84 protein-coding genes, 5 tRNA genes and 1 pseudogene (2 of these 90 running past the window's edge) are annotated in these 115,343 nt (G+C 58.6%); 14 read left to right on the forward strand and 76 right to left on the reverse strand.

Annotated elements, in window-relative coordinates:
- The 7 genes from IDH44_RS02320 to IDH44_RS02350 all read right to left on the reverse strand — a co-directional run.
- Positions 1-660, reverse strand: the 5' portion of a protein-coding gene (locus IDH44_RS02320) for a hypothetical protein (protein ID WP_190914282.1). It extends 1,473 nt beyond the left edge of the window; 660 of the gene's 2,133 nt are visible here — the first part of the coding sequence; the start codon lies at positions 658-660; its stop codon lies off the left edge, out of view.
- Positions 661-827: 167 nt separating this feature from the next.
- Positions 828-2,876 carry an alpha-L-arabinofuranosidase C-terminal domain-containing protein gene (locus tag IDH44_RS02325; protein WP_190914285.1) on the reverse strand — a complete coding sequence of 683 codons (2,049 nt, stop codon included), beginning with the start codon at positions 2,874-2,876 and terminating at the stop codon, positions 828-830.
- A 14-nt stretch (positions 2,877-2,890) separates the two neighbouring features.
- Positions 2,891-4,729, reverse strand: coding sequence for a cache domain-containing sensor histidine kinase (locus IDH44_RS02330; protein ID WP_190914287.1), 1,839 nt, complete (start codon positions 4,727-4,729; stop codon positions 2,891-2,893).
- Positions 4,726-5,739 carry a response regulator gene (locus tag IDH44_RS02335; protein WP_190914289.1) on the reverse strand — a complete coding sequence of 338 codons (1,014 nt, stop codon included), beginning with the start codon at positions 5,737-5,739 and terminating at the stop codon, positions 4,726-4,728. The genes IDH44_RS02330 and IDH44_RS02335 overlap by 4 nt, the downstream gene beginning before the upstream one ends.
- An 82-nt stretch (positions 5,740-5,821) precedes the next feature.
- Positions 5,822-6,688, reverse strand: a complete 867-nt coding sequence (locus IDH44_RS02340; protein ID WP_190914291.1) for a carbohydrate ABC transporter permease — start codon at positions 6,686-6,688, stop codon at positions 5,822-5,824.
- 3 nt (positions 6,689-6,691) lie between these two features.
- Complete coding sequence (locus IDH44_RS02345; protein WP_190914293.1) at positions 6,692-7,630, reverse strand: ABC transporter permease; 939 nt, start codon at positions 7,628-7,630, stop codon at positions 6,692-6,694.
- Positions 7,631-7,762: 132 nt separating this feature from the next.
- Positions 7,763-8,800 carry an MBL fold metallo-hydrolase gene (locus IDH44_RS02350; RefSeq protein WP_190914295.1) on the reverse strand — a complete coding sequence of 346 codons (1,038 nt, stop codon included), beginning with the start codon at positions 8,798-8,800 and terminating at the stop codon, positions 7,763-7,765.
- 251 nt (positions 8,801-9,051) lie between these two features.
- On the opposite strand from IDH44_RS02350, the gene IDH44_RS02355 reads away from it, so the two are divergent.
- Positions 9,052-9,336 carry a hypothetical protein gene (locus IDH44_RS02355; RefSeq protein ID WP_190914297.1) on the forward strand — a complete coding sequence of 95 codons (285 nt, stop codon included), beginning with the start codon at positions 9,052-9,054 and terminating at the stop codon, positions 9,334-9,336.
- Positions 9,337-9,482: 146 nt separating this feature from the next.
- Here the strand turns inward: IDH44_RS02355 and IDH44_RS02360 are convergent, their stop codons facing one another.
- The 3 genes from IDH44_RS02360 to IDH44_RS02370 are packed head-to-tail and all read right to left on the reverse strand — an operon-like array spanning position 9,483 to position 10,846.
- Entirely contained in the window at positions 9,483-10,112 is a 630-nt protein-coding gene (locus IDH44_RS02360; protein ID WP_190914299.1) for a hypothetical protein, read from the reverse strand.
- 15 nt (positions 10,113-10,127) lie between these two features.
- Positions 10,128-10,619: a glycoside hydrolase family protein gene (locus tag IDH44_RS02365; RefSeq protein WP_190914301.1), complete on the reverse strand. Its 492-nt coding sequence runs from the start codon at positions 10,617-10,619 to the stop codon at positions 10,128-10,130.
- Positions 10,595-10,846 (reverse strand): hypothetical protein, encoded by a 252-nt coding sequence (locus IDH44_RS02370; protein WP_190914303.1) that lies wholly within the window; start codon positions 10,844-10,846, stop codon positions 10,595-10,597. The genes IDH44_RS02365 and IDH44_RS02370 overlap by 25 nt, the downstream gene beginning before the upstream one ends.
- 336 nt (positions 10,847-11,182) lie before the next feature.
- Here IDH44_RS02370 and IDH44_RS02375 point away from each other — a divergent pair, with 336 nt between their 5' ends.
- The gene (locus IDH44_RS02375; protein ID WP_190914305.1) at positions 11,183-12,028 is read left to right on the forward strand and encodes a helix-turn-helix transcriptional regulator; all 846 of its coding nucleotides are present in this window, start codon (positions 11,183-11,185) and stop codon (positions 12,026-12,028) included.
- Between the two features lie 51 nt (positions 12,029-12,079).
- On the opposite strand, the gene IDH44_RS02380 is transcribed toward IDH44_RS02375, so the two are convergent.
- Positions 12,080-13,237 (reverse strand): AraC family transcriptional regulator, encoded by a 1,158-nt coding sequence (locus IDH44_RS02380; protein ID WP_190914307.1) that lies wholly within the window; start codon positions 13,235-13,237, stop codon positions 12,080-12,082.
- Between the two features lie 480 nt (positions 13,238-13,717).
- Between IDH44_RS02380 and IDH44_RS02385 the strand changes: the two genes are divergently transcribed.
- The 3 genes from IDH44_RS02385 to IDH44_RS02395 are packed head-to-tail and all read left to right on the forward strand — an operon-like array spanning position 13,718 to position 18,068.
- Positions 13,718-14,827: a sugar phosphate isomerase/epimerase family protein gene (locus IDH44_RS02385; protein WP_190914309.1), complete on the forward strand. Its 1,110-nt coding sequence runs from the start codon at positions 13,718-13,720 to the stop codon at positions 14,825-14,827.
- Entirely contained in the window at positions 14,824-15,888 is a 1,065-nt protein-coding gene (locus tag IDH44_RS02390; RefSeq protein WP_190914311.1) for a Gfo/Idh/MocA family protein, read from the forward strand. The genes IDH44_RS02385 and IDH44_RS02390 overlap by 4 nt, the downstream gene beginning before the upstream one ends.
- Positions 15,889-15,893: 5 nt before the next feature.
- Positions 15,894-18,068, forward strand: a complete 2,175-nt coding sequence (locus IDH44_RS02395) for a heparinase II/III domain-containing protein (protein ID WP_190914314.1) — start codon at positions 15,894-15,896, stop codon at positions 18,066-18,068.
- A 315-nt stretch (positions 18,069-18,383) separates the two neighbouring features.
- Here the strand turns inward: IDH44_RS02395 and IDH44_RS02400 are convergent, their stop codons facing one another.
- From IDH44_RS02400 to IDH44_RS02425, 6 genes are all read right to left on the reverse strand, one after another.
- Positions 18,384-19,820, reverse strand: a complete 1,437-nt coding sequence (locus IDH44_RS02400; RefSeq protein WP_190914316.1) for a sulfatase family protein — start codon at positions 19,818-19,820, stop codon at positions 18,384-18,386.
- Between the two features lie 13 nt (positions 19,821-19,833).
- Positions 19,834-20,733 carry a Gfo/Idh/MocA family oxidoreductase gene (locus tag IDH44_RS02405; protein ID WP_190914318.1) on the reverse strand — a complete coding sequence of 300 codons (900 nt, stop codon included), beginning with the start codon at positions 20,731-20,733 and terminating at the stop codon, positions 19,834-19,836.
- Complete coding sequence (locus IDH44_RS02410) at positions 20,726-21,730, reverse strand: zinc-dependent alcohol dehydrogenase (protein ID WP_190914320.1); 1,005 nt, start codon at positions 21,728-21,730, stop codon at positions 20,726-20,728. The genes IDH44_RS02405 and IDH44_RS02410 overlap by 8 nt, the downstream gene beginning before the upstream one ends.
- A gap of 25 nt (positions 21,731-21,755) precedes the next feature.
- Positions 21,756-22,622, reverse strand: a complete 867-nt coding sequence (locus IDH44_RS02415) for a carbohydrate ABC transporter permease (RefSeq protein ID WP_190914322.1) — start codon at positions 22,620-22,622, stop codon at positions 21,756-21,758.
- A 1-nt stretch (position 22,623) separates the two neighbouring features.
- Complete coding sequence (locus IDH44_RS02420) at positions 22,624-23,547, reverse strand: ABC transporter permease (protein ID WP_317890093.1); 924 nt, start codon at positions 23,545-23,547, stop codon at positions 22,624-22,626.
- A 97-nt stretch (positions 23,548-23,644) separates the two neighbouring features.
- Positions 23,645-25,189, reverse strand: coding sequence for an extracellular solute-binding protein (locus IDH44_RS02425; protein ID WP_190914324.1), 1,545 nt, complete (start codon positions 25,187-25,189; stop codon positions 23,645-23,647).
- Positions 25,190-25,505: 316 nt separating this feature from the next.
- Here IDH44_RS02425 and IDH44_RS02430 point away from each other — a divergent pair, with 316 nt between their 5' ends.
- Entirely contained in the window at positions 25,506-27,770 is a 2,265-nt protein-coding gene (locus tag IDH44_RS02430; protein WP_190914326.1) for a helix-turn-helix domain-containing protein, read from the forward strand.
- Between the two features lie 210 nt (positions 27,771-27,980).
- Here IDH44_RS02430 and IDH44_RS02435 read toward each other — a convergent pair whose 3' ends face one another.
- The 6 genes and pseudogenes from IDH44_RS02435 to IDH44_RS02460 form a co-directional block, all read right to left on the reverse strand.
- Positions 27,981-28,316, reverse strand: a complete 336-nt coding sequence (locus IDH44_RS02435) for a hypothetical protein (RefSeq protein ID WP_190914328.1) — start codon at positions 28,314-28,316, stop codon at positions 27,981-27,983.
- Positions 28,317-28,344: 28 nt separating this feature from the next.
- On the reverse strand, positions 28,345-29,148 hold the full coding sequence (locus IDH44_RS02440; RefSeq protein WP_190914330.1) for an alpha/beta fold hydrolase: 804 nt from the start codon (positions 29,146-29,148) through the stop codon (positions 28,345-28,347).
- Between the two features lie 221 nt (positions 29,149-29,369).
- Positions 29,370-29,522: pseudogene (locus tag IDH44_RS02445) on the reverse strand ((R)-mandelonitrile lyase); the annotation flags it as partial.
- A gap of 192 nt (positions 29,523-29,714) precedes the next feature.
- On the reverse strand, positions 29,715-30,026 hold the full coding sequence (locus IDH44_RS02450) for a DUF1048 domain-containing protein (protein WP_190914331.1): 312 nt from the start codon (positions 30,024-30,026) through the stop codon (positions 29,715-29,717).
- Positions 30,027-30,037: 11 nt separating this feature from the next.
- On the reverse strand, positions 30,038-30,385 hold the full coding sequence (locus tag IDH44_RS02455; protein ID WP_190914333.1) for a DUF1048 domain-containing protein: 348 nt from the start codon (positions 30,383-30,385) through the stop codon (positions 30,038-30,040).
- Complete coding sequence (locus IDH44_RS02460; RefSeq protein ID WP_317890096.1) at positions 30,382-30,690, reverse strand: PadR family transcriptional regulator; 309 nt, start codon at positions 30,688-30,690, stop codon at positions 30,382-30,384. The genes IDH44_RS02455 and IDH44_RS02460 overlap by 4 nt, the downstream gene beginning before the upstream one ends.
- A 429-nt stretch (positions 30,691-31,119) precedes the next feature.
- On the opposite strand from IDH44_RS02460, the gene IDH44_RS02465 reads away from it, so the two are divergent.
- Together IDH44_RS02465 and IDH44_RS02470 are read left to right on the forward strand one after the other, a co-directional pair.
- Entirely contained in the window at positions 31,120-31,302 is a 183-nt protein-coding gene (locus IDH44_RS02465) for a hypothetical protein (RefSeq protein WP_190914337.1), read from the forward strand.
- Between the two features lie 435 nt (positions 31,303-31,737).
- Positions 31,738-31,890: a hypothetical protein gene (locus tag IDH44_RS02470; protein WP_190914339.1), complete on the forward strand. Its 153-nt coding sequence runs from the start codon at positions 31,738-31,740 to the stop codon at positions 31,888-31,890.
- A gap of 5 nt (positions 31,891-31,895) precedes the next feature.
- On the opposite strand, the gene IDH44_RS02475 is transcribed toward IDH44_RS02470, so the two are convergent.
- The 8 genes from IDH44_RS02475 to IDH44_RS02510 form a co-directional block, all read right to left on the reverse strand.
- On the reverse strand, positions 31,896-32,786 hold the full coding sequence (locus IDH44_RS02475; protein WP_190914341.1) for a carbohydrate ABC transporter permease: 891 nt from the start codon (positions 32,784-32,786) through the stop codon (positions 31,896-31,898).
- Positions 32,787-32,797: 11 nt separating this feature from the next.
- Positions 32,798-33,724, reverse strand: coding sequence for an ABC transporter permease (locus tag IDH44_RS02480; protein ID WP_190914343.1), 927 nt, complete (start codon positions 33,722-33,724; stop codon positions 32,798-32,800).
- Between the two features lie 68 nt (positions 33,725-33,792).
- Complete coding sequence (locus IDH44_RS02485) at positions 33,793-35,442, reverse strand: type 2 periplasmic-binding domain-containing protein (RefSeq protein WP_190914346.1); 1,650 nt, start codon at positions 35,440-35,442, stop codon at positions 33,793-33,795.
- Positions 35,443-35,606: 164 nt separating this feature from the next.
- Positions 35,607-37,898 (reverse strand): helix-turn-helix domain-containing protein, encoded by a 2,292-nt coding sequence (locus tag IDH44_RS02490; RefSeq protein WP_223869317.1) that lies wholly within the window; start codon positions 37,896-37,898, stop codon positions 35,607-35,609.
- A gap of 182 nt (positions 37,899-38,080) precedes the next feature.
- Positions 38,081-39,553, reverse strand: coding sequence for a sulfatase family protein (locus IDH44_RS02495; RefSeq protein WP_317890094.1), 1,473 nt, complete (start codon positions 39,551-39,553; stop codon positions 38,081-38,083).
- A 39-nt stretch (positions 39,554-39,592) separates the two neighbouring features.
- Complete coding sequence (locus IDH44_RS02500; protein ID WP_190914352.1) at positions 39,593-43,492, reverse strand: Ig-like domain-containing protein; 3,900 nt, start codon at positions 43,490-43,492, stop codon at positions 39,593-39,595.
- A gap of 199 nt (positions 43,493-43,691) precedes the next feature.
- Entirely contained in the window at positions 43,692-45,170 is a 1,479-nt protein-coding gene (locus IDH44_RS02505; RefSeq protein ID WP_190914354.1) for a sulfatase-like hydrolase/transferase, read from the reverse strand.
- Positions 45,171-45,478: 308 nt separating this feature from the next.
- Positions 45,479-45,781: a Dabb family protein gene (locus tag IDH44_RS02510; protein WP_190914356.1), complete on the reverse strand. Its 303-nt coding sequence runs from the start codon at positions 45,779-45,781 to the stop codon at positions 45,479-45,481.
- Between the two features lie 340 nt (positions 45,782-46,121).
- Here IDH44_RS02510 and IDH44_RS02515 point away from each other — a divergent pair, with 340 nt between their 5' ends.
- Positions 46,122-48,821 (forward strand): DUF1349 domain-containing protein, encoded by a 2,700-nt coding sequence (locus tag IDH44_RS02515; RefSeq protein ID WP_190914358.1) that lies wholly within the window; start codon positions 46,122-46,124, stop codon positions 48,819-48,821.
- Between the two features lie 192 nt (positions 48,822-49,013).
- Here IDH44_RS02515 and IDH44_RS02520 read toward each other — a convergent pair whose 3' ends face one another.
- The 12 genes from IDH44_RS02520 to IDH44_RS02575 all read right to left on the reverse strand — a co-directional run bounded on the left by IDH44_RS02520 (position 49,014) and on the right by IDH44_RS02575 (position 67,245).
- A complete protein-coding gene (locus IDH44_RS02520) occupies positions 49,014-50,462 on the reverse strand; it encodes a helix-turn-helix domain-containing protein (RefSeq protein ID WP_190914360.1) in 1,449 nt (482 codons plus the stop codon).
- Positions 50,463-50,779: 317 nt separating this feature from the next.
- Complete coding sequence (locus tag IDH44_RS27525; protein WP_190914362.1) at positions 50,780-51,133, reverse strand: hypothetical protein; 354 nt, start codon at positions 51,131-51,133, stop codon at positions 50,780-50,782.
- A 24-nt stretch (positions 51,134-51,157) separates the two neighbouring features.
- Positions 51,158-52,798 carry a response regulator transcription factor gene (locus IDH44_RS02530; RefSeq protein ID WP_190914364.1) on the reverse strand — a complete coding sequence of 547 codons (1,641 nt, stop codon included), beginning with the start codon at positions 52,796-52,798 and terminating at the stop codon, positions 51,158-51,160.
- Positions 52,798-54,561: a sensor histidine kinase gene (locus IDH44_RS02535; RefSeq protein WP_190914366.1), complete on the reverse strand. Its 1,764-nt coding sequence runs from the start codon at positions 54,559-54,561 to the stop codon at positions 52,798-52,800. Before IDH44_RS02535 ends, IDH44_RS02530 begins: the two co-directional genes overlap by 1 nt.
- Before the next feature lie 75 nt (positions 54,562-54,636).
- Complete coding sequence (locus IDH44_RS02540; protein ID WP_190914368.1) at positions 54,637-55,518, reverse strand: carbohydrate ABC transporter permease; 882 nt, start codon at positions 55,516-55,518, stop codon at positions 54,637-54,639.
- A 13-nt stretch (positions 55,519-55,531) separates the two neighbouring features.
- Positions 55,532-56,476, reverse strand: a complete 945-nt coding sequence (locus IDH44_RS02545; protein ID WP_190914370.1) for an ABC transporter permease — start codon at positions 56,474-56,476, stop codon at positions 55,532-55,534.
- A gap of 77 nt (positions 56,477-56,553) precedes the next feature.
- Positions 56,554-58,287 (reverse strand): extracellular solute-binding protein, encoded by a 1,734-nt coding sequence (locus tag IDH44_RS02550; protein ID WP_190914372.1) that lies wholly within the window; start codon positions 58,285-58,287, stop codon positions 56,554-56,556.
- 223 nt (positions 58,288-58,510) lie between these two features.
- Positions 58,511-60,853: a glucosidase family protein gene (locus IDH44_RS02555; protein ID WP_190914374.1), complete on the reverse strand. Its 2,343-nt coding sequence runs from the start codon at positions 60,851-60,853 to the stop codon at positions 58,511-58,513.
- 203 nt (positions 60,854-61,056) lie between these two features.
- Positions 61,057-62,535, reverse strand: a complete 1,479-nt coding sequence (locus IDH44_RS02560; RefSeq protein ID WP_190914376.1) for a sulfatase-like hydrolase/transferase — start codon at positions 62,533-62,535, stop codon at positions 61,057-61,059.
- The gene (locus IDH44_RS02565; RefSeq protein WP_190914378.1) at positions 62,513-64,885 is read right to left on the reverse strand and encodes a family 78 glycoside hydrolase catalytic domain; all 2,373 of its coding nucleotides are present in this window, start codon (positions 64,883-64,885) and stop codon (positions 62,513-62,515) included. The genes IDH44_RS02560 and IDH44_RS02565 overlap by 23 nt, the downstream gene beginning before the upstream one ends.
- Positions 64,882-65,772 carry an AraC family transcriptional regulator gene (locus tag IDH44_RS02570; RefSeq protein ID WP_190914380.1) on the reverse strand — a complete coding sequence of 297 codons (891 nt, stop codon included), beginning with the start codon at positions 65,770-65,772 and terminating at the stop codon, positions 64,882-64,884. Before IDH44_RS02570 ends, IDH44_RS02565 begins: the two co-directional genes overlap by 4 nt.
- A 117-nt stretch (positions 65,773-65,889) precedes the next feature.
- Positions 65,890-67,245 (reverse strand): sulfatase-like hydrolase/transferase, encoded by a 1,356-nt coding sequence (locus IDH44_RS02575; protein ID WP_190914382.1) that lies wholly within the window; start codon positions 67,243-67,245, stop codon positions 65,890-65,892.
- 121 nt (positions 67,246-67,366) lie between these two features.
- On the opposite strand from IDH44_RS02575, the gene IDH44_RS02580 reads away from it, so the two are divergent.
- Positions 67,367-68,260: an AraC family transcriptional regulator gene (locus IDH44_RS02580; RefSeq protein WP_190914384.1), complete on the forward strand. Its 894-nt coding sequence runs from the start codon at positions 67,367-67,369 to the stop codon at positions 68,258-68,260.
- A gap of 265 nt (positions 68,261-68,525) precedes the next feature.
- Here the strand turns inward: IDH44_RS02580 and IDH44_RS02585 are convergent, their stop codons facing one another.
- The gene (locus IDH44_RS02585) at positions 68,526-68,762 is read right to left on the reverse strand and encodes a DUF4277 domain-containing protein (protein WP_190914386.1); all 237 of its coding nucleotides are present in this window, start codon (positions 68,760-68,762) and stop codon (positions 68,526-68,528) included.
- 184 nt (positions 68,763-68,946) lie between these two features.
- On the opposite strand from IDH44_RS02585, the gene IDH44_RS02590 reads away from it, so the two are divergent.
- Positions 68,947-69,528, forward strand: a complete 582-nt coding sequence (locus IDH44_RS02590; RefSeq protein ID WP_223869304.1) for a TetR/AcrR family transcriptional regulator — start codon at positions 68,947-68,949, stop codon at positions 69,526-69,528.
- The gene (locus IDH44_RS02595; RefSeq protein ID WP_190914390.1) at positions 69,525-70,136 is read left to right on the forward strand and encodes a GNAT family N-acetyltransferase; all 612 of its coding nucleotides are present in this window, start codon (positions 69,525-69,527) and stop codon (positions 70,134-70,136) included. Before IDH44_RS02590 ends, IDH44_RS02595 begins: the two co-directional genes overlap by 4 nt.
- Positions 70,137-70,424: 288 nt before the next feature.
- Here the strand turns inward: IDH44_RS02595 and glmS are convergent, their stop codons facing one another.
- The 29 genes from glmS to IDH44_RS02740 form a co-directional block, all read right to left on the reverse strand.
- The gene (gene glmS, locus IDH44_RS02600) at positions 70,425-72,257 is read right to left on the reverse strand and encodes a glutamine--fructose-6-phosphate transaminase (isomerizing) (RefSeq protein ID WP_190914392.1); all 1,833 of its coding nucleotides are present in this window, start codon (positions 72,255-72,257) and stop codon (positions 70,425-70,427) included.
- A gap of 742 nt (positions 72,258-72,999) precedes the next feature.
- Positions 73,000-74,202 carry a M20/M25/M40 family metallo-hydrolase gene (locus IDH44_RS02605; RefSeq protein ID WP_190914394.1) on the reverse strand — a complete coding sequence of 401 codons (1,203 nt, stop codon included), beginning with the start codon at positions 74,200-74,202 and terminating at the stop codon, positions 73,000-73,002.
- A 77-nt stretch (positions 74,203-74,279) separates the two neighbouring features.
- The gene (locus IDH44_RS02610) at positions 74,280-75,425 is read right to left on the reverse strand and encodes an alanine racemase (RefSeq protein ID WP_190914396.1); all 1,146 of its coding nucleotides are present in this window, start codon (positions 75,423-75,425) and stop codon (positions 74,280-74,282) included.
- A 59-nt stretch (positions 75,426-75,484) separates the two neighbouring features.
- Positions 75,485-78,787: a beta-galactosidase gene (locus tag IDH44_RS02615; protein ID WP_190914398.1), complete on the reverse strand. Its 3,303-nt coding sequence runs from the start codon at positions 78,785-78,787 to the stop codon at positions 75,485-75,487.
- Between the two features lie 87 nt (positions 78,788-78,874).
- Positions 78,875-79,660 (reverse strand): carbohydrate ABC transporter permease, encoded by a 786-nt coding sequence (locus IDH44_RS02620; protein ID WP_223869321.1) that lies wholly within the window; start codon positions 79,658-79,660, stop codon positions 78,875-78,877.
- Between the two features lie 145 nt (positions 79,661-79,805).
- Positions 79,806-80,681 carry a carbohydrate ABC transporter permease gene (locus tag IDH44_RS02625; protein WP_190914402.1) on the reverse strand — a complete coding sequence of 292 codons (876 nt, stop codon included), beginning with the start codon at positions 80,679-80,681 and terminating at the stop codon, positions 79,806-79,808.
- A 61-nt stretch (positions 80,682-80,742) separates the two neighbouring features.
- The gene (locus tag IDH44_RS02630; protein ID WP_190914404.1) at positions 80,743-82,086 is read right to left on the reverse strand and encodes an extracellular solute-binding protein; all 1,344 of its coding nucleotides are present in this window, start codon (positions 82,084-82,086) and stop codon (positions 80,743-80,745) included.
- Positions 82,087-82,204: 118 nt separating this feature from the next.
- A complete protein-coding gene (locus IDH44_RS02635) occupies positions 82,205-83,728 on the reverse strand; it encodes a response regulator transcription factor (protein ID WP_190914406.1) in 1,524 nt (507 codons plus the stop codon).
- The gene (locus IDH44_RS02640; protein WP_223869305.1) at positions 83,725-85,530 is read right to left on the reverse strand and encodes a cache domain-containing sensor histidine kinase; all 1,806 of its coding nucleotides are present in this window, start codon (positions 85,528-85,530) and stop codon (positions 83,725-83,727) included. The genes IDH44_RS02635 and IDH44_RS02640 overlap by 4 nt, the downstream gene beginning before the upstream one ends.
- Positions 85,531-85,815: 285 nt before the next feature.
- Entirely contained in the window at positions 85,816-87,156 is a 1,341-nt protein-coding gene (gene glmM, locus IDH44_RS02645) for a phosphoglucosamine mutase (protein ID WP_190914408.1), read from the reverse strand.
- 53 nt (positions 87,157-87,209) lie between these two features.
- A complete protein-coding gene (locus IDH44_RS02650) occupies positions 87,210-88,994 on the reverse strand; it encodes a CdaR family protein (RefSeq protein ID WP_190914410.1) in 1,785 nt (594 codons plus the stop codon).
- On the reverse strand, positions 88,987-89,820 hold the full coding sequence (gene cdaA / locus IDH44_RS02655; protein WP_190914412.1) for a diadenylate cyclase CdaA: 834 nt from the start codon (positions 89,818-89,820) through the stop codon (positions 88,987-88,989). The genes IDH44_RS02650 and cdaA overlap by 8 nt, the downstream gene beginning before the upstream one ends.
- Positions 89,821-89,953: 133 nt before the next feature.
- Entirely contained in the window at positions 89,954-90,601 is a 648-nt protein-coding gene (locus tag IDH44_RS02660; RefSeq protein ID WP_190914414.1) for an anti-sigma factor family protein, read from the reverse strand.
- A 120-nt stretch (positions 90,602-90,721) separates the two neighbouring features.
- Positions 90,722-91,288: an RNA polymerase sigma factor SigW gene (gene sigW / locus IDH44_RS02665; RefSeq protein ID WP_190914416.1), complete on the reverse strand. Its 567-nt coding sequence runs from the start codon at positions 91,286-91,288 to the stop codon at positions 90,722-90,724.
- 114 nt (positions 91,289-91,402) lie between these two features.
- Positions 91,403-94,210, reverse strand: coding sequence for a phosphoenolpyruvate carboxylase (gene ppc / locus IDH44_RS02670; RefSeq protein WP_190914418.1), 2,808 nt, complete (start codon positions 94,208-94,210; stop codon positions 91,403-91,405).
- A gap of 192 nt (positions 94,211-94,402) precedes the next feature.
- Positions 94,403-94,477, reverse strand: a tRNA-Gly gene (locus IDH44_RS02675).
- Positions 94,478-94,572: 95 nt separating this feature from the next.
- Positions 94,573-94,646: transfer RNA gene (locus IDH44_RS02680), tRNA-Gly, on the reverse strand.
- An 8-nt stretch (positions 94,647-94,654) separates the two neighbouring features.
- Positions 94,655-94,731 (reverse strand) — tRNA-Pro (locus tag IDH44_RS02685).
- Between the two features lie 18 nt (positions 94,732-94,749).
- Positions 94,750-94,826: transfer RNA gene (locus IDH44_RS02690), tRNA-Arg, on the reverse strand.
- Between the two features lie 8 nt (positions 94,827-94,834).
- Positions 94,835-94,909 (reverse strand) — tRNA-Gly (locus IDH44_RS02695).
- 251 nt (positions 94,910-95,160) lie between these two features.
- Positions 95,161-95,997: an ABC transporter ATP-binding protein gene (locus IDH44_RS02700; RefSeq protein ID WP_190914420.1), complete on the reverse strand. Its 837-nt coding sequence runs from the start codon at positions 95,995-95,997 to the stop codon at positions 95,161-95,163.
- A 145-nt stretch (positions 95,998-96,142) separates the two neighbouring features.
- Positions 96,143-96,772 (reverse strand): SGNH/GDSL hydrolase family protein, encoded by a 630-nt coding sequence (locus IDH44_RS02705; protein WP_190914422.1) that lies wholly within the window; start codon positions 96,770-96,772, stop codon positions 96,143-96,145.
- A gap of 228 nt (positions 96,773-97,000) precedes the next feature.
- Positions 97,001-102,223, reverse strand: a complete 5,223-nt coding sequence (locus IDH44_RS02710) for an Ig-like domain-containing protein (protein WP_190914424.1) — start codon at positions 102,221-102,223, stop codon at positions 97,001-97,003.
- Positions 102,224-102,276: 53 nt separating this feature from the next.
- Positions 102,277-103,338 carry a Gfo/Idh/MocA family protein gene (locus IDH44_RS02715; RefSeq protein ID WP_190914426.1) on the reverse strand — a complete coding sequence of 354 codons (1,062 nt, stop codon included), beginning with the start codon at positions 103,336-103,338 and terminating at the stop codon, positions 102,277-102,279.
- A gap of 11 nt (positions 103,339-103,349) precedes the next feature.
- The gene (locus tag IDH44_RS02720; protein WP_190914428.1) at positions 103,350-104,081 is read right to left on the reverse strand and encodes a ThuA domain-containing protein; all 732 of its coding nucleotides are present in this window, start codon (positions 104,079-104,081) and stop codon (positions 103,350-103,352) included.
- A gap of 11 nt (positions 104,082-104,092) precedes the next feature.
- Positions 104,093-106,480, reverse strand: coding sequence for a helix-turn-helix domain-containing protein (locus IDH44_RS02725; protein WP_190914430.1), 2,388 nt, complete (start codon positions 106,478-106,480; stop codon positions 104,093-104,095).
- 121 nt (positions 106,481-106,601) lie between these two features.
- The gene (locus IDH44_RS02730; protein ID WP_190914431.1) at positions 106,602-108,218 is read right to left on the reverse strand and encodes an extracellular solute-binding protein; all 1,617 of its coding nucleotides are present in this window, start codon (positions 108,216-108,218) and stop codon (positions 106,602-106,604) included.
- A gap of 196 nt (positions 108,219-108,414) precedes the next feature.
- Positions 108,415-109,275, reverse strand: a complete 861-nt coding sequence (locus IDH44_RS02735) for a carbohydrate ABC transporter permease (protein WP_190914433.1) — start codon at positions 109,273-109,275, stop codon at positions 108,415-108,417.
- A gap of 13 nt (positions 109,276-109,288) precedes the next feature.
- On the reverse strand, positions 109,289-110,176 hold the full coding sequence (locus IDH44_RS02740) for an ABC transporter permease (RefSeq protein ID WP_223869306.1): 888 nt from the start codon (positions 110,174-110,176) through the stop codon (positions 109,289-109,291).
- 465 nt (positions 110,177-110,641) lie between these two features.
- On the opposite strand from IDH44_RS02740, the gene IDH44_RS02745 reads away from it, so the two are divergent.
- Positions 110,642-111,424: a TspO/MBR family protein gene (locus IDH44_RS02745; protein WP_190914435.1), complete on the forward strand. Its 783-nt coding sequence runs from the start codon at positions 110,642-110,644 to the stop codon at positions 111,422-111,424.
- Between the two features lie 46 nt (positions 111,425-111,470).
- Here the strand turns inward: IDH44_RS02745 and IDH44_RS02750 are convergent, their stop codons facing one another.
- Positions 111,471-111,839, reverse strand: a complete 369-nt coding sequence (locus IDH44_RS02750) for a Rieske (2Fe-2S) protein (RefSeq protein WP_190914437.1) — start codon at positions 111,837-111,839, stop codon at positions 111,471-111,473.
- Positions 111,836-112,933 (reverse strand): amidohydrolase family protein, encoded by a 1,098-nt coding sequence (locus IDH44_RS02755; protein ID WP_190914439.1) that lies wholly within the window; start codon positions 112,931-112,933, stop codon positions 111,836-111,838. Before IDH44_RS02755 ends, IDH44_RS02750 begins: the two co-directional genes overlap by 4 nt.
- 420 nt (positions 112,934-113,353) lie before the next feature.
- Here IDH44_RS02755 and IDH44_RS02760 point away from each other — a divergent pair, with 420 nt between their 5' ends.
- Positions 113,354-114,640 carry a Gfo/Idh/MocA family protein gene (locus IDH44_RS02760; protein WP_190914441.1) on the forward strand — a complete coding sequence of 429 codons (1,287 nt, stop codon included), beginning with the start codon at positions 113,354-113,356 and terminating at the stop codon, positions 114,638-114,640.
- Between the two features lie 34 nt (positions 114,641-114,674).
- On the opposite strand, the gene IDH44_RS02765 is transcribed toward IDH44_RS02760, so the two are convergent.
- Positions 114,675-115,343 carry the 3' portion of a sugar phosphate isomerase/epimerase family protein gene (locus IDH44_RS02765; protein WP_190914443.1) on the reverse strand. It continues 186 nt past the right edge of the window, so the window shows 669 of its 855 coding nt (coding positions 187-855); its start codon lies off the right edge, out of view — the gene reads right to left on this strand; it ends in the stop codon at positions 114,675-114,677.

Here is a 115,343-nt window from a genome sequence, read left to right on the forward strand (position 1 = left end):
ATCCAGGTCAACGTTGCCAGGCCCGTCCGCTTCGGCGGTCAGGCTGAGCCGGTATTCGCCGAACGGCGAGTCCCGGAAGCGCTGCGCGCTGGCCCGGGACAACGTCAGATCGAGCGCATGATGCGCCCACGCCGCGCCCAACTGGACGACGCCCTCGGCCAGCACCGTCCCCCCCTGATCCTCCAGCGCGGCGTACAGGCGTGCATTCGGGTTCGAAGCGCGCGCATACAACTGTAGCCGATACGCCGGCGTGCGCGTGTCGGGCAGCGTGATCCGCTGCGCCACCCCGCGCCGCTCGCCCGTCCCGTCCAGCGCGAAGCGCTGGAATCGCTTCCACTCCGACTTGCCGTGCCTCCCGCCCTCCGGCTGCGCGTAGGTGCCTGCGCGGGCGCTGACCGGCTCCCACGGATACGCCAGGCCTGGCGTGACCGGCGTATCGCGGTACATCACCTCGGTTCGCATCGTCCAGGGCAGGTTGGTGCCGTCCTTTCTTCGTTTCGCGTGCCACTGCTCGAACGAGCCGTTGGCGATACAATCCTCCACGATGCCCGGATACGTATCGCGGCCGTTCATTTCGAAAAACTTGCCAAATATGCGCTTGTCGACCCGCCACTCGCTCACGCTGCGGGCGGAGCGCTCGATTCGCACATGCGCGTCCATGCCGCTCCTCCTTCTCCCTCCGGCCGCAAGGCAGCCGGTTCATCGCCTTGCTGCTCTCAGTATGCCATGCTGCGGGAGCCGATGCGTTACACAGAAACGCGAAATGTTATCCGATTTCACCGAATGTGGGGGCGGGATAGAAGTGCGGTGAAAACTAACGCCAACATTTAACCTCCCGAATTACTTGAATTTGGACCCCTTACTTCTAAAAACGCCTCCAGCACGGTGACGGAATGCGGGGGCAGCACGGCCTCCCAGCGTGCGCCGTCCAGCTGCACCGTGCGCACGACCTCCCGGATCGCCTCCGGCTCGTCGATCGTATTGCGCGCCTCGCAGCCGGGGCCCGCCAGCTCGCGGACAGTCGCTTCGCCGAGCGGCTGCCAGGCCGCCAGGTCGCAGCTCAGCGGCGCCGCCTCCAGCGCACGATTGACGACGAAGAGGAGGAGCGTATCGCCCGGCTCGGTCACGGCGCCGACGACGTCCAGCTCCTGGAGGTCGCCCAGTTGCAGCGGCAGCGCCGATTGTCCTGCGTCGAACCGGCCGCAGCGCACGTCCGTCTCCACCAGACGATGCGGGCGACGACGCGCATACATGCGCAGCAGGTGGTACGTCGCCGTGCCGAACACGACCTCGCCCCGGCCGCTCCAGCCGGGGCGCTTCATGCGCTCGTAGCCGTCTCCGACCCGGATGCAGCCGCCGACCCAGCCGTTCACGAGGTCGGAGAAGTTCGCGATCTGCACCAGATCGCCCTGGCGCATCATCTCGTTCAGCAGGCACGCATTGGCGACCGCCGCCTCGAGTGTATGCGCATTGGGCAGATCGGGATTGGGGAAGTACATCGTGTTCCACTCCGTCACCGCCAGCTTCACTTGCCGCAGCTCCGCCCGCGCGTCCAGCAGCGCCCGGATGTCATCGAATACGGCCCGGGCGATCTCCGGGAAGGCGACCATCGCCCGGAAGCGCTCCGGCGCCGGCGTGCGCGCGTCGATCGGGAAGAAATTGCGCCCCTGGTATAGATGGAGCGTCAAGTAATCCATCTTCGCCCCCGCCCGCTCCAGCACCGTGCGGTTCCAGCCCGGCGCCAGCTCGTCGCGAGCGGTGCCGCAGCCGAGCAGCCGGATCGAGCCGTCCCGCGCCTTCATCGCATCGGCGAACGCCACATATTGCGCGGCGTAGCGCTCGGGTGTGGAGACCCCGGCCTGCCACGGCCCGTACATCTCGTTGCCGAGCTCCCAATACGCGACCCCGTGCGGCTCCGGGTGCCCATTCGCCGCTCTCACTGCCCCCAGCGGCGTATCGGCGCCGCCGTTGCAATATTCGACCCAATCGGCCGCCTCCGCCGCCGTACCGGTGCCCATATTGACGCAGATCTGCGGCTCGACCCCCAGACGCCGGCACAGCGCGATGAATTCGTCGGTGCCGAAGTACTTGTGGATCTGGCCCGCGTCCTCCCAGGCTTCGCTCACATAGTTGGGCCTGAGCGCCGCCGGTCCGACGAAGTCCTCCCAGTGGTACAGGCTGATTGCATTGCCGCCGAGCCGCAGCATCCCGGCGTTCAGCTCGCGAGCCATCGCGAACACCTGCGGCTTGAGCAGCGCGACATGGTCCTCCGGCAGCAGGGAAATGTGATCGAACCAGACCTGCCCCGTCGACACCGAATCCTCCCAGTCCGCCGCCGGCAGCGGCTCCGCCCAGATCTGCAGCTCGGCCGCGGCGCAGTCGCGCCATGCGCGCACGCTCCCCTCCAGCGTCTCCCAGCGGTGACTCCGGACCTCCAGATCCGCGCTGCCCAGCAGCTCGCCGCTCGCCCGGTCGGCCAGTTGGATCCGCAGCATGCGGATCTCCGGCGTCGCCCGGACGACGAGACGCAGCCGGTACGTTATCCCGCCCGCCGCTTCCATCGCCTGTCCGATGCCGGCCGCGCAGCGGTCCTTGTTGAACAGCCGGACCTTCTGGCTGTGCCCGCCGTGCCCCCGCGCAGCCGGCTCCAGCGCATAGCGGGTATGCTTGCCGCAGCCGAGCGGATACCAGCAGCCGGACACGCCGTCGCCGTTGCCGTCCTCCTCTTCGAAGTCCATGTTGCGCAGCGGGTAGGCCAGCATTGCCGGCATATGATCGTCGATATCCTCGATGAAATGGCCGAACAAAAACGGGCTGACCAGATGCTCCGCCCGTTCTTGTCCGACTGTGATCCGCGCTTTTTTCGCTTGCTCCATCTTTCGTTCTCCTTTCACTGCTCCGCCTGCAGCGGCACCTTGACCGACACGACCGTGCCCCTGCCCGCGAACGTCGTAATCGACACGCCGTAGCGGGGACCGTGCTGCAGCACCAGCCGGGCGTGCACGTTGGCGATGCCCAGCGAGAGGCTGCCCGCCAGCGTTTCGTCCGTCTGCTCCCCGATGCCGTCCAGCATGCGCTGCAAGGCCGCCAGCTTGTCCGCGGGGATGCCGTCGCCGTTGTCCGCCACCTCGATGACCAGCTCGTCCGCCGCATCGTAAGCGCTGACAATTACGGTGCCGTTGCCCTGCTTCGGCTCGACGGCGTATTTGACCGCGTTTTCGACGAGCGGCTGCAGCGAGCACTTGACGATGCGCTGTTCGAAGTATTTTTCATTGACGTAGAACCGGCTTTGGAAATGCCGCGGAAAGCGAATCTTGACGATCTCCAGGTACTTCCGCGCGTGCTCCAGCTCGTCCTGCAGCGTAACGGACGGCTCTTTGATCGAGGCGGTATACCGGTAGTAATCGCCGAGGTTTTTCGCAATGATCTGAATGCGCTCGTTTTTTTCGACATAGGCCAGACTGTTGATGATCTCCAGCGTGTTGTACAGCAGATGCGGATTGATCTGGTTTTGCAGCGCCCGGATCATCGCTTCCTTCTGGCCGAGCAGAATGTGCATCTCGTTCACCTTCATTTTGGCGACAGTGTCGATCAGCTTGCTGAGCCGGCTCGACATCCGGTTGTAGCTGTGGCTCAGCACTTGAATCTCGTCCTTGCCCGGCACGACGGCCGCCCGCGCCTCCAGATTGCCCTGCTCCACCTGCTCCATCAGCTGCTTGAGCCGGCGCAGCGGCCGCGTGAAGCGCTGCGCGGCGACCGGGACGAGGATCAGCACGATCGCGACCAGGATCAGCATCGCGGCAATCGCCGCATTGCGCGCCACCCTGACCCCGCTGGCCATCTGCTCGAACGGGATCAGCGCCACCACTCTCCAGTCGGCCAGCTCCGAGACGCTGCTGGAGATCAGCATCTCCGTGCCTTGCAGCGTCTGCACGGCGGACGGCGAATCGAGCCGCAGGGCGGCCAGCGCCGTCTCTGCGAGCGGCTCGCCGCGCAGCTGCGAGTCGGGGTGAACGACCACCGTGCCGTCCTGCGATACGATCAAAAAATACCCTTTGTCCGCCAGCGAGGTGCGGACGAACGTCTTCTCCAGATCGCTGATGCGCAGATTGATCACCAGCCGCCCGGCGAGCTGCATCGTGTCGGTGGAGAAGATCGGCAGTACGAGCGAGATGACGGGCCGGCCCGTCTGCCCGGACCGATGCGTCGGCAGCACCTTGAGCGCCTCGGCCGGCTCCATCGTGAACCACGGCTCCTGCCGGTAGGACGCGTCGATTCGATTCAGGTTCTGCAGATTGGACACGGTGCGCCCGTCCGCCGCCATCAGATAGATGCTGTCGACCTCGTCGTAATTCAACGCCACATAGTTGTTCAGCACATCCTGCAGATCGGCCAGGCGCAACAGCGGCGTCGGACCCGAGTCGGCCAGCCAATTCTGAATGAGGCCGACCTGCTCCGCGGACCGCGTCAGATCGTTGCGGTTGGGGAGCGGGCCGGCCAGCATCGAGGACACCGATATTTTCATCTGTTCGAAATAGAGCTCGAGCTGGCGGTTCAATCGGTAAGAAGCATCGTCCGCGAACTGGAAGAAATCTTTTTTGGCTGCCTCCATATAGAAATAATGCGATAATGCACCCGTCAGTGCGATCGCGGACAGCGTCGCGGTCAGTAGAAGCACGATCAGCTTCAATCGGATCGAAAAGCGGTGGATCCAGCGCCCCCATCTCATAGGCCTAACCGCTTCCGGTATTCATTGGGCGTCATGGCCAGCACTTGCTTGAATACCCGGTTGAAGTAGGGCAGCGAGGCAAAGCCGACGGCTTCCGCAATCTCGTAGATTTTGCGATCGGAGCTGCGCAGCAGCTCGAGCGCCTTGTCCACCCGCAGCTGATTGAAATAGTTGACGTAGCTCTTGCCCGTATGCTGCTTGAACAGCACTCCAAAATAGGACGCGCTCAGATTGGAGTAATCGGCGATCTGCTTGAGCGTCATGTCTTCCGTCAGATGGTCTTCCATGTATGTGATCGCACGCGCGATCACCAGCTTCATGTTGCTGCCCGCAAACTGCGGGTACTGCCGAATCCATTCGTGCAGCAGCTCGCGCATGTACAGCCGCACCTGATGGCGTCCCGCCTCTTCCGGCAGCCCGCTGTCGGCATAGGTCGGATCGATCGCCTTGACGCAGTCGACCAGCTTGGCTGCAAAAATATGGCTGTAGCTAATCCGCGCGCCGGGGTCCTGCATCCGCGTACCGAAGATGCGGTCGACGATCCGGTCGGCCCGCTCGAATAGCTGCACCGATTGACTGTCCGGCATGCCGTCAATGAACGCCTGCATCTCCAGCAGCAGTTGATTGGGCTCGGCGAAGGCCGCCAGTCGGCTGATCGAGCGGGTCATCGCGCCGTGCAGCTCGCGCTCCGAGATCGGCTTCAGCAGATACTCCGACACGTTCAACCGGATCGCATGCTGCGCATACGGAAAGTTGTCGTGCCCGCTGATAATGATCGATACGACCGGCAGCTGCTGCGTGCGGATGCGCCGCAGCAATTCCAGACCGTCGGCGTCCGGCAGCTGGATATCGGTGATCACCAGCGTCGGCCACAGCTCCTGCATGAGCCGCCAGCCTTCCTCGCAGCTCGCGGCCTCGCCCGTCACCTTGAAGCCTTCCATCTGCTGCACCATCTCCACCACGGCATCCCGAATCAGCGGCTCATCTTCGACGACCAGCACATGATACATTGGACTCCCCCTGTATTCGCAGGCTCCTGCGGAGCCGTAATACCTCAACCATACGCAATTTTCGGGCATTTGACAAAGCCCTTTATCCTTTGACGGAGCCCATCATCATCCCTTTGCTGAAATGCTTCTGCATGAACGGGTAGACTGCCAGCAGCGGCAAGGCCGCGATCAAGATCAGCGCATGGCGGACCCCCTCCGTATACTGATAGCCCGCATCCGTGACGGCCAGCCCCAGCTCGGACGGATTGACGATCAGCACCTGACGCAAAAACACCTGCAGCGGGTAGCTGTCCATGTCATTGAGATACAACACCGCCTGAAAATACGTGTTCCAGTTGACCACGGTGTAAAACAGCGTAAAGGTGACGATCGTCGGCATCGAGACCGGCAGGATGATACGCAGCAGGATGTTGAACTCGCCGCCGCCGTCGATGCGGGCCGATTCCTTCAACTCCTTGGGCAAGGTCTGAAAATAGCTGCGAATGATGATCATGTTGAACGGCGCGATCGCATTGACGAGCCAGATCGACCAGTAGGAGCCGATCAGGCCGAGCGCGTTGACGACCAGATAAGTCGGAATCATGCCGCCGTGGAACAGCATCGTGAACAGCACCATGAAATTCAAAAGCTTGCGGCCGCGCACATCGGGCTGCGCCAGGCCGTAGGCCATCAGCACGGTCAGCGTCATGTTGATTGTCGTGCCGACTACGGTGATGATCACCGCATTGGTGAACGAACGGGTGAACTGCGGATTGTCCAGCAGGAATCGATACGCGTCCAGCGTCCACTCCTGCGGCCACAGCACCGCCCCCTTCATCAGCAGCTCCTTGTCGGAGGCCAGCGAGCTGAAGACGGTCAGCGCGAACGGAAAGACGACCGCCAGCGCCAGCGCGAATAAAATGGCCATGATCAGGAGCTGAAAAGCCTGCACAGGCTGTCTGCTTCGCATCGGTCAATATACCCCCTCTTCCCCGAGCCTGCGCGCCAGCCGATTGGCGCCGAGCACCAGCACCAGCCCGACCAGCGACTTGAACATCCCGACCACCGCCGAATAGCTGTAGTCGCGCTGCAGAATGCCGGTGCGGTAGACGAACGTATCGAACACGTCCGACACGTGGAAGTTCAGCGGATTCTGCAGCAGGTAGATATGCTCGAAGCCGATCTCCATGAAGTTGCCGAGCCGCAGAATGAACATCACCACGATGACATAACGAATGCCCGGCAGCGTAATATGCCAGATCTGTCGGAGCCGGCCGGCGCCGTCCACCCGCGCCGCCTCGTAGAGCGAGGTGTCGATCGAGGCGAGGGCCGCCAGGTACAGAATCGAGCCCCAGCCCATCCCTTGCCAGATGTTCTGCAGCAGCCACATCGGCCGCAGCCATTCCGGCTTGGCGAACGGCTCGATCGCGCCGAGCCCCGCCGCCTCCAGCCACTGGTTGATCATCCCGCTCTGCGAGGAGAACAGCGTCATCGTCAACGACACGATGACGACCCAGGAGATGAAGTGCGGCGCGTACATGATCGTCTGCACGACGTTGCGGAAGCGGCGCGCGCGCACCTCGTTCAGCAGCAGCGCCAGCACGATCGGCGCGGGGAAGAACAGCAGCAGATCCAGGCACGCGAACCATAGCGTATTGGCCAGCAGCAGCAGGAAGTCCTGCTCCAGGAACAGTCGTCTGAAATGATCGAAGCCGACCCACGGACTGCGGAGGAAGCCGACGAACGGATCGTACTGCTGAAAAGAGATCAGCAGCCCGAACATCGGCACGTATTTGAACAGGATAAAATACAGCAGTCCGGGCAAGATCATCGCGTAAAACGGCAGATGGGCGACATTCCAAAATTTTCTTCGAACAGGGGCGGCCGGGCTCGCCGCAATTGCATTTCGCATCGTTACCTCCACGTTAGAGCCGCATTTATCCCCATTATAAAGAGCCCGGACCACGATTTCGTTGTCCGGGATGTCTTTTTCTTATCCGATTTCACTTTACTTGCCGCGCCTGTCACGATGGCGCGGCGCCTCTCATGGTCTCGCGGCGGCAGCCGTATCCTCGCCGTCCCACAGCTTCGTTTCGCCGAGCGCCATCGTCCATAGCCGCTCCGGCTGCAGGCCGCGCTGCCGCCACGCCGCCTGCAGCCGGTCCAGCGCCTCCCTGGCCGTATCGTCGGCGAGCCGGTAGGCGTCGTAGTGCATCGGCACGAAGTGCGCGGCGCCGAGATCGGCGAATGCCCGCACCGCCTCCTCGGGCGTCATATGCGAATCCTTCATGAACCATTCCGGCTCATAGGCGCCGATCGGCAGCAGCGCGACGCCGATGCCGGTGTAGCGCTCGCCAATCTCGCGGAACAGCCGCTCGTCGTAGCCGCTGTCCCCGGCGAAGTAGAGCGTGTCCGCCGCGGCGGCGTTACTGGCGGCAGCCGCCGCTGCGCTGTCCGCGTGACCTGCGTCTCCGCTCGCCTCGCCGGGCGCCCCCTGGGGCGATGCGCGCAGCACCCAGCCGCCCCAGTGCGACGTATTCGTGTCCCACGGAGTGCGCCGCGTCCAGTGCCGGGCCGGCACGAAGGCGAAGGCGACCGCGCCGATGCGATGCTCCTCCCACCAAGACAGCTCCTCCACGCGCCGGAAGCCCTTGCGCCGCATCCAGTCGCCGAGCCCCTCGGGCACGAGCGCGACATAGTCGCCGGGCAAGCGGCGCAGGCTGGCGAGATGCAGATGGTCGTAGTGCGCATGCGACAGCAGCACGACGTCGATCGGAGGCAGCGCCTCGATCGGGAGGCCCGGCGCCGACAATCTGCGGCTGAAGCCCATCCAATTCGCCCACACCGGATCGGTGACGATGTTCAGCCCGCCGAGCTGCACGAGGAAGGTCGAGTGTCCGACGAATGTGAGCGTCGCCCGCTCCCGGTTGGCGGCCAGCCGCGCCGTGTCCGGCTCGACGCGCGGTACCTTGTAGGACAGATCCTTGTTCTTCGTGCGGCGCTCCTTCTGCCATTGCCGCAGCTCCGCGAACGACTTGATGTTGGACGAGCCGTCCGTATTGACGTATCTTCTTTTCGGCATCATGCGCATCTCCTTTGCAACCGTCAGGCGCTTGATCCCGGCCAGGGCGGCCTGCCCGCGTGTGCTTTTGGTCTAAGTATAAAGCGCCGAAGGCCTGCTCACAAGGCAGCGCCGAGTAGCACCAGACTCTCGTCACGATTGCGAACGCATGCCGACTGCCCAGGATGCGCGCCGTGTCCCGTTGACGCGGCCGGGTCGCGCGGACGCATGGGGGTCAGACAGACGCATGCCGGTTGGGCGGGGGCGCGACGATGCAGCGAGACAGGCCACAGCTGCCCGGAGTTGCTCGGACGCGCGGCGCTGCACGAACCCGACCACGGCTGCTCGGGATTGCCGAACACGTGGCGCTGCACGAACCCGACCACGGCCGCTCGGGGCTGCTCGGACGCGCGGCGATGCATCTGCCTCCTCCCCTCTACGCGGACTGTAAAAGTGCAGCTATTTTATATGGAAATCAGCTTTTCGCCCTTTTCAAATGTAAAAATACAGTTATTTCATCCGTATTTCGCATTTTACAGGAAAATACGATCAAATAACTGTACTTTTGCAGTTCATTCAATCGTGTCGGCCGTTAGCAATCAAAAGAACTGTACTTTTGCAGTTCATCAGCGAAACAGCGGCGCCAGTGATGGTGATGCGGTTAGAGATAGCCCAGACGGCGGCAGCCGTTTCCCCATCGCTTCTACAGATCCGTCTCGGCCTCAATCGTGCCCGGCCCGGCGACGAGCCGCGCCTCGAATGCCTCGTGACGAGGCATGCTGCCCCAGGCCCGGAGCACGATGCGCTTGCCGGGCACCTCGTTCTCCACCAGATTCATCGCGCCCGCGTAGCCATAGCTGCCCCCCGCCAGCTGCAGCCGGGTGACGCCGTAGTCGGACATCGCGCGGTTGCCGCGGAAGACGATCGGATTGTCGCGGCAGTGGCTCGACGTCACGGCAATCGCGTCGATCGGCGTGTTGATCGCGAGCAGCGGCTTGGCGTGCTCGTGCAAGACGCGCACCTGATCGAAGACGAGCTGCTCCTGCAGCGGCACCGGTGCGCCCGGGTAGTAGGAGCGGCTGAAGCGGTCGTTGTCGAAGTGCACGGAGAAGGCGGTGCGCGCCTTACGCAAAAAGATGTTGCGGAAGGTGACATTGCGCACGCCCGCGGTATACGTGACGTCGCTCTGCACCATCGCCCAGGCGATCCCGTCCAGCTCCTCCGTGCCTTGCAGATGGACCGGGCGCGTATGCGACGTATACACCTTCCCGTCCGGGTCCGCCTTGACCCGGTACAGCCGGCCCTCGGAGACGACCGTGTCCGACTTCTGCACCTGCATGCCCGCCGTCTAATCTGTCCAAGCCCCGGCCAGGATGCGGCAAAAATAGCCGACGGTCCCTTCATTCGCGTCGTCGCGCGCGAGATCGTGACAGTTCTCGATTACGCCGTCCTCGATCCAGCCCAGCTCCGGATTGCCGACGTCGTAATCATGCGCATTGAGCGCCACCGCATCGTCATACGTCTCGAAGGTACAGCCCGAGATCAGGAAGCGCCGGCCCCGGCCGAGGTGGACGCCGTCCTTGTCGCCCTTGACGATGACGTCGCGGACGATCAGATCCTCGAAGGTGCAGACGTGAATCCCGTACTGGCGGCTGCCCAGATCGTAGCAGCGAAAGCGCTCGATCAGCAGGTCCCGGACATAGAAAAACGCAAGCTGTCCGTGCAGACCGAACACGTCCCGGAAGGTCCGCACGTCGATCCCGTTCACGCGGAGCTGCAGGTTGATTACTGATATATGCTCGTCCCAGGTCCGGCTCAGCGCGCCCTTGTTGAGCAGCACATGGGAGAACGGCCCTTCCTCGTAAACTTTTCCACGAACACTCCGTTGCCGCACACCAGCGACGTATGGCTCCCGATATATACCGTGCGGGCCAGCTTGTACGCCCCTGCGCGGCCGATGACGACCGTGCCTCCCTGGTCCAGGGCGCGCTGCAGCGCCGCCGCATTGTCCCGCCCGCTCGCCTCCGGGCAAAAGCCGTATGCTCCGGCATCGATAAAGCTCTCCATTTGTACGTTCAGCTCCTTGTAGGCATGCCACGCATGCCGTTTTTGACGCAAAGGACGGCGCCAGCCACTGCGCCTTGACGCGCGACGCGCGGCATCCCGGCTGCCCGCCGCCTTGTCCCTGCGCGTACGCTCCCTCTCCGATGATCCGCTTGCACGGAAGCCGCACTACGTCCATCATACCCCCTCGTCTGCCGCTGTCCATATCCGATCCGCGCCTGTTCTATCCGATCTCTCGATCCTGCTTCAGGCTATTCTGGTATACTGGAGAAAAATAGCGGCGTGCTCGAAGACTTCTCCCCAGTGGCCGCTTCGAAAATGTCCCGGCAGGAGGCGCGTATGGACACCGTCCACGACACACACGACACATCTGAATGGCCTTATGCTACGCTCGTCCCGACGCTGCATCATATCGTCGACCGCCGCGCGCACCGGAGCTGGCGCGTGCCAAGCGGCGTCCGCGCCTTTCACAATCTGCTGCTCATCGCCGGCGGCGAGGGGATCGCCTGGACGAACGGCGTGGCGACGCCGCTCGAGCGGGGCATGCTCGTCTACCATCCGGCCCGCGAGGCCTTCGGGTACGAAAGCTCGCGCACGCAGTACCTGCATGTGCTGGGCGGCAACTTCAGCCTCGCCGCGCTGTCGCCGGGCAGCGAGCCGCCGCAGTGCGCGTCTGTGCCTGCACTGCCGCTGCCGACCTTCTCCCGGCCGGCCGGCTTCGAGCGGCTCCTGCGTCTTTTTCGCGAGCTGCATCTGGCCTGGGGCACAGGCGCGGAGAGCGGCATGCTGCGCAGCCGCGGGCTGTTCATGCTGCTGCTGGACGAGCTGCGCCCGTTGACGCTGCCAGGGAGCGCGACGCCCCGCACCCGTGAGCGGGTGCAAGAGGCGGCGGCCTATATGGAGACGCACTATATGCGCAAGCTGTCCCTGGAGACGGTCGCCGCTGTCGCGGGGCTCTCGCCCTCTTACTTCGGCCAGCTCTTCCGCCGGCAGACTGGCACGACGCCTGTCGACTTCCTGCACGACATCCGTCTTCACCAGGCGACGCTGCTGCTGCAGCAAGGCTGCTCCGTCGCCGATGCCGCGGCGCAGACGGGCTATGGCAACGCCTTTTATTTCAGCCGCGTCTTCAAAAAAAAGAAGGGCCTCAGCCCTTCCGAATATATGCAGCTCGCGCATCAATGATAGACTGTCGCCCGGACCGGCCCCCTCTGGCACTGCCGTCCCATCACAGCCTCAGTCGCCCTGCCCGCCGTCACGCTCCAGCCGCCGCCGAAAACGATGCGGAGACTCGCCCATATGGCGCTTGAACAACCGGCAGAAGTACGACGTGTTGGAGATGCCCACGCGCTCGGCGACGAGGCCGACCGGCAGCTCGCTCGTCGCCAGCAGATGACAAGCTGCCTTGATCCGGCGCGCGGTCAGGTAATCGCTGACGCTCTCGCCGACCTCCTGGCGGAACAGCGCCGACACATACGCCGGCGTCAGGTGCAGATGCTCCGCCAGCTCGCCCAGCCGGAAAGGGCGGTCGTAGTGCGTATTCAGCCATTCCATGGCGCGCTCGGCGTGGCTGTCGGGCCTGCGAACCGCGTGCTCGGCGACGCTCCCGTCCTCCAGGTACCGCCGCAGCAGCCCGAGGAAGCCGGCCACGAACAAGGCCTGATCCTCGCCCGCCGCCGCGCTGCCGCCCGCCCCCGTTCTCGAAGAGGCCGTCTCCCCGCCGCCGGTCGTCCCCGCTCCCGAATATCCTACATTACCACCGGCAGCCCCACGGCCTGCGCCTGCGCTGCTCCTCGTACGATCGTCTTCCTGGCCTTCGCCGCCCACCGCTTCATCTTCGTCTTTGGCCCCGTCTCCGCCTGCCGCGTCGCTGTTGATCGCCTCACGGCCCCGGTCTTCGTCGTCTCTCGCGTCGCCCTCGTCGTCATCGGAGGCGCGGCTGCGGACGGCCTCGATGGCCTCGGAGCCGCCTTCGTCGCCCAATTGCCGGAGCGCCAGCGCCAGTGGATGATCGGCGTCGACGCCCGCGAGCCATTGGCAGGTCCACTGCCGCTTCCACAGCTGGAGGTGAAAGGCCGCCAGCTGCGGGAACGGCGCCAGGTAGGCATGCAGCCAGATCGGGTCGTAGACGAAAAACGAGCGGATATACCGCGCATCACCCACCGGCCGCATGCTCAGCTTGTGCAACTGGAATGGCTGGAAGAACAGCAGCGTGCCGCTGCCGACCGCCACGGACCGGCCCTCGATCACCACCTGGCCCGCTCCGCGTTCGACATATAGCACTTCGATGCCCTCGTGCAGATGCGTGATATCTTTATATTCCGAGCCGCCGGAGCGGCGGAATGCGCTTTGGAACGGCTCGCGGCTAAGCGCCAGCGGCGCGGACCTTCTCATACGAATCGCTCCCCTCCTACGGATCGCTCCCCTTCATACGGATCGCTTCCACTTCATTCGGGCTACTCCCTCATGATACGGATTGCTTTCTCATCATTTCCCCTCTTCTGACGCACCGCGTTGTGCGCATCATCGTAACGCAGCAACATTTTATCACAAAAGAGGGCGACACGGGACGTCCAATTCCCGGTACGATAACGGCAACGCCTCGCCGTGAGCTGCGCGGTCGCAGCCGGTGCGATAACGGCAATGCCTCGCTGTGTGCGACGCGGCCACATCCTGTAACGGACATCAGAGCACCTTAGACGCATATTTTGGCCGTCTGCCGACTTTAACGGACATGAGCGACGCTTAGAGGCACTTTGGCGGCGAAATGCCTCTTATCCGATGCGCTAAGCGTCGCTGGTGTCCATTAGAATCTCGAATGTGTGGCTAAAAGCTAGCCGCAAGCCTGGCCGTAAGAAAGGAGCGACTGATCGAATGAAACTCGCCATTGTCACAGACGAGCTGACGCAGCAGCCGGAGGAGGCCGTGCGCGCGGGCCTCGCGATGGGGCTGCGTCATTACGAGCTGCGCACGGTCCTTGGCCGCCGCGTCCCCGACGACGCGGCGCAATTGACGCCGATGCTGGCGGAACTGAAATCACGCTATAACCTGGCATACACCGCCCTCTCGCCCGGGCTGTTCAAGTGCGAGCCTGACGCCATGACGCTCGAGGCCCAGCTCCGCGACAGACTCGAAGCCTCGATTGCCATGGCGCAGGAGCTGGAGATCGGCACGATTGTCTGCTTCGCCGCGGTGGACTTCGAGACGCACCGTCCCGCCGAGCTGCGCGCGGCTGTGCTGCCCTATCTACGGCGCGCGGCGGAGCGCTTGGACGAATGCGGCATGACGCTCGCCGTGGAGACCGAATTCATGAGCGGCTGCGAGACGGCGCAGGACGCCGCCAAGCTGATCGCTGCGGTCGATAGCCCCGCCTTCAAGGTCAATTGGGACCCGGCCAACGCCTGGATCGCCGGCGAGTCGCCGCTGACCGGCTATCTCTCGATTCGCCGCCATATCGCGGGCATCCACGTCAAGGACGCCTTCACGACAGCCTGGCGCGGCCGCAATCCGTTCGCCGTGCTCGGCGAAGGCCGGCTGCCGTGGGCGGATATTCTGAGCGCCTATCTGCAGGACTACCCGCCCGGCTCCGCGCCGGCCCCGGTGTTGACGCTCGAGACGCATGTCGAGCCGCTGATCGCCTGCTCGGAGCGGAGCATCACGCGGCTGCGGGAGCTGCTGGCAGGCCACGGGCCGCTGCCGGGGCAGACGACTGGCGCGCGCGCCGAACAAGCGGCACCCCCTGCGAGCGGTGCCGTCGCCTCGGACGATACAGCAGCGGGAGATGTAGCAGCCGCATGCCGAGAAGGCGCGGCGGCGCGTGCAGACGGCGACGGGAACGACGCGAGCCCTGCGCGTAGCGCGGATCGTGCAACAGGCGCAGCATCCCCCGCGCGCATCGAACGGCCGGATCGGGCGGCTGCCGATGCCCTGGATGTCAGCCCCGACGCAGCACGCGGCTCCAATGCAAGGAGGTACGACCAATGACCGCTCATCCCCATCCCCCATCGCTCCCGCCGCTGCGCGCCGCCCTGATCGGGGCCGGCCAAGTGGCGCGGGCGATGCACATCCCCGCCCACCTGGCGCTAAGCGGATCGCGGCTGCAGACAATCGTCGATCGCGACATGGACGCCGCCCGGCAGCTCGCCGAGCGGCATGGCATCCCGGACGCGACTGACCGCTATGAGCGGGTGCTCGCCGATCCGACGATCGACTGGGTCGACATCGCCACGCCCAATGCGACGCATCTGCCGCTCGCCCTGGAGGCGCTGGAGGCAGGCAAGCATGTGCTGGTGCAGAAGCCAATGGCGCCGACCGCCGCGGAGGCAAGACGGATGCTGGAGGCCGCCCGGCGGCACAAGCGCCATCTCGACGTCTTCATGTGCTTTCGCGGCGATTCCGCGATCCGCGCGCTCGGCGGGCTGCTCGCGGACGGCGCGTTCGGCCGGCTGATCTCGCTGCGCGGCAAGATGGTCTCCGCTAGCGCCCGCACGGCTCCGCCCTCCGGCTGGCGGCAGCGCGAGCAGAGCGGCGGGCTGCTCCAGCTCGGCATCCACATGCTCGATCTGCTGGAGCTGCTCGGCGGGCGGGCCCGCTGGATTGCGGCACATACGGCGCGCGGCTTCTCCGCCTCGGACGGCGATGACGCCGCCTTCGTCTGGCTCGGGCTCGAGGGCGACGCGACCGCGGTGCTCGAGACGGAATATTGCGCCTATGTCACGCCGGAGACGCCGCTCTACACGCTCGAGATCAACGGCACGCACGGTCACGCACGCTACCGGCTGGAGACCGGCGCGCTCGAGATCCGGCTCGCGGACGAGGCGCCAGTCGGAGCGTACACCTGCCCCGGCGGCGGCGCCGCTGCGCACCTGACCTTCGCCCACACGCTGGGCGGAGCGGCCATGTCCGTCATGCACCAGCAGTTCGCGGACCGGCTGCACGGCGCGCCGGACTACAGCGGCGCGCTGGCCGGGATTCGCGCACTGGAATTGCTCGAAGCCATACAATCCGCGGCCTCCTCGGGAAGCCGCATCCAACTGGAGGCCTGATCCGCATGTCGCAATTCACCGAACGCCGGCCGCTCGTCCGCGACTGGGCAGCCGTCCGCGCCACGGCGCAGGACGCGCCGTGGGCCCGAGCAATGATCGCCCATCTCAAGCCGGAGACCGACTGGTGGGTCGCCCATTACGAGGATGATCCCTCGCGCGTCGCCGGATGGGGACACCGCTATTATTGCCGCACCTGCTCGGCGCAGCTGATCTTCGACAAGACCAGTCCGCATGCCCATGTATGCGGCAGCTGCGGCGCTGCCAATCGCCACCGCGAGCTGGACGAAGCGTGGAATGCCTCGTATCGCAGCGTCGCCTGCAATCAGGTGTTCCATGCCGCCGTCTGGTATCGGCTGTACGGCGACCCCGCCTACCTGAGCTACATGCGCCGCGTGCTCGGCTTTCTCTCGCGGCATTTCGCCGACTTCCGCGTCGATACCCCGCCGGGCTTCGTCGGCAAGTTCACCGGTATCAACCTGACCGATGCGTTCGCCGTCAATTGGATGCTGCTCGGGCTCGAGCTGGTGCGGGACGAATTCGCGGAGGACGAACTGTGCGGCTATATGGATCGGCTGTTCCGTCCGATGGCGGAGTATCTGACGACTGCGCGGGGCGGTACGCCCAATATCTCGTGCTGGATGCGGGCGGCGGCCGGCATGATCGGCCTCGTGTTCGAGGAGCGGGAGTGGTGCGTCCGCGCCGCGGACGGGTTCGAAGGCTTGCGCGAGATGCTGGCCAAAGGGCTGATGCCCGGCGGGCTATGGTACGAGAGCTCGTTTGTCTACCATTACTTGACGGCCGAGGCGATCACCTACTACGCCGTGCTGTGCGACGCCTACCGCTATCCGTTCCCCGAGCTGACCGGCGCGGCGCGGCGCATGTATGTACAGCCGATGCGCTTCCTCTTCCCCGACGGACGGATGCCCAGTCCCAATGACGGCTGGCCGCTGCGTTCGCTGGCGACGTATACCCGTCAATACGAGTGGATGCGCGCCGGTCGGCCCGATCCCGAGCTGGACGCGATCGTCGCGCGCTGCTACGACGAGATCGACGCGATGGCGCCGAAGGAGCGGCAGCGCGCGCTGCGGGGCGCGGGCCTGGCTCGGCTGCTGTTCGGACGCGATGCCCGGCAGTCGAGCGCGCGCTGCGGGGCGGCTGGGGATCTCAGCGCGACGGAGTCTCGAGATCCGGCTGCCCGGCGAGCACCTGCGCACTCGCATGCGTTGGCGGAGCTGGACGGGGTGACCCATGGATGGCGTCCGACAGACGAGGCGAGTGCCGCAGCAGCGCAGCACGAGGTAGCGCCCGCATGGCTCGGTCATCCGCGAACCGCGCATTACGACCCGGATCTGTATTACGTCCTGCTAGAGAATCGGACCGCGACCGTATTCTTCAAGTACGGCTTCGTCATCGACGGGCATGCCCATGCTGACGTGATGCACTTCGAGCTGTTCGCGCACGGTCAGCTGCTGTCGCGGGACATCTCGAATAGCGGCTACGCCTCCGATCTGTTCCGCGACTGGCAGCGCCTGTCGATCGCGCACAATACGGTGATGATCGACAAGCGCAGCCAGCCGCGCCCGCGCCCGGCGGGGCAGATGCTGCATTTCGCCGCCGAGGCCAATCACTGCATCGCCCGAGCGGAGAACGTCTATCCCGGCTGGTCGTATATACGCGAGCTGCAGCTCGAGGAGGACGTGCTGCGCGACCGCTTCACCGTGGAGCGCTGCGCCTCGGCCGATCCGGAGCGGGCTGCATCGTCTGGCGCCCCCGCGGCCGATATCGGCGTCACAGATCCCGCCGCCGCCGCGACTGCCCAGCCGTCCGCATCCGACCGGCCCGAGGAGACGCACTCCTTCGACTGGTTGTTTCATTGCAGCGGAGAGCCCTCGCACGTACTGCCGCTCAAGCCGGTAGACCCGCCGGGTGACGCGGACGGCTACCCGCTCATGCAGGATGTGTCTACCTGCTGCATCGACGACGACTGGAGCGTCAGCTGGGCGCACGAGGGCGTCCGCCTCACCCTGCGCATGGCTGGCGCGCCCGGCACAACAGTCTACCTGTTCCGCGGCTATGAGCACCGCAGCGACCTGCTGCGCTGGGGCGTGCTCGTGCGGCGTTTCGGACAGGCTGCCACTTATGAAGCGGACTATACATTCGGATCTGTTCCACCGCGGTGAACCCGCCGTGGAGCTACTTTGATAGACCACTGTATCTGCGCTCCGTCATGTACGTCCCCCATTGCAAAGTGCCCGGACAACGTTTTCGTTGTCCGGGCGGTCTTTTCTTATCCGATGCTTACGTACTTGCCGCATTCTCAAGTCTTCTTTACATGCAATCTATCTTGAGAGCAGCGCTTGGAACAACGCGGTTCCGATTGCCACATGTCCCCCTGCCGAGCCGCCAGAAGCAACGAGATGCTCGGGGTTGATCCCAAACCGCTCCATCGCCGCGCTTGTACAGCTCTCTCATCTCCTTGTGACCTCCCGTAAGCTTCATCCGTTGACAGGATACTTGCGCGCCCAGCCCCTATTAAAATAAGTCGCGTCTCGTACAATCGTCTTCTCTTGATGTCCCCAGAGGACGGATGCCATCAGTTCAGCCGTCAGCTGTTGATCCAATGCCTGCTGAATCTCCAGTGTATCCGCCTTGTAGGCCAAATTATTTTGCTCGCCAGGATCACGGCTTATCGAATGCAACGACACCATGCCATTGTAGTAACGCGACAACTTCCAGTCTTCATTCATGATCATCACTCCGACATCGGTTGCGCCAAATACGGTCGCACGAGGCACGACGCTCTTCTCTCCGAAAGGCAGTCCCGGAAGCATGACGGACTGCGCGGGGCCGCTTCTCGATACACCGGCAATCTGGAGTATCGTTTCATTCACATCTGTCAGCGATACAATACTCCCATTCACGCTCGATGCCTCTATATCGGGGTGATGCACAATCAGCGGGATGCTGATGCTTGGTTCGAAGAAGAAATGCTTCCCTACAAAACCGAAGTCGCCAATAAAGTCGCCGTGATCAGAGGTAAAAAGGATCACCGTATTCTCGTAGAGTCCTTGCGATTTCAATGTATCAACGATCGCCCCCACTTCCTGGTCGATCTGGTGAACCAACGCCGCATAATGGGCACGAATTTTCTTTTTGTGATGCTCCTGGAAATCGGTGTAATCTACCTGATTCCATGGCGCAAGATTTTTTTGAATGAAGTACTCGCGCAACGTGCGGCTCTCTTCGGTCTCGGGGATGCTGTCCGGCATAGTAGCAGGATCGAAGAGACCGGCCAACTCCAGTGACGGATCGTACGGACAATGCGGACCCGGGAATCCAACCATGACTGCAAAGGGCTTGTCTCGGGAAGACGCTTCAAGAAATGCCCTGGTCTGCGCTCCGACCCAACGGTCGACTTGATGCTCGGGCGGGGTCTTGCTGATCACGGCTCCTTTATGCTCAAAGTAGCCTTCATGTTCATTCCCGTGCAGCTTGCGCAGACCATGCCGCTGAAGATAGTCGTAATAGTCATCCTTCACATGGATATGCCGCTTGTCCTCGGAGATCACGCGATGTTGAAACCCGTGGTCCGTATCCCACGGTGTAAAATGCATTTTCCCTATGGATTCCGTATGATATCCGTGCTCGGCAAGCAGGCTCGGCCACGTCTTTACGCCGCATTGCTCCATATCCGGTCTCAGCCACTCATTGTTGGAGAGCACGCCGGTGGACAAGGCATTCAGACCGGTCAGCAACGATGCGCGTGCCGGCACGCATAGCGGCGAAGGCGATATCGCCCGCGTATACCTCGCCCCGTGGCTGCACAACGCATCAATATTGGGCGTCTGGATGAAAGAAGCGCCATAACAACTCAGAAAGTCAGCTCTCAGTTGGTCGCACATGATCAACATAATATTCTTTTTGACAGTCAATGCCGACAACCCCCTATTCAATCTTCATCCCGTAACTTGCGTTTTGCCTTCGGCATGCATTTGCCGCTTCAATAAATGAGAGCATTTCAAGTGTTTCCATCTCATCAACCGGTGCGATCCCGCTGGAAAAAAATTGGACCAGTTGCCGCGCCAATCCCCATAAGATCGGATAAGGCGCATGAACAAAATTGAGGTGCATGGAGCCTTGTTCCGTGTGCACGACCATTCCAGCGTCGAGCGATCGATGCGTGTACAGTCGCAGGCTTGCGGTTCTACCATCGTTCCACTCGGCGATATAGTGTTCAGAACCGGCGCTGCAGAATGCATGCACGGCACGGCAACCGGTGCCAAGCGCGGTATACATCGCCTCCACGCCGTGGATGCCGTACCAGAACAAACCCTCCATGGAATCGATCACCCTGAGCGGCCCATAACTGTCCACGCCGATAAAGGCCTCCTGGTGCTTCTTTACAAGCTCAGTCAACTGCGGATCGAAGCGCCTCGCCGAGCAGCTCATGACAGGCGTACGATGCATAGCGGCATAGTCAAAAATTCGACTGGCCTCCTCCCTGGTCAAGGCGATGGGCTTGTCGATAAATACCGGTATCTGGTAAGGCGCAATCGTACGGAAGAGCGGCTCATGCAGCCTTGCATCCAGCGCGCTGATGATCAAGGCGTCACAGTTCTCCGCCACCGCCTGAGGGGAATCCATCAGCTCCACGCCCTCTTGACCAACTAACTTTGGCGTAAACTGCCGCAGTCTATTTCGACTTGTTTCCGAACCATCTCCCCCGGCAAAGGCAGCTGTGATCCTGGCTCCGGGAACATAATACTCCGCTTCCTCATAATGAAACAAGCGGCTCAGGGAAACGGGATGCGAGCTGTCCAGGCCGATAATTCCAACCTTAATCATAACGAAACAACACACCGAGCATAGCGGCCTGTCCTTCTTCCAGCTCCCGATAAGCCCGCTCTGCCTCTCGGAATGGAAATTCATGCGTAAGATACGGCTCTGCCTGCAAAGCCCCCTTCTCCAGCAGCCGGATAAATTCTTCCATATTTCTTCCCTCCGTCCAGCGGACGAATGGCTTCGGATAATCTATCCCCTCATCCTCATACCGGGGGTCGTACCGACCGGGGCCGCCGGCCCGCGACACCAGCAGCTGCGCTTCCTTGCGGAAGAACAACTGGCGGTCAAAGTGCATCGGCACATTGCCGACCAGCACAATTTTTCCCCGCAGAGCCAGCTGCTCCAGCGCGTCATCCACCATCGTCGGATTGGAAGAGGTCAGACAGAGCGATACGGCATCCAGCCCGCCGGGAGAAAACGAGTTCAAAACCTGCTGAAGATCCGCAGCCGAAGATAAATACGCCGCTTCTATGCCAAGCGTTTTGGCAAGCTCGATCCGATTCGGCTGCGGATCCGTGGCCACGACCCGGTAGTGTGCCAATTGACAAATCTGTGCCACCAACTGACCGAGCAGACCCAGTCCAATGACCCACACCGTTTCTCCGAATTGCAGCTCCAGCCTTCGCACACTGTGCACGGCAATCGCCCCCAGACCGATCAAGGCGCCTGAACGCAAAAACCTGTCCGAAGACAACTTCACACAAAGGGAAGACGGTACGGATAAATACTCCGTATGATACACATAAGGCGCGCCATAACAAGCAACGAGATCGCCTTGTTTAAAATCGGCTGCCTCGTCTCCCGCCTCGACGACTTCACCCGAAGCGCTGTATCCCAATGTTCTGCCATCACTGCCGCCCTGATGGATCAGCTTTAATTCGGTCCCCGGACTGACGGCTGAATACCTGACTTTAATCAGCAGGCGATTTTGCTTTTCGAGCACCGGGCGCTCGGTATCAACAAAGCTGGCCCGATGATTGTTCACAATTATTTTTTTCATCGTCTATCCCCTCTCACCGATATGCTTACCCTTTCACCGAGCCCAGCATGATTCCTTTTACAAAAAACTTTTGCAGGAACGGATAGAGCAGAAGAATCGGCAAAACCGTTACGACTACCGAGGCCATCTTGAAGCTTTCCGAGGATACGTTCGTTTCCATCGCCCCCATTTGCTCGGCCATTTGCCCTCCAATTAACAGGTTGCGAAGTCCAACTTGCAGTGGCCATAACTGCTGGTTGTTCAAGTAAAGCATGCCTTGAAAAAAATCATTCCAGTGCTGCACGGCATAAAACAGTCCGATGACGGCAAATACCGGACCGGAGATCCGGCACACAATTCGGAAGAACACGCCCCAATCACTGCAGCCGTCAATATAGGCGGCTTCGATAAGACTGTCGGGAATATTCTTAAAAAACTTCATCATGATCAATAAATTGTAAACGTTGATGGCGAGCGGCAGCATCAAGGCCCACAGCGTATCCAGCAGTCCTAATGAACGGACGATCAGATAGGTGGGAATAATGCCTCCTTGAAAGATCATCGTAAACATGATGAAAGCAAACAAGTACACTCGGCCGACCAGCCGATTTCGTGAGATCGGATAGGCTGTCAGAGCAGTCAACCCCAGATTGATAAACGTACCAACTATAGTGATAATCAGTGTATTGGCAAATCCGGAGAAAATTAACGGACTCTTCAGCACATTTTGATAAGAAGCCAGCGTAAAGCCATTGGGCAGTAGATATAAATTATTTACAGATACGTTGGACGGGTCGCTAAGCGAGAACATCACGACATACCAAAAGGGGTAGAGCATTACAATGCTTATAATGACAAACAGGACCGCATTGCTATATTGGAATATCCTGTTCCCGGTGGTTTGCAATTGCATATTAGAGCAGTCCCTCCTGTCCAAGCCGCTTGCTTATCCGATGCGCCGAGATGATGAGCACGGCGGAAACGACCGATTTGAAAAAGTCCAGGGCAGCTGTAAAACTATATTCTCCGCGCTGAATGCCCACCCGATAGACATAGGTTTCAAACACATCGCTAATATCGCGAACCAACGGATTCTGCAAAATGAGAATTTGTTCGAAGCCGACATTCATGATCCGACCGATATCCAGAATTAACAGCAGGATAATGACAGGAGCAATGGACGGCAGGGTAATGTGCCATGTTTGCTTCCATTTATTCGCGCCATCTACCACGGCTGCCTCGTACAAGGTCGGATCCACCTGGGTGAGTGCAGCCAGGTAAATGATCGTGCCCCAGCCGGCATTCCGCCAGATGTCCGACACGACCAGGATGCTTCGGAAGTAGTCCCGGCTGCCCAGCAGATTAAACGGCTCCACACCAAAAAGACGCATGATGTCACCGGCAATTCCGTAGTTTGGCGATAACAACGTGAGCATAATCCCCCCGATCACCACCCAGGAGATAAAGTGCGGCAAGTACAATATAGTCTGGCTGAGGCGCTGAAAAAAACGGAATCTGATTTCATTTAACAGCAAAGCCAAAAGGATTGGCACCGGAAACCCGAAAATCAGCTTGTAAAAACTGATGAGCAACGTATTAAACAGAATATCCTTAAAATCGCTGGAAGAGAAAACTTCTCTAAATATATCGAGTCCCACCCATGGACTGTCCTGAATGCCTTTGAAGATATCATAATCTTTGAAAGCAATGATGAGTCCAGCCATTGGAAAATAACGAAAAACAATAAAATAAACCAATCCCGGAAGCAGCATGAAATACAAGTTCTTGTCTCTTAAAAGCAGTTGCAGCATTTTCGTCATTTTTACTTGAAGTTGCACACCATTCACCACCGGAATCCATTAGTCTTTATCATGCTCCACGTGAATCGGGAAAGGCAGTGTCGGATTTACAATGCCTTTCCCGGATTGCTCTGCTTTATTTGCGTTCCTGATAAGCGGCATTCAAAGCATCTGTAAATTCCTTGCCGCCTCGATCGTTCCATTCCTGAACAAATTTATCGAATTCTTTATCAATATCCATTTCTCCAACAATCATCTTGAGATACTCTGTATTTGTATAGGCTTTCAGATCTTTGCCGAACTTTCCGATTTCCGGTACCAGAATGCCGTCCGCCGGTTCGCTTAATGCATTCTTCTCCGTGAAGTCCTTTACTTCCAGAAATCTCGGTGTCGCTGTATCAAACGATACGCTCTTGGCCAGTACGAATTTGTCGATGCCATACTTCTTGGCTTCCTCGACCTCGACGGTTTTCTTTATGATCCCCTTCTCATCTACTTGGTAATGCTCGCCTTCGAGTCCATAGTTAACAAACCTGTTGCCTTCCTCCGAAGCCAGCCAGTCCAGAAGCCGCAGCGCTGCATCTATGTTTTTGCTATCCTTGGTGATCGATGTTTTAAGCCAGCCTCTTTGACTTAACATGCGCATACCCACGCTTTCAGTACCCGGTCCTTTAAGAACCGGCCCCTCAATCCATTCTCCATTCGGATTTGCTTCTTTGAACGGTGTATAATAATTATTCAGGTTGTTACTGTCGAACACCCAGATGAAGTTGGCTTGAGCCCCATAGACGCCTGCTTTGAACTTGTTTTTGTTGCGGTTCCCGTCATCCGTGATAAATTCCGGGTCAATTAAACCGTTTTCATACATTTTATTCAGGAACAGCAGCGCCTCTTTCGCTTCGGGCTGCACCGTGCCATTGACGATCCGGCCATCTCGTTCCATCCAGTAATCCGGCAGCACACCGAACGCCCCGAATACATGATCGAAGTACCTCCCTAGTTCACCGGAAGCGCCAAAGGCGTACGTGTCTTTCTTGCCGTTGCCGTCCGGATCTCCATTGGAGACCGCATCGGCCACGGCATAGTATTCATCGATTGTAGTCGGTACCTCCAGCTTCAATTTGTCCAGCCAATCCTTGCGGTACATGGTGACGAAATGGACAGACGGCGTCTGAATGCCGACGGTGTAGATATTTCCGTCTGCATGTGTCATGGCCTGCCAGACTTCCTCCGATCGGCTTGCCTCAAGCTGAGGCGCCTTGTCGAAATATTCATTGAGCGGCAGCAGAATGCCCGACCCCGCATATTTCAGCTCCGTTTCGTCTGTCTGATATTGAATGATATCCGGGATGTCCCCGGAGGCCAGCATGACATTCAGCTTGCTCTCCATCTCCTCACCGATACCTGTTGTGATATTCAGCTTGGTATTGGTTTTCTCCTCGATATACTTGATCGCGCCATCATTCAATCCAATTCCGTCATTGTATGCGTAAATCGTCAACTCGTCCGGCTCTCCAGTTGTCGCAACGTTATCACCGTGATTGTTTTGTTCACCTGACTGGTTCGACTGTGCCCCCTGATTGTTCTTCGTGTTCTCTTCCCCGCTGCAACCGCCAAGCCACACCATGATTAGTGCCGCTACCACAACAAATTTAAACCGCCACAACATCTTCGTCTTCAAAACCATTTCACCCCTTCGGTTGGTTGAAACGCATACTTCCCAGGAAATATTTTGCGCACATTCAGAGTATCCGCCACCCTTTATGCTGTAAACAATGAATCCGTTCGATTCTCTCCACAAAATCATATTGGGGCTTGGTTAGGAATGAATCAGGGAAAACAAGCGTTTGTTGTAGCGAAAGTTCAATTATAAAATAGTACTATTTTAACACTTCGTACAAAGTATTTAGTCTTTCCGATTTATTTAAACTTTGATTATGATATAATTTTTTATAATTGTAAGCGCTTATATCAGTTGTAGGGGGTATCGAATTCGGATGAGAGAAGACATCAAGATAAAGAGAATCTTACAGAAAGCAAAATATTCTGTATTCATTAAAATATTCAGCGTTTTCTCTCTGGGCATCGGTCTGCCTGTGCTTCTGATTGGCATGTTGACAATCGATCAATCTACCTCTCACAGTTTGCAGCAAATCAGCCAATCCAACAAAAAAGTGTTGCGCGAGAAAAAAATGCAATACGAACAAAAAATAAACGAGATCGAACAGTCCGCTTTTCGGTTTATCGGGCAGGACGCGATCTGGCAGCTTATGGACAGTAATGAACTCACGGTAAAGCACTCGTTCTTGATGGCAAATTTGGCTAGCATGTTCACCGCCACATTGAGTACGAATCATGAGATGGAATCGATCTACTTTTTCGACAATATTCACCCCTATGTCATTGCCGAGACGAAATATACCAAGGAGGATTTCAAGGATCAAGAGGCTTTGACGCTGGCTCAGAATATGAATCCTTCGTTCAAGATGATACACCGCAAGCTGCAGGATCAGGATGTCATTACCTTCATCAAATCCTTCTCACTGCCTTCCAGCTCTTCCATCGGCTTGTTGGTGTTCAATGTGAACTATAAGCTGTTCTTTGATGAACTGGCTATGTACGAAATCATGCTCACAGATCGTGCCGGGCGACTGATCTATGTGAGCGAGGCGTTGGCGAATCAATTACCACAGACCTATGCGTTAGGGGAAATCCTGCTTTCCGGGAAGCTGGATGCCGACGAGGGCGTGCTAGACCTTGATAACACGCCCTTCTACATGACTCAGGAAACCTCCGATAAAATGGATATTAATTTTCACTTTGTCCAGCCTTACGATCAACTTGTCCAGCCTGCCCTGCTGCTGAGAAAGACCATCATCGCCTCTATGTCCATCGTATTCGGCTTGTCGCTACTACTGGCATTCATGTTCTCGGGCATCCTCTACCGACCGCTATCCCGGCTCGCTATAAGCACGCGGAAATACCTGGGACAGGGCGCCGCGCCGCAATACAAGAACGAATATCAGATGATTGAAACCGCGATTGCCCACATGCATGAAGAGAACAGTCAAATAACCGACAAATATAAAGTGGCCTTTCCCTTCCTGCAAAAATATTCCCTGCATGATTTGTTGTCGAAAGGCAGCTTAAACCGGGAGCAGTTTACTGCTATATGCCGAACGCTGAACTTCGATCTGTCCAGCAACAGCTTTGCGATGGCGGCTATTGATTTTGAAAACATTCAAATCAACGATACGGTAAGAGAGAAATTGAGCGATTATTTTACAGAACGTAAGGGTTACATGCATTGCTTGCGATTCGAACTCGGCGATAAAAGAACGATGCTGTTGTTCAACACAGACTTGCCTGTAGAAGCCTTGCACAGTGAACTTTGCGAGCTCAAAACCAGCTTAAACAACGAGGGTTTCGAATTGACTTTGGCGCTTAGCCAACCCTTCTCGGAAATCGCTGACATTCCGGCGAGCTACAGACATGCGCTGCGGCTACTCGACCACAAATTTTTTATCGGCAAGAATGAAATCATCTACAATATGCCGCTCACGCAAGACAAACAAGATCTCTTTGTGGACAATAAACAAATAGAGAAGCTGCTGCAACGCATTCAAGAGCGCAATTTTAAAGAGGCTGCGCGGGCCTTTGATCACATTACGCAAAGCATGATCGGGCAGATGGAACATATCGACTATATTCGTTATATCCATTTCCAAATCTGTTCGCAAATCATCTCGGTATTAATGGAGTTCCGAGTCGATTTGAAATCCAGCTCCCTCAGCAAGGAGCGCATATTCCAGAGCATCCAGCGTTCGGAAACGATTGAAGAGCTGGATGGGTTCGTGAAAACGTTGATGGAAGAAAGCACCGTCTTGCTGGATAATGCCAATACCCAGCATCATTCCGACCTGATCGAGCAGACAAAGGCCTTTATTCGGGCGCATTACTGCAAAGACATTTCACTGGAGGATATTTCACGAGTCGTTTTCCTTTCCCCCCGCTATCTGGGTACGATCTTCAAAGCCCAAACGGGAGCCACCATTTTCGAATATGTCACCCAGTTGCGGATGCAACGAGCCATGGAATTATTGGTATCGACCGACATGAAGATTCAAGACATTTCCAATTCAACGGGGTACAACACGGTACAGAGCTTTATTCGCTTCTTCAAAAAACATTTTCACATGACGCCAAACGATTTCAGAAAGAAGACTTATATCGCGAGCCAAAAGGAGGAAATTCCCGAGTAGCGAATGAATCATAAGCACATCTATTTTCAAAAGGGCACTCCCCCGGCCGTATTCAGCAGCAAGTCGTCGACGTCGACGCCAAGATCAGCGAATCGGTCGGGATGTACAACGCGACGTATTTTTCCACGCTCTTCAAAAAAAATACGGCTTGTCTCCATCGGCCTATCGCAAGAAAGCGGCCATGGAAGACGCACCGTAAGTTCTGGTTCTTCATTCCGACAGGTCGAGCGCGAGATGGTATGCCGACCGGGCGGCGAGCCCCCTTTGTTCCGCCGCGTGCAGGCGCGCGGCCTGCACGCGCGCCTGCAGCACCCGACCCTCCGTCGTGCGCAGGGCGAGATGCATCCGCTCCACCTTGCCGTCGATCCGCAGGCGCGGCAGCATGCTCAAGTGAAAAAGCACGCTGGCGGCCTTGGTCAGAATCGATTCGAATTGACAGCCAATCAGGCCCTGGTAGGTGTAGCCGAGCGTACCGGCGAGGGCTTCGTCCACCTCGATAATGTCGCACTCCTCGGATAGCGTCAATCGTTGCTGCCCTTGTGTCATATTCGCTGCGATCTCCTTGGCGCTTCCATCAGGAAGCATTCAGATAGGTCCGGATCAATCGGGACGTCTCTTCGGGATGACTGACGTGGGGGCAATGACCGGTCGCTTCCATAAATTGCAGCTCGCTGCCCCGGAGCTGGTCGTGTACGTAGGCCCCGACCTCGAGCGGCGTAATCAAGTCCTGACTGCTCTGCAGGATCAGGCTCGGCACCGTGACCCGGGCCAGATCGGCGCGATTGTCCGACATGAATGTCGCGCGCGCAAACTGCCGGGCGATCTGCGGATCGAGCGAACAGAAGCTGTGCCCCAGCTCGCGCGCCAGCTCCGGCCGCTCCGGATTGCCCATCACCAGCGGCGCGAGGTAATCTGCCCAATCGACATGATTGCGCTCCATCAATTCAAGCAACTGCTCGATATCCTCGCGCTCGAAGCCCCCAATATAATCCGTTCCGTCGTTGATATAGCGCGGAGAAGGCCCGAGCAGCACCAGATGACGGAAGCAGTCCGCCCGGAGCGAGGCCAAGAGCCCGACCATAGCGCCGACGGAGTGGCCGACGAGGATCGCATTCTCGATGTGCAGCGCCTCGCAGATGTCCAGCACATCCTGCACATAGCCGTCCAGCGATTGGTACCGCTCTGCGGTGTAGGCGCTTTTGTCCGAGCGCCCGGTCCCGACATAATCGAACCGTACGACCCGATATTCGGCCTCAAAGGCCGGCGCCACGAAGCGCCACATATTCTGATCGCAGCCGAAGCCGGGCGCGAAGAGCATCGTTTGCTCGCCTGCTCCTGTCACGTTCACATTGTTGCGTCTCAATACGACTTCATTCATCGCAATGCCCCTTTCCACGGCCCGCATCGTCCGGCTCGGGCCCATATCGTCAATCTGCACTATCGCTCATTATACCATATTCGCGAGACGCACCAAGGGAGCGACGGGATCAGGACAGGTCGACGCCCCGCCTAGGCTTCAGCCGAGGCGGGGCGTCGCGTAAGGGACTAGGCGTTATTCTGTGCTAAAGCCCGATTGTCTGTTCGTTCTGAGCGGGTCGGTTACCCTTGGTATTCTTCGTCGCTGACCTGCTCCAACCATTCCACGCCCTTACCGTCAAGACGCTCCTGAATGGCCGTGTGCGTCATCGAGGTTGTCGGTGAAGCGCCGTGCCAATGTTTCTCGCCGGGCGGAAACCAGACCACATCGCCGGGAGAATTGAATAAAGAGGTATTGAAGAGGTGAAGGCGTGTTGCTGCAGTATGCCAATTGCAGGCGTAATTGTAATGGGGTGATGGATCGGCAAACAGCATGCCTGATCCGCCGGAAGGGGGTGGCCCGGCAGGTCGGCATGCTGTTTTCAAGTGAAGGAGTGCGGGGCGCAGCTCCCACGACTGGAGTATCGCTCAGGTCCGGTCAATTGATTCTTGATACAAGTCGGCATATGTTTTGGAGTCTTTAATGAGGTCGTCGCAGAACGCCGCCACGTCCTTGCCTGTCACATCGAGCACCTTATCGCCTCTTGCCGCCCCCTCCTCAAAGAGGTCGACCAGCCCCGCGAGCAAGCCGGTCCCTTCCGTCAGTTCCACAGGGCCGACCTTAAAGAAGTACTTTTGGATTTCCCGATACACAATCTGATAATCCTGTGGGAGTGCCTTGACACGCGCCATGTGCGCACGCCATGCTTTTTTGCCTTCTATGTGTCCGCGCAGGTTCATTTTTACCCCTCCTATTCGCCCAACTTTTTTGCAATGGCTTCATTAAGCTGCTTGCGCCACTTGTCGCGAACGGACTTGGCGCCGTCTTCGCCAACCAATGCCCTGCAAAAGCCTTTGATATCGTCCCCCAATACCTCCTGGGCCCGCTGACCGTCCGCCGCCGTCTCCTCAAGCAGCCCGAGCACCCCTTCCAGAATGGGCATGAGATTGCGACCGGTAAAATCGGAATGCGGCCACAGGTTGGCATTGATTTCATTCCAGGCCGCTTGATAATCCGCCGGCAGCGTTTTTACGCGCGCTTCGAATGCTTTGAAAGCCGCCGTCATATCGCTGCCTGTGAGTTCCTCCCACAGCTTCATGCTTTTCGCTCCTTTATATCGTTCATTTTGGAGGACAGAAACGTCCATCTTTCCCAGAACTTTTGAAGCTCCTCGCGCCCGGCGTCGTTGATCGCAAAAAACTTCCGCGGCGGCCCCATTTCCGATGGCTTTTTCGTCGTTTCCACCAGTTTGTTCCTTTCAAGCCGAATCAGAATGGTGTATACTGTGCCCTCCACCACATCAGCGAAGCCGAGCGCATTCAGACGCCGCGTAATTTCATAGCCATACGTTTCCTGGCGGCTGATCAACTCCAGCACGCATCCCTCAAGCACGCCTTTGAGCATTTCCGTTAAGTTTTCCAAATCCTACTCACCTCTGCGATTGCGTTCGATAATGATTCTTTTCTGGTACCAAGCAATACTTACTACATGTATAAAGTATCACAGAGTAGTGAGAATGTCAATTTATTTGGATAAGAATCATATGTGTACAAGATTGGGAATAACCCTCTTTATCATGTGGATATTCTGTTGATATCTCTAATCATTTTGTTGATAAGTTGTTGATTAACAGGCTCGATCTAGAGTTGAATTGAAATTCACGAGAACTGTTGTGAATAAATACCTTGAAGCATTGCATCAGGCGCAAATCAGCACAGGTTTGATCTCGTATCATTTTTCCGGCAAGGGAGACCTGATGAAAACGACGTTAATGTAACTGGTGGAGCGCGAGCGCGCCTTTATCAAGGAACAGGTGGACGCGGGCGGACCTGCTTGAGGAAGCTCATTGTCTTTATTGAAGCAAGCCTGGCTTACCACCGTAGCCATCGCCAGGCTTACAACGCCATGCTGGAAATTGTTTTTAATGCCCGCACGCCGGACAATGTCCCTTATTATCTGGTCGAAATTCAAGGGAAAGATGAATTACATACCGTTCTGAAAATTCCGACGACCTGAACCTCGTCTCACGTAAGGGGAATGTGACCTTGTCGGCGGACCCGGCGTTCGGCGGATTCTTCGACCTGCAGACGGCTTCCGGGCGCATTGCGGCTCCCGATGCGCCGCAAGCAACGATGGATAGGATTAAGGTGCGGACCGATTCCGGTGATATTCGAATTCGATAAATCGGGTCTGTATGAGGAAAGGAAGGAATGTCCATGCCTGGCCTGATTGGCCGCGGCAAACGTGCGCTGCGAATAAAAAAAGTAAAAGCGGGCGACGGCCATCCATTAAAAGCCTACCGATGGTGGCATCTGTTCACCCGCTCCTTATTCCATCTCGATATCGTCAACATTCAGTGCGTTGATCGGGGGCGCGGCCATCTTCACCTTGCTCGCATCCTTTGCTGTGAACGCGCCTCAGCTTCTCGAAACGATCACCGAGATTCCTTGGGTGGCCGACAACCTGGGCCGGTTCGAATCTCCGATCTCCCTCCCGGCTCCGGTCAATTATGCGATCGTAGGCGCAGGCCTATTGGCCGGCTACGAGCGCGCACTCATGTTTCGCAGCCATTGGCTGCTGGATGCGATGGATCGGCTGGGGTAGATCCCTCATCCCTTGATGGCCCCGATCATGACGCCTTTGACAAAATATTTTTGAAGAAAAGGGTAGATGAACAAAATGGGAAGCGTCGTGACGATGACTGTCGCATACTTGATCGTTTCGCCAATCGAATACGTATCCGACCCGCTTCCCGCCCCCTGCGACATCGCTGATGTGTTGTTCTGAATGAGGATTTCTCTTAAAATTAATTGCACCGGATACAACTCGCGGTCTCTCAAAAAAATAACGGCCTGGAACCAGGCATTCCAATGCTGCACGCCATAAAACAAAAGCATGACCGAAATGACCGACATCGACAACGGCAGCACAATCCGAGCCAAAATGAACGGCTCGCTGGCGCCGTCAATCCTGGCGCTCTCAATCAGTTCCTCCGGTATGGCGGCAAAGGAAGTGCGCATAATGATCAGATTCCATGTATTAATGGCCGTCGGTAAAATCAGCGCGAGCAGATTGTCGCCCAGATGGAGCGTCTTGGTGACGAGCAAAAAGACGGGGATGATGCCGCCCGAGAAGAACATGGTAAAGACAATGCCAAGCATGATCGGCGTAGCCAGCTTCACATTCTTTCGTGACAAGCCATACGCCCCCAGCGAGGTCAGCGCCAGATTCAGGGCCGTGCCGCCTACCACGATAATTAACGTGTTCCGGTAGCCTTGCAGGATATTCGGATTGGAGAAGACCGCCTTGTAAGAAGAAAAATCCAACCCTAACGGATGCAGCAAGATCCCTGAATGCGCCATGAATGCATTCGCCTCGCTCAAAGAAGCAAACACCACATAAGCAAAAGGATACAAGCAAGCCAGGATCAAGATGGACAACCCTACATAATTGAAAACATCAAATAGTCGTTCTCCCTTGCTGTCATGGCGTGATGCCATCGTGTTCCCTCCTACCATAAGCTCGTTTCGTTCACCTTGCGGCTGATCCAGTTGGCCAAGATGAGCAACGCAAAGTTCAAGGCCGACTGGAATAATCCAACTGCGGTGGCATAGCTGAATTCGAAGCTGCCGCTCAAGCCTACCCGGTATACATAAGTGTTGATGACATCCGCCGTCTCATACGTGTTCGGATTATACATCAAAACTATTTTTTCAAATCCAATCGTCATAAATTTCCCCATATTTAAAATGAACATGATGACGATGATCGGCATTATGCCCGGAATAGTCACATGCAGCGCCTTCTTCCAGCGCCCGGCTCCGTCAATGGTTGCCGCTTCATATTGTTCAGTGCTTATCCCGCTCAGAGCGGCCAAATAAACGATCGATCCCCAACCAATCTGCTGCCAGATTTCGGATGCGACGAATATAGCGCGAAAATTTTCGGGAAAGGCCAACAGCGAAGCCTGGCTCGAACCGCCGAAATGCGATAATAATTGCGTAATAAATCCATTGCGCTCGGTAAACTGCACAATCATCCCCACCACAACGACGACGGAGATAAAATGAGGCAGATAGGTAATGCTCTGCACCGTTCGTTTGAATGGATTGGACGTGACTTCATTGAGCAACAAGGCCAGTAGAATCGGGGCCGGAAACGCAAAAATCAGCAAATAAAAATTAATAACAAACGTATTCTTCATCACGCGCCAAAAATAGATACTGGAAAAGAAGTCGTTAAAATGACTAACCCCCACCCATTCGCTTCCCCAAATGCCTCTGCCGACATTAAAATCCTTGAATGCAATAACCGCGCCGTACATCGGTCCGTACTCAAATATGACGTAGAAAGCAATAACCGGGAACAGCATCAAGTAAATGGCTTTGTTCCGAATCATATCCTTTCGCAAGCTCGAACCTATCGATTCCCTCATCATTGAATCACCTTTCTGTTGGCTGACGGTTGAAAGAAGCGCCCAAGCGCTTCTTTCGCCGTATCGCTCGATTATCGCACTTGATAACGATCCAATTGATTCTGTTTCAATTCAGTCAGTCGATCCACGTCCAATTGATTCAGTGTCGCCAAGTATTCATCGAACCTGTCCAACGATTCGGCGCCCATGATGAACTTGGTGTACATTTCTTTCACGTACGTTTGAATATTGGCATTGAGTTTCGCCATTTCCTTCGCTTCGTCGGCCGTCGGCACCAGTCCCTTCGGCAATGCGTTTTGGACGTTATTGTCCGCATATTTCCCGAATATTTGCACAGCCTCTTTTTGCTGGTCCATCTGATAATATTGCTCCAGATAGGCCGGGAGGTTCTGTATACCCGGCGCCGGCTTGTTGGTTCTCATATGCTTGGACATCGCAAGCGCAATCGACAAGCCTTCGGGATTGTCCAAAATCTCGTCCGTATAGGTCGGATAATCGCCAACCATCGTATAGGTTTGTCCCTCTACGCCAAAGCTTTTCAGCAATTGTCCTTCCTCGGAAAACCAGTAATCGAACCATTGGACCGTCTCGACCGGATTTTCGTTCGCCGACGTCAGATAGGCGCTATTTCCAGGCTGATAGATCGCCGCGGCATTGATAAATTGAGGCTCATCGCCTTGCTTCAACACCGGGTATTGCACCGCAACCAAATTAAAATTCTCATTCTTTTCCTTCCCGGCCGGGTTGTATTGCCCCATCCCTCCGCCGATATACCCGTAAATCCCTGCAGCTTCTTCCTGCAAAACTTTGGCGTCCATCGTTTTCTGATCGATCGTGGAGAAGTCCGGATCCAGCAATCCATCCTCATACCAACTATGCATTCTCGTCAAGTACGCCTTGTATTCCGGCTGCATAGGGCCGTACAAAACCGTCCCGTTATTTTGATAGAAGCCCTGGTCATCGAAAACTTGTATGCCATAAGCCCAGGCAAAGACATCGGGCATCCATTGCAATTTCGCATACGGCGCATCCAGCCCCTTCTCTTGCTTCAGCACGGTTAGTATGTTCTCCCAGTCGTCGACCGTTTCCGGAAGGCTCAAATGGTATTCGTCAAGCCAGTCCTTGCGCATCATCGGACCGCCAAACGAACGATAGGTCGAATCGGACAGCGACGGGATGTTATAGATCGTTCCGCTATCGGTTTTGATTTCCTTGGCGTGATCCGGGTGCTCCTCCAAGTATGACTTGAGATTGGGGGCATATTCGTCGATCAAATCGTTCAATGGAATAATCACGCCGTCTTCGATCGCTTTATCCGGTCCACCGGGATATTTATTCAAAAAGTCATATTCAATCACATCCGGCAGCTCCTGACTGGCCATCATCAGATTGAATTGCTCATCCTCGCTTCCCGCAGCCGGATGCTCAAATTTTACATTTACGTGACTTTCTTCATTTCTGACCTTGTACATGGTAATCTCATTGAAGTTCTTTACGACAGTTCCAACATCGGCCGGAAGCGGCGCCCAGTATGTGAGCGCAATCGCTTGTTGATTGTCGCCTTGACCCGAAGACGCTGCATTCGATGCGGCATTGTTGCCATGATTCGAATCACGGGTTCCAGGACCCGCGTCATTATTGCTGCTGCATCCGGCGATTGCAGTCGCCATCAGCAACGCCGATGCCATCCGAAGCGCTCTGTTTCTGTTTTTCATCCCCATTTGAAAATTGCCTCCTTGTGAAAGATCGAACATCTGGCAGGTTCATGTCTAAGTGTAGGAGAACCGATCCCCTTCGGTAAATCTTCAATTCCTCGGTTTATCACCAAAAACAGTTATCGGGCATCATCAACATTGGACATGATCGCAATTTACCCGATTCGTGTTCATTCATGGCTCTCCCTGTACTTCCCGGGCGTAATGCCTTCATATTTTTTGAATGTGCGGATAAATGCATTGCTGTTGTAAAAACCGATTTCATTCGCAATTTCCTTGATGGTCTTGTCGGATCCGAGCAGCCGGGACTTGGCCGCCTGCAGCCGCACCCGATGAATGGCGTCCAGAATACCGGCCTCGTGATATTTCCGAAAATATTTCGACAAATACACAGGATCCTTATGAAAGTACTCTGCTATGGACGATACGCTCAGCTCATTGTCGGCATACCGCTCCTCAATGAAGGACAGCACCCGATTTTTCAGTTCTTCGTCGCCGCCCGATTTTCTATCTTGAATAAAATCGGTCATTTGCTTGAGTAATTGAAGCAATTGAGCTTGCATATCCACAATCGTCCGGCAATGAATGAGATCGTTAACCGTTCGATTCACAAGCTCCTCTTTGTTCATTTGAATCTCCGTTGTTGCCTTGATAATGGTGGAGGTAATGTCAAACATAAAGCATTTCACCACTTCAATCGAAACATTATCGGCCGAGCTGAACAATCCCACCAGTTGGTTGACCAGCTTTTTGGCGCTCTCGTAATCGCCTGCCTTGATATAATTGACGAGCCATTGCTCCTGCTCAAGCGAGTAAAAATAATCGGGCTCGGATGTTTTAAAGCTCTCAAAGTCGATCATTTGCGAGTGGCCCAGTAAGAATTTGTATTCCATGGCCTGCATCGCTTCTTCGTAAGCGCCTGGAATACTTAGCACGGTCTGATGAAGTCCGCTGTACGATACGGAATATTGGATGCGAAAGCGTGTCTGAATAAATTTATGCGACTCCTTCAGCTTCGCGATAATCTGATCCCTGCCATTGGCGGCAAGCCCTTCGCGGCTTGGCGCCACATTGATGAGTCCCACCAGCAAGTCGCCAACTTCAAACGTCATCTGCCGGCACACCGGGCTCAGCCACTCCCCCGTAATGTTGCTGAGAATCAGCCGCACCAGCGCCCAGTCCCGGTCGCCATCCTCTTGGTCGCCGCCAAGATCCAGCTCGTAGTCCTCGACATACATTACGAAGATCATAAAGTCCTCCGACACGAGCTCGAAATCCATCCCGCTGAGGACATCCTCCAGCATCTCCTTGTTGTCGAGCCGTCCCTTAATTACACGTTCGAACAGATGAGATTCTATGACCTTCCTCTGCCGGTGCAGACGCTGATTCGCAGCCAGATTCTCCTGCAGGGTCTCACCTAGCATCGACTCGATCAACTCCCACTCGTTGTCCGGGCCTTCTCTTCCCGTTTGCTTGTTTTTCGCCAACAAAGACATGATGCTTCGGACTGGCTTATATTGCTTGCGCACCAGCCAGCCTACCATCAGCAGGCCCAGGACAATCGACAAGCCGAGACCGATCATTGCGGTTTTGTTAATCGCTCGCAGCTTTTGCTTGAATACGCTCTCGGGAATGACACTGACATAGGTAAACGGGGTATTGTTGGATTTGATATACGATACTGCATAATGATCGGTGTAAAAGGTCTTCGTATCCGACATGAGTTGAGCAGCCTCGAAGGGTAGCGGCTTCGATTCGGAGGACAGCATGGTTCTGTTCTGTTCATTCAGAATATAGACAATTCCGTTGTAGGTTTCCTGAAAATATTCGAAATATGACTGGACGCTCTTGTTGTCCAGCACCGTGGCAATGGTGACATCGGTCTCGCTCCTCTGCCTGAACGGCAAGCTTTGCTTGTAGAAAATGAATGGGCTTCCATCCGTTTTCTCGAGCGCCTCGTATCCGGACCGGGCAGACCCGATCAGGTCGCCCCACTTCTTGGCATCGAGATCCAAATCATTCAGAAAGACCGGAATGAGCGTGCTCCTGTATCGGTTATTGGAAGAGAGGACGAGATCCAGATGATGAAAATAAACAAAAAAATCTTCCACCATGGAATTGGCCGTTTTATACATTTTAAAATCATCCAGGAGCTCCAGAAGCATATACTCGTCCCCGGGACTTAAGGATGCTTGTTTGCTGACCAGCATCTGGATTTTGGGATTAAAAGCGACTTGGGTCGCCAGCTTTTCCATCTCATTCAACTGACTGTCGAAGGTATCCTTCATTTCCTTCAGAATCATGGCACTCGATTCGTTCATCTGCTCCCTGACGATTTTCTCGGAATCTTGATACAAATAGAGCGCAAATACGATTGGAATAATGAGAACAATCAGATACGAGATCGACCATTTTAGTGTCACGCTTTGATTTCGGAACAATAGCCAAAATTTTTTATTCATCACGATGCCCACATCCCCCTGATACGGCTAATCTCTATTTTGTCGATCCGGTCATCCAATCAACCCGCTTAGTTTAACACTAGCGGAAACGAGTCGCTCTCGTAAATCATCTTTTTTGGAAAAGATCATCAAAACCAGTCGGGACCTCCGCATAATGGAGATCCCGACTGGTTTAAATCTCTTTATTTGTTGCTATAGAACGGGCCATACTGATTGATAAAGCTATCGTATAGATTCGTCGGCAACCGGAGCAAATCGCCCGTGCGCTCCATATGCGCGGTTAAGTCAACCAATAGTCGCGCGGCCAATTCCCGCCTGCCGACCTCGAAAATCAGATTCTCCTGCTCCATAGGATCGTTCGACAGGTCATACAGCTCAAGGAATATCTCATCCTTGAACCAATCGACAATTAATTTGTCGCAGCCTTGTACAAGGCATCGTTGAAAGTTGCCTCTTGCGCCGTTGCCGTCGAATTGAATATACACATTCCGGGGTTCGGAGCGCGAGCTTCCATTCACGACAGGCATCAGTGACTTTCCCGAAACCCCCTCGGGAATCGGCGCGCCGAGATAGTCGCACAGGGTAGGAAACACATCGATTGCGCTCACCGGCTCATCCGAACCGCGATCGCCATACCGGCTGCGATCTTCTCGCGGAAACTTGATGCCGAGCGGAACGCGCGTGGCCTCCTCGTACATGCACATTTTTTGCCATAATCCGTGGGAGCCCAGCATTTCTCCATGATCGCTCGTGAATACGATCAGGGTATCGTCGTACATAGCCTGCCGCTTCAATTCTTCCACAAGCCGGCCTACGCAATCATCCAGCAACGAGACTAGGCCAAGATACGTCTTCCAAATCTCGCCCCAATCTTCTCTCGTATATCGGCTGCCGATAGCGCCGGTCAGATTATATAGCTGCAGCGGCGACTGCTTGGCCGACCAACGCCCGACATTTTCCGGAAGAACAATTTCTTTCCGTCTGAATTTGGAATACCAGGGCTCCGGAATGTCCAGCGGCGGATGGGGAGCCAGGAACATGGCGTTGAGCAGCAACGGTCGGCTCCTGTCCCGGTCGCGAATGGCTTCCACGGCCGTATTCAGAATATAGCCGTCGAAGAAATAATCAATGCCTTCTTCATAGCACCCTGTGGCCGGTATCGAATATTTCTTTAGCCTTGTGGTTGTCCCGAACGCCATTTCCGGCACGATGCCCCGGAACCGCTCGCCTCCCGGAGCGCGCCTGCCATGCTCACGTAAGAAAGGCCCGTATTCTTCTTCGCTGTTCCTCCACTTGGTGGGCGAATTCGCCAAGCGGTCAATGGCGTCAACTGTCAGGAAGTGCTGCTTGCCGACATGCCGGCTATCCCAATTCTCTTCTAGATGCTGATATAAATTCGGGATGCCGGACGCCACGAGTCCATGCCCCTTCTCCGCCAATGTCCAGGGATTGATGACACAGCCTGTCTCATTCGGATAGCGCCCGGTAAAAAACGAGCCTCGAGCCGGCACGCATAACGGCGAAGCGCAATAGGCGCGCCGAAAGCGAAAGCTTTCCGAAAAAAGTCGGGAAATATGCGGCGTAATCTCCGGCGACAGGACATCTTCTCGCAACTGGTCGGCCATGATGATCACAACATGCGGTCGATGATTCACTCGTATTCCTCCCCCTACCTCCCCCGATGTTCTCGGCATCTATTGCAACTGATAGACAGCCAGCTCCTTGATGCTGTTCCAGGTGTTCACGCTATTCCCATAGCCGATAATGCGGATATATCTGGCACAAGCCTCATCGAACGTGTACAGTTCGGCATCCGCGGATCGGCCGCTGCTCTCTCCCTCGTACACCGTCTGCCAGGTGACGGCATCCTGCGAAATCTGAATATCGAACCATGTCTTGCGGACATCTCCGCTGAGCCACGCTGTGCTGAGCGCATTGACGACGCGCTCCTGTCCCAGATCGAGCTGAATCCATTGGCCGTTCCCGCTTGCGGACCAGCGCGTTGCCAGATTGCCGTCCACGACATTTTCGGGAATGTGGCCCTCAGCGTATTGCGCATCGCTGGCAATGGCCTGCACGACCGTCCACGCGGTTGCCGATGCAGGCACGCCGATTTGAATTTCCCGCTTGAAGGACACGTAATAGCGCGTCTCGTCCTCGTCCGGATCCGCAGGGATGACCTGGACGACCGCAGTCCCCGGCAAGCCTTCTGCCTGCGTAATCGTCACCTGGTCTCCCGCTGACTGTGGTGCGGCAGTGACAAGCGGCGGCTGATCCTCTCCTGCCGGAAGTGTCGCCTCATACACGAATTGATCCGACGAGAAATTCGGCAGCGTCTGTCCATTCAGTTGAAGCGACTGAAGCCGGGCGGCTGATCGATTCGATATCGCCCAATCCTCCAGTGGAAGAACCGGTTCATTCGGTTGATCAGGCGCATAGCCCGCCAGATATGGTGTAAATGAAACCGAAATCGTCGGGTTCACGGCATCCTCCAAGTGAATGGCCAGCTTGCTGATCCCCACGATGCTGTCATTCTCCGCCGGATTGGGCGAGCTCGGCAACGGTGCGGCCTCCATCAGGCTGAACACGGCATTCGTCGGAGACTGTATCCGGACCTGCAGCCGCTTGTTTCCTTTCTTCAGGATAGCCGTTCGACCGTCTTGTCCGATGTCCACTTGGGATGCGGCAGTATGCATGAACCACCAGATATCCGAGGGCTGCAGCGTTTGGATCTCATCTTGAATCAGCACCCGGCGCCGATGATCGAGCAGCGCCACCCCTCGCTGGGCCGCCAAGACCTGATCCCCGTAGGCAGGCGTCAGATCCACGATCGTATATGCTTCTTCCGGCCCGTATACGGATTGGGTAATGCCTGATACCGCATAAGGGTCCTGGTCTGCCCCCGCGTCAGGATTCACTACGATCGTGTTGTGGCCTTCCGCTCGTTTTTTGTAATAGGTCCATCTGGTCGCCTCTTCGTCGAAGCTCCACAAGTCAGAGGAGCCATAGGTCTGTACCCCGAGATCCATCGCCCATCTGACGCCGAGCGCATCGAGCACGAACGACCCGATATCCAGATCGCCGTGACTGGACTGGTTATCGCCACCCTTCACGCCGACGAACAGGGCATTGTCGTGCCCCCATGTGCTTCGCATCGAGGCGACTTCTTCCCCCCCTGCGAAATGCTTGTCCAGGGCGATTCCGGCATCTTCCGGAGTCAGGTAGTTCTCGGGCTTCGCCCATAGCAAGCCTTTCACGCCGATTCTCGGATTTTGCAGTGTGAAGCCTCCAAGCACAGGCAGATTGTAACGGTTCGCTATCCAGTAATTCTCGTCCTTGTACAGACCGGATGGATCGGCATCGCTGTAATTAAAGACGCTCCCCGTCGGAGACGTCATATACAACGGATAGAAGCCGGCCTGCGCCATTCCTTCCTTGTCCGTAAAGCCGTAGTCGCTCCCAAGAGCGGTCTCCAGCGAGGCGAACAGATCCACCGCATATTGCATCGCGTAATTCCAATACATCGGCCCTTCTGCCGAGGCCCCGTCAGGCGCATACTGGTCCAGATGCTCCTGGACGGATTGCAGCGCCGCCTCCATAATTTCCTTCGAAATGGCAGGCGCCTCATCGGCAATCGCCAGCGCTGACATCGCCAGCGCACTGTTGACAACCGCGTTCTTGTTGTTCGGCGAGTTGAACCAGCCTCGTTCGATTCCCGTGGCGGGCTGCTTCAGATAGACCTTCAACGCCGGCTCGAATGCCTGATCCGATATCGCCGAGTACAGCGCTTCTCTCTGCTGCTCGGTCCAAGCCTCGTAGAACCAGTCATACGCAATCGCATAGGCGAAGGACAATTCAGCCGTAGCCAGAAATTGAGGCGGATTCCAATCGGCAAACGCGTTCGTAACCTGAAGGTCCTGCCAGGCTCTGTTCACGTAGACGCTGTCGCCGGTCATCTGGTACATGAAGCCCCAATGCAGCATTCGATCCAATTCGACCCTGCTGACACTGTTAAGGAAATTGCCGTTCCCGTTCGTCTGTGAAGTATCGTATACCGGCAAAGGATCTTGCAGCATGCCGTCGGCTTTCTGCTCAATCTGCGCATACCATTGCTGGAACACCGGGTCCGAGGCAATCCTTTGGCGAATTGCGTCGAAGTCATCGCGCGTTGCCAAGAGACGCGGATGCTCGCCCACAGCGTGCTGCTGACGCAGATCGGCCATTACCGTATCGCCTGACGGTCCGATGAACAAGGTGATTGCCACCAGCGTATGACCGCCCTGCGAATCGGATACATCGATCTGGAATTGGTCCTTCCCGACCGAGCCCTCTGAGATGAATGTCCACTGTCCGTCCTCCAGCAAGGTCGCCGAGCCCTTCCCCGGGGCCTGCGCGATGGCGTAGGATAGGGCATCCCCTTCAATATCCTCGGCATATACCTGCCCGCTGACCGTCCCGAATTCGGTCAAGGTAAACTGCGCGTCCTCTGCCAGAGGCGCATCATTCACAGGCAGGATCGTGAGCTGGACTTGTACCGTGCCGAAGCCCCCGGCCTGGTCGGAATAAGCCGCAGTGAACGCATCCGTCCCGCTAATATTGCTGTCTGGGCGGTATACCCATGTCCCATTCTCGGCCAATACGGCTTCTCCATGCTCGGGCCATGCCAGCATTTCATACGTCAACGGGGCGCCTCCCTCGCTATATGGCTCCAGCGCCCCCTGAACAGCCGTGTCCTCGTCAGTCGTTACGTCCGGACTCGCCTGCTCCAATTCATAGGACCCGCCTATCACCACGAGGCAGCTCTCACGCACCTCTCCAGAGGAGGCTGTAATGAGCGCGATCCCGTTTTGCTGCGCGGTCACAACACCCCCATTGACAACCGCTACGTCCGGATTGGAGGTCGTCCAGGTTATCTCCTGATCGGTCGCATTGCCGGGTGTGACATTCGCCTGTATGTGCGCCGTGTCGCCGGTATCCAGTGAGAGACTGACAGGATTCAGCGCGATTCCCGTAACCGGGATATATTCGGACAGGGAGAGTCCGTCGAGCCAGTACGCGCCTTTCCAGGAGAAGTAAGGATTAAGCTGCATGCGGATTGCATCCTCCGGAACCTGGAAATGCGTTTTCACAAATCGCCAATCCTCCGTTCCCCTCAGACTGGTGCCCGGCAATTGAACCGTTTCCTTGCTGCCGTCGCTGCTAACGTAAGTCGTTCGCACATAGAATTCCGCGTTTTCGTTTAGCGGCTCCATTTTTAACCAGAATGCGAGCTGATACATGGAACCGCCTTGTACCCCAACATTTTGAATCGCCCCTGCCGTCTTGTCCGTCAATACGACCTTCAGCGACGCCTCTCCTTCCTGATATACGGCCTCATCCACGGTGATTTCGGCAGACTGTCCCCATGGCGTCCACCCGCTCGTGCCGGCTTCGAATCCGCCGTTTTGCAACAGGTTCCCGCCGCCCGAGCTGGCCGCCGCGCTGGGCGCATGGACGAATAGCTGCAGTCCGAGCATACAGCATTGCAGGACGAGTACGGACAGCATCCCCCTCGCCACGACGTTCATCAACCGATTCAATGGATTCGCTTTCATCTTTTTCCTCCCTCTCATTTGGATTGCATTTCAGGATCGGTTCATCCAGCCTCCATTCTAAGAGAGGAATTTATACGGTGTAAATCGCGGAATTTTTCTTGGCATCATCAATTTATGAGCGGGTGGTCATCATTTACAAGGGGGGATCATCAAAAAACAGGAGACTGCGAACAGTCCCCCGTTGCCGAGCGAATCCAGCTTATGAATGCGTCGCGAACGCCACGCCTGGGCCATACGGCGCCAAGGCAACCATCACATACGGATTAATGCACACATCGTCAACCTTCCTCGCGAAGGACCACAGTTGTTCGGAGAGCGAGCGCACCACCGGCTCATACTCCGCTTGCCCGAATCGATTGCAGGTCTCGTGAGGATCCTCTCGCAGGTCGTAGAGCTCTTCATAATCGAAGCCGTTATAGACGAATTTCCATTCCTTCGTCATGATCGAGCGCTGGATGCCATATAGCTCGTTGCCGTTGGATTGCGTAAAGACGGCCTCCCGCCAAGCCTCCGGCCGATCGTTCCGAATGAATGGTATCAGACTGCTGCCCGCGAAGACGCGATCCGTCTCAATGGAAGCCGCCTCCAGGAATGTCGGCGCAAAGTCCGCCAAATTGACGAATTCGTCAACGACCCTTCCCGGGTCCTTCACTTCGGCGGGCCACCGGATGACAGCCGGAATGTGGTAGGCGCCGCGGAAGCATGGGAGCCCCTTGCACCATAAGCCGTGCTCCGCCATATAATCGCCATGATCTGATAGATACAAGACCAGCGTATTCGCCGCTTCGCCGGAGCGCTCCAGCTCGTCCAACACCTGTCCGAACAAGTCGTCTTCGTACGTGCAGAACGCAAGGTAGTGGCGGATCGCCTCCTTATGCTCGCGCTCGGTCAACTGGTCGAAGCGACCGCGGGTTTTGCGGTACAAGCCGGGCTTGTCCTCCATGCGGTCGTAGAAGCTCGGCGGCAGCTCGATATCGTCAATCGCATACTGATCGAGATAGCGCTGCGGGACGAAATACGGATCATGCGGGCCAAGCGTGCCGGCGTAGAGGCACCAGGGGCGGCGGGCAGATTCGGAGCCAAGCTGGCGCAGCGAGGCGATCGCTTCCTCGACCGTCGCGCGATCGTTGAACGGATCCTCGTGCACGCCGTAATGCGTATAGGTGTCGTAGCCGTTGCGCATGATCTCGCCATCCTTGCGTTCGTCAGACTCGACTAGTGTCTCACCCCCTGCATATCGCGACCATTCTCCGGTATGCGGGCGCGCATGCCGATAACCTTCGACTGACGCGGCGGGTTCGTTGAAGCCGCGGTGCTCGGGACCCTCCGTCGCGCTGACATGCCATTTGCCATGGTAGCGCAGCTCGTATCCGTCGTCCCGTAGATCCTCGCTCCACAAGCGAACGCCCTCGTACAGACCGCGAGACAGGGTGTTGCCTACATCCACATTATTCCATACGCCGTGCTGCGATGGATAGAGTCCGGAGAAGAACGTGGCGCGCGAAGGGCAGCAATGCGGCGATATCGTATACGCATTGGAGAAGGTCACGCCTGCTTGGCAGAACCTATCGAGATTCGGCGTCTTTGCTTTTCCGTACGGCGGAATCGTATCGGCTCTTTGCTGATCGCTCATGAAAATCAGGATATTCGGTTTGCGCTGATCCGCATGTGTTGTCATTCTTATCCTCCCCAATCGTAAAATAGACCGTTGTCCGAACCTGCCAGATTCGATGTAATAATTTTCACATAGAGGCCGTGCACATGGCAAGCTTTAATCCCATTTCGGCAAGGGATAACCGATCATATTCGAAAAAAAATGTAGATGTCAAGAAAGAATGCCCAGTTCTTTAGTCGTATAGCTTGGACTGGGAGCCGGAAACGAAAACAGTCATCGGCGACAACAAACGGTTTCACATCGAGCTACAGCTCGGAAGTGAGACGGCAGCCTGGGCGGCTGCCGTCTTCTATGTTGACGAACGTATACGACTAGATCTTCGGGTAATCGACAACGACAACATTATCCAGCATACCGTCGAGCGATGCCACAAACTGCTGGTGGGCAGGATGCGGTCCATAGGAACGCAGCGATTCGAGGCTATCAAAGGTTACCCTCAACCCAAGCGTGTAGCCATGAATGTTGTCCGTCTCCTCCGTGACGTTGATGCCTGCGCTTATATCAATGATGCCGGGAATCCGTCCCCGGAACCCCAGCAATTGATCCAGTAATTCCTGCTGCTTGCCGGGGATAATGTCGGTGTTGAATTTAAAAACGACAAGATGTTCGTACATCGCTTTCTCCCTCCATATTTAAAAATTCACATTAGCTTCATTGTACACGATCGATCAGGCAATTTTTTATTTTTTATGAGGCGGTACTTTTTTCGTCATTCAGGCTTATCGAATACTTGCAAGTGAACGAGAACTTGATGACAAAACTCCTACTGTCATACGACCATTTTCAAACTGTAAATTCCAGTGAATTGAATTATGATGTAGGGGAGCAAGCGCGAGCGCTCATTGATGCAGCGGTTCATGACAAAATCCATTGGCAAAGGAGGATCGCTTCGTAACTATCATCGTAAATTGATACCGCTTTCATCTCGATCAAATGATATTGGAGGCTAATCAAATGAAACAAAGAATGCCGGTTCACCGATTTCTGCTAGCTTGGGTATTGCTGCTCAGCCTGATTATAACACCCTCCTTTTCCCCTTCCGCATATGCAGCGGTTCCATCCGGATGGAACAGTCAAGATATCGGCAGCGTCGGCCTTGCGGGAAGCACTTCTTATTCCGGCGGAGTGTTTACCCTCGCAGGCTCGGGGACGGATATTGTCGGTTCCAGCGATCAATTCCATTTTGCCTACTATGCCTTGACCGGCGACGGCTCCATTACAGCGCGAATTGTATCTCAGCAAAACACGCACGCATGGGCGAAAGCCGGCGTTATGATGCGCGATTCACTGACGCCAAACTCCGCTTTCATCGCTCAACTCGCGACCCCAACGCACGGAGTGCGCTCCGCCTATCGAACGACTGCCTATGGAGGGGTAAGCGATTCGTCCGCGTCGGCAACCGCAACCGTTCCTGTGTGGCTCAAAATTACCCGCTCGGGCAATACGTTCACAACCTATTTGTCCGCCGACGGCGTGAATTGGGGCTCTGCCACTGCTACACAAACCATTGCCATGGCCACGACCATTTATGTCGGGTTGGCCGTTACCTCGCATAATAATTCGGCGACCGGAGAGGCGACGTTCTCTAATGTATCCAATCCAAGTGGAGGCGGAGGGGACCCGGGACCTGGGCCGGGACCCGGACCGGGAGAAGGTTCCGGCTTGCCCAAAACCTTTCTGAATCGCTCCATGGGCATCAACCTGGATAATCCGCGGGATTCAAGCAACTTGAAGCTCTTTGCCAATGCATTCAAAACGATTCGCTTCGGCTCGCCTTCCAATCCGACGGACAACACCAACATCTTCGACAGTAATGGCGATCCCAATCAAGATTTCTCCATTCTCCTCTGGGACGGAAATGGCTACATGAGCGATACCGAAGGCAGCTACGCGATTCAATTCAACGGGCAGGCTACTGTATCCATCACAATTGGAAACGCATCGCTCTCAGCAATAAGCTATAACGCGTCAACAAATACAAGCACAGGGGTTCTGACCGTTCATGTCAACAGCACTGTAGCATTAAGATTTCTCAACACGAAGCGCACTTCATCCAGCTCTACAAATACGGGGATTACCAATGTAAAAATCATGCGGCCGATCTCCAAGGGCTCTACGACCAGCTATCCGACTTCAGCCGTATTCACCAATCCGATCGTCTCACTGATTGCCAATAATTTCGATGCGATCCGCTATATGGACTTCACAGCGACCAATGGGAAAACCTCCGAAGCGCAGTGGTCTGATCGCGTCCGGCCTGCGCTAATACAAACGCTAAAAGGCACAACCGGAACTGGCTGGCAAGGAAGAGGCGGCTCATGGGAATACGCGGTCATGCTGAGCAACGCAACGAATACGGATATGTGGATCAATGTGCCGGTAGCAGCTGACGACGATTACCTCACTAAATTGGCACAGCTGATCAAATACGGCTCCGACGGCGTCAATCCATATACAAGTGTACAGAGCAACCCTATTTACCCTCCGCTTAACAGTTCGTTGAATGTATATGTGGAGTATGCAAATGAACTCTGGAATTATGCGAGCGCATTCAGTCACTCCAATTGGAATATGAACGCGGCTGTCGCTGAAGTCAGCGCGGGGGGGTCCAACCTTAATTATGATGGGATGACGAGCACCTATCAGCTGGGCTGGCGCAGACAAGCACGCCGCACGGTTGAAATCAGCAATGCGTTCCGCTCCGTATTCGGCGACAGCGCGATGATGAGCCGCGTGCGGCCCGTGCTGGAATGGAAGCAAGCCAATAATCAGGATACCGCCGGCGTCATGCTTAATTTCCTGGATAACTGGTACAACAACGCAGACGGCAATCATGTGGCGAATCCACGTGCGGTGAATGATTATATCTGGGGAGGCAGCGGATCAGCGTATTACAATCCGGACAACTCCAGCGACACATTGACATTATCCAATATATGGACATCGAAGTCCTTTAATCCGGCAACCTGGATCAATGGGCAAACGATCGACGCCTCCTATGCCGCCGCTTTCGGCCTGCATAGAACCGCTTATGAAGGCGGCCCTTCCATGGATTACTCGGGCCACAGCGAGGCTGTGAAGGAACAGGCCTGGAATCATTCCGGAATGAAGACCAATATAGTCGACCATCAGAACACCTGGGAAAATGCAGGCGGCGAGCTGCTGATGTACTTCAACCTTACCGGCTCCAGCTACACGCGATATTATGAATGGGAATTCGTTAAAAATATGCTTGACCCAATCAATACATCGCCGAAAATGCAAGGCATTCAGCAACTAATTGCCGCCGCGAAGCAGCCGGTCACCATCGGCGCATCGATGCCCGGTTCAATAAACGGAAACAACTGGAGCGCCATAAACCGCAGCTGGGGTACGCCAGGCAGTGGATCGCTGAATCTTAACGGCAACGATCTGCGCTGGGCGGCATACAACTTCAAGGGCTCCGGCAATCGTGCGGCCAAGGTCGACTACTCGTCAGGAGGCGCTGCAACGGCCCGCGTCTACGTCGACGGCAATCTCGCCGGCACCATTACGACCAGTGGCGGGGCCGGTTCATTCACCGCCACCAGTCAATTGTTCAACGATGGCCTTCACAGTGTTCGCGTCGTTGTCACATCCGGTTCCTTAAGCATTGTCAATGTATCGATGAACTAGCCGAGGTGAAGCGGCTGCGCCGTCCTATGACGACGGGTCGCGGTACATTACGGGAAATATAGAAAGTGCGATAAAACCATATACGTTCCTATATTTCAAAAAAGGTACGAAGCGGAGAATTACCCGCTTCGTACCTTCATAAGGTTGCAACGCATGACTACGCTTGCGGCCCGGCCCTGTCCTGCTGCTGATTCAGCATAAGAATGCTCCCATTTTATCCAAAGCGTCTTTACGATATTCAGAGGGGAGGAGTCCTGTCTCTTGCCGAAACATTTTACTGAAATATTTTTCGTCTCTGAAACCGATGGATTCGGCGATCGCATAGATCGGGAGCTTGGACTTCCCTGCCAGCAATTGCTTGGCTTTGCCCATCTGAAGAGTCCGCATCGTTTGATGAAAGGAGCTTCCGGTTACTCGTTTGAAGATTTTACTGAAGTAGCCTCGGCTCAAGCTGACATGATCTGCAACCTGCCCTTGAGTGATGCCCATCGCGAGGCCTTCCTCCATCTTGATCAATGCCTTCAAAATACAGGTGAACACTTCGTTCGAAATATGATGCCAATGGATGGTTTGCTGGCACACACTTCGCCAATAGCGGAGATTGTTCTCCATCTCTTCCCAGAAGTATATGTTGTCCGTTAAGACGCGTACGTGTTCCTCCGCTTCCGCACGAATCCATGTCGTCCATACCTGCAATGTATGCTGCATGCGACACAAAAGCTGCTCCTTCGGATGTCGTCTGCGCTTAACCTCCCGCATCAGCGCTTCAAAGCTGCAATCATCAAGCACCCAGGCACATAACGCCCACTGATTCCACAAATCGGTCAGGCTTCTGGACGCATTAGCCGCCGTTTGCCGCTTGCGTACATTCACCAGTGAACAGCAGGGCGTCTTTGTCCAGGAGGCGTAGTCATAGAACATATCGTGCGTTGCAAAATGCCGCAATAGCGACACCACCGTTTCATGAGCATAATTCCCGTCATTTACGATCCTGTACGCAATAAACTTGCCGGAATCCGCCGATGTCACCCATTCCAGCAGCCGTTCTTCCGTATCAGCAGCATCGGGCACTTCGGCATACCAGCACGTATCCGTAATCCGTTGCCAAGGGAGCCTGTCATTGTTCATCAATAGACCAAATGAGCTTGCTTCCTCGTCCGGCGACGTCGGACAAATGAGCAGTCCATGAATCGGGCGTAGCGGCGCGACTCCCGGAGCGGGCAGACTTGCAACCAGGTATTCTTGGCTGGATCGTTCTCTTGATAGTCTCCTGGCGGCGCGATGAAGCATATCCAACAGCACATCCCGCTGGAATCCTTTCATGACAACGTAATCAATCGCCCCCAGGCGCATCGAGGACACAGCCGTTTTCATATCCTCCCGACGGGAAAGAACCACTACTCGAACATGAGCGAAGGCTTGATAAATTTCCTTGAGCAGCGCCATGCCGGACAACGCCGTTGCCGGTCTGGAGAGATCAATCAGCGCCAGCTCAACCTTGCGGCACTGAAGCAAATCCATTGCTTCCATGCCGTGCCGCGCCTCGCCTGCCAGTTGAAACCCTCCGGCCTCCTTATATATTGCATGAATAAGATTCTGCCTTAACGCAAGATCTTCACTTACAATGAGTACCCGGTACAATCCCCGTCCTCCCTTCGCGTGTCCGCAGCGGCCCGTCGATATGGAATCCCCCCTCCCCGCCATTGGCAGTAATTCAAATTCGGGTGGTTCGACCCTGACCCATCGGTGTTGACGCCTCTATCACATTCAATTGACCGCATTCAGCCTTTAATATGCGCTGTCAGTCACTCCATAACGCTTCAACATGGTTTCCTGGCGTTTCTAAATTCTGCCCGGCGCGACTCAAAAGCCGCTTGGTTGCCGCCTACCATGTGCCTGTAACCAACGCCCCAATCCAAAGGGAACAGTTTCATTATAAAAAGCTTTGTAGTAGAGAACTAGAAGATAATAGTGACTTCCATTAACTTATAACAACTTTCTGCTAAGAACAGCGTGTTGCTTAAGCCTCCCTGAACGCGTGCCTGAGAATTTACAATGTGGGGATTCGTCCGAATACCAGAATTCTGCTCACAAAGGGAAAGACGGCTGCCTGAGCGACTGCCGTCTTCTCTTTTGACGAACGTATAAAACAAAATTTCCGACGCGGTTCTGATCGACACGATGCCGTTCAAAAGAAGGGCAGCTTCATCAACTCGGCAACGATCTTCGCCGCCTCTGCGCGATTCATCGGCACGTGCGGCTGCAGCGACCCGGTTCCGCGCCCATTGAATATCGCACTGTTGATTACTCAATCCATGAAGCCTTGCACTTTGTCGTTATAAGTCCCGCGTGCGCCCCGCGATTCCCCGCTGAGCCGCCTCGCGATATTCAATCGGCGTAACTCCCGTATTTTTCTGGAAAAACCGGGTGAAATACGGCGGTTCCAGTCCAACCTCCCTCGCTATTTCATGGATCTTCTTCTCATTCGTCTGAAGAAGCGCTTTCGCCCGTCCGAGTCTCGCTTCCATAATATAATCGGATGGCGCTTTCCCCGTTGCCTGTTTGTACAGCCTGCATAAATATTTGGGATTCAAGTACACTTCGCGTCCAATTCTGCCGAGGGATAGATCGCCGCCGATATTCGCGTCAATGTAAGCATGTACGCGCTCAATCACTGTGCTCGTCTTGGCATGCCGATCCTTCGCCATGTGCTCGAACATCGCATCCGACAACCGCTTCAGATAACGAAAGGCATTCGTTCGGCATGTATGAGCCCCCGCTTCCATAAGCCGGGACGGTTTGTAATCTCCGCTGAGCAAGCTGTCCATACGCAGCCGGTTCATCTGGGAGAACAGCATGGTCGCCAACGTATAGTAGGTTTCCAGATACAGATGCTGCGGAATTCGTTCGGATGAAATGGCTACCTCCTCGTACAAACGCTCGAACTCCTGGCTTTGCCCTACCTCCAGATAATAGGACAAAGTGTCGGTTTTCTTAAGAAGCAGTCTATGCGCAGAAGCAGCCTTCTCTTCCCGCTCGCATGAATTCGCTTTCAACATGACGGACGAATCCCCCGAGCCGTGTCCGAAGAGCATGCTGAAGGTCAATTCCTCATAACGATTCGGCAGCTTTTCCCAATGAACGGGCTCGGAAGCTACCGCTAGTGATAAAGTCAACTTAAGCAGGTTGGAGCAGGTTTCCTGAACTTCGTACAAATAACCTGCAACGAATTGAATCAATTCATCATAGTCATTGCTTTCCGTATTCGGCTGAATGAGCCAGAAGAAGCGATTTACATCAAATTGGATAAATTCGAAATGTACTTTGCGCCCAAGAAACTCCTCCGTAATGTTGCCGATCGCATACATGAGCAGAGTCTGATCGGACAAATCGGGAACATTCCATTGATCGATGCGTCCCGCGCCGAGCAGCACAGGAAGAGATGGATTGAATTGGACGCCCAACTCTTCGAAACGTTTCGTTCTCACATTCTCCGACAACCCGCTCTTCACTATGGTCAGAAACAATTCCCTCCGCAGAAGCGGCTGGGCTGCCTGAAGCTTCGCACGGGCGCTTCGAATGAAATCCTCCTGCCGATAATCTTCTTCAATGCTTATAATCGCCTTGTGGATCGCTTCGTATATCGCCTCGTAGCCTTCCGATTTCAGAATATAATCAAAGCTGCCTTTACGAACTGCGAATTGAATATAATCGAATTCGTTATAACCGGTCAGGAAGAGAAAGCGGCACCGCGGCCAGCGATCGCATATAATCTTCTGAAGCTCCAGGCCGGACATGCCGGGCATCTGGATATCGCTCAGCACAATATCGATTTTGGTCTCGGACATTCTTGCGATAGCTTCGGAGGCATTCTTGGCCGTGTACACATCCAACTCGTATATCCCCCACTCTTTCATCCGATTCGACATGGCAGTCAATATATACAGTTCGTCATCCACAATCAGGATCGTGTACATCACGTCACCTCGCTAATCTTCGAATGTTCGGAATGGTCTTCGGTCAAAGGGATACGAAGCTCGACCCGCAGCCCTCCCCGCTCCCCGGAAGTCAGCGTCGCGCCGCTGCCTTCTCCGTATTTCAGAAGCAGGCGAGAGTGGACATTAATAAGCCCTGTACTTTCGGCAAGCTCCGTGTGAATCCGAAGGCTTTCCTGCAGCTCCGCCAGCCGCAGCTTCGTCATTTGATCTCCGTTGTCCTCGACCCGAATGACAAAAATGTCATCCTCGAGCATAAAACCGATCTTTATTTGTCCTTCCTTCTCCATGGGCTCAACACCATATTTGAAGGCGTTCTCTACCAGCGGCTGCAGCATAATTCTCGGCACCATCAGATCCCGGCAACTCTCAGGCATTTCCCCAATCTCTACCGTTATCCGATCGCCGAATCGAATCAATTGTATCTGGATATAGGCAGAAGTAAAGGCAAGCTCCTCATTCAGGCTGACTTCATCTCTTCCGTGTCTGGTAATAAAATGAAAGTACCTGCCTAAATGCCGGGTAAATACCTTCAGCTTAGGCAGATCCTCTACCTCGGCCATCTCGTTCAGGATGAAGAAGGAATTATACAAGAAGTGCGGGTTGATCTGGGATTGCAGCAGCTTGAGCTCGGAGCGCTGCAATCGGTACTGGTGCTCGTATATTTCCCGGATCAACTTTTTCAACTGAACGATCATGGAATTGAATTGCGTATACAAGTATTTAAATTCATCATTGCTTCTACGCCCCACGATAATGTCGAGGTTGCCCTTCTCCACGCTTCGGAAGGCGACGACGATTTTTTTCAGCGGCTCGTGAATTAATTTGATTAATCCGATCGAGAACGATGCGATTACGAGCAATGATACGACAAACAGCACCAATAGCCAATATTTAAACCTCTGCAGCGGGCCGAGCGTCACATGCTCGGGTTCGATCATCATAAGCGCCATCGGCACATTGGCCGCAGTCTCCCAGGCAAGGATGACCTTGATCTCATCTATTCGCTCCGCCCGAAAGCCCTCGCTGCCCGATGTCAGCCAATCCGGAGGCGCATTGTCCGCGAATCGCGAATCGCTTAAGCTGATATTGGATACTGCCCATTCCGTATCCGTACCGATAAGCACTACTTCCGTTGTGGCACTGCCAAACTGTCGAAGCTCCTCCTGGATGAACGCCTTGGACAAGCGATTAACGAGCAGGAAGTTCGGCTCATGGGCAAGTCCCGGGGCAGGATAGCGCTGAATCATAAATAATTCGCCCTCATACAGAACAATCGACGCCGGATGTTCGCAATAGTGTTCATCAAGACGGGTATAGAACCCCTCGCTGTCATTATCGTAATAGCTGCCTGTGGATACGCTGGCGCCGATAGCCGGAATATATACGCTTGTTTCCGCAATATATTTACTGGAGTGCTGCATCAGGCTCAGACGCTCATATACTCTTTGAATCGCTTGCGTCCGCTGCAAATCGCTCAAAGCCGGATTCCATACGCTCAAGTCGCTCAAATCGCGATCCAGCACATATTCTTGTTGAAGAACGCCGATCCGTTTGATTTCGCGTTCCAGCGAATCCACATAGAAGTGCACCTTGGTGCGCATCGATTCCGAAATTTCGCTTCGCACGGCATCGGCTCCCTGCTCATAAAGCAAGTATCCGATAGCAAATAATGGCGCGATTACCAGAAGAAATGCGCCAAGCAGCTTATGAAATATTGTAAGTCGCATCGTGAAGCCGGCCAAAGCGCTCTCCCCCGTCTGGTCCAGTATCCCTCCATTATAGAAGCCGCCTTCCGAGGTGTATAGATGCTCTTCTGCCTACTCCTTGACGCTTCCAAGCACAATGCCTTTGACAAAATATTTTTGCAGGAACGGATACAGCAAAAGAATGGGCAGCGCGGCCAGGAAAATTTGCGCAGCCTTCAACGTTCTTTGATTGATCTTCGCGATCGCTTCATAGTCTGTGCTGGACAGCAAATCCGAATTCGGCATAACCACCATATTCTGCAAGTAGCTGGACAGCGGGTAATGCGCCGGGCTGTTCATGTACAATATGCCGTGGAACCACTCGTTCCAGTGACCCACGGATATAAATAATGTAATCGTTGCAAGCGCGGGCTTCGACAGCGGCAAATATACGTGCCACAATGTTCTGAGGTGACTCGCTCCGTCAATATACGCCGCTTCCTCCAGCTCCTTGGGCAGCGTTCTGAAGAAGTTGAGCAGCAGCACGACGTTGAACACCGGCACGGCTCCCGGCAGCACCAGCGCCCAGATGGAATCGATCAATCCGGTCATGTTGACAATCATATACGTCGGGATCAATCCCCCGCCGAACAACATCGTTAGCACGAACGCCCAGACGTAGAAATTTCTCCATTTGAAAGCATGTGACTCTTTCGCAAGCGGATAGGCGATCAGGATGGTCATCAGCAAATTCATGCTTACTCCGAGCAGCATGCGCTGCGCGGTGATCGTAAAGCTGTTCAGAAACTCGGGCTTCGTAAGTGCGAAACGATAGGCGTTAAGTGTGAAATCCACCGGCAGCAGCTTGACCATATTGCCTTCCGCCGCTGTCGAGGAACTGAACGAGATCGCCAGCACATGTACCATGGGCATGATGCATAGCACGGCCAGCCCGCCCAGAAACAAATAATTGGCGATGAGGAAGCTTCTTCGGCTCCAACTGATGTCATTCATGTTCCAGCCTCCCCTAAAAAATTCGGTACCTTAAATATTTGTACGCCAGCGCGTAGGACACCGTAATCAAAACGAATGAAACCAAGGATTTGAATAAGCCTACAGCGGCGCCAACGCTGAACTGGGCATCCACAAGGCCGATTCGATAAACAAGTGTATCGATAATATCGCCGCTCTTGTAGACCATAGGGCTGTACAAATTGAATATTTGATCGAAGCCTGCGTTAAGCACATTGCCCAGACTTAACGTAGCGGTCAACGCAATAATCGGCATCATGCCCGGCAGCGTAATGTGCAAAGTCTGCTTCCAACGGTTAGCTCCGTCCACAACGGCCGCTTCGTATAAATTCGGATTAATGCCCGTTATCGCAGCCAGAAATATAATGGTACCCCAGCCGAAGTCCTTCCACAGGTCGGTCATGACGATCGTGTACGGGAACCAGTTGTTGTCTCCAAGGAAGTAGATGGGCTCGAGTCCCAGAGATTGAATAATTTGATTGACAATGCCGTAATTAATCGACAGAATATCCGTCAGAATACCAGCCAGAATTACCCAGGACAAAAAATGCGGCAAATAAATCAACGTTTGAACCGTTCTTTTAAAATACGTCTTGCCCACTTCATTAAGCAGAATTGCGATAAAAATGGGCACAACCTGTCCCGCCACGATCTTCATCGTAGCGATAAAAAACGTATTATACAGCGCGGACTTGAAATCCGGCAGCTTGAAGATATATTCGAAGTGCTCCCAGCCGACCCACTCCGAACGAAAAAAACCTTTCGCCGGGGAATATTCCTGAAAGGCCATGACGATGCCTACCGTAGGCAAATAATGATACACCAGCACGATCAGCAGGCCCGGCAAAACCATCAAGTGCAACGGATAATCCGCTCTCCACCGTGAACGCTTCTTCGCACCGACGGCTTCCGTTTGTTTTTTTTCGACTGCGATATCCATGATGTTCCTCCTCAAACCAATTCAAGCACGAGAGGGGAGGGCGGCCTTGCCCCCCCCCTTGTCGCAAGCGTCACCGACTATTGCTTAATAGTCGCGTACCAATCATTGACTTCCTTCGATATTTCATCCCCGCCAAGCGCCTTCCAATCCGACACAAACTTGTCGAATTCCTCGATCGGAGCCCCCAGTACGATGCTTGTGAATACTTCTTCCTTCTTCTTGTCAAGCGTCGATTGTTTCTTGGACATCGTCTCCGTTGTCGGTCCCCAATATTCGTCGTTAATCTTGCGATTCTCTCTTACGTACATCTCTTGCACGGAATATGTGCCTCCCTCTCCAAGCAACGCCCAGTCCTGCCATGCGTTCGGATCGGTTTTGTCCGTCTCCCACTTCTTCAGACGCTCGTAGCTTGCGAGATTGTCGCCAACCCCGAGCTGTGAAGGATCTCCCGATTTGACGGCGTCGTTAATCAACTTCATATTCTCGAAGACAGCCTCATGATTCTGCAGTCGGATTGGCGCGTATTTGAATACCTCGATAACACTCTTGCCTCCGTTGCCGTCATCAATACTGGACTTCATATATTTGTTGAAATTCTCTTCAGTGACGTTAAGGCTGATGTCCGCAAACAGATTGGCGAGCTTGATCGCCGCCTCCGGATTCGGATAGCCCTTCTTGACGACAAAGTAGTTCTGTCCATTCGGCTTCACGGGAAGCAGCGCCGGCTTGTCATCGATGGATACAACACCGTACGAACGCCAGTCCGCCTTGTCATTCGCCCATGAATCCTTAAGCGGCAGTGCCGGCGACCATTGGGGTCCGTAGAACATGCCGATACGTCCCGCCACAACATCCTGATTCACCTTGGAGCTGTCTTTGACCCCGAATTCCTTGTCGATCTGTCCTCCCTTGTACATTTCCTGCAGCTGCAGCAACACGTCTCTCATCTCGGGAAGAATCGTGGATTGCGTCAGACCGCCCTTGCCGTCCTGAATCCAGGTATCCAGATAAGCATGGAAGCCGCTAGCCAGCCCCTCGATGCCAAACGGCACCTTGTTCTTCGAGAAATCCTTCTGCAATCCGATTCCATACGTATCTTTCTTGCCGTTGCCATCCGGATCCTGAGTGGCGAACGCTTCCGAGATTGCGAATACATCCTGCAGTGTCTTCGGTTCGTCCAGGCCCAGCTTATCCAGCCAGTCCTTCCGGATGAACAGCATCGTATTCGGAACGGTGCTGGCCGGTTCCGGGATCGCATACAACTTGCCGTCACGCTTCGCTGTATTTAGCGCAATTCCCCCGTCCAGATTCATTAATTCCTTTAACCGGGGCGAAGCATACTTCTCGTAGGCCTCGGTCAGGTCGGCCAGAGAGTCTGCATCGGCTAGCTGGGAAACTTGCGGCCCCCAGACCTGCATCAGATCCGGAATGTCGCCCGAAGCGATCGTCACGTTCATCTTCTGCGGGTACTGCTGCTGATTGGCGGTCCAGGCATACTTCAAATCAATGCCCAGCCGATCAAGAAACAGCTTGTTCCAATCGTTGTTGTCAATGGATTCGCCGGGCTTGAATTTAAAGGTGGTATCCACCAGCCTGGCCATCTTGAGCTGAACCGGCGAATCATACTTCCCGAACGGATCCGCCTCTGCCGGACTTTCGCTTTCTTCCGCCGCAGCCTCTGTTGGCGAAGGCTGCGGCGCCTCCGTTGCGTTCGGCTTGACATTTGCTGAGGAGCAGCCCGTGATTACCGCCGCTGACAATGATAATGCAAGTACGGCGCTTGCCCATTTTTGAATCGTCATGTTACTCATAACAACCTCCCTGAATGATGTTCATTATTTCTTTTCTCTTGCACCTTTATTATAAAAAATCGCCTTCAGGCAGACTACGGGAATGTGGTGACATTGGTTGACTTATCGGAACCAATTTTCAAGCCTGCAATATATCACTATGAGATAACGTCTATCGAGTAGGCGGTAAAAGAAAAAAAGCTCCAGCAGGAGCTTTACCCGTAAATCAACCCGGTATATCAACCTACGGAAGAAGACGCAAAATCACACGATAGATGGCCGGACCGGACAAGGAGAGGCAAGCATATACGGAATGTTCGATTCGCTCTGTCGTATGCGGAGCTTCGACGCCGTTCACACGCGCATCGGCAATGCCCAAGCAGCCTTCCGGAAGAAGACAACGCAGTTCTATGCCCTCTCCGCCCGATGTGACCTCCAGTTCCATCTCGCGGCTCGATCTGCGATAACGATATCGGTACGATACGTACCCGGATGAAGCCGGATAGCGCGCCGATACGGCTATATCGGTTACATCGGCGCACGACCAGCGTGGCGACAGCCGTACCTGTCGAAAAGCTCCCGACAGATCCTTCACCCCGGCCAATCCCTCAATTAAAGCGCAAGCGACGGAAGCCGAGCCCCATACATCCGGTATCCCGTAGCTGATCGGACTCTTGGGCAAGACTTCTTCCACATTGGACAAGGTTATTCCGTACAGATGCCATTCGTTCGACATGCCGGAATGCTCCAGCACAATGCTGCGGACAACTTTGTCCGGATATGGATTTGCCATGGAATACACGGCCACGCCAATGCGTTCGCACGCCGGAGAACATCCTTGCCAGGCGATTCGCAAGCGGGATTGCCTGTATCTTCCGAATCGCTCGCCTCTCTCCGACTGGAACCAGCGGACGATCTCTGAGCCCTCGGATACATATTGAACATGCCTCGTGCCATCCTCATACTCCAGATGAATATGCCCTACCGGACTTTTGCCGCTCATCGTGTGAAGGAAGTTGATCGAAGCGCAGGCTTGATCTGCCGGAATGACGATCGATGGCTTCGATCCGGGTACAAGCGATACACTGCCGTCTACACGGAACGGTATGTCGCCATAGCGGATCTCGCCGCTCAACGGCCCCCTCCACTCCCAAGGGTCGCTGCTGGCCAACTCCGAGGCATGTACAACGTCGTGTTCGCTCAGGAAATCCCCATTAATGCAGGGAACAAGATTCAGCATGGTGAAGTCAGCCTTGGCCGCCGGCTCAACCGCCCCCAGGTATGAGGCGTGCAGATAGCCGTCCGTCCGCTCGGACAGCTCGTCTATTCGCTTCAATATATCAAGCGCGTAAGCCTCGCTGCCGTGCTCGAATGCGCCTTGAGCAAGCTCGCCCGCCACAATCGGAACAACGCTGCCGTTCATGTATTCCCATTTCTTGCTGCAGTTGTCATTGAAATTGTCGAACGGCGGATAAATCGTGTACCATTCTCCAGGCGAGCCCGCAGGCAGATTCTCCCGAATACTGCGATAGGATGTAAGAATAGCCTTGCACATATCGTGAGAAATTCCTCTGTTCAGCGCATAGGCATTGGACAATGAAATCTGTTCGTCTTCATCGACGCCGAAGTCCCGATTGACCTCCGGATGCTCCGGCACATGGTGCTTGTAGTGCGTGCCCCTCCACGCGAGCCGGTTCAGCCGTTCCTGAATTGCCACCGACAACTCGGAGTAACGCGCCGCCTCTTCCTCGCGAGCCGCCTGCTTCAGCATCTCTGCAAGATAACGAAGCGATTGGGCGAAGCCCGTATTGTCGCCGTGCATGACGCCGAATTCGGTGCGGTCGGGATCGATGAGCATGATATGACCCGAATTCGGGACGTCGTAACGACTTTGGAAATCCCATGTATCGATCGTGTATCCCCGTTTGATCAACCCGAACTTGCTCGACCATCGAACGGGACTGTTTAGCACGTAATCGACAGCTCGCATCATACTGTCGAGCATCGACACCATCCACGCGTCGTCTCCTGTCGCGCGCCAAGTTTGATAGACGCCTTCAATATACAGATATTCGACATCCGCTTCGACGGGGATTCTCCGGAATTCGTACTGCAGATCGTCGGACTCCTTCAAGTATCCGATGCCCTTAAACAATTGGGTAAAGTACCCCAAATCCTTGCCTCGTCGAATGTAATTATCATAGATCATGCCGTCTTCCCGCTGGGAATCCCTGAACAGCTCCATTGCGCTCTTGACATCGCCTATAAAATATTTCATGCCCTTCAACGCGTGAGTATGATCTCTGACCCAGCATACGAGAAATCGATATACCTTGCCGTTATAGCTGGCAAAATTGAGCCCGTATTCGCCGCCCATGGCGTAATGCAGCTTGTTCAGCAGTCTCTGGAAGCCTATGTGGCCGTCGATGCGAGTCTCGCAGTCCACCGTAAATTCCAACCTGCCCCTTTGCTCGCCGCTCACATCAAACAGTTCCACCCGCTGTCTGCCAAGCGCGCCGCCAATCTGAAAACTCAGCCCCGGGGCGACGTTCATCTCATGATACTTTCGCCCCTCGCCGTCCGACACTACTATCTTCCCATTCCGGAGCCCGCATTCCAATTTCAAGGTCTCCAGCGGCAAAAAACCGCCTGCGCCTGTCTGTATAATCCGAAGCAATAGCAATCCACCTCCATCTAATCAGGATTATCCATTCACTGCTCATATAGCTGCAACTATCGAATGCGACGCATGCACCATATGCGGATGCGGCGAGCCGCCGTATTCAAGCTTCACACCGTAAATCGGGCAAGATGCGGCTCCTCGGGATCCGTTCGCAGGCACCATTCAATCATCAGCTGCATCAGTTCGGGCAATACCTCGGCAAGCGCGGGATCTCCCCATCGGTTATTCATCTCCTGTGGATCCGCTTCCATATCGTACAATTCATTGCCTCCGCGCAGGCGAATGATGAGTTTATACTTGTCGGTTCGCACCATCTTGGCGCGCGCCATGGCGTCGGGACAGCTTGCATAAGTGATCGATTTGGCATCCCTTCTTGCCGGTTGATCCGCACCGAACGACATCTGGCTTCCCATCTCCGCCTCGGCGCGCAGCAGCAAAGCATCCTCGTGTCCGCCATCGGCGAACACCGCCCGCTTCATGCCGCCTCCGTGTATAGCAGGAAGCAGTGATTCTCCATGCATGCCGGGCAGAGGCTCGAAGCCCAGCAGCTCACACAATGTCGGCGCAATATCCGTAGTATCGCCCAGGCCTCCTATTCGCTTTCCTTCCGGCAAGCCCGGTCCTCTCATCAGGAACGGCACGTGCATAAGACAGTCCTGGAAGCATGTATCCCATTTCTCGACAAGTCCGTATTGTCCGGCGTAATCTCCATGATCGGACCAGAACAGAACCAGCGTGTTCCGATCCAGTCCCTGCTCCTCAAGCTCCGCCAGGATGCTCCCTACCAACGTATCTACCTTCGTAATCATACCGTAATAAACGCTTTGAATTTCTCGCACCGCCCGCTCATTGTCGGATTCGCCTGTCCTGTACTTGCGCTGCGCGATCATCGGCAACGTTGCGCCTTTCGGAAGCGTATGCGGCCAAGCCGCAATTCCCTCCCGATCGTACATGGAGTAATACGGCTCCTCCACTCCGTATACAGGGTGCGGCGCTTCAATATTAACCTGAAGGAAGAAGGGCTTCGATCGATCCCGATAGTCGCGCAGATAACGAATGGCCTGCTCGGCTTTAACCTCGTCGTCGGCGAATCGAGTATTGCAGCCGATATAATCCCATCCATCCTCAAGTTCCAGCGGTATAGCCCCATTCGGGTTCGGTTCATGAACTCGAATGCGAGGGACCCCCTCCATAAGCTGGCCCAGCTCTCCCGAATAGGACCGATAATCGACGTCCCGCTCGTATACTTGCGTATCCCAGCAATGATTTTTGCCTAAGACGGCCGTCTCGTACCCCTGCTCGCGGAATCGCTCCAGCAGCGTGGTCTGTTCGGCAGGCAAATGCTGATACGCTACCGTACGCCACGCGCCGGTATGGCAATACCGTCCTGTCATCATACTGGCCCGTGCCGGCATGCACTTCGGGAATACCGTCATGAATTGCTCGAACACCACCGATTGACCGGCCAGACGGTCCAGGTTGGGCGTCTTGATATCCGGATTGCCCATAAATCCCGCACAATCGCCGCGCATTTCATCCGCACATATAATCAGAACATTCCGATTACTGAATGCTTTGTTGCCCACGAGCGTCTCCTCCTTTTTCACTTGAAACGACCTTGACCAATGGCGGAGCCATTACCTCGGACATGCCCGCTTTGCGGCTTACGCGCAGCAATCCTTGCGGAAGCGGAATGACGATATCATAATCGAAGGCTCCTGCAAACGGCTTGACTCCAACCTTCCCGCAGCCCGGCTCCAGAATTTCGAAGCCGGCCAAGCCGTACAGCAGAAATTCCGCCGGATAGGCCGACCATGCATGAGACTGGGTTCGCATAATCGGCGTGAACCCTCCATTTCTCCTGCTGCCGTTCGACTCCCATTCCTCGTACGTAGATGTAGCTCCCTTGAGCGCCATCCGCTTGCCCCATCTGTCCTTGACCAGGGCGACGGCCTGTTCTCTCATGCCTGCGCTCATTAACGCCCGCAACGTAATCATGGTATGGAACGGCTGCGATTCTGTATGGATCAGAGAGTCCTCTCCCCACAGTCGGTCGAAGATTCGTTGAGCTCTCGCGCGGCTGCATAATCCCCAGTAAATCGCCGACGTATTCGCTTGCTCACTGATGCGCGGCGACTGCTTCCCTTCGAAGGAAGCATCCGTGTAACACTCCCTCTCCGGACAGAACAGGACAGCGTCGAAGCCGTTCTTCAGCTTGCTCCTGGCCATTCGAAGACGCTCTCTCGTGTAAGCGTCTCCTTTAATCTCCGCCATCGCCTCTACCGCTCCAGCTACGCCGTAGAATAATGCATTCAGCGGCGTACTTACCCCCTTCCTGTCCAGATGAGCCCAATCAATAAAGACAGCATACGGCATATGTTCGATCAGCCCTTGATGGTTGACATATCCCAGGAAGGCATCCACCACCTTCAGCACATGCGGGTAATAACGGTGAATCCACTGCTCTTCTCCTGTATAGCGATAATGCTGCCAGAGTCCCCATACCCACCACAGCGAATAATCGGGATGCAGGCTGTCATTCGCAAGCGAATTGGTTACACTCGGCAGCAACCCGTCCGGCAGTTGGTTCGCAGCAGACTGCCGCAAAAATTTCCCCGGCAAAAGCACATCGCCGAAGCAGGCATAGATCCCTCCGAGCGTTACCGCCGAGACATCGCCCACGAATTGAGCCTGCTCCCTCCAGGGCGTATCCATGATGGAATCGTTCGAGCACAAGTCCAACGTATCTTTGCAAATGCGAAACACTTGATTCAGAAGTTGATCGGAGCTATGGAAGGACCCGCGCTCCTCGTACGGGTAGCGGCAGCGCGCAGCTTGCAGACGATGCAGCATCAGCGGCTCCGTGCCGGAGCGCAGCATCAGCTTGATGTACCGGAAGCTCTTCCAATGATACGACCGGAACTTCTGTCTGCCTGCCCTCGCCTCATAGCGATCCGCATACATTCCTTCCACCGCGTTGTTGAACCGACCATTCAACAGACGTTCCGCATAGCCGATATCGATGACCGCTCCCGCCGCGGCAGTCAAGTCCAGTTCGAGATACGCATTGATGCTCCGTCCAAAATCCAGGACAATACACGGGTTGTAGATGCCGTCCAGTTCCCGGCTCAGATGGCCGACGCTGCAACGCAGCTCCGTGTCCCCGCCTTCCGCCCCGAGCAAGCCCTCCGCACGGTGTATCATCGTAAACTGCAAGGGTTGCCCTGCCATTGACAATCCAATTGAGAGATCCTCGCTCCGCATTCGATTCATTAGCTCAATCGATTCTTCCATATAAGCGATGGCCCGGGCATATTCCCGCGTCTCGATCAGCTTTGGAATGTCCCGCTCAATCAGCCTGGTCCACGGCGCAACCGCCGGCGGAGAATCCGAGACCGGACCGCTCCATATTCGGGGGCGGGCCCAACCATCGTCCCGGAAACCCGACTCCTTCCAGCCGACGGGCTCTCTGGTCGAAGAATAATGCTCTTGGAATGGAGAATACATGCTCATACGGAAAAACTGCGTATCCGAACGCCACGCATCAGCCTTAACGGTTCGCCAACTGTCGTCGGTCGACATGAGAACCGCACCGTCCGCATCGGTCAGTTCAGCAAGCAAGCCGCTTGGCCCGGGAATTGAACCAAGCCGGTACACTTCCAGCGCAATACAGTTGATCCCTTCTTCTATCGAAGGCGTTACATCAATAACGTCATAATACTGATAATGATTGACGCACATCGCCGGTCCGCTCCCTGTCGGCTGTCCATTGATATGCAAGCGATAGCGGGTATCCGCCGTGATATACAACCGATAGGAGGGAGAAAGGTTCTTCAGTTCGATTTCCTTGCGGAAATAATAATATACATTGCTCCCGTTGCCGCTCTCGTCTTGAGCGGGAGCCCATATCCACTTGCCTTTCCAATATCTGCTCAAGTCCGACTCCCCGCCTTTCTATACGCACTCGGCGTGCTGCCTGTGTAGCGCTTGAACATCCGGTTAAAGAAGCTGCTGTCCTCAAATCCTAATTGCTGAGAGATGTCCGCGATCGATCCCTCCCCGGAACGAAGGAGCTTCCGCCCCAGTTCGACCCGATATTCGTTTCGATAGTCTATGAACGTTGTTCCCGTCGTTTTTTTGAACAAGCTGCTGAATTTGCCCTTGCTCATCCCGCATAGCTGACTCATCTGCTCGACCGAGAAGTTCTCGGCGTAGTGTCTCCGGATGAAATGGCAGATATATTGCATGGCATCGTCATCCTGCGAGCTCTGCGGATCCGCTCCGTCCAGATGTCGTTCGTAGCACCTGCTAAGATATACAAAGAAATCAATCATCATGGCCTTGATCTTGATCTGGTAGCCCATCCGCTTCTCATTCAGCTCCCGGATGAATGATTCGAGGTACTCTTCGAGCTCTACGCATTCGCCCGGATGCAAATACAAATGAGGCTGAAAAGGCGTAGCTTCCCTTAGAAACGGCTCCAGATAAAAGAAATCGACGAATGGCGTCACCTTGGACATTTCCTTCAATTCCGAAGCAAGCAACCCCGTCAGGAACAAGACGTTGCACACCTTCAATGGTTTCCTGCCGGATACTTCATAATAGTGCACCGCCCCTTCGGCAATGACGAACACATCCCCTTGGGATACCCGATAGCTTCTTCCATTGTAGTGGTGAACCGCCTCACCCGATGCAACGTAGACCAGCTCGATAAATTCATGCGAATGAATTCGACTGGATGATCCTGCCGGATGAGTATGCCAAACACAAAAAAACGGAAATTCGGAACTATTCAGGAATACATCGTTTTTGAACTGTGTCATAATGCGCTCCGATCCGCATAAACTGGTTTCTTCCATTATGACATGGCGGCAGGAGAAATTTCACGGATGATTGTTCAAATAAATCAGCACTATCGTACATCGGCAAGCCGGGCATGGTTACTTCACTCTCAGCTCTTCGACTGATACGCGTCGTTGCCCGGATGGCTTCGGGTCTGCGGCTTCGATGTCCGGCAACGGTTCGCCGGCTGCCGCCATTCTGACGAGCAGCCGTTCCTTTAATTCATCCGCAATGCTTCTGTAAGCCTCCATGCCCGCCAGGTTCGTCAGCTCGTAAGGGTCCGCATGCAGGTCGTACAGAAGCTCCTCCCGATATCGTTCCGAGCCGCTGTCCCTCCAGCCGTCCTTATCTGCCGCCGACACGGAGTACTTCCACCGTTCTGTCCGGATGGCCCGCCCCACCTGTGATTCGCTGATCTGAAGGAATACCTCCGAGGGCCAATCTGTCTCTTCCCTGTTCACCAAGGGCATAACCGACCTACCCTGCATATCCGTCGGCACCGGGATGCCTGCCGCATCCAGCAATGTCGGCGGCAGATCCAGCAGGCTGACAAGCTGGCTCACTTGTCCGCCCTGCATGAATCCCGGGCCATACGCAGCAGTGGGAATACGGATCGAGCCGTCATGCGCCGAGCGTTTGTATTCGCCGTTGCGCGTCTTGAAGTGATTGCCATGATCCGAAGTGAAGAGGATAATCGTATTCTCGAGCATATTCAGGCTCTTAAGCGCATCCATCAGTCTGCCGAGAGCCTCGTCCAGCCTTCTGACCATGCCGTAGTATCCCGGCAAATGCTGAGGCGAGGTGCCGCCCAGTTTCTTCAGATCGGGAGGCGTCCAGCCGTCTATATATCTGCTTTCGTACCCGTCCGGCGCCGGATAGTTGTCTGTATGGTTCTGATGATGAGGCTCCAGGTAGGACAGGAATAAAAAGAAAGGGTTGGCCTGATGGCCGGCGATATATCGTATTGCCGCGTCCGTCTGGGCATCGACGCGGTATCCCGGCAGCTTGACGGGCATGCCGCCCTCGTCGTACAAGACGGTATCATAGGCGTCCGATGAAAATTCCAGCACGTTGGAGGCCAGCCAATAGTCGTATCCGCCTCTCTCCGCCGCCGGCACAGGTTCATGACCGCTCAGATGCCACTTGCCGATATAACCGGTATGATAGCCATGATCCTTAAAGTGGTGCGCCAGCGTCTTGGCATCCTGCGGCAACGGGATGCCATTGCGGTAACAGCCAGTCGTCGTGGCGTATTGTCCCGTCTGCAGGCAAGATCTGGCCGGACCGCAGACCGGCTGGCAAGTGAACGTATGGTACAGATGCGTCCCCTCTCTGGCCATTCGGTCAAAATTTGGCGTCAATCCCAGCGGATTGCCGTGCGCGCCCGTCGTATCCCATCTTTGTTGATCGGTAAAAAAGACAATAACGTTCGGTTGTTTGTTCTGAACGGTCATACATTCCACTCCTTCGCGTCGTCGTGATAGTCCCATTATAGGACGCGCAGGCGGATTTTCTTAGCGAGCAAACAGAGGTATACTATAACAAAACGGAGATTGAATGATAGGAGGATGTCCGATGGTTATGCGGCCGGGAATTAACGAAATCATGGCAGAGCATATGCAATGCGGCTTTTATTTCGCTTTTGAATGGGATAGAGGGCCAGATTGGAATTTCCACCAATATCCAATTCCGGCCATGACCATCTGGTATATCCTTGATGGTCAACGGATGCTGCATATCGGACAAGAAGAATACGAGCTTCTGCCGGGCGACCTGCTTGTGCTTCCGAGCCAGGCCGTCGTCACGACCCGGCACGCGAAGGCTTTATCCGAGCCTTTCCGCTACCTTTCCCTGGGTCTGTTTTTCACGATCGGGGCAATCGAATGGCCCGAATGGTACGGCATTCCGGTCCGGATGAAGCTTTCCCGCGATGCCCGTCTTACCGAGTGGCTGGAATCGTGGCGACACCTCGCCCGCCGGTTCTCCGCGAGTTCCGCGGAATCTGCCGCCAGTGGCGAAGCTTTCGTCGGAACCGTCTCGGCCGCAACGGAGTATTTGGAACGGGACGCCCGATTCCGGCAATGGCTGGCCGCTCTGAACAGGCTGGTCCAGCCTCATATGGCTCAGCCGCAGCCCAGGCCGAATCAACGTTTATCCCGCATTTGCAACTATATTCGGCTGCATTATGCCGGACCGCTTACCGCAAAGGAGCTTGCGTCGCGCGCTTGCATAAGCGAGGGGCATTTGCGTGCCGTCTTTCGCGAATCGCTCCGGATGTCTCCTTACCAGTACGTCATCCATGTGCGATTGTCCAAAGCCAAGCAGTTGCTTTTGACGACCGATCGAACGCTTCAGGAAATCTCCTCCTCCGTCGGATTCGACGACCTCAGCCATTTCATCAGCTTGTTCAGAAGGAAAATCGGCGTAACGCCCGCACATTACCGCAAGCGCTCGCATTGGAGCGTCTGACAGTCTTCTATCGAGGCCAACCTGTTGGAGAGGAGACTATGATCTTGGCGAGCTCAAATGCCTCGGCGCAATTTCAGTCCTTGATCAGTTTGCGATCTTCCAGAATCCAGTTCCGCATGAATTAATTTTCCAAATATGAATGATTACACAATATAGAAATTGCAATTATTCAAGGGGCTTTCGCCGCTTTAGGCCAGCGCCTGCAGCGGTATCCGTATAAATCGAACTATTATGCCCGGCCAAACGCAGAATGCGCTTGACCTGGTCATCGACATGCGCAGACAGGCCCCGTACGGTCTTGCCGCCCATCGAGACATGGATGACCTGAGCAGAGGATGTTAATGACCATGGCTTTGATGTGCGTGCCAGGCGAAACCTTGCAGTAGGCCGGATCCCACGTGAGCGAACGGTTGATTTGGTCTTCTAATCCGATTTCATCGCACAGCGCGGCGATTAATTGACTCGGCCCCGCCGAAATCGATACCATATCTTCAAATTGCATGTGACAGTCAGTGGCAGTCCCCGTTTTCGAAGCGTTTCTTGACTATTTCGGGTAAACGAGAGAAATCCTCTGTTTTTAATTTTAATTTTCCATTTTATTTATGCGGAAAACAGATTATAATGAATAATGTTTCATTCATTAAAGGGGGATCAGTTTGCCACGCACACCTGAACAATACGAGGCGATGCGCCTTGCAACCCGCACCAAAATCCAGACCGCGGCAATGCGGTTGTTCGTTCGCCAAGGCTACGGCTCGACCAATGTGCAGCATATTGCCGATCAGGCTGGCATCAGCACCGGTCTGCTATACCGCCATTACAAAACAAAGGAGCAGCTATTCGAGGAGCTGGTGCAGTTTGCCATGGCCGGCATGGAGACGCTGATCGACAGATTTCATACGAGCGGGGAGCCGGCCGAGGAACTGGCACGATTTGCGAATGAGGTCTATCTCGATCTGTCCACCGGCGATGACTTGGAACACCTTTTACTGTTGATGACACAATCCTTCTTTTCCACGGAGACGAACAGTCGGAAATCGGCGCTCAAGCAGCTCCATACCGATCTATTGCAAGCCACTTCCGCGCTCATCGTTCGAGGGCAGCGGCAAGGCAAGCTCCGAGAAGGCAACGCCTATGAGATGGCGCAATACTTTTTTTCCGCTATTCAGGGACTGGCGACAATGAAGGTGATTCTGGAAGAGAAATTTTCAATGCCGTCGAGATCGCTTTTGACGCTAGTATTTGATCAGGAAGGTGGTTCACTATGAAGCACGCAGGCGCATTTGAGGTGGTCCGGGCAGACCGGGCGGGTATGGAAGTCAGAAGTCAGATCGCGGAAATTTTTGCCGACGGCTTCTCGCAGTGGCTTACGTATTTCTCAAAAGACCGGGATGTCATCGCAAAGGCCTTCGCCCATATGTTTGTGCTGGATCAATTTTATGTAGCGCTTGCCGGCGATCGGGTGGCGGCCTTCGGGGCATGCACGGACTGTCGGAGCTTCGCCCTGGCCCTTCAGCGCGCGCCGCTCCGCCGGCATCTGGGCTGGTTCAAGGGCACGATGGCTGCAATTGTTTTGAAGAAGGAGTTCCAAAAGCCGTTTGCCGACCCGCCCGCCGAAACGGGCTCGGTCGAGTTCATCGGCACTGCTTTATCCTTCCGCGGCCAAGGCGCGGCGTCGGCAGTGATTCGACATATGCTGGATCATCTGCCGTACCGCACCTATCTTATTGAAGAGGTCGCCGATACCAATATCCCGGCTATCCGCTTGTACGAGAAGCTGGGGTTCACCGAGTACAAACGCAATTCCCTATCCCCCAGGCAGGCCCGCATGTCCGGGATCCATCACATGGTCTCGCTGCGCTTGGAGAAGGCCTGAGCTACGTCCAATTGGAATGCAGATCCGGGATGACAGCGGACCGGGTCTCCCACGTTATACCCTAAGTTCCTGCCCCAATTATAACGAGGTTGGAGGCGGGAACTTAGGTATAATGTTTTTTAGCATTTTAAAAGGGAGCCACGAATCAATCCCTCTGGCTCCCTTCTAGATGCTGAAAATCATTTATCTTGCATTTCGGTTCACGACATCTTTTGCTGGTTCATGACATCTTTTACTGGTTCACGACTTTTTTATACTGGGACAAGCATACCGATTTACCCTGAGAACCTACTCCACCGTCACACTCTTCGCCAAATTCCGCGGCTTATCGACATCATGCCCCAGCGCCAGCGACGCATAGTACGCCACGAGCTGCAGCGGTACAACAGACAGGGCCGGGGTGAGAATCGGCAGCGTGTTCGGGATCGCGAACTGCTCGTCGACCGACTTGGCGACCTCCTGCAGGTTGCTCTCGTTGGTCACCGCCAGCACATGGGCGCCACGCGCCTTCATCTCCTTGATGTTGCTGAGCGTCTTCTCCGCCAGCTCCTCCTGCGTCACGAGCGCGATCGCCGGTGTGCCCTCCTCAATCAACGCCAGCGTGCCGTGCTTGAGCTCGCCGGCCGGATAGGCCTCGGAGTGGATGTAAGAAATTTCCTTGAGCTTGAGCGAGCCCTCCTGCGCCACAGCGAAGTCCAGGCCGCGTCCGATGAAAAACAGGCTGTTGTGCCGCGCCAGCTTCTCGGCGATCGCCTTGAGCGCATCGGCCTGCGCCAGCAGCGACTCGACCTGCTCTGGGAGTGCCAGCAGGGCGCTCGCCACCTCGGCGATCGCCGCCTCGTCGCGCGTGCCCAGCTCCTGAGCCAGGTACAGGCCGACGAGGTAGAAGGCAATCAGCTGCGACGAGTACGCCTTCGTCGAGGCGACGGCGATCTCCGGCCCGGCCCAGGTCGTCAGTACGGCATCCGCCTCGCGCGCCACCGAGCTACCGACGACATTGGTGATCGCCAGCACGCGCGCCCCGCAGCGCCGCGCCTCGCGCAGAGCAGCCAGCGTGTCGGCCGTCTCGCCGGACTGGCTGACGACGATGACGAGCGTATCCGGCGTGATGATCGGATTGCGGTAGCGGTACTCGGACGCGACATCGGTCTCCACCGGGATGCGCGCGAGCTGCTCGATCACCGACTTACCGACGAGTCCTGCGTGATACGCCGTACCGCAAGCGACGATATGAATGCGGCGAATTTCTTTCACTTGCTCCTGCGTCATACCCAGCTCGGAGAGCTGGATCGAGCGCCCGTCCTCGGCGATCCGGCCCATCATCGTGTCGCGGTATGCCTTGGGCTGCTCGTAGATTTCCTTCAGCATGAAGTGATCGTAGCCGGCTTTTTCCGCCGTGATCAGATCCCAGTCGACATGGAATATTTCCTTGGAAATAACGTCGCCGCCGATCGTCAGCAGTTCGACAGCATCCCGTGTCAGAACGGCCATCTCGCCGTCGTCGAGGATGTACACGTCGCGCGTATGCTCGAGAATCGCCGGGATGTCCGAGCCGATATAGTTCTCACCTTGGCCGATGCCGATGACGAGCGGACTGGCGTATCGGACGGCGACGAGCCGGTCCGGCTCGTATTCGGTCAATACGCCGAGCGCGAACGCGCCGCGCATGCGGCCGACCGCGCGCTGCACCGCCGCTACGATATCGCCGTCGTATTCCGACGCGATCAGATGCGAGATGACCTCCGTGTCCGTCTCCGATACGAACCGGTGACCGGCGATCGCCAGCTCCTCGCGCAGCTCCAGATAATTTTCGATGATGCCGTTGTGCACGACGGAGAATTTCGATGAATTGTCCGTATGCGGATGTGAATTAAGGTCTGAAGGCTTGCCGTGCGTCGCCCAGCGCGTATGCCCGATGCCGACCGAGCCATGCAGCGGCTCGTCGCTCAGCTTCTCCTCGAGCACGGCCAGACGGCCCTTCGACTTGCGCACCTCGAGTCCGTCCGCCGTATAGACGGCGATCCCGGCCGAGTCGTAGCCACGGTATTCCAATTTTTTCAAGCCTTCGATCAAGATCGCCTTCGAGTCGCGTCCGCCAATGTATCCTACAATTCCACACATGATTGAACAAGCCTCCGTTTTCGGTTGGGATTTTTGGGATCCCCGCTTCCACGGATGCCTGCCGCCCTCATGCGGCGTTGGCTGTCTATGCTAGTGTCCCTTCGTGAATCGGGCGCCGGAGCGTCAACTTGCCTGGCCGCGTTGATCGGAGCGGCAGCATGGATTCACGGGATACGGGAATATGGCCATGCCTTTTCAGCACGTATAATATGAATCGCCTATACGGCTAAGCGCATTTACCATTAAGCCCGTTTAAGATCAAGTCGATTAATCATTTACCCTGTACCGTATTCCGCCGCAACGATTGTGCGCCCGGTCGCCCGAACGTTTTGCATTGCGGCTTGCGGTCGAATACCCAACCGGGAGGTCCCCGCCGAAATTTCGAACACCTCCACCTCGTCAGCTTGCGGCAGGCGGTCTTGCTCCTTCGTCCCATCCTGCTTCTGTGCAAGCTCTGGCGCTTGTCATGCTAATGGCCAACCTCGATCCTCGCTTTCGCTTCTCGAATAAAAGATACTTCCTATCATATGCAATTCCGGCCCCGGATGCAACCATGTCGAACCATGTCGGCCCTTCTACGCTTACCCGAACCCGTCCGATGCGAAACGCCAATGCATCCCCCGCTTGCCCTCGCCGGTTGTCTCCATCCATAGCCAGCGCGCCATCTCTTGGCCAGCGGCCATGCAGCAGCCAACGGCGGTCTCATTCCGATTCCCCTAAGACCGCCAGTTGTCATGCTGCGCTATACAGCTCCCGGCTCGGTCAGGATCAGCCGGATCAGAATATCTGCGGCGACCGCGACCTCCTCCAGCTCGACCCACTCATCCTCGGTATGCGCCTGAGCGATCCGCCCCGGGCCGAACACGACCGACGGCACGCCGACGCGGGCGAGCTTGCTCGCATCGCTGCCGTAGGCCGCGCCGCGCACCAGCCCCGCCGCACCGTGCCATAGCGCAGCGGCGCGCAGGTCGCGCACGACCGCCGCATCCTGCGGCGCCGCCATCGCGTAATCGATCAGGAACGGCGGATGGACTGTCAAGCGCAGGCCGGACACCTCGCCCGCTAACCGGTGCAGCCGCTCCGCCAGGGCGGCATAGGCCTGCTGCGGCTCCTCGCCCGGCACGGTGCGCCGGTCGATCGTAATGAGGCACGACTCCGGCACCGTATTGGGCGCGATGCCGCCCTCGATCATGCTGATGCAATGCGTCGGCGGGCCGACGAACGGATGACGCAGCGCCGGGTAGACATCGCGCGCCCAAGCGCGCAGGCAGTCGATGACGACCGCCATCCCCTCGATCGCATTGACCGCGGCCTCCGGCTCGGAGCTGTGCCCCGCCGTGCCGTGCGTCTCCACGCGGAAGCGTACGCAGCCCTTGTGCGCGGCGATCAGCTCGAGCCCGGTCGGCTCGCCCACGACTGCGCCGCTGCAGGGCAGCTCGCCGGCCGCCACCTGCGCCGCCAGCGCCGAGACGCCGGTATAGTTCACTTCCTCGTCGACTACGGCCGCCAGCCGCACCGCGCGCGGCGGCGTCCATCCGCTGTGCGCCACCGTCTCCAGCGCGACCAGCATCGCGGCCAGCGACGCCTTCGTATCGCAGGCGCCACGGCCGTACAGGCGGCCATTCGCAATCGACGCGCCATGCGGATCAATCGTCATGCCCCCGGTCTGTACCGTATCCATGTGCGCCTCCAGCAGCAACGCCGCCGGGTCCAGGCCCGGCAACAGCCCGATTACGTTGTCCCGCCCTGCGGCGACGCGCTGCCGCGCGCTGGCCAGACCCGCCTTCCGCAGGAAGCGGTCCACATAATCGGCGAGATCCGCCTCGCCGGTGCCGCCTGGCAGCGCCGGGTTGACGCTCGGAATGCGCACCAGCTCTTGCAGCACCTCCGTCACACGCGCGCGCGCGGCGCGTGGTAGATCTCGGTTCGCGGTGTTCCCCTGCATGTCTGCTCGCTCCCTTCTCCCGATTGGTCTCGCGCCCTGTGTCATGCTCCCTCTACCCTCTACCAGGGCCGGGTCTGCTAATAATTGCAGCCGCGCGCCTCGACTGCGATGCGCTCCGTCACTCGGCCGCCGCGCACGCCGGGCAGGGCGTCGTACAGATTCGGAATGACGCAGGAATGGTTCGGAATGATCAGCAGCCGATCTCCGACAGTCAGCCGCCCTTCCTGCGGATCGTACACGATGAAGCCGTGCTCTTCGTTCAGCCCCTCGATGCGCAGGTCCGGCCGCCCGACGACGATGCCGTGGCCGGCGCGGTTGTGCGCCTTGTCGCTGGTCAGTGTCTTGGTGCCGGCGTCGATCGTCGCCCGTCCCGGACACGGCGTGCTGACGACCGTCGCCAGCACGCGCAGCGCGCAGTCCGCCTCCGCGGCCAGCCCAAGTGCGACGCCGCTGGCGTCGAAGTACAGGTAATTGCCGGCCCGCACCTCGGTGACGCCTTGCAAGTGCTCGCAGTACAGCGCCGACGGCGTCGAGCCGCTGCTGACGATGCCGGTGTCAATACCGTGCTCGCGCAGCAGCGCCACCGAGGCGGCGAGCTGACGCGCTTCCTCCTGCACCGCTGCGATGAAGCCCGCGGGCGATGTATTGCGATAGATCGTGCCGGCGTAGTTCATCACGCCGCGAATCTGCAATCCGGGCAGCTCCATCGCCTCCAGCGCGAAGCGCAGCGTATCCTCGCCCGGCTGGCGGCCGCCGCGGTGAAGGCCGCCGTCGATCTCGATCAGCGCCTGCACCGGTCGTCCCGCCGCCACGCCGACATCGGACAGGCCCCGCGCGCCCGTCAGGCTGTCGATCGTCGTCAGCAGCTCGCCCCCGCCCGCATGCAGCGCCGCGAAGCGCCGCAGCTGCGGCGCGCCAATGATCGGATAGGCAATCAGCAGCTCGCGGATGCCCGCCGCGGCGAACACCTCCGCCTCCGCCAGCTTGGCCACCGAGATGCCGATCGCGCCCGCCTCCAGTTGCTTGCGCGCCCAGGTCACCGACTTGCTCGTCTTGATATGCGGACGATGCCGGATCCCCGCCCGGCGCAGCCGCTCCGCCATGCGCGCAATATTGCGCTCGGCGATCTCCAGCTCGATCAGCGCTTGCGGCGTCGGCAGATCCGCATAGCCGTCCAGTACAGGCGGCGCGGCTGCCGCGCCGCTCACTTCGTGATGCTCCATCCGTTCCCCGCTCCTTTCCCTGATGCTCTATAGACCGTCTTCGCAGCCGGACCGGCGCTTCATGTCGCTTCGCCCGGCGCCTGCACCTGCTCCGCCGCACGCGCCTCAATGTCCAGCTCGCGATACGACGCGATCACCTCGCCCGCCTCGTCGGTCGCGAACAGTACGCACCGTCCGCGCGGCAGCGTGAAGACATAGCGCCGCCCCACTGCCGGGTGCCCGACCTCGATCCGCGCATCATGCGCATACTCCGAGACGAACGTGTACAGCTGGCCGCCGCGCAGCAAGAGCTGACTGCCGTACACACCGGGCAGCTCGCCGCCGCTGTGCCAGACCATCGTCCGCGTCACGCCGGCCTGCCGGATCGCGTAGTCGTACACCGCCGCGATTGTCGCCGTGCGCTCGCTCAGCTCGATCGGCAGCGGACAGTGCAGCAGCGTCCCCGCTCCGAGCGGCCAGGCGCGCAGCTCGGCCTCCGCTTCCGCGGCGCCGCTCCTCTGCCCGACATCGACCATCTGTCCATCACCGTCCGTCCCCCATGCGCCGTCTGTCCGGACGGCCGCGTCCGCCTCGCCGGACGCGGCAAGGTATGCGTCCTTGCTCGCCTCGCCGATCCGCTTGCGGGCGTAGGAGACCGGATGACGCCGACCCTCCAGCAGCAGCGTCTCCTCGCGCAGCACGTTGACGACGCGCCGCTCTCCGGTCAGCTCGGCCAGCCGCGCACGCGACCGCCAGTAGGCGTCCAGGCCGAGCGGACCGGTCACGAGCAGCGTCCCGCCGTGCTCGCGCACATGCCGCAGCAGCGCCTCCAGCGCCGCGTCGCCGAAGTTGTGCGGGCTCGGCACGACGATCAGCCTCGGCGGCTGCTCCGCCAGCGCCTCCAGGTGATACTCGCCGAATGCGCGAAACGGCTGCTTCAGCTCATAGCCGAGCACCCGCGCCGCCGCCGTCGTGGCGTCGAAGGCAAGCGAGCGGCTGGAGAAGTCGTTGCTGTACGGATAGACGACCGCGATCTCCTCCAGCGCGCGATCCGCGAAGAGCGGCGCGATCTGCGCCATGAAGGCGCCGAAGTCGTAGGAGACGTCCGCCTCCGGCTTCTCCGTGCCGTCCGCCCGCAGCGCTCCGATATTCGATTCGTTGACGTTGTTCATGTAATAGTTCGTATTCCAGATCCACTGCACCGCGCCGGCGCCTCCGGTGGCGAAGGCATAGGCGTACTTGCGCTCCAGGATGTCGCGCAGCTCGCCCTCCGTCCGCTTGGCGCGGCCGTCCGGCGTCTCCAGATACATGATGCCCGTCTCCTGGACGAGGCACGGCTTGTCCGGCGCCTTGGCGAACACACTGTCCCATACGAGCTGATCGTTGAGCCACCAGGTATGCACCGTCGTATAGTCGACCGCCTCGGCGTACCACAGCGGCGACGGGCGCGGGCCGCGGCCGAGCGCCTCGTCCTGGCCGACCGTGACGAGCCGGTCCGGCGCCAGCTTGCGAATCAGCGCCCCGAGCTCCGCCGCCCAGCGATTGTGCATCGCCATCGTGAACAGCGTGTAGTCGAGCCAGCGGTTGTGCTTGCGCGGCAGCCGCATATTCTCGATGTCGAAGCTGATCTCCTCGCGCTCCGGCGGCCGCGCCGCCGCGAAGGACGGCAGCTCGTCCGCCGTCATCATCCAGCTCGCGCGCAGCGCCTCGATGCTGCCGTGACGCTCGCGCAGCCACTGCGCATACGCCTCCAGCTCGCCCGCGTCATGCAGCGGACGCGGCCCGGTGAAGATGCGCTGCGGATCGAACAGCGACGGCTCGTTGATCAGATCCCAGTGCACATGCGTGGAGGCCGCGTGCCGCGACACAATTGCCGCAATGAAGCGCTTCTGCGCCTCGACGCTGCGCCGATCAAGATACGGATTGGCGCCCTCCCACGCCTCCGGCGTGAACGCGAAGAAGGTGAACGTCACCTCCAGCTCCAGGCTGGCCGCCGTCAGCAGGAAGGCGTCGATCGCGCGCATGGCCTCCTCGGAGGCGTGGCCGTCCGTGAACATCACCTGCCGCCACGCCGTCCACAGCCCGGTGCGGATCAGATTGATGCCCGCGCCCTTCATCGTTCGCATATCGCGCTCCCAGAGCGGCGCATTGGGCAGGAAGACGAACTTGCGCGAGACGTCCGAGGTCATGTACGTCATGCCGACGATCGGCAGCGGCTGCCCGTCCCGGTGGAAATAGTCGCGGCCGCGGGCAAGCGGCGCCCCGCGCCGCAGCCGCGCCGCGTCGAACCCCCACCAGCCCTGGCGGTAGACGCGGCGCTCGCCGCCGGGCGCGGCCGCAGTGCAGACCAGCCGGTATAGCCCCGGCTCGATGTCCAGCGGCACCGGCACGGCGCACAGGCTCAGCTCGGCCTCCGCCGCCAGCTCCAGCTCGTGCGTCCACAGCGCTCCCTCCGTACCGTCCTTGTACACCTCGAGCCGGCAATGCACCGTCTCCGGTACCGCTGCGCGCGGCAGCCGCGCGCGCGGAATGCGCTGCGCCTGCAGCTGCAGCGTCGCCCGCTCGCCGGGCAGATAGCTGGCATAGCCCGGCTTCACCCACAGCTCGAGCACGCCGCGCGCACAGCAGGCTGCCCAGTCTGCGAGCGCCTCGACGCCCTGCGCGCACCAGAAGCGCGGCCCTAGCGTCTGGGTGACGAGCAGCCAGCGCCCGCCGGCGCAGTCGCCCTTCGTATTGTCCAGCAGCACGGCGGGCGCAGCCACCTCGCGGCCGTCTGCGGAGATGCCGTAGAGCAGCGGCTGAATCTGCATATCCATCGGCCCGTTGGCCCCGCTCTCGGCCGGAATATCGCGCGCATGCGTCGCATGCAGCACGAGCCCGCGCGCCGGGGCGATCGGCAGCAGCGCCTCCAGCCCCGTCAGCAGCGGGATGTCCGCGTTCGCGCGGAGACGCGCGATCGGCGCCGGATCGACCGCCAGCGCCTCGTGAATGCCGAGCCGCTGATGGTAAGCCGTCGTCTCGTCCTGCGGCGTCCAGCCGTCAGCGGTCCGTGCCACCGGGATGCGATACGGCGCGCCGCCCGCATGCACGAGCCCGCCGCCCGCCTGGAGATACGTCAGCAGCGCCGGCCACGCTTCGAGCGGGAAGTACGGCCCGTGCAGCTGCACGAGACAGTGCGGCTCGCCTGACTGCAGCGCCTCCGTCAGCGCCCTCGCCAGCGCGTCCGCGTCGACGATGCGCATCCGCTCGCCCAATCGCGCCAGTGCCGCCTCATCGGGACGGGTGCCGGCATACGGGAATGCCGGGTCGTAGAATGCAATCGGGCCCGTCGCCGGGCCCGCTGTCGGGATGGAATTCGTGTGTGCAGTCGATCTCGTCGTCATAGATGCAGCTTCCTTCCGTACTCCTGCCATATTCTGTTCCTGTCGTGCCCTATCAATTGCCTGTCGCATGCCTGCGACCATCCTCGCCTACCCCTTGACCGCGCCTGCCACCATGCCCTTCATGATCTGCTCCTGGAAGATCAGGAAGATCACGATCGTCGGCACGACCGAGATCGCCATCGCCGCCATCGTCAAGGCGTAGTCGGTGCCGAAACCGTCGGAGAAGATCGCCAGGCTGAGCGGGATCGTCTTGAGCGACGGCTCATTGATGAAGACGAGCGCGAACGCGAAGTCGTTCCAGTAGCGCAGGAACGCCAGGATCGCCACGGTCGAGATCGCCGGCAGCGTGAGCGGAAAGATCATGCGGACGAAGATGCCCCAGTAGCCGGAGCCGTCGATGATTGCCGCCTCTTCGATCTCCTTCGGGATGGCGGACATATAGGCCGCCATGATGAAGATCGCCAGCGGCAGCTCGAACGACGTATAGGGCAGGATCAGCGCCCAGTACGTATTGAGGATGCCGGCCTGGTTCATCATGATGAACAGCGGCACGAGCGTGCTGTGAATCGGGATCAGCATGCCGAGCAGGAAGACCCCCGAGAGCAGCGTCCGCCCCTTGAAGCGGAAGCGCGACAGCACGAACGCCGTCAGCGCGCCGAGCAGCACCGTCAGCACGATCGCAGAGCCTGTAACGATCGTCGAATTCAGCGTGGCCCGCCCCATATCCGACAGCGCCCAGGCGCGCGTGATGTTCTCGATCACCCACGTGTCAGGCAGCGCAAACGGCTTCTCAAAAAAATTCTGATTCGTCTTGAACGCACTCTGGAAAAGCCAGATGAGCGGGTACAGCGTGGCCAGCGCATAGAGCAGCATGGCCGTATTGGTCAGCGTCACGCCGGGCCGCGGCCATCTGCGACGCGGCGCCGGCTGCAGCCGGGCCGCCGTTGTCGATTCGGGCATAAGCGCCTTCCTCCCCTGTCATGAATTCCGGCGAAGCGGCCGGCCGTGCCGGCCCCTTCTACGACTCCTTGCCCCGCATCAGCACCTGGCTGACGCCGATCATCAGCATGCTGATGATCACGATCAGCGTCGACACCGCCGAACCGTAGCCGTACCGGTAGATGTTGAACGTGTTGTTGTACATGTACGTTGCCAGCAGCTCAGTCGACTGCGCCGGACCGCCGCCGGTCATGACGAATACCTGGTCGAACGCCTTGAGGCTGCCCGCGATGCACAGGACGATGACGACCTTGATCATATTCCAGATCATCGGCAGCGTCACGAGCAACAGCTTCTTGCGCCCGATCGCACCGTCGATCAGGCAAGCGTCGTCGATCTCGGACGGGATATTCTGGATCGCCGCCACGAACATGATCAGGTACGGACCGATGAAGTTCCAGATGATCGGCACCGCCACCGCGTACATGTTCACATCCGGATCGGAGAGCCAGCCGCGCGTCCAGTTGTCCAGACCGACCGCCTCCAGCACGAAGTTGACCAGGCCGAACTGCGGATGGTAGATATAACCCCAGATCAGACCGACGACGACCGTCGAGAGCACCATCGGCATGAAGACGGCACTGCGGACGAAGCGGTGAAACAGCGAATTTTTGTTCAGCAGGATCGCCAGCACGAGCGCGATCGGCACTTGGCCGAAGATCGAGGCGGCGACGATGATCAGGTTGTTTTTGAGCGCCCGCCAGAAGACCGGATCCTGCAGCGCCTCCGCGTAGTTTTGCAGCCCGATGCCCTTCGTCGCGCCGACACCCGACCATTCGAAGAAGCCGTAGTAGGCCGACCAGAAGACCGGCACGATGACGAAGAAGCAATAGAGCAGCAGGGAAGGGAGCAGCGCCAGCGCGACGAATCTCCCGGATCGCATTGAAGTAATCATGGCAGTCTCCCCCTGTTGCAGGTGATGGTAGTGTAGTCAGAGAGCGGGGGCTGTGCCCCGCTCAGTTGCCGACCGCTTCGGCTTGCGCGTTCTGAATCTTCTGTGCGACAGTCTCCGGATCGCCGCCGAGCATCAGCTCCTGCAGGCCGTTGTTGACCGCCTCCGTGCCGGCCGACGACAGATATGCGTCGTAGATCGGCGTGAAGCCGACGCTCGTGACGAGCTCGTACGTCTTGTTGAACAGCGGCGTCACCTTGGCCGGATCGACCTCGACCTGATAGTTGACCAGCGTATTGCTCTGTGCGATCTGCTGCTGCGCTTCCGGCCCGCTGATCGTATAGATCAGGTCCAGCGCGGCCTCGCGCTGCGCGCCGGTGACGTCCTTGTTCATCGCGAAGCCCTGGCCGGTCGAGGCCGTGATCGTATTCGGATCGCCCGCGCCGCCCGGGATCGCCGGGAATACGGTGACGCCGACCTGCTCGAGCGCCTCCTCCGAGGCCGTCGCCGCCAGATTGGTGAGCGTCCACGTGCCGCCCAGCGTCATCGCCGCGTTGCCCTGGATGAAGTATTGCTCCGCCTGGGTGTTGTCGATGCTGTTCGCCCCATCCTGGAAGGCCTCCGCGTCAGCCAATTGCTTGAAGTAGCCCAGCGCTTCGACGAACTGCGGATCGGTGAAGGCGGCGCCGTCCTGCTCGACCGCGCTCAGGAACCACTCCGAGCCGGTGACACGGTCGGCCAGCGTGCCGATGATGGTCGACTGCGCGACCCAGGCGGCCTTGTTGCCCATCGAGATCGGCGTGATGCCGTTCGCGTTGAACGTCTCGATTGCCGTCATCAGCTCGTCCCAGGTAGTCGGCACCTTCACGTCGTATTGCTCGAACAGCGAATGGTTGTAATACATGATCGAGGAGGGCGACAGATTGACCGGCGCCGCATAGATCTCCCCGTCGAACGTATGCCCTTCAAAGGCGCCCGGGAGGAAGCCATCGCGCCACTCGGGGTATTGCTCCAGCAGATCGCCGATCGGCTGCAGCAGGTCGCCGTTGTAGAATTCCGCGATCATACTGCCGGGATTGCTGAGGAACAGGTCGGGCATTTCGTTGGCCGCCGCCACCGTCTTGAGCCGTTGCTTGTAGCCGTCCGGCGGAATCGCCTGCACGTCTACCTTGACCTCGGGATGTGCGGCGACGTATTGCTCGATCAGGCCGCGCATCGTCTGCGCCCGCAGATCGTCGCCGGAGAAATTGTGCCAGATCGACAGCTCGACCTTGGGCTCGTCTGCCGGGGCGGACCCGGTGTCCGCGCTTCCTCCGCCGTTGTTGCCGTTGCCGCTGCCGCACGCCGACAGCAGTACCAGTGCAGCGAGCGCCGATGCGCTCAAGACCCATGCTTTTTTGAATTTCATTGGTGTGCCTCCTCGCAAGTTGTATCTGACTTCTTCAGTGTAAGGGAGGCGGCGCTGCGGGATAAGGGGGGGGAGTTCAGGAGTAGGGGGGGCGAAGTTCAGGAGTCAAGGCGGGGGGCTATCCTGCTCCGCCGCCTGCGCTGCGGTAATCCGTGGGCGTCTGCCCGGTGTGCCGCTTGAACAGCTGCGTGAAATGCTTCACGTCCTGATAGCCGACGCGCCGCGCCACCTCGGCGATCTTGGCCGGCGTCTCGAGCAGCAGCGCCATTGCGCGCGTGATGCGCTCCTTGGTCACGAACAGGCTGTAATTCTGCCCGGTCTCGCGCTTGAACAGCTCGCTCAGATAGTGGGGATGGACGTGTACATGCTCGGACACCTCCTGCAGCGAGATCGGCTCCTGCAGGTGCTCGCGGATGTAGCGGGCCGCCGATTGCACATAGGAGCTCTGCCCCTGAGTAAGCGCCAGGTACGCCTCCTGCACGGCCAGCAGCCGCATCGTCAGCCAGGAGCCGGTGACAACGCCGGGCTGCTCGGCATGCGACGGCTGCTCGCTCGGCGACGGCTCGCCCGCCCCGAGCGCGGCGGCCGTCCGGTCGAGCCAGCGCTGCGCCGCGACATAGAGCGAATGCAAGCGCGAGCTCAGCGAGGCGGGCGTCGCCTCCGGGTCGCCGCGCAATGCGGCATACCGCGCTTCCACCCATGCGCCGAGCGCCTCCGCATTGCCCTGCTTCAGCACCGCGATCAGCGCATTCTCTTCGTCGATCGAGCACACGGTGCGGATGCCGGAGCGGCGGCTGACCTCGTCATAAGCGACATAGTCGGTATCCTCCAACAAGTCCCTGTACCGCAGCGCAGCCGTCGCCCGTTCGAAGGAGGTCTTCAGCCCCTCGAGACCGTATTCCTCGCTGCCCGCCGCACAGCACAGCCGGGCCTCGCTACGCTGCGCAAGCTCGCGGAGCGCAGCCCGCACCCGCGCCGACAGTTCGCCCGCGCCGGCACGCGCGGGGCGGACGACCACAATCGCATGCCCCTTCCACAGCGCTGACGGGCCGCCGAGCCGACGCGTCAAGACACTGCAGCTCTCCTGGGGCGGGCAGGCTTCGGCATCGTCCGCGGCGACGAGCAGCACCTGCATCGGTTCGCCCGCGGCCTCGGCCTCGGCCAGCTCGGGATAGCGACTGCGCAGTTGCTCGGAGAGCCGCCCTCCGGGCAGATCGTCGGCGAGCAGCCAGCGCTCCAGCAGTTGGCTGTCCTGACGTTCGCGGCGCCGCTCCAGGAGCCGCTCGCGAATACGCAGCGCCGTCCGGAGGATATCGTCGCGGCGGCTTTTTTTGAGCAGATAATCGCTGACGCCCTCCTTGATCGCCTGCTGGGCGTATTCGAAGTCGCTGTAGCCGGAGAGCACGACGATCTCCGTCTCCGGATAAGCCGTCTTCACCTCGCGGGCCAGCTCCAGCCCGCTGCGCCCGTTCATGCGGATATCGGTGAAGATCAGATCCGGCCGCTCCTGCGGAATGCGCGCCCATGCCTCCTCCGCCGACACCGCCGGACGGAGCAGCTCGAAGCCATGCGCCTCCCAGTCGATCGCCCGGCTCATCCCTTCGCGAATGATCATCTCGTCGTCGACGATCAGCAGCTTCATGCGCCTTCCCCCCTTCGTTGGTCTGCTGTGGGAATTGCGAAGGACACCCGCGTCCCTCGCCCCGCCTCGCTCTCGATGGACAAGCCCGCTTCCGGGCCGTAATGCAACTGCAAGCGCGTATTGACATTACGCAGGCCGTAGCTGCCGCGCCGTCCGGGCACATACGGCTGCAGCGCGCCCGGCTCGTGCGGCGCGATGTCCGCACGCAGCCGCTTCAGCGTCTCGCCATCCATACCGACGCCGTCATCTTCGACCGCATAGTGCAGCGACGCGCCGCTGAGCCGCACCGCCACTGTGATCCGGCCCGGCCGTTCGCGCTTCAGGATACCGTGCAGCATCGCATTCTCGATCAGCGGCTGCAGCAGCAGCTTCAGCATCGCATGTGGCCGCGCCGCTTCCTGGGCGCGAATCCGCACGTCGAACTGATCCGGGTAGCGGATGCTCTGGATGCTGACATAGCTGCGCACATGCTCGATCTCCTGCTCCACGAGACACATCTCCTCGCCGCTGTTAAGACTGAACTGCAGGAAATCGCTCAGCGAACCGACCATCTCCGCGATTCGTTCGTCGCGGTCGAGCAACGCCAGCCAGTGGATCGAGGACAGCGTATTGTACAGGAAATGCGGATTGATCTGTGCCTGCAGCGCCTGCAAGTCAGCCTCCTTCTTCAAGGCCTCGCCTTGCTTCACCTCGTCGGTCAGCCGCTCGATGCGCTGGGTCAGCCTGTTGTAATTGACGATGACCTGTCCCACCTCGTCAATCGCCGCCACCGGCAGCATCGGAATCGGCTCGTCCGGACTGGCGCGCTTGAGGAAGCGCACCAGCGCGGTCAGCGGCCGCGTCACGCGCTGGATGAGGAACAGCACGAGCCCGACCGAGAGCAGCACCGCCATGCATACTGCTACCGCCGTCAGCGTCAGGACATAGCGGTTCTGCGCGCTGTATTCCTCGAACGGAATGACGCCGACGAGCGTCCAGCCGACGCGATCGACCTGCTGATACAGGATCGTGCTGCGCTCGCGCTCTCCGCCTGGTTCGCGCTCCCGGGCATGCGTGAAGGCGCCCCGTTGCCCCGGCATCGCCTGCATCCCCGGGAACGCCTCGCGCAGCGGCCGGTACAGCAGGTCGTCGGACGGTCCGGCCATGACCCGCCCCTCGCCGTCAAGCAGCAGCACATAGCCGCCATTCTCCAGTTCAGAGCGCAGCAGCAGCTCCTCCAGCGTCTCCTGATTGAGACTGATCGTCAGCTTGCCGACGCGCCGAAAGGTATCGATCGTACTGCCGATCGGCCGAACCAGCGAGATGACGCGCTTCACGCCGCCGGTCGTGCGGTCCTCGTACAGCGACGACCACCACTTCGCGTGTGTGGCATAGTAGTCCGGCTGTGTATCGCTGATGTCGCGTTTGCCGGTATCGAGAATCGCCGTCTGCGCGATCGACGGCTTGCCGTTGTCCGCATCGATGACAATGTTGGCAATGTATTTTTTGCTGAACGCCAGATTCGTCAGGAAGCCGACGATCGCCGTCTGCGGCACGAGCTCGTCCTCCGAGACAAGATAACGCTGAATCTCGTCGTTGCCGATCAGGAACACCGACATATTCTCGATGTCCTCGATCATCAGCCCCATCTGAATCTCCAGCTGACGCAGCGTGTTGAGCCCGGACTGCTTGGCCTTCTCTTCGCTGATCCCCGAGGCCGTCCGATATGCGAAAAAGCCCAGCGCCAGCAGCGGAATGAGCGTGGAAATGACGATCATGACCGACAGCTTGTGCTTGAGCGACGTTCTCCATCCGAAATTCAAGCGGCACCCCACCCTATAGATGTCCGTAAACTTCTCATCGCGATGCCGATCAGAGCGGAACCTTATGATTTATGTAACCTACCATAACGCCGCTTGTTTGATATCGTCAAGTGTAAATTAAGGCCGTGAATCGATGAGCATGATGCCAGTAATGATTGATGCGGTTCCTTTGTCGCTGTATGACATGCAAAAAAGCAGTCGTATCGCCCCAATTCCGCATGTTCCGGAGTTTTGACGAATACAACTGCATCTTTACCGTAGTTAGCCTGCTTCTGACTGCGGCCGCTAGCTCAGCTCGGCCTTCACCACATCGACAATGCGCGTCACATGGCCCTCCAGCTCGCCCTTGTCCGGCCCTTCGGCCATGACGCGAATGAGCGACTCCGTGCCCGACGGACGGACCAGCACGCGCCCGTTGTCGCCGAGCGCCCGCTCGACCTCGGCCACGATGCCCAAGATTGCGGCGTTGTCCATGTAGCGGCTCTTGTCGCCGACGCGGACATTGACGAGCACCTGCGGGAACTTGCGCATCAGCGCCCTGGCCTCGCTCAGCTTGCGTCCGGAGGCGACGAGCGTGCTCACCAGCTGCAGGCCGGTGAGGATGCCGTCGCCGGTCGTATTGTGATCCAGGAAGATGACATGCCCCGACTGCTCGCCGCCCAGATTGTAGCCGCCGCGCCGCATCTCCTCCATCACATAGCGGTCGCCGACCGCTGTGCGGGCGGTCTGCAGGCCGAGCTGCTCGGTCGCCTTGAAGAAGCCGATATTGCTCATCACCGTCGTCACGACGGTATCCGCATGCAGCGTGCCGGCCCGCTTCATCGCGTCGCCGCAGATGCACAGGATGAAGTCGCCGTCGACCTCCTCGCCCTGCTCGTCGACGGCGATCAGCCGGTCGGCGTCGCCGTCGAACGACAGCCCGAGGTCCGCGCCTTCGGCCACGACCGTCTGGCGCAGCAGCTCCGGATGCGTCGAGCCGACGCCGTCGTTGATATTCAGGCCGTCTGGCGCAGCGCCGATCGTCACGACCTCCGCTCCGAGCTCGCGGAAGACGGCGGGCGCCAGCGCATAGGCCGCGCCATGCGCGCAGTCCAGCACGATTTTGAGCCCGTCGAAGCGGCTCTGGATTGTCGTCTTGAGGAAGTCGGTATACAGCGAACCGGCATCCTCCCGCAGCGTCACCGTGCCCAGCCCGGCGCCGGCCGGACGCGGCAGCTCGTCGAGCGCCGCATCCATCAGCGCTTCGATCTTGAGCTCGGTCTCATCCGACAGCTTGAAGCCGTCGCCGCCGAAAAACTTGATGCCGTTGTCCTCCACCGGATTGTGCGAGGCCGAGATCATCACGCCCGCGTCGGCCTTCAAGTGGCGCGTCAAATACGCCACCGCCGGCGTCGAGACGACCCCCAGATTGATGACGCTTGCACCGATCGACAGCAGGCCGGCGATCAGCGCCGCCTCCAGCATCGGGCCCGAGATACGGGTATCCCGCCCGATAATGACCTTCGGACACGTTGCCTTTCCTGCCAGTATGTATCCGCCGCAACGGCCAATTTTGTACGCCAGCTCCGGCGTAAGTTCCCGATTCGCGACCCCGCGGACGCCATCGGTTCCAAAATATTTTCCCATGTCCAAGCTTCTCCTTTGCCATCCCAATAATTATCCCTCACATCATGTACGCCTCACACCATGCGGCTGCCGCCGTTCTTCACGGCAGGACTGCCCGAAGGCGCTGCGCCATTCTGCGTGTCCGCGTCGCCTGGATTCGCGGCGTCCGCTTCCGTATCATGCCCAGCCGGGTCAAGGTCAATCGCTTCGTCCTCATCCGCTGCCTGCTCGTGCTGCTGCGCGGGATCGCGCTCGGCCTGTGTCGTGCCGCCGGCCGATTCCCCCGTGACATCGCCGCTCCCCGTCTCTCCGGCGCCGGATCCCTCCGGTTCGCCCGTTCCCCCGGGGTCTTCTTCGCCATCGGGACCGTCCGCTTCCTCGTCGGCCCCGTCATTCTCCCCCGAGCCAGTGGAGCCGTCGGTGTTGCCTGCGATCGGCTGCTCCTCGTCATCCGGATCGGCGCCGCCCGCGCCATCCTCCGCGGCGTCGCCATCCGCGCCTGCGTCTGGATCCGTCCCGTCTGTGCCGGGATCTGCGCCGGCGTCGCCAGCCGGCTCCTGTTCGTCGTCAGCGGGCGGCGAGCTCGTCTCCCCGCCCGCTCCCTGCTCCGGGTCCGTGCCGGACGCCTCCGCCCCGTCGCGGATCACCACCGTCGCCGTGTATTCGTCGCTTCCGACAAGTGTGACATACCGCGGCAGCGTCACCTCGACCGGCACCTCGTGCTCGCCGGGCGAGAGCCCGTTGAGGTCGATCGCCAGCCCGATCTGCTCCGCCGACAGCGCCGCCAGCACACTCGGCGCGCCGCGCACCTCGATATCGAATGTGCCGTCCGCCGGCGTGACGAAGCTCGCCTCCAGACCGCCGGACAAGCCGTTGGTCGCGATCGGCACCTGCGGCAGCATGCGATTCTCATAGGGCGCGACCTCGATGCGCACCCGCAGCTCGCGCGGCGACACTGCCGCCAGCCCTTCCATCGGCTCCAGCTCCAGCGTCACGGTCTCCGACTCGCTCACCGACGAGAGGTTCACGACCGCGTTGTCATAGCTCTCATATTTGTCCAGCTCCGCCTGCGGACCGTAGACGGTCACCTCCGAGACCAGCGGCTCGATATTAACCAGACTGAGCCCGGCGTCCAGCGCACCCGAGGTGCCGATCGCGAGCGGCAGCTTTTTGGCCGGACGAATGATCGGCACGTCGACCGCCACCGTCTCCGGCTCCACGACGGCGTCCGGAATCTCCTCGCCCGACTTGTCGTAGACGATGAGGCGGACGCGGCCCTCGCTGACCATCGCTTCGCGGCCGTCGACATCGATCGTCGCGCCGACGCGGCCTACCTCCTCGAGCAGGTCCTCCGGCAGCGTCACCTCCACCTCGCCCGAGGGCTCGACGATCGGATCGCCCACCGTATAATCATATGCCGGATTGCCCATCGTTACGATATCGACGGGGAACGAGGCGGTCCGAATCGGCACGAGCTGCACGGTCACGCGGTTGGGCGACAGCTCCAACAGCTGCAGACGGCGCGGCAGCTCGTAATTGAGCTGCAGCACATGCTCGCCCTGCGGCACCCCGGAGAGATCGACCGTCACCTTGTAATCGTCGGCCGCCGCCGAGATGATATCCGAGCGGTTGCCCTGCACCTTCATGCGGACGACGCTCGGCTCCAGCAGACGCAGATCGTAGCTCTCGTCGAGATTGATCGGAATGACGGGCACCGCCTCGAGCTCCTTCGTATCGGTGAGCGAGGCGACCGTATTGGGCGAGGAATCCGAATCCATATGGACGACCGCCCACATCAGCAGCGCGAGCAGCACCGAGATGACTTTCAGCGCGGTCGGGTGACTGAGCCACTTATCCATTGCGATCCTCCTTCCGCCGCCAGAACCAGACCCGCGAGCGCGCGCGATCTGCGGTCGACTTGGGCTGGAGCTCGTCGAAGAGCTTCGAGATCAGCGATTCTTCCTTGATGTCGCGCACGACCATGCCGCCGATCGCCAGCGACACCTGCCCCGTCTCCTCGGAGACGATGACCGACACCGCATCGGCGACCTCGCTGATGCCGATGGCCGCGCGATGTCGCGTGCCGAGCTCCTTGCTGATGAACGGATTCTCCGAGAGCGGCAGATAGCAGCCGGCCGCCATGATCTGGCCGCCGCGCATGATCACCGCCCCGTCGTGAAGCGCCGTATTGGGCGCGAAGATCGTCGTCAGCAGCTGCGAGCTGATCTGCGACTCCATGCGCGTGCCCGATTCGATATACTCGTTGAGCCCGGTCTCGCGCTCGAAGACGATCAGGGCGCCGATCCGTCGCGCGGCCATGTAGTTGACCGCCTTGATCAGCTCGCCGATGCGCTCGTGGATGTCCCGGTCCAGCTCGGTCGAACGTCCGAACAGCTTGCCGCGGCCGAGCTGCTCCAGCGCCCGGCGCAGCTCCGGCTGGAACAGGATGAGCACGGTGATGACCCCGAAGGTGAACATCTGATTCATGAGCCACTTCAGCGTGTACAGGTCGAACCACGTACTGACCGCCCAGGTCGCCACGAGCACGAAGATCCCCTTGAGCAGTTGGACCGCGCGCGTTCCGCGTACGAGCACGAAGAGCTTGTATATAATAAAACTGACGATTGCCACATCAATCAGATCTTTAACCCACATGTTCCAGGTCATATCGGCAAAGTAGTTCATTGCGCCAACCCCCATCGGCCGTATAAACATTATTATTTTCGAGATTGAAGCGCCCAAACCCTTTTTTTCTCTTTATTATAAAACGAAGCGGTCGCCAAAGTAAAAAAACCTCCCTTGCCAGGGAGGCCGCTGTTTAGTTGGCGAAGCCGCTGACGGTCTGTGTCACTTTGTACCAGAGCCAATCAAGGGCCTGGTTGATTTCGCGGTTCTGACCGATGATTTTGGCCGTGGAAGCCAACTGCGTGGAGCCGTCGATGACGATCAGGTCTCCCGCCACCTCGCCCTGAATATCGGCTTTGCCGTTCTCCACGGTCAAATTGCCGTTGACCTGCACGCCTTCCGGCACGATGACGGTATCCCCCTCGATGACCACATGCTGCAGATCGGTGCCGCTGACGACCAGCTCCGTATCTTGTCCCCACATGGAGAAGAAGCTTGTCATCATCAGGAGCACAAAAACGGCAGCCACGGTAATCGCCGGGTGATTGCGAAACATACGGGTCCAGCTCCGCTTCCGACTGGGCGTAGGGAGCGCGCCCATGATGCGCTCGGACAGCCGGTCGGAACCCGCCTCATGCGTCGCTGCGCCTGCGGCAATCGGAAGGGTGCTGGTATCGGACAACGCGCTCATGGCGAAGGCCTCTGTCCGCTTCAGCTGTTCAAACCGCAATTTGCAAGCTTCGCAGCTTTGCAAATGCGTCTTCAGCTCCGCCGTTTGCACAGCGGGCAACTCGTCGTCCAAATAATCGTGCATATAAAGAATGGCGACGTTGCATTTCATAGCAGCCCAACCCTTTCTGCAAAATTGCACGGCAAGCCGTCGTGTTTCTCTTTACGATACGTGGCAAATCCGAAGATGTTTCAAAAATTATTTTTTGACGCCAGATTCGGCATAGACGCCCTAAAGCACCCGCTCCAGTTTTTTGCGCAAAAAGTCGCGTCCCCGGTGCAGCCTCGTCTTGACCGTCGTCACCGGCATGTCCAGCACCTCGCCCACCTCCTGCAGCGACAGCTCGTGCAAATAGCGCAGCACCATCACCGACTTGTACTTGGGCGGGAGCGTCGCCATCGCCTGATGCACCGTGCGCTGCGTCTCCGAGAGGAGCGCCTCGCTCTCGGGGGTGCGGTCGTCGCTGGGCAGCATCGAATACCCGTCCAGCCCCTCGTGCTCCGAAGACTCGGCGTCCAGCGAATAGCCCGGCCTTCGCTTGCGCAGCCGGTCGATGCTCAGATTGGTCGCGATGCGATAGATCCAGGTCGAGAATTTCATGGACTGGTCGTAGCGCTCGAGATTTTTGTGCACCCGAAGGAAGGTGTCCTGCACGACATCCTCGGCTTCCTGGCGATTGCCCAGCATCCGGTAGGCCATATGGTACAGCTTGTCCTGATAAAGACCGACGATCTCGGCGAACGCCTGCTGGTCGCCTTTTAGCGCCATGCGCGCCAAGCGCGCTTCGATAGATATCACTGCATCTTCCTCCAAATTGTCGCGCTGCGGGGAGAGGGGCCGGACGGGCGCCTGCCCTGTCCGGCCCCTCTCGGGATCAGGCCGCGAAGCTCCGCGGCCAGGTCGATTGTGCGATCAGCCCGTATTGCGCAGCCCGGCGGCAATGCCGTTGATCGTCAGCAGCACCTCGCGCAGCAGCTCGGCGTCGTCGGCCTCGCTCGCGCGCAGCTCCCGCAGCTCCGTGAGCAGCTGGACCTGCATGTAGCTGAGCGGATCGACGTACGGATTGCGCAGCCGGATCGATTCTTGAATGACCGGTACGTTGTCCAGAATCTCCTGCTGTCCGGTAATGCTCAGGATCATCTCCGAGGTCCGCTTGTATTCGGCCTCGATCTGACCGAAGATACGGTCGCGAATCGCGTCGTCCTTGATCATCGAGGCGTACTCGCGCGCGATCTGCAGATCGGCCTTGGCCAGCGCCATCTGCAGATTGTCGATCAGCGAGCGGAAGAACGGGAACGACTCATACATCTCCTGCAGCTGCGCCAGGCGCTCTGCGCTGCCGTCCACGTACTGCTGCAGCGCGCTGCCCGAAGCGTACCAGGCCGGCAGCAGATAGCGGCTCTGCGTCCAGGAGAATACCCACGGAATCGCGCGCAGGTCCTCGAAGCGGTCGCTGTTTTTGCGCTTGGACGGACGCGACCCGATATTGAGCTCGCCGATCTCGCCGAGCGGCGTCGATTCCTTGAAGAAGGTGAGGAAGTCCGAGTCCCGGAAAATCAGGTCCTGGTACTTCTCGAGCGCCGTCTCCGAAATCTGCTTCGCGATCGCGTCCCACTGCGCCTCCGACTCCGGCGGCGCGCTCGGGAAGCGGGCCAGCCGCGCTGCGGTGATGAGCGCCCATGTCGCCTGCTCCAAGCTGCGATAGGCAATGCCCTGTATGGCATAGCGCGAGGACAGCACCTCGCCCTGCTCGGTGATCTTGATGCCGCCGCCGATCGTGTGCGGCGGTTGCGCCAGGATGCTGCGGTTCAGCGGCATGCCGCCCCGGCCGAGCGCCCCGCCCCGGCCATGGAAGAACTTCAGCTTCACCTGATGCGCGGCGGCCGCGGCGGTGATGTCCTTGAGCGCCACCCGCAGCTCCCAGTTCGCCGTGACGGCGCCGCCGTCCTTGTTGCTGTCGGAGTAGCCGAGCATGATCTCGTGCAGATTGCCCATCGCCTCGACCGCGCCGCGATAGATCGGCAGCTCCAGCAGCGTCGTCATGATCTCCGGCGCGGCATGCAGATCGTCGATCGTCTCGAATAGTGGCACCGATTGCAGCGTGCAGGTGATCGCCCCGTCCGGCTCCTGGCGGAACAGGCCGACCTCCTTGGCCAGCACCATGACCTCCAGCAGATCGCTCGCGCCCTGGGTCATGCTGATCAGATAGGTGGAGATGCAGCCCTGGCCGAATTCCTGCTGCGCCCGGTAGATCGTCTGATACACGTCCAGGCATTCGCGCGTGCCGTCCGAGTAGGCGAGATGGCTCGACGTCAGCGGACGCGGGTCCTGGAGCAGCTTGTGCAGCAGCTCGATCTTTTCGTCCTCGGACAGTGCGCCGTAATTGTCGACGATGTTCATCTTGGCCAGAATCTCGCCCATCGCGTTCTCATGCTCCTGGCTGTGCTGACGCACGTCGAGCGAAGCGAGGTGGAAGCCGAACAGCTCCACCTGGCGGATCATCTTGCGAATATAGCGATCCGCTACGTAGTCCGCGAAGTGGTGGCGCAGGCTGCGGTCGATCGTGTGCAGATCGGAGACCAGCTCATCCGGACGATTGTAGCGCCGATCCGAGCCCTTGAGCGATTCGTCGCGCGCGTTGCGAAGCTTCTCGAGCATGAAGGAGAGCTTGATGCGGTACGGCTCCTTCTCGTTGCGCCACAGCTCGCCCTTGGTGAGCCGGTCGATGCGCTCGCGGTCGGTCCGGATCGATTGCTGCAGCTCATCGGTTACTTCAATAATATTGGTGCTGAAGCTGAGCAGATCCATCAGCTGCTTGAGCGTGCGCTCGTACTTGTCCAGCACGAGCTGGCGCTGCAGCGTCAGCGTCTCCCAGGTGACCTTGGCGGTGACGGACGGATTGCCGTCGCGGTCGCCGCCGATCCACGAGCCGAAGCGCAGATACGTCGGCACGTGCCAGTCTTCCTCGGGATAGTGCTTGTCCAGGCAGCGCTCGAGCTCCTCGTAGACGCTCGGCAGCACCTCGAAGAGCGTCTCGTCGAAGTAGTACATGCCGTTGCGCACCTCGTCGATGACGGTCGGCTTGCGGTCGCGCAGCTCGTCGGTCTGCCACAGCGTCAGCACCTCGTTGAGCAGCCGCTCCCGCAGCTTCTCTCGCTCGCGATGCGTCAGCGTCGGATTGTCCAGCTCCATGACCTCGCTCGCCATGCGCTGATGGATGTCCATCACCGCGCGGCGCGTCGCCTCGGTCGGATGCGCGGTCATCACCAGCTCCAGCGAGATCTCCGCCAGCAGCTCGCGGACGACCTCGACGCCGATGCCCTGCTCCTTGAGCTCTTGCACCGCGCTCTCGATCGAGCCCGGCTGCACGCTCTCGCCGGCGGAGCGCTCGTAGTCGCGCTTGCGGCGGATCCGGTGATTCTGCTCGGCGATATTGACGAGCTGGAAATAAATCGCGAAAGCGCGGATCACCTGATGACGGATCTCCGGGCTCAGCGAGTCAATGGTGCGTTTGAACTCCTCATACAGCTCGGGCACGTACTCCGCCCGCAGCGTTTTGCTCATTTCGCGAATGCGCTCGACAATGTCCAGCAGCTCTTCGCCGCCTTGATGGACGAGCACCTCGCCCAGAATATTTCCCAAGAAGCGAACGTCCCGGCGCAGCAGGTTGCTGGTTTGGGGACGGCTCGCAGTTGCAGCCGATGTACTTTGTTCAGACATACATTTCCTCCTGTTTTGCATCGTTTGCACGGACGCGGAATCACTTTTATTATCATACTACAAAACATCACACGGTTGAAGTCCTTTCATAAAAGCCTTCCAATCCGGCTGTTCCAAGCCCTTCAACTCGTAATACTATATATTTCATATTTCAAAAAGCCTCGACAATTGTCGAGGCTTCGAATGGATGGATGGAGCGGAAGACGGGAATCGAACCCGCGACCCTCGCCTTGGCAAGGCGATGCTCTACCGCTGAGCCACTTCCGCACGGTTAATCGGTTGTAAGTTGGTTTTAAGTCCATTTCTGGAATTCTCGCCGCCCATAAAAAAAGCCTTGCGCGCAAGGCTTCTCGATGACGGTATGGAGCGGGTGATGGGAATCGAACCCACGCCATCAGCTTGGAAGGCTGAGGTTCTACCATTGAACTACACCCGCATCTTTAGTGGTCGGGACGACACGATTTGAACATGCGACCCCCTGGTCCCAAACCAGGTGCTCTACCAAGCTGAGCTACGTCCCGTTACTGCTAAAAGATAAATGGCGCGCCCTGAGAGATTCGAACTCCCGGCCTTTTGATTCGTAGTCAAACGCTCTATCCAGCTGAGCTAAGGGCGCATATTGTATGGAGCGGAAGACGGGAATCGAACCCGCGACCCTCGCCTTGGCAAGGCGATGCTCTACCGCTGAGCCACTTCCGCATTTGCTTGATTTCGCCAAAACATCAAAGGCGACAAGTAATAATATATCAGGTATTCGGCAGGAATGCAAGCTTTTTTTTAAAAAAAATTGGGGGAACGCAGCACGACCTTGAACGCGGCGAATCGGACGCAACAGCGGGCAAAGGCGAGCGGCTCCCTCGTGTACGAGAGCCGCTTGCGTCTGTATGCTAAGAGCCGACGTTCACTCATACGACAGCAAGACGAAACGGCTGGCGGCGTCCTGCCCCGCGCTACGCGCCGACCGCCGCTAACGATTTCTTGCCGGCATCCTCCGCTGCCTGCTGCGGCGCGAGCGCGAACGGCAGACAGAGCGGTACGCCGGTACGCGGATCGGGCACGACATCCGCCTCGATGCCGAACACCTCGCGCAATATGTCGGGGGTCATGACTTCGGTTGGTGAGCCCTCGCCCGCGACACGGCCCTTCTTGATCGCGATCATATGGTCGGCGTAGCGCGAAGCGTGGTTGAGATCATGCACGACCATGACGATCGTTCGTCCTGCCTCGCCGTTTAACTTGTGCAGCAATTGAAGCACCTCGAGCTGATGCGCCATGTCGAGGAACGTGGTGGGTTCATCCAGGAACATGATATCCGTCTCCTGCGTGAGCGTCATCGCGATCCAGGCGCGCTGCCGCTGCCCCCCGGAGAGTTGGTCCACCGGACGCTCGGCGAATTCTGTCATAGCAGTCGCCTCCAGCGCCCAATTGACGACGCGGCGATCCTCCTTGCTCATCGAGCCGAAGCCCTTCTGATACGGAAAACGCCCGTAAGAGACGAGTTCGGTCACGGTCAGCCCGTCCGGAGAAGTCGGGTTCTGCGGCAGGATCGCCAGTTGCTTCGCCACTTCCTTCGTCGACTGCTTGTGAATCGATTTGCCGTCGAGCAACACGCTGCCGCTTGAAGGCGACATGATGCGCGCCAATGTTTTCAGGATCGTGGATTTGCCCGATCCGTTCGAACCGACCAGCGCCGTGATTTTGCCTTGAGGAATTGCAATATTCAGATCCTCCACAATTTTGCGTTTCTCATAAGCAATGTCCAGACCGGTGGTCGTCAAACGAATCATCGCAAACTTCACTCCTCTTAAAGTAGATTTTATAGTTTAGAATGATTACAGATAAATGATAATGATTCTTACTTGCATGAATTAATGATAATCGTTCTCAACTTTAATTGTCAACCATTTTTTTCACAATTCTGCTTGTGAAATGTTACAGCTTCGCGAGCGCGCCGCACAAATAAGCCGCCTGCAGGCCGTGTACCCGCTCGCTGAAATGGACGTGGTCGACGTAGACCTCGTCCGCCCCGAGCCAAGCAATAAGCCGCTCGCTAAACCCATACAAATCGATGGAATACCAGCCGAATTCGGCGACCAGCGCATCCGCCGTCTCATTGTAGGCGATGGTGTCCCGGTTAAAGCGATGGAACGCCATGCCGGGCCGGTCATTATGACGCGCATCCTCTACCGGCGTCGTCCGCACCCATACCCCTTCAACGCCGCGCCGCTGCATCAGCTCGAAGACGGCGCGCAGATTGCGCTGGTAATCCGCGATCTCGACCTGGACCTTGCCCGTGGCCGGATCAGTCTTGATATCATGCAGTCCGCAATTCAGCAGCAGCACCATGCCCGGCTTCCAAAAGCCCTCTGCGTCACGCTCGCACACGTACTCCAGCACCCTCGCGCTGTCGCCGCCGTTCATCTGCGCCGGACGGTCCAGGTCGGTATCCTCGGGGCCGCGCGCGCCCTTGCGGTCGTACACGTAGCTGCCCTCTACCATCGCCCGCAGTGCGGGGCCATACTGAATCGAGATACTGTCGCCAATCACAAATAGCGTCTTCATTTCGACCTCTCCTTTATCACTTGGCATAAAAGCTTCACCTCATTCCTATCATACCGCTGCATGCGGGGGATGCCAATACCGATTCGCGCAAGGCGCACTCGCGAACGAGGCCGCCGGCGCACAGATCATCGGGGCACGGAGGTAAGCGGAGCGCCCGTCCTACCGGCAGAGCCCGTCCGTGTGGACCCGCTCGGTATACATACCGAGCAGGTCCGATCGGGAGAGCCCCTAGCTCGGCTCCGGCTCGTACAGCGTCATCGTCCCGGAGCGCGCGTACAGTCCGAAATAACCGGGATCGTCGATCCGCTCCGCCTCCTCGTCGAGAGAGTAGAACACATTCTCGCCGTCGATATTCAGAATGAGCCGTACGCCGCCGCTCTCGTTGACCGCGCCGACCTGCACCCGGTGACGCTCGCCGAAGGGCAGCACATCGTTCGGAATGGCCGGTCCGCCCTGGCTCGTGTAGCCCGCCAGATTGCCGTAGATGACCGTGCGCTCGCCGCCGTTGAAGCGATGCAGCTCGATCACATCCGCCTTGAGGCAGATCAGATACAGATCATTGGTCGCGGTGCTGAAGCTCTCGTCCGGCTGCCGGCTGCGCAGCACGAGCGACGGCCAGCCGCCGCTGGCGTCGATGCGCAGATCCATCGTCAGCAGCTCGTCCTCGTACGTCTCCTCCTGATAGGTCGCGAAGCCGGAGGGCGTCGTCACGGCCAGGCTGCCGGACTGCGCTTGCAACGTACCGCTGCCCGCGATGTACCAGCCGGTATCGTCGGCGATGGCATCATCGAGCGGATACGCCGGATAGGCCAGCCCCGCCGGGTCGCCGTATTGGATGACCTCCACCGTGATCGTGGTCGCGCGGCTCTGCCCGCCCACGACCGCGCTCACCGTCAGCTCGGCGCTGCCGCCTCCCGTGGCGGCCATCAGCCCCTGGGCATCCACCGTGAAGACGTCCGTATCGCCGCTCGCGTAGACGACGGAGGTGACCGGCAGCCGCTGTCCGTACAGCGAGTGCGCCTCCACCTTCAGCTCCCGCTGCTCCTCCATCACCATCGTGTACGGATCGGCCAGCTCGTGCTTCGCCTTATTCTCGACGAAGTACACGCTCAGACGGTCGAAGGCATCGTCGACGTAGACCGGCACCTCGCGCTGCCACAGCATCTCGTCCGTCCGCACATGGACGCGGATGCGCGCGGCCCCCGCGCCGGCCGCATAGACGCTGCCCGCCGCGCTCACCTGGGCGACGGATGTATCGTCGCTCGTATACCAGATCGAGGCGCCGACGAGGCTGACCGGCTCGTCCTTGCCGGTAACCGCTCCAGCCTCCAGCACGGCGCTGTCCCCGGTATTCAGCTCCAGCTGCGCCGGCAGCACGATGCGCTCAGGCGTCTGTCCGGCGATATCCTGGTAAGCCGGCTCCAGTCCCGCACTCGCGATGATCGCCTGGGCCTCCGCCGGCCAATCGCCGTCCGGATGCAGCCGCGTATCGCTTTCGGAGACGTTCGTGCCGACGATCTTTTTGCCGGGAGCGGTCGTGTAATTGCGGTCATAATGCAAGTCGTGACTCGTCAAGGCCCCATTGACGAAAATCCACGACACCGGGAAAATCTCGTCCCACACCGGCGTCTCCCGCTGATCGATCACATTGCGCGCCGACGTCCAGAACGTCGAGCCTTCGTCATTGTAGATGACGCCGTAGCGGTTCATCTGATTGCGAATATAATTCTCCGTAATCGTATTCGGATTGGCCGCCGTGCCGCCTGTGCCGCCGACCGTATAGATCGCGCCGCCATCGTAGATGACATCCCCGAGCAGATCGTGGATGAAGTTGCCGTGAATGCGCACATCGCGCAGCGCCGAGGACTTCACGTACCCCAGGCCGTAGCCGGCCGTGATGCCGGTATAAGGGACGTTGAAGATTTCATTATGGCTCACCTCCGCACCCGATACGAAGCCGAGCCCGATCGCCGCCGACGAGCGGTAGTCGACGCCGATGTCGTGAATGTAGTTGTTGGTGATCGTCATATGCTTGAGCAGCTTGCGCGGATCGGACGGATTGGCGATCTCGTCGTCGTGCTTGGTCGTCTCGCCGACATTGATCGCGCTGCCCGACAGATCGTAGAAGCGGTTGCCGATGATCTGGCTCTCCTGGACCCCGTTCACCATCTTGATTCCGGCGATGCCGAGCTTCGCGAACGTATTGCGTTCGAAGCGGATATGCCGCGCCTTCTCGACCGTAATCGCGCCCGCCGGCAGCTTGTCGACGCCGTAGCGGAGCAGATTGTTCTGCGCGTCGGCATGGCCGAGATCCGAGCTCGGACGCAGCCAGGTCGTATACGCGAACGTCAGCCCTTCGAAATGAATGCCGTCCGCCGGCGTCGCCAGCGTCGTCCCTCGAATCGTCACCAGATCCTCTACGACCGGCGCGATCACCTCGGCCGTCGCCATGTTCTCGCCGGGACGCGGCATGTAATAGAACGTGTCGGTACTGCGGTCGAGATACCACTCGCCCGGCTCGTCGAGCAGTTCGTAGGCATTCTCGATATACCACGGCACTTCGATGCCCGAGCGGACCGTCACGTAGTCCCAGCCCGGCTGCCGCATCGTGATGACCGCCTGTCCGTCATCGGCGACGATCGTGTCGACGCCGCTGCGCGGGTTCACCCACTCGGTATGATACACGAATTCCAGGTCGCCGACATTGCCCCAGCCCGCGAGCTCCGGATCATCCGTGATATAGCCGCTCTCCGTCTTGACCGGATCGGTCAGCGGATCGTCCGCGCTGCGCGCCCGCACGCCGCGGATCCCGTTCACATAGAGCTGCCTCGTCTCGATGTCGGCGCCTGCAGACGCCTTGTAGATGCCGCGCGCGGCATCGTGCACCGTCCAGTCTGTGATCGTGCGGCCGCCGTCGATCACCGGCTCTTCCTCCGAATACGCCAGATAGCGAATCCAGTAATCATTGGTGCCCGAGTCGCGCTCGTCGAAGGCCAGCGTCTCCGTCTGCCGGTGCAGGCCGCCGCGCAGGTAGACGACGATATCCCCGGTCATGTCCCCATTGATCGTACGCACCGTATCGCGCGCCTGCTGCAGGGTGCGCAGCGGCTCGGCCAGCGTGCCCGGATTCGCATCGTCGCCATCCGGCGACACGTAGTACGTCGCCTGCACATTGCGCGCCACGACCGTCACGTCGGCGACTGCCGTGAAGCCGCCGTCATCGGTCAGCGCCGTGATCTGCGCGGTGCCCGGCTCTCGCGCGTACACACGGCCCTCGTCGTCCACCTCGGCGACCGCCGAATCGCTGCTGCTCCATGCGACCGCCGGATCGCTCGCATCGGCGGGCAGCACCGCCGCCGTCAGCGCCCGGTCCGAGCCGGCGGGCAGCGTCAGGGACGTGCGATCCAGCGTCACGCCGGTCACATCGCGCGCCTCCACCTCGATCGTCACGCTATCCGTGAGCGCGCCATCCGCCGTCACTGCGCTGAGCACCGCCGTGCCGTCGCCGAGTGCCGTCGCCCGGCCCAGCGGGTCAACCTCGATGACCGCAGGATCGCTGCTCGTCCAGGCCACCGCCCGGAAGGTCGGATCGACCGGCGTGAAGGCCGGCTCCAGCGTCAGCGTGCGGTGCAGGGCCAGCGTCTGCGGGATGGCGGACAGATCGAGTCCGGTCACCGCCTGATAGCTGTAATGCTGCAGATCGTCGAACAGCGCCGCGCCCGTGGAGAGCCGGTACAAGCCGAACTGAACCCGTGCGATGGCGTCGGTGCCCGCCGCCATATCCAGATCGAGCCGGACCGGATTGCCGTCCACATACAGCTCCCACCGGTCTTGCGTCGTATCGAGCGCGAGCTCGAAGCGATACATTCTGTTCGACTCGTAGGGCATCACTTCCTGCCAAGCGCCGTCCTGGATGACCCCGATCTTGCCGTTCTTGAGGAAGGCGGCCTGGGCCAGGGCCGCTCCCGCGCTGTCCCGCACGACGGCGGCGAACACCACTTCTTCCGTCTGCAGCGCCATCGCCTCGAAGGCGATCTTCATCTTGGCCGGCGAGCCCGGCACCGTCCGCGAGACGTACGCCGTGCTGGCGGTCGGCCCGGACTGCTCGATCAGCAGCGCCTTGCTCGTATGGTAGGGATGCTCGGCCACCTCCGCCGTCACGCCCGCAGCAGTCGGGTAGCTCAGCGCCCCCGGCTGCGCGCCCGGCGCAGCGCTCTCGAAGCGCTCGCTGAGCAGATCGCCCCCGGCCGTCACCTGCACCGCCAGCGTGTCCGCATAGTCGCCGTCGTCGCTGACGGCCGTGACGACCGCCGCGCCCGCCTGCAGCGCCGACAGCGTAGCGGTGCCGGCATCGACGTCGTAGACGACCGACACGACCGTGGGCGCGCTCGATGTCCAGCGCACCTGCTTGTTCGTCGCATAGAACGGCGTCAGCTCCGCCTCCACCTCGACGCTCTCGCCGGTCAGCAGATCCAGTTCCGGCGAAGCGGAGGCGATCGTCAGCGCCTCGACCGGCACGTCCGGCCCTGGCGGCACGGTCACCGTCGCTTCCGCGTAGGCCCCGCCGGCCGAGGTCGCCCGGATGACGGCGCTGCCGTAACCCCAGGCCGTCACTTCCCCGGCAGCGTCGACCCGCGCCACCGCGGGATCGCTCGACGTCCATGTAAGGGTATTCATAAATGGCGCCGAAGGCGCGACGGTCGCGCTCAGCTGCTCGCTCTGTCCGAGCGGCACGCTCAGCGTCGTCTCATCCAGCGCGACCTGCTGCGCGTAGATGTCCAGATCGTCGAAATACGCCGTGCCGATCGTCGTGCGGTACATCTGATACTCGACATTCGTCAGATCGTCGGCCGCCGCATTCTTGAACGCCAGCGGTCCGGCCCTGCGCACGCCGTCGATCCAGATGCTGTACTGCTGCGCCTCGGTATCGACCGCGGCTACGATCTCGTACCACACGTCCGCCTCGTACGGCTGCATGGCGACGGACCCGCTCGGCAGCTGATACCGGATGTTGCCGTCCGAGGACATGACAATCGCGGCCAACTGGGCCCGGCTGTCGTCGCGCAGCTCCAGCGCCAGCACCGTCGCGTCGGTCTGCGCCGCCATCGCCCGCGTACGCACGACATACTGGCCCGTAAGCGCGCTCGGATGCGTATAGCGCGCATACAGCCCGCTGGAGGCGGAGGTGGCCGTGCGGTCGATCTTCAGACTCTTGTCGCTCGCATCCGGCAGCTCCGCGACCCCGATCGTGCCGTCGGCCGAGCCGAACCGCCAGGCCGAGCCGCTCGGCAGGTCGCCGGTGGCGATACTGTCGTACGCCTCATGAACCAGTTCGCCCTCCCCCAGCGTCTCCGCTCCCGCCATACGTCCCTGCAGCGGCACGATTACACTCAGCAGGAGGCTGAGGGCGGTCGCCGCCGCCAGCCTCCTGTACCCATGCTTGCTCATCATCGTATGATTCCTCCCGTTCGGATTGGAATGACTCCTAGCTCCGAGGATGCCCGCTACAGGCGCACCTCGGCGCCGCGCTCCGCCGAAGCGTAGAGCGCAGTCAGAATCTTGATCATCGCCACGCCGTCCTGCGGCGCGAAGATCGGCGCTTCGCGGCCCAGCGCACATGCGACGAAATGATGAATGTTCAGCCCGTGCGGCGACTCCGTCTGCTTGCTCAGGCGCGGCACGATGTCGACCAGCGTCCGCTCGAGCTCGGTCATCAGCTTGAGCTCGCCGTTATTCAGGCGACAGCCGGCCTGCGTGCCGCGCAGCTCCACGTACTTCGAGCCTTCCTCGATATTCGCGGCCCAGCTGAATTCGAGCTGCAGCGTAGCGCCATTGTCGAAGCGAATCATCCCGGTCGCCAGGTCCTCGACATCGAAAACCCCGCCCTCCCTGGTAGCGCCGAAGCGGCTGTCGACCGAGTCGGACAGCGTCGAATCGGCGAACTTGCGATACGTCTCCCCGCTGACCGCGACCGGCTGCGGATTGCCCATCAGCCAGACGGCCAGATCGATCATATGCACGCCGAGGTCGATCAGCGGACCGCCGCCCGACAGCGCCTTGGTCGTGAACCAGCCGCCCCTGCCGGGGATGCCCCGCCGCCGGATCCAGCCGGCGCGGCCGGTGTAGATCTCGCCCATCGCGCCGCTGTCGATATAGCGCTTCAGGAATTGCGACGCCGCCGAGAAACGGTTGTTGCGCATCACCATCAGCACCTTGCCCGACTGCGCGGCCGCGTCCGCCATTCGCTGCGCCTCCTCGGGATTGACCGCGTCCGGCTTTTCGCAGAAGACATGCAGCCCGCGCGCCAGCGCCGCAATCGCAATCTCCGAATGATACAGATTCGAGGTGCAGATGTCGACGGCGTCGAGCTCCTCCGTCTCCAGCATCTCCTTGTAGTCCGTATAGATGCGCGCGACACCCGCTTGCGCAGCGGCCGCCTCGGCGGCCGGCCGATGCGCGTCGCATACGGCGACGATCTGCGCATCGGGATTCGCCGCCCACGCCGGCGCGTGCGATCCGGTATAGATTTTCCCGGTTCCGATGATGCCCACTCTCAACATGCTCATCTTACCCTCTCCTATTCCCGGTCCGGTACGCGCTCGAGCGGCGGTACCGCCTTGTAGTATCGCGGCGCTTCACGGCGCACCGGAGCCGCCCAGCGGATCGCATTGGCAATCACGCGCAGCACGTTGGCGTCCCGATACGTCGGGTACAGCTCGTGCCCCGGACGGAAGTAAAAAATCCGGCCTTGTCCTCGTGCGTAACAGCAGCCGCTGCGAAACACCTCGCCGCCTGCGAACCAGCTCGTGAACACGACCTCGTCCGGCCGCGGCACGTCGAAAAACTCGCCGTACATCTCCTCGCGCTCCAGCTCGAAATAAGCGCCCAGTCCCGCCGCGATCGGATGACTCGGCGCCGTCACCCATAGCCGTTCCTTCTCCCCGATGTCGCGGTACAGCAGCGAGCAGCTCGTGCCCATCAGCTTCTTGAACACCTTCGAATAATGCGCCGAATGCAGTGCGATCAATCCCATGCCGCCAAGCACCCGCGCGGCGACGCGGTCCACGACCGCATCCTCGACCTCGCGGTGCGCGGTATGGCCCCACCACAGCAGCACGTCGGTGTCGGCCAGCGCCTCCTCCGTCAGCCCGTGCTCCGGCTCGTCCAGCGTCGCCGTGCGAATGGTCAGATCAGCCGCCGCCAGCCGCTCCGCCAGGCAGCCGTGGATGCCGTCCGGGTAGATCCCGCCGACATCGGGACGGCGCCGCTCATGGCGGTATTCATTCCATATCGTGACCCTTAGTGTCATATTGCCCTCCCTCAGTCCTCCTCGCCGCCGTCGATGCCGCTGCGGTACTTCCCGGGCGTGACGCCCTCCAGCTTGCGGAAGGCGCGAATGAAGGCATGGCGGCCCAGATAGCCGACCTCGGCGGCGATATCGTCCAGCTTCAGTTCCGTCTCGCGCAGCAGCTCCTTGGCCGCCTCGATGCGGCGCCTCGTCACATAGTCGATGTACTTCTCGCCAACCACCTCCTTGAAGCTGCGGCTGAAGTGCCCCGGCGACATGCCGAGCTGACGGGCGAACTCCTCGATGCCCAGCTCGTCGCCGTAGTGCGCGTCGATGTGGGCGGTCACCCCGGCGAACAGCTCCCGCTCCGCGCCCCGCCGGCGCTCCGTGAACAACTCGTCCGCCGCTTCCTCCACGAAGGTCCGAATCTCGCCCTCGGTGTAACAGCGATGCAGCCGCTGGAACAGATGCGAGAACTGTGCGATGTCGACATCCTTGCGCTTGTCGTCCGCGATGGCGCGCAGCCACGTATTGAGGATATCCGTACACAGTTGGCGTACGGCCTCCGCCGTGGCGCGCCCCGCGGCGGCATGACCCAGCAACCGCCGCGCCAGCTCCCGCATCGCGGCGTATTGACCCGCTGCATGCAGCCTCGCCATCTCGTTGACGTGATCCTGCGAGAGGAAGCGCTCGGCATAGGCGGGCTCGTCGCCGCGTCCGTCCGCATCGGCGCACACCTCCGCGCCTGCCTCCAGACTGCGGCGACGGAGCAGCCGCAGCCCGTACGCGTACGAACGATGCAGCTCCCACACCGCCTCGACCGCCCGACCGACTCCGATCGTCGCATGCACGTCCTCCAGGTGCGCGTCCAGGATCGTCCGCAGCGCCTCTGCCTGGCGCAGCGCGTCCGATGCGGCCGCTTCGGACGCGCTTGCCGTCCGCGCCGCTTCCGCTCCGTCGTCGGGCAGCCGCACGATGCAGACCAGCAGCCCGCTACTCACCCGGCACTGCCAGAGCGCCCCGGGCAGCTCGCGCCGGATCGTCTCCTTGAGCGCCGTCAGGCGGAAGGTCTTGGCCGTCTCCGACAACCGCTCCCGGCCGCGCTCGTAATCGTCGAGCCGGATGCACAGCGCCGCCAGCCGACCGCCTCGGTCCTGCTCCAGATCGAGTCCGATCTCGGCCGCGTAATACCGTACCGACAGCGGATCGCGGAATTCGCCGAGCAGCAGCCGACTGACGAACGATTCGTGCATGACCGGCGCCATTCCGCTGATCGTCCGATTCATGTGACTGTGCTCGCGCAGCATCGTCTCCGACCAGCGCTGGATGAGCTCGAATTCATTGCCCTCCGGACGCCCGTCCTCCCCTGCCGCCGGCAAGCGGCTGCGGCTTAGCCGCGTCTTGATCTCGCGAATCGGCGAATACAGCCGCTTGCTGAAGCCGTACGACAGGAAGGCCCCGGTCAAGAACAAGAACAGCAGCAGCCCGATGCTCGCTCGCCGGATCAGCGCTGCCGGCTCGCGCAGCTCGCGGACGTCCGCGAGACTGACATAGACCCACGGATACTGCGTCGACTCGTCATAGGACAGCTGCAAGCGCCGGCCGTCCAGCGTCATATAGGCCGGCTCTCCGGCATGCTCGAGATAGATGTCCAATAGCGCCGTCCCGTCGATATCCGCGACGCCCGCCGCGGCCAGTGTCCGGCCCCGGCGGTCGACGATCGCCGTTGCGATCTCGCCGGATTGGCGAATCGCGATGGCCTGCTCGAGCTGCGCGACGTCGAGGTTCACGACGAGCAGCACGTCCGGCTCCGGGCTGCTGAACGGATAGCCCATGACGGCCGTTATATAGGTGCCGCTGTCATGGGCTGCGTTTTGATAGATGCCCTTCTGCTCGATCCGGACGGGCCCGGACCAAGCGATCAGCGCGCTGCCGTCGTAGAGACGGTCCGGCTGATCGCCACCCGAGTTATTCAGATACGTATAGTACAGCTCGCGCTCGAAGACGCCCTCCCCGGCGATCACGGTATGCTGTCCGGGCATGAGCAGATGGGCATTCGCGATAAGCGCGTGATTGCGCCCCAGCTGCTCCAGTTGATCGGTCAGCGTCACGATCCGGTCCAGCCGGACCTGATCCGCCGCCGGACGTTCCCGATCATGCACGAACCGCTTCAGTCCCGGACTCTCCAGGATCGCCACCATCTCCTCCCGGATGCGGCTGATCATGCCGTCCGTCTGCTCCGAGAAGTGTCCGATCAGGATGCCGCTAGAGGATTCGACCTCACGCTCAATCAGATCGACCACGTATACGTAAGTGAACAGACACGCGATCAGGGAAGGCACCAGCACCAGGACGAGAAAGCTTGCAAAAAACTGTCCGAAGACGCCAATCGATTTCCCGTTGAGCCGCCATGCTTTCATGCTGTCCATCCTTTCTGCTGCCGCCGCCTGTACGAACGAACGCCCCACTATTCCTTGCTACTTCCTATAATGAGGAGCGCCCGGCGGAATGTCCACATTCGCGGCCCTTCGGAGATCGAACTTACGGATTCTGGCGTGCGTACGCGCCGTTGTACATATCGCGCAGCTCGTGCGCGCCCAGCTTCACGCTCTGCTCCAGGAAGCTCGCGAACGATTCGTCGCTGATCGGCGTGCGCCCGGTTACGAATTCGGCCAGCTTCTGATCGATGTAGGACTGCAGGTTCGACAGCACATCCAGCTCCAGCTCGCTCTCCTCGTCGCTCAGCACGAGCGTGACCGGTTCCTTGACGAGTCCGTCGTACATCTCCTGCACCGCCTGCGCATCCTCGTCGTACACCTCCGCCTGACGCGCCTTCTCCATATTGAGTGTGATGCGCGGATAGAAGACACCATACTCCGACAGCAGCTTCGTGTACGGCGTCGGGCTCTCGAGGAACTTCGGCTCGCCGTCTACGAGGTGATAGGTCTCGCCCTCGATGCCGAGCGAGGTCAGATTCGAACCCTCCTCGCTGTACAGGTAATCAAGGAAGCGCGCGGCTATCTCCGGGGACTTGATGTCGCCGGCGATCGCGATGCCGTTGCTCGTGTTGTACCTGGCCCTGCCGTATACATAATTCTCGATGCCGTCCGCCGCGAACACCGGGATCGAGCTGAGCTTGTAGCCTTCGATCAGATTGGCCTGCGCGGCGTTGTTGTTGAAGGTCGACACGCGCGACTTGGAATAGTAGGAGATCAGCGACTTGCCCGACAGCATCCGCTCCTCCCACTGCGTGCCCGTCAAAATCGGGAACTCCGGATCGAGCAGCTCTTCGTCATACAGCCGCTGCAAAAATTCGATCGCCTCCCGGAAGCCCGGGTAGTCCGGCGTAAACGCATACGCCTCCGTCACGGGATCAAAAGCTACGAGTCCCTGCAAGCCGGTAAAGGAACGGATAATGGCCGTGAAGGCGCTGCTGTCCAAATAGAAGTTGCCGGATTGCGGCAAGAACGGATAGCTGTCCGGGTAGGCTTCCTTCATTGCCTTGAGCATATCGTAGAATTGCTCCGGACTAGCCGGCGCCTCCAGTCCGAGCTCCTCCATGACGTCCTGCCGCACCAGCCAGGCGTGCGGGAAGTCGACGCCCTCGATCAACGGAAAGGCGTAGATGCCGCCGTCGTCGCCGGTGACCAGCCGCTCGGCTTCGGGGGAGTCGGCGAGCAACTGTTTCACATTCGGCATCACGTCGAGGTAATTCTTCAGATTGAGAAATACGCCGTCCGGACCATACTTGCGCACGTCGGTATGGTTCACGACCATGAAGTCCGTCGGCGAATTGGTCGCAATCAGAATTTGTAACTTGTCTTCCAGCCCGCCCGCCGGGACCGGCTCGAACTCGATTTGCACATTGGTGTTCTTGAAGATCTCTTCATACGGCTTCCAATCGTCGCGAATCGGCGCCTCGCGCCGCTCCTGCACGAGCCACTTGTACGTAATCGGCGCCTCGCTCAGCAGACTGCCTTCGGTCTCGCCGATGGCGTTATCCTGCCCGCTTGAGGACTCGCCTGGCTGCTCAGTCGCGTTGCCGTCTTGCGCAGTCAGGTCATTCTCATTGCTTGAGCAGGCCGCGAGCAGCGTCATCGCCGCGAGCAGACAGGCCAGGGTCAGGATGGCCCCTTTGGCGCGTAATACGTTTAACATGTTGTTTTCCCTCCCTTTTTCTTGTTTCTTGCTTTTTATGTCAAGGCGAAACGGCGAGGCCGTCTATAACGCCGAGCAAGATTCGTTCCGAGAAATAGAGCGCCTTGTTCTACGTGTGAAACATAAGAGCTCGCTCTATTTCAAGGCGAAACGGCGAGGCCGTCTATAACGCCGAGCAAGATTCGTTCCGATAACCCTACCCCTTGATGCCGCCGATCATGCTGCCCTGCACGAAGTACTTCTGGATAAACGGGTACACGCATAAAATCGGCAGCGTCGCCACCATGATGACGGCGTACTTGATCGTTACCAGGAAGGTGCCGCTGTCCGCGACGTAGGTGTCGCTGGCCGCATCCTTGATGACGATGCCGCGCAGCAGGATCTGCAGCGGGTACATGGCGCGCTCGTTCAGGAAAATCAACGCGTCGAAAAAGGAATTCCACTGCTGTACGGCGGTGAACAAGCCGACCGTCATCATGACCGGCATCGAGAGCGGCAGGACGATGCGCAGCAGCACGCCCAGCGAGCCGCAGCCGTCGATCGTCGCCGCATCCTCGAGATCGGCGGGCAACGCTTCGAAGAACGTCCGCATCACGAACAGATACCAGGTATTGACGAGCGTCGGCAGCACGATCGCCCAGATCGTATTGATCATGCCGAGCTGTTGCACGACGAGGAAGGTCGGGATGAGTCCGCCGTTGAACAGCAGCGTGAACGCGGCCAGCAGCAGGATCAGCCGCCTCCCCGGCAGCCAGTGCTTGGCCAGCGGATACGCCATCATCGCCGTGATGAGCAGCGTCAGCCCCGTCTGCACAGCCGTATAACGAATCGTGTTCCAATAACTGGTCCACAGCTGCGGCAGCTCCAGCACCCGTTCGTAAGCGATCCAGGTCAGACCGCGCGGCACGAGATTGACCTCCCCGCTGGCGACGAGTCCAGGATTGCTGATCGAAGCGACCGCCACATAGACGATCGGATAGAGCGTGACAGCCGTCAGCGCCAGCATCAGCAGGACATTGACGGTGTCGAAGACACGCGAGCTCAAGCTTACTTTCATTGTCGTTTCCTCCTTACCACAAGCTCGTGTCGGACACCTTGCGGGCAATCCGGTTGGCCGCGATGACGAGCACCAGCCCGATGGCCGACTGGAACAGTCCGACGGCGGTGGCGAAGCTGAAGTCCGCGCCGAGCACGCCGCGCCGATAGACGAACGTGTTGATCACATCGGCCGTTTCGTAGATCATCGGATTGTAGAGCAGAATGATCTTCTGATACCCGATTTCCATCATATTGCCCAGGTTCAGAATGAACAGGATGACGATAACCGGAATCATGCCGACCAACGTAATGTGACGGACCTGCTGGAAGCGGTTCGCTCCGTCAATCCGCGCCGCTTCGTACAGCGTCGGGTCGATGCCCGCGATGGCCGCCAGGTACAGAATGGTGCCCCAACCGAGCTTTTGCCACACCTCCGTGCCGATATATATGGTACGAAACCACTCCGGCTGAGAGAGGAACATAATCCGATCAAGGCCGAGCCAATCGAGCAGATGGTTGACGATCCCGCTGTTCAGCGACAAAAAATTCACGGCCATGCCGACAATGACGACGGTCGAAAGAAAATACGGCATGTAGCTGACCGTCTGTACGAATCGCTTGAATAGCACATTGCGCAGCTCGTTAAGCAGCAGGGCCAGCAAAATCGGCGCCGGGAAATGAAAGAGCAGGTCGTAAATGTTGAGCAGAAACGTATTGCGGATCAGCTTCCAGGCATCGGGCGTCTTGTAGAAAAACGTCACGAACTGCTGCAGCCCGATCCACTGGCTGCCCCACACCCCCCGCGCCACGGAATAGTCCTGAAACGCGATCAGTACGCCATACATCGGGATATACTTAAAGACTACATAAAACAAAATGCCGGGCAGCATCAGCACGTACAGCATTTTGTGCCGGAGCATCGTTCTCCATAGGCTTCCCTTCGAGCCTCTCGCGGCGCGATGTTGATTTTGTTGCTGCGCGGATTGCGACATGTCTCACCTCTCCTGTCTGTCTCTTGCCTATCTATCTCTTGCCGATCTCCGCCGAAATCCGTCTATCCGGCGGATGTGTTCAGTGATCGCGGATCGCTTTCACCAAGTGTAGCGCTTTCACCTTTCGACAATCCCATCGTAGCGAATCGAGTAATTCGAAGTAAAGTTGCGATTTTTACCGGCTGCAACCGCGCAAAAAGCCTTGCTGCAGCGCGTTTTTTTGGGGAGGAGCCTTTTTTTGCAACCCATCGGCCCGTCTGTCCACTGCATCGCGCACACTTTGTCGCGTTCGGCTGCGCGCTGCCTTCGGTTCTTTCCGTGTTTGATTGCCGCGACTGCAGGTGAATAATGAAGGATACCATGTATTACGATAATCTGGGAGGTCACTCGCTTATGTACCATTACACGCACCTGCGCAACCGGTTCCGCTGGTGGAACGCGGCCGGATTGGCCCTCGTGCTCCTCATGAATACGCTCGCCAACGTACTCCCGCTGGGCGGGGTTACAACTGGCGAGATTTCGGACCGCTATCCGGTGCAGATCACACCGGCCGGATACGCATTCTCGATCTGGAGCCTGATCTACGCGCTCTTGCTCGGCTATGTGATCTACCAGGCTCTCCCGCGTCATGCGGGCAACACCGGCGTGCGTGCTGTCGGCATCTGGTTCCTGGTCAGCTGCGTCTGCAACGCCGCCTGGATTGTGCTGTGGCACTATGAATTTCTGACGGCCAGCGTCTTTGTCATGCTGGTGCTCCTGCTGTCGCTCATCGCCATCTACCGGGGCGTCCGCTTCGGAGGCGGCAAGAGCATCCGTCCTTTCGCCGGCGAGTACCTGCTGCTGCGCCTGCCCTTCAGTGTGTATCTGGGCTGGATCAGCGTGGCGACGATCGTGAATATCACGGTCGTCTTGTATGCGGCCGGCTGGGACGGCTTTGGCCTGTCTGGCGAACTGTGGACGATGCTGCTGCTTGGCGCAGGCACGCTGCTCGCGGCCGTCATCGGTATTGCCTACCGGGACCCGACTTACATGCTGGTCTTCGTCTGGGCATTTGCTGCCATCTCGATCAAGCAGCGAGATGCCTCACCAGACGTGGCGGCGGTAGCTCTGGCCGCGGCCGCTCTGATTCTGTTGCTTGCCATTGCGGTGCTGATTCGCGCGCTGCGACGGGGCTAGCCCGCCGCTTGCATGGCGGCGAACGCGCGTCTGCATGGTACAGTCGCTACAGCAACAGGTGCAATTCTTCCCCTTCGCGCACGAGCTCGAAGCCCCTCAACTTCACGGACGGGTCCGCCAACAATTCGCCGGTCCTGAGATCGAACTCCCAATTGTGCCACGGACACCTCACAATCTCGCCCTCGCGCCCGAATTCGTGCTCGTAGACGCCCGAGGGCAGCATCGTACCGCACACCGTGCCGGCGCAAATCGGCGCCGCTGCGTGCGGGCATAGATTACGCCAGGCATAGTAGTCGTTCCCGACCTTGAAGAGGCCGATCTCCACATTCTTCACCTGCACGACCAGCCGGTCGGCCTCGCCGAAGTCGCCGACCCGGGCGACCGGATAGGCCTGCTTGCCCTCCCGTCCCGTCATACGCTCGCCCCCTCGCCCGGCTTCTCCGAGAGTCCGTACAGTTGGATCGCGTTGTCCGCGAAGATGCGCTGTCTTAGCTCACGGCGAATGCTGCGCAGCGCGACCTTCGGATTGTCGAAGTCCCAATGCGGATAGTCCGAGGAATACATGATCATGTGATCGCCGCCGATCATGTCGAGTATCTGCCCCAGATGCGCCGGATCGTCCGGCTCCTCGATTGGCTGCGTCGTCAGCAGGATATGGCCGCGGATATATTCAGACGGCTTACACTTCAGCCACGGCACCTGGTCGCGCAGTCCCTTGTAATTTTTGTCCATGCGCCACATCAGATGGGGCAGCCAGGCGAAGCCGCCTTCGATCGCGACGAACTTCAGCTCCGGGAACTTCTCGAACACCCCTTCGCACACGAGACTGTTCACGTGCGACATATAGTTAATGGGAATAATATTATGCCACTCGAAATATCGCGTCGGATGGCCCGAGGGCGTCGGCGGCCCGGCGTTGCCCCGCCCTTCCGTGCCGGGGTGGATCGCCACCGGCAACCCATGCCGCTCGGCCGCCTCGTAGATCGGATGGAACATGCGCTGCCCGAATAGATTGCGCGAGCCGCTGCACATGATCACCTGCACCATATCCGGATGCGGCCCCATGCGCTCGATCTCCTGCACGGCGGCCTGCGGATCGGAATGATTGATCAGGATCGAGCCCTTGTAACGCGGACTGGCCTTGAGCCACGTATCGGCCAGCCAGTCGTTGTACGCCCGGGCGATGACGTTGCCGTAGTCCGGATCAGATACGAGCGAGATGCCCAGTATGCCCGATCCGGTCAGGATCGCGTAGTCGATCCCGTATGGGGCGAGATGGTGCCGGATCACATAGTTCGGATCGCTCGCGGGCGGCCCGCCGCCGTCGGGTCTGGCGTCGCGGCGGGTGACGCTATGCGCCCCCGTGCCGAGGTAGCTGCCGCCGTACCCCGCGCCGTAGGCCAGCCAGGCTTGATGGTAAGCCTTGGGCAGATACGGCAGCAGGTCCTGCTTGCCCGTCATGCTATTGTGCACGTCGGTGTCGATCATCGTCGGTCGATTGTCGCTCATGCTTGATCGCTCCTTGCCTTTTGAAAGTGTCTGACGCGCCTTAGGAAGTTCCTTGCTCAATAATGCCCCCATTGTGACACCGGCCGCCGCGAAGGGTAAAGACGTGATTTTTTCGTTGCTTCCAGACTCCACCGTCAAGTCCGCGCACCTCGCCGCGCCGCGCGGTCCGAAGACGCGCTAGGGGCGGCGACGCATACCCGGCTATCGAGCGCTCGGCGCCGCTTTCACAGGCGCGGTGCGTTTTTTTTCGCATTGGCAAGGGTTAAAAAAAATCGTTCCTCGCACCGCGCCCCAATATGGCCGCCCACGAAGCAGCCGAAAAAATGGCGCCTTTACCCTGCCTGTGCGCGATGCCACAATGAGGGTCAGCCTGCCCGAACGCGGAGCTCGCAATCATGACTGGAAAAGGTGGAGAAATTATTGAAAAAGTATGTCGTATGCGGCGTCAGCCATCGGGGACTCGGGCTGTTCGTCGGCTCCGTCGTCCAGACCTATAACCAGCGGCACCGAATAGTCGGACTGCTCGACGTCGATCCGAAACGGTTCGAGGAATGCTACCGTCGCTATCCCGAGACAGAGGGCATCGCGACTTACGGTGCGCACGAGTTCGAACGGATGCTGAAGGAAACCACCCCCGACGCGGTAATGGTGGCGGGGATGGACAGCACCCATGCGGAATATATTATCGCTGCCTTGCGGCACGACCTGGATGTCATTACGGAAAAGCCGATGGCAATCAGCGCGGAGCAGTGCCGCGCGATTCTCGCCGCGGAGCGGGCGAGCAAGGGCGAGGTAACCGTCGCCTTCAACTACCGTTACTCGCCTTACCATCGCAAAATCAAGGAACTCATCCTGGAGGGGAAAATCGGGAGGGTCACGTCCGTCGATCTGAATTGGCTCGTCGATACGCACCACGGCTCCAGCTATTTTAAGCGCTGGAATCGGCGGCGCGCACATTCGGGCGGCCTGTCCATCCACAAGAGCACGCATCATTTCGATCTGGTGAACTGGTGGATCGACCAGAAGCCCGTTCAGGTATTCGCGCACGGAGCGCTGCACTACTTCGGTCCCGACAGCGAGCTCAATCCGCGCCGCGAGGACGGCCGCGTCTGCGAGACCTGCGCGGTCAAACCCGAGTGCCGCTACGTGATGCGCTGGACGTCCCGCAGCAAAGAGGTGGCTCCGCCCGACGATCATCTGACTTGGCAGGCAGTGCCGATCGCGGATCGCTTCACCGCCTACCGTCCGGATCGCTGCATCTTCGATTCCGAGATCGACATCGAGGATACCTATGCCGTCAATGTCCAGTATGATCGAGGCGCGCTGCTCAGCTATTCCATTCACTTCTCCGCGCCGTACGAAGGCTACCGGCTCGCGATCAACGGCACGAAGGGACGGATCGAGACGCAGGAGTTCCACGCGCCGGCACGGCTGCCCTTCGACGTGCCGACGCATACGATCGACTACTTCCCGATGTTCGGCTCCAAGCAGGCGATTCAAGTCGTTGAGCAGCAGGGCGGACACGGCGGCGGCGATCCGCTCATGCTGGAGGACATGTTTTTGGGCCCCGACCCGCTGCGCGACTATCGCGTGCTGGCCGGGGCCCGGGAAGGGGCATATTCAATTGCGATCGGCGAGGCGGTATGGCGATCCGCTCAGGACAATCGGCCAGTCTCCATCCCGCAGTTGTTGCAAGAGGCGTATTAATCGAGCGACTGGCACTCGTCCGGCCGCGGCGCCCCTAGAGCGCCGCAACCAGCGTACGCAAGGCGTCCAGCGTCATGCGCGTACCGTCGCGCTTCGTGCCGCCGGCAGGGGCGTAGTGCGTCTCGATGGTGAACAGCCCCTCGTAGCCGTCGGCGGCGAGCGCCCGCAACTGAGCGATGACCGGCACGTCGCCGGAGCCCAGCGGCACGCAGCGCGGCTGGCCGTCTGCGCCGATGTACGCATCCTTCAGATGGACATGTGCGAGCGCCTCCCGCATGCGGCCGTAGCCCGCCGGATACGCCTCGCGTCCGCCGTACGCTTCATTGCCCGGGTCCCACAGCCCGCGCAGCGCCAGCGAATCGACAGCCTCGACGAGCGCCGCCACCTCCTCCGCATAGCCGCCGTTGCAGGCCGGCTCGTTCTCCAGCAGCAGCTGTACCCCGGCCGCCGCTGCGATATCGGCGGCGCGGCGCAGATGCGCGGCGATGTCGGCGGTATAGCGCGCCGGCTGCTTCTCGCGCCAGAAGGAGAACACCCGGATGCGCGTCGTGCCGAGCAAGCCGGCAATCTGTATCACCCGCTCCAGCTTGACGAAGTGCGCCTCCACGTCCTCTTCCGCCTGGCCGAACGTATCGCCGGACGCCACCTCGCGCTGCGGATCGAGCGCGCATTTGAACAGCGGCGAAGCAATCGCCGAGACGAA

The sequence above is a fragment of the Paenibacillus sabuli genome (genome assembly GCF_014705605.1).
GTDB lineage: Bacteria > Bacillota > Bacilli > Paenibacillales > Paenibacillaceae > Paenibacillus_D > Paenibacillus_D sabuli.

Bases quoted from the DNA above. Each gene is read 5' to 3' on its own strand.
- IDH44_RS02325 (WP_190914285.1), bottom strand. From the start codon at position 2,876: ATGGAGCAAGCGAAAAAAGCGCGGATCACAGTCGGACAAGAACGGGCG.
- IDH44_RS02330 (WP_190914287.1), bottom strand. From the start codon at position 4,729: ATGAGATGGGGGCGCTGGATCCACCGCTTTTCGATCCGATTGAAGCTG.
- IDH44_RS02335 (WP_190914289.1), bottom strand. From the start codon at position 5,739: ATGTATCATGTGCTGGTCGTCGAAGATGAGCCGCTGATTCGGGATGCC.
- IDH44_RS02340 (WP_190914291.1), bottom strand. From the start codon at position 6,688: ATGCGAAGCAGACAGCCTGTGCAGGCTTTTCAGCTCCTGATCATGGCC.
- IDH44_RS02345 (WP_190914293.1), bottom strand. From the start codon at position 7,630: ATGCGAAATGCAATTGCGGCGAGCCCGGCCGCCCCTGTTCGAAGAAAA.
- IDH44_RS02350 (WP_190914295.1), bottom strand. From the start codon at position 8,800: ATGCCGAAAAGAAGATACGTCAATACGGACGGCTCGTCCAACATCAAG.
- IDH44_RS02355 (WP_190914297.1), top strand. From the start codon at position 9,052: ATGCAGCGAGACAGGCCACAGCTGCCCGGAGTTGCTCGGACGCGCGGC.
- IDH44_RS02370 (WP_190914303.1), bottom strand. From the start codon at position 10,846: ATGGAGAGCTTTATCGATGCCGGAGCATACGGCTTTTGCCCGGAGGCG.
- IDH44_RS02375 (WP_190914305.1), top strand. From the start codon at position 11,183: ATGGACACCGTCCACGACACACACGACACATCTGAATGGCCTTATGCT.
- IDH44_RS02380 (WP_190914307.1), bottom strand. From the start codon at position 13,237: ATGAGAAGGTCCGCGCCGCTGGCGCTTAGCCGCGAGCCGTTCCAAAGC.
- IDH44_RS02385 (WP_190914309.1), top strand. From the start codon at position 13,718: ATGAAACTCGCCATTGTCACAGACGAGCTGACGCAGCAGCCGGAGGAG.
- IDH44_RS02390 (WP_190914311.1), top strand. From the start codon at position 14,824: ATGACCGCTCATCCCCATCCCCCATCGCTCCCGCCGCTGCGCGCCGCC.
- IDH44_RS02395 (WP_190914314.1), top strand. From the start codon at position 15,894: ATGTCGCAATTCACCGAACGCCGGCCGCTCGTCCGCGACTGGGCAGCC.
- IDH44_RS02405 (WP_190914318.1), bottom strand. From the start codon at position 20,733: ATGATTAAGGTTGGAATTATCGGCCTGGACAGCTCGCATCCCGTTTCC.
- IDH44_RS02410 (WP_190914320.1), bottom strand. From the start codon at position 21,730: ATGAAAAAAATAATTGTGAACAATCATCGGGCCAGCTTTGTTGATACC.
- IDH44_RS02415 (WP_190914322.1), bottom strand. From the start codon at position 22,622: ATGCAATTGCAAACCACCGGGAACAGGATATTCCAATATAGCAATGCG.
- IDH44_RS02430 (WP_190914326.1), top strand. From the start codon at position 25,506: ATGAGAGAAGACATCAAGATAAAGAGAATCTTACAGAAAGCAAAATAT.
- IDH44_RS02435 (WP_190914328.1), bottom strand. From the start codon at position 28,316: ATGACACAAGGGCAGCAACGATTGACGCTATCCGAGGAGTGCGACATT.
- IDH44_RS02440 (WP_190914330.1), bottom strand. From the start codon at position 29,148: ATGAATGAAGTCGTATTGAGACGCAACAATGTGAACGTGACAGGAGCA.
- IDH44_RS02450 (WP_190914331.1), bottom strand. From the start codon at position 30,026: ATGAACCTGCGCGGACACATAGAAGGCAAAAAAGCATGGCGTGCGCAC.
- IDH44_RS02455 (WP_190914333.1), bottom strand. From the start codon at position 30,385: ATGAAGCTGTGGGAGGAACTCACAGGCAGCGATATGACGGCGGCTTTC.
- IDH44_RS02460 (WP_317890096.1), bottom strand. From the start codon at position 30,690: ATGCTCAAAGGCGTGCTTGAGGGATGCGTGCTGGAGTTGATCAGCCGC.
- IDH44_RS02475 (WP_190914341.1), bottom strand. From the start codon at position 32,786: ATGGCATCACGCCATGACAGCAAGGGAGAACGACTATTTGATGTTTTC.
- IDH44_RS02480 (WP_190914343.1), bottom strand. From the start codon at position 33,724: ATGATGAGGGAATCGATAGGTTCGAGCTTGCGAAAGGATATGATTCGG.
- IDH44_RS02485 (WP_190914346.1), bottom strand. From the start codon at position 35,442: ATGGGGATGAAAAACAGAAACAGAGCGCTTCGGATGGCATCGGCGTTG.
- IDH44_RS02490 (WP_223869317.1), bottom strand. From the start codon at position 37,898: ATGAATAAAAAATTTTGGCTATTGTTCCGAAATCAAAGCGTGACACTA.
- IDH44_RS02500 (WP_190914352.1), bottom strand. From the start codon at position 43,492: ATGAAAGCGAATCCATTGAATCGGTTGATGAACGTCGTGGCGAGGGGG.
- IDH44_RS02505 (WP_190914354.1), bottom strand. From the start codon at position 45,170: ATGACAACACATGCGGATCAGCGCAAACCGAATATCCTGATTTTCATG.
- IDH44_RS02510 (WP_190914356.1), bottom strand. From the start codon at position 45,781: ATGTACGAACATCTTGTCGTTTTTAAATTCAACACCGACATTATCCCC.
- IDH44_RS02515 (WP_190914358.1), top strand. From the start codon at position 46,122: ATGAAACAAAGAATGCCGGTTCACCGATTTCTGCTAGCTTGGGTATTG.
- IDH44_RS02530 (WP_190914364.1), bottom strand. From the start codon at position 52,798: ATGTACACGATCCTGATTGTGGATGACGAACTGTATATATTGACTGCC.
- IDH44_RS02540 (WP_190914368.1), bottom strand. From the start codon at position 55,518: ATGAATGACATCAGTTGGAGCCGAAGAAGCTTCCTCATCGCCAATTAT.
- IDH44_RS02545 (WP_190914370.1), bottom strand. From the start codon at position 56,476: ATGGATATCGCAGTCGAAAAAAAACAAACGGAAGCCGTCGGTGCGAAG.
- IDH44_RS02550 (WP_190914372.1), bottom strand. From the start codon at position 58,287: ATGAGTAACATGACGATTCAAAAATGGGCAAGCGCCGTACTTGCATTA.
- IDH44_RS02570 (WP_190914380.1), bottom strand. From the start codon at position 65,772: ATGACACAGTTCAAAAACGATGTATTCCTGAATAGTTCCGAATTTCCG.
- IDH44_RS02575 (WP_190914382.1), bottom strand. From the start codon at position 67,245: ATGACCGTTCAGAACAAACAACCGAACGTTATTGTCTTTTTTACCGAT.
- IDH44_RS02580 (WP_190914384.1), top strand. From the start codon at position 67,367: ATGGTTATGCGGCCGGGAATTAACGAAATCATGGCAGAGCATATGCAA.
- IDH44_RS02585 (WP_190914386.1), bottom strand. From the start codon at position 68,762: ATGCAATTTGAAGATATGGTATCGATTTCGGCGGGGCCGAGTCAATTA.
- IDH44_RS02590 (WP_223869304.1), top strand. From the start codon at position 68,947: ATGCGCCTTGCAACCCGCACCAAAATCCAGACCGCGGCAATGCGGTTG.
- IDH44_RS02595 (WP_190914390.1), top strand. From the start codon at position 69,525: ATGAAGCACGCAGGCGCATTTGAGGTGGTCCGGGCAGACCGGGCGGGT.
- glmS (WP_190914392.1), bottom strand. From the start codon at position 72,257: ATGTGTGGAATTGTAGGATACATTGGCGGACGCGACTCGAAGGCGATC.
- IDH44_RS02605 (WP_190914394.1), bottom strand. From the start codon at position 74,202: ATGCAGGGGAACACCGCGAACCGAGATCTACCACGCGCCGCGCGCGCG.
- IDH44_RS02610 (WP_190914396.1), bottom strand. From the start codon at position 75,425: ATGGAGCATCACGAAGTGAGCGGCGCGGCAGCCGCGCCGCCTGTACTG.
- IDH44_RS02615 (WP_190914398.1), bottom strand. From the start codon at position 78,787: ATGACGACGAGATCGACTGCACACACGAATTCCATCCCGACAGCGGGC.
- IDH44_RS02620 (WP_223869321.1), bottom strand. From the start codon at position 79,660: ATGCTGCTCTATGCGCTGGCCACGCTGTACCCGCTCATCTGGCTTTTC.
- IDH44_RS02625 (WP_190914402.1), bottom strand. From the start codon at position 80,681: ATGATTACTTCAATGCGATCCGGGAGATTCGTCGCGCTGGCGCTGCTC.
- IDH44_RS02630 (WP_190914404.1), bottom strand. From the start codon at position 82,086: ATGAAATTCAAAAAAGCATGGGTCTTGAGCGCATCGGCGCTCGCTGCA.
- IDH44_RS02635 (WP_190914406.1), bottom strand. From the start codon at position 83,728: ATGAAGCTGCTGATCGTCGACGACGAGATGATCATTCGCGAAGGGATG.
- glmM (WP_190914408.1), bottom strand. From the start codon at position 87,156: ATGGGAAAATATTTTGGAACCGATGGCGTCCGCGGGGTCGCGAATCGG.
- IDH44_RS02650 (WP_190914410.1), bottom strand. From the start codon at position 88,994: ATGGATAAGTGGCTCAGTCACCCGACCGCGCTGAAAGTCATCTCGGTG.
- cdaA (WP_190914412.1), bottom strand. From the start codon at position 89,820: ATGAACTACTTTGCCGATATGACCTGGAACATGTGGGTTAAAGATCTG.
- IDH44_RS02660 (WP_190914414.1), bottom strand. From the start codon at position 90,601: ATGAAATGCAACGTCGCCATTCTTTATATGCACGATTATTTGGACGAC.
- ppc (WP_190914418.1), bottom strand. From the start codon at position 94,210: ATGTCTGAACAAAGTACATCGGCTGCAACTGCGAGCCGTCCCCAAACC.
- IDH44_RS02700 (WP_190914420.1), bottom strand. From the start codon at position 95,997: ATGATTCGTTTGACGACCACCGGTCTGGACATTGCTTATGAGAAACGC.
- IDH44_RS02705 (WP_190914422.1), bottom strand. From the start codon at position 96,772: ATGAAGACGCTATTTGTGATTGGCGACAGTATCTCGATTCAGTATGGC.
- IDH44_RS02710 (WP_190914424.1), bottom strand. From the start codon at position 102,223: ATGATGAGCAAGCATGGGTACAGGAGGCTGGCGGCGGCGACCGCCCTC.
- IDH44_RS02715 (WP_190914426.1), bottom strand. From the start codon at position 103,338: ATGAGCATGTTGAGAGTGGGCATCATCGGAACCGGGAAAATCTATACC.
- IDH44_RS02720 (WP_190914428.1), bottom strand. From the start codon at position 104,081: ATGACACTAAGGGTCACGATATGGAATGAATACCGCCATGAGCGGCGC.
- IDH44_RS02725 (WP_190914430.1), bottom strand. From the start codon at position 106,480: ATGAAAGCATGGCGGCTCAACGGGAAATCGATTGGCGTCTTCGGACAG.
- IDH44_RS02730 (WP_190914431.1), bottom strand. From the start codon at position 108,218: ATGTTAAACGTATTACGCGCCAAAGGGGCCATCCTGACCCTGGCCTGT.
- IDH44_RS02735 (WP_190914433.1), bottom strand. From the start codon at position 109,275: ATGAAAGTAAGCTTGAGCTCGCGTGTCTTCGACACCGTCAATGTCCTG.
- IDH44_RS02740 (WP_223869306.1), bottom strand. From the start codon at position 110,176: ATGCTCCGGCACAAAATGCTGTACGTGCTGATGCTGCCCGGCATTTTG.
- IDH44_RS02745 (WP_190914435.1), top strand. From the start codon at position 110,642: ATGTACCATTACACGCACCTGCGCAACCGGTTCCGCTGGTGGAACGCG.
- IDH44_RS02750 (WP_190914437.1), bottom strand. From the start codon at position 111,839: ATGACGGGACGGGAGGGCAAGCAGGCCTATCCGGTCGCCCGGGTCGGC.
- IDH44_RS02755 (WP_190914439.1), bottom strand. From the start codon at position 112,933: ATGAGCGACAATCGACCGACGATGATCGACACCGACGTGCACAATAGC.